This is a genomic window from Dietzia sp. ANT_WB102 (assembly GCF_008369165.1).
Lineage (GTDB): Bacteria > Actinomycetota > Actinomycetes > Mycobacteriales > Mycobacteriaceae > Dietzia.
Genome location: NZ_VOBA01000002.1, coordinates 1 through 113,912, shown reverse-complemented (window position 1 = coordinate 113,912; position 113,912 = coordinate 1). Strand labels below are relative to the sequence as shown.

Annotated in this window: 107 protein-coding genes, 1 tRNA gene, 1 rRNA gene and 2 riboswitches (1 of these 111 running past the window's edge); of the genes, 49 read left to right on the top strand and 60 right to left on the bottom strand. The window is 68.9% G+C overall.

The features are described from left to right. The 4 genes from FQ137_RS12220 to FQ137_RS12205 all read right to left on the bottom strand — a co-directional run. Positions 1–20 carry the beginning of a hypothetical protein gene (locus FQ137_RS12220; protein ID WP_149292911.1) on the bottom strand. 325 nt of this gene lie to the left of the window's left edge, so only the first 20 of its 345 coding nucleotides appear in the window; the start codon lies at positions 18–20; the stop codon falls past the left edge of the window. 357 nt (positions 21–377) lie between these two features. Beyond that, positions 378–1,688 (bottom strand): AAA family ATPase, encoded by a 1,311-nt coding sequence (locus FQ137_RS12215; RefSeq protein WP_149292910.1) that lies wholly within the window; start codon positions 1,686–1,688, stop codon positions 378–380. A gap of 127 nt (positions 1,689–1,815) precedes the next feature. After that, positions 1,816–2,046 carry a hypothetical protein gene (locus tag FQ137_RS12210; RefSeq protein ID WP_149292909.1) on the bottom strand — a complete coding sequence of 77 codons (231 nt, stop codon included), beginning with the start codon at positions 2,044–2,046 and terminating at the stop codon, positions 1,816–1,818. Positions 2,047–2,473: 427 nt separating this feature from the next. Continuing rightward, entirely contained in the window at positions 2,474–3,928 is a 1,455-nt protein-coding gene (locus FQ137_RS12205; RefSeq protein ID WP_149292908.1) for a recombinase family protein, read from the bottom strand. A gap of 130 nt (positions 3,929–4,058) precedes the next feature. On the opposite strand from FQ137_RS12205, the gene FQ137_RS12200 reads away from it, so the two are divergent. From FQ137_RS12200 to FQ137_RS12190, 3 genes are read left to right on the top strand one after another with little or no spacing between them, the layout of a single operon-like run. Next, positions 4,059–4,328 carry a hypothetical protein gene (locus tag FQ137_RS12200; RefSeq protein ID WP_149292907.1) on the top strand — a complete coding sequence of 90 codons (270 nt, stop codon included), beginning with the start codon at positions 4,059–4,061 and terminating at the stop codon, positions 4,326–4,328. Beyond that, positions 4,325–4,705 carry a YbaB/EbfC family nucleoid-associated protein gene (locus FQ137_RS12195; protein ID WP_149292906.1) on the top strand — a complete coding sequence of 127 codons (381 nt, stop codon included), beginning with the start codon at positions 4,325–4,327 and terminating at the stop codon, positions 4,703–4,705. The genes FQ137_RS12200 and FQ137_RS12195 overlap by 4 nt, the downstream gene beginning before the upstream one ends. A 24-nt stretch (positions 4,706–4,729) precedes the next feature. After that, positions 4,730–5,950, top strand: a complete 1,221-nt coding sequence (locus tag FQ137_RS12190; RefSeq protein WP_188065010.1) for a primosomal protein — start codon at positions 4,730–4,732, stop codon at positions 5,948–5,950. 99 nt (positions 5,951–6,049) lie between these two features. Here the strand turns inward: FQ137_RS12190 and FQ137_RS12185 are convergent, their stop codons facing one another. Both FQ137_RS12185 and FQ137_RS12180 read right to left on the bottom strand, forming a co-directional pair. Then, positions 6,050–7,348, bottom strand: coding sequence for a thymidine phosphorylase (locus FQ137_RS12185; RefSeq protein WP_149292905.1), 1,299 nt, complete (start codon positions 7,346–7,348; stop codon positions 6,050–6,052). Continuing rightward, complete coding sequence (locus tag FQ137_RS12180) at positions 7,345–7,797, bottom strand: cytidine deaminase (protein WP_149292904.1); 453 nt, start codon at positions 7,795–7,797, stop codon at positions 7,345–7,347. Before FQ137_RS12180 ends, FQ137_RS12185 begins: the two co-directional genes overlap by 4 nt. A 191-nt stretch (positions 7,798–7,988) precedes the next feature. On the opposite strand from FQ137_RS12180, the gene sdhC reads away from it, so the two are divergent. The 5 genes from sdhC (at position 7,989) to FQ137_RS12155 (ending at position 13,055) form a co-directional block, all read left to right on the top strand. After that, a complete protein-coding gene (gene sdhC / locus FQ137_RS12175) occupies positions 7,989–8,396 on the top strand; it encodes a succinate dehydrogenase, cytochrome b556 subunit (RefSeq protein ID WP_149292903.1) in 408 nt (135 codons plus the stop codon). 14 nt (positions 8,397–8,410) lie between these two features. Further along, a complete protein-coding gene (locus FQ137_RS12170) occupies positions 8,411–8,842 on the top strand; it encodes a succinate dehydrogenase hydrophobic membrane anchor subunit (RefSeq protein WP_149292902.1) in 432 nt (143 codons plus the stop codon). Positions 8,843–8,891: 49 nt separating this feature from the next. After that, positions 8,892–10,661, top strand: a complete 1,770-nt coding sequence (gene sdhA, locus FQ137_RS12165; protein ID WP_149292901.1) for a succinate dehydrogenase flavoprotein subunit — start codon at positions 8,892–8,894, stop codon at positions 10,659–10,661. Then, on the top strand, positions 10,661–11,452 hold the full coding sequence (locus tag FQ137_RS12160; RefSeq protein WP_149292900.1) for a succinate dehydrogenase iron-sulfur subunit: 792 nt from the start codon (positions 10,661–10,663) through the stop codon (positions 11,450–11,452). Before sdhA ends, FQ137_RS12160 begins: the two co-directional genes overlap by 1 nt. Before the next feature lie 202 nt (positions 11,453–11,654). Then, positions 11,655–13,055: a D-alanyl-D-alanine carboxypeptidase family protein gene (locus FQ137_RS12155; protein WP_149292899.1), complete on the top strand. Its 1,401-nt coding sequence runs from the start codon at positions 11,655–11,657 to the stop codon at positions 13,053–13,055. A gap of 49 nt (positions 13,056–13,104) precedes the next feature. Here FQ137_RS12155 and FQ137_RS12150 read toward each other — a convergent pair whose 3' ends face one another. Further along, positions 13,105–13,704 carry a TetR/AcrR family transcriptional regulator gene (locus tag FQ137_RS12150; RefSeq protein ID WP_149292898.1) on the bottom strand — a complete coding sequence of 200 codons (600 nt, stop codon included), beginning with the start codon at positions 13,702–13,704 and terminating at the stop codon, positions 13,105–13,107. A 257-nt stretch (positions 13,705–13,961) separates the two neighbouring features. Here FQ137_RS12150 and FQ137_RS12145 point away from each other — a divergent pair, with 257 nt between their 5' ends. The 4 genes from FQ137_RS12145 (at position 13,962) to FQ137_RS12130 (ending at position 17,746) form a co-directional block, all read left to right on the top strand. Then, positions 13,962–15,077, top strand: coding sequence for a flavin reductase family protein (locus tag FQ137_RS12145; protein WP_149292897.1), 1,116 nt, complete (start codon positions 13,962–13,964; stop codon positions 15,075–15,077). A gap of 45 nt (positions 15,078–15,122) precedes the next feature. Continuing rightward, positions 15,123–16,346 carry an acyl-CoA desaturase gene (locus tag FQ137_RS12140; RefSeq protein WP_149292896.1) on the top strand — a complete coding sequence of 408 codons (1,224 nt, stop codon included), beginning with the start codon at positions 15,123–15,125 and terminating at the stop codon, positions 16,344–16,346. Positions 16,347–16,390: 44 nt separating this feature from the next. After that, the gene (locus FQ137_RS12135; protein ID WP_255584222.1) at positions 16,391–16,654 is read left to right on the top strand and encodes a hypothetical protein; all 264 of its coding nucleotides are present in this window, start codon (positions 16,391–16,393) and stop codon (positions 16,652–16,654) included. A gap of 81 nt (positions 16,655–16,735) precedes the next feature. Then, entirely contained in the window at positions 16,736–17,746 is a 1,011-nt protein-coding gene (locus tag FQ137_RS12130) for a ribonuclease HI family protein (protein WP_149292895.1), read from the top strand. 200 nt (positions 17,747–17,946) lie between these two features. On the opposite strand, the gene trpS is transcribed toward FQ137_RS12130, so the two are convergent. Then, the gene (trpS, locus tag FQ137_RS12125; RefSeq protein WP_255584220.1) at positions 17,947–19,029 is read right to left on the bottom strand and encodes a tryptophan--tRNA ligase; all 1,083 of its coding nucleotides are present in this window, start codon (positions 19,027–19,029) and stop codon (positions 17,947–17,949) included. A gap of 280 nt (positions 19,030–19,309) precedes the next feature. On the opposite strand from trpS, the gene FQ137_RS12120 reads away from it, so the two are divergent. After that, positions 19,310–20,464: a hypothetical protein gene (locus FQ137_RS12120; protein ID WP_149292893.1), complete on the top strand. Its 1,155-nt coding sequence runs from the start codon at positions 19,310–19,312 to the stop codon at positions 20,462–20,464. Here the strand turns inward: FQ137_RS12120 and FQ137_RS12115 are convergent. The 3 genes from FQ137_RS12115 to FQ137_RS12105 form a co-directional block, all read right to left on the bottom strand. Then, entirely contained in the window at positions 20,457–20,915 is a 459-nt protein-coding gene (locus FQ137_RS12115) for a PPOX class F420-dependent oxidoreductase (RefSeq protein ID WP_149292892.1), read from the bottom strand. The two genes, FQ137_RS12120 and FQ137_RS12115, sit on opposite strands and share 8 nt — an antisense overlap. A gap of 81 nt (positions 20,916–20,996) precedes the next feature. Continuing rightward, on the bottom strand, positions 20,997–21,842 hold the full coding sequence (locus tag FQ137_RS12110) for an exodeoxyribonuclease III (RefSeq protein ID WP_149292891.1): 846 nt from the start codon (positions 21,840–21,842) through the stop codon (positions 20,997–20,999). Between the two features lie 243 nt (positions 21,843–22,085). Further along, on the bottom strand, positions 22,086–22,424 hold the full coding sequence (locus FQ137_RS12105) for a hypothetical protein (RefSeq protein ID WP_149292890.1): 339 nt from the start codon (positions 22,422–22,424) through the stop codon (positions 22,086–22,088). 431 nt (positions 22,425–22,855) lie between these two features. On the opposite strand from FQ137_RS12105, the gene FQ137_RS12100 reads away from it, so the two are divergent. Continuing rightward, positions 22,856–23,782 carry an SGNH/GDSL hydrolase family protein gene (locus FQ137_RS12100; protein ID WP_188065008.1) on the top strand — a complete coding sequence of 309 codons (927 nt, stop codon included), beginning with the start codon at positions 22,856–22,858 and terminating at the stop codon, positions 23,780–23,782. 19 nt (positions 23,783–23,801) lie between these two features. On the opposite strand, the gene FQ137_RS12095 is transcribed toward FQ137_RS12100, so the two are convergent. From FQ137_RS12095 to FQ137_RS12085, 3 genes are all read right to left on the bottom strand, one after another. After that, positions 23,802–25,028: an MFS transporter gene (locus tag FQ137_RS12095; protein WP_149292888.1), complete on the bottom strand. Its 1,227-nt coding sequence runs from the start codon at positions 25,026–25,028 to the stop codon at positions 23,802–23,804. 38 nt (positions 25,029–25,066) lie between these two features. Then, positions 25,067–25,948: a bile acid:sodium symporter family protein gene (locus FQ137_RS12090; protein ID WP_149292887.1), complete on the bottom strand. Its 882-nt coding sequence runs from the start codon at positions 25,946–25,948 to the stop codon at positions 25,067–25,069. Between the two features lie 182 nt (positions 25,949–26,130). Then, positions 26,131–27,348 (bottom strand): NADP-dependent isocitrate dehydrogenase, encoded by a 1,218-nt coding sequence (locus FQ137_RS12085; protein ID WP_149292886.1) that lies wholly within the window; start codon positions 27,346–27,348, stop codon positions 26,131–26,133. 182 nt (positions 27,349–27,530) lie between these two features. Then, positions 27,531–27,646: riboswitch (SAM riboswitch) on the top strand. 52 nt (positions 27,647–27,698) lie between these two features. Between FQ137_RS12085 and FQ137_RS12080 the strand changes: the two genes are divergently transcribed. From FQ137_RS12080 to FQ137_RS12070, 3 genes are read left to right on the top strand one after another with little or no spacing between them, the layout of a single operon-like run. Further along, a complete protein-coding gene (locus tag FQ137_RS12080; RefSeq protein ID WP_149292885.1) occupies positions 27,699–29,033 on the top strand; it encodes an O-acetylhomoserine aminocarboxypropyltransferase/cysteine synthase family protein in 1,335 nt (444 codons plus the stop codon). A 9-nt stretch (positions 29,034–29,042) separates the two neighbouring features. Then, the gene (locus tag FQ137_RS12075) at positions 29,043–30,212 is read left to right on the top strand and encodes a homoserine O-acetyltransferase (RefSeq protein WP_149292884.1); all 1,170 of its coding nucleotides are present in this window, start codon (positions 29,043–29,045) and stop codon (positions 30,210–30,212) included. Continuing rightward, on the top strand, positions 30,209–30,646 hold the full coding sequence (locus FQ137_RS12070; RefSeq protein WP_149292883.1) for a hypothetical protein: 438 nt from the start codon (positions 30,209–30,211) through the stop codon (positions 30,644–30,646). Before FQ137_RS12075 ends, FQ137_RS12070 begins: the two co-directional genes overlap by 4 nt. A 10-nt stretch (positions 30,647–30,656) precedes the next feature. Here the strand turns inward: FQ137_RS12070 and FQ137_RS12065 are convergent, their stop codons facing one another. Together FQ137_RS12065 and FQ137_RS12060 are read right to left on the bottom strand one after the other, a co-directional pair. After that, the gene (locus FQ137_RS12065; RefSeq protein WP_149292882.1) at positions 30,657–31,010 is read right to left on the bottom strand and encodes a DUF3017 domain-containing protein; all 354 of its coding nucleotides are present in this window, start codon (positions 31,008–31,010) and stop codon (positions 30,657–30,659) included. Between the two features lie 8 nt (positions 31,011–31,018). Beyond that, complete coding sequence (locus FQ137_RS12060; RefSeq protein WP_149292881.1) at positions 31,019–31,876, bottom strand: bifunctional methylenetetrahydrofolate dehydrogenase/methenyltetrahydrofolate cyclohydrolase; 858 nt, start codon at positions 31,874–31,876, stop codon at positions 31,019–31,021. A gap of 60 nt (positions 31,877–31,936) precedes the next feature. Here FQ137_RS12060 and FQ137_RS12055 point away from each other — a divergent pair, with 60 nt between their 5' ends. From FQ137_RS12055 to FQ137_RS12035, 5 genes are read left to right on the top strand one after another with little or no spacing between them, the layout of a single operon-like run. Then, a complete protein-coding gene (locus FQ137_RS12055) occupies positions 31,937–32,413 on the top strand; it encodes a tRNA (cytidine(34)-2'-O)-methyltransferase (protein WP_149292880.1) in 477 nt (158 codons plus the stop codon). A 36-nt stretch (positions 32,414–32,449) separates the two neighbouring features. Next, a complete protein-coding gene (locus FQ137_RS12050; protein WP_149292879.1) occupies positions 32,450–33,370 on the top strand; it encodes a metal ABC transporter substrate-binding protein in 921 nt (306 codons plus the stop codon). Then, a complete protein-coding gene (locus tag FQ137_RS12045; protein WP_149292878.1) occupies positions 33,367–34,167 on the top strand; it encodes a metal ABC transporter ATP-binding protein in 801 nt (266 codons plus the stop codon). Before FQ137_RS12050 ends, FQ137_RS12045 begins: the two co-directional genes overlap by 4 nt. Next, on the top strand, positions 34,164–35,033 hold the full coding sequence (locus tag FQ137_RS12040) for a metal ABC transporter permease (RefSeq protein WP_149292877.1): 870 nt from the start codon (positions 34,164–34,166) through the stop codon (positions 35,031–35,033). Before FQ137_RS12045 ends, FQ137_RS12040 begins: the two co-directional genes overlap by 4 nt. Continuing rightward, positions 35,030–35,755 carry a metal-dependent transcriptional regulator gene (locus FQ137_RS12035; RefSeq protein ID WP_149292876.1) on the top strand — a complete coding sequence of 242 codons (726 nt, stop codon included), beginning with the start codon at positions 35,030–35,032 and terminating at the stop codon, positions 35,753–35,755. Before FQ137_RS12040 ends, FQ137_RS12035 begins: the two co-directional genes overlap by 4 nt. 64 nt (positions 35,756–35,819) lie before the next feature. Here FQ137_RS12035 and FQ137_RS12030 read toward each other — a convergent pair whose 3' ends face one another. From FQ137_RS12030 to FQ137_RS12020, 3 genes are read right to left on the bottom strand one after another with little or no spacing between them, the layout of a single operon-like run. Further along, complete coding sequence (locus FQ137_RS12030) at positions 35,820–37,217, bottom strand: FAD-binding oxidoreductase (RefSeq protein ID WP_255584209.1); 1,398 nt, start codon at positions 37,215–37,217, stop codon at positions 35,820–35,822. A gap of 54 nt (positions 37,218–37,271) precedes the next feature. After that, positions 37,272–40,595 (bottom strand): error-prone DNA polymerase, encoded by a 3,324-nt coding sequence (locus FQ137_RS12025; protein ID WP_188065006.1) that lies wholly within the window; start codon positions 40,593–40,595, stop codon positions 37,272–37,274. 33 nt (positions 40,596–40,628) lie between these two features. Then, complete coding sequence (locus tag FQ137_RS12020) at positions 40,629–41,552, bottom strand: sucrase ferredoxin (RefSeq protein ID WP_149292875.1); 924 nt, start codon at positions 41,550–41,552, stop codon at positions 40,629–40,631. Between the two features lie 86 nt (positions 41,553–41,638). Here FQ137_RS12020 and FQ137_RS12015 point away from each other — a divergent pair, with 86 nt between their 5' ends. After that, positions 41,639–42,280, top strand: coding sequence for a hypothetical protein (locus FQ137_RS12015; RefSeq protein ID WP_149292874.1), 642 nt, complete (start codon positions 41,639–41,641; stop codon positions 42,278–42,280). A gap of 11 nt (positions 42,281–42,291) precedes the next feature. Here FQ137_RS12015 and FQ137_RS12010 read toward each other — a convergent pair whose 3' ends face one another. Continuing rightward, positions 42,292–43,944 (bottom strand): DNA polymerase Y family protein, encoded by a 1,653-nt coding sequence (locus FQ137_RS12010; RefSeq protein ID WP_149292873.1) that lies wholly within the window; start codon positions 43,942–43,944, stop codon positions 42,292–42,294. Further along, positions 43,941–44,723 carry a hypothetical protein gene (locus tag FQ137_RS12005; RefSeq protein ID WP_370452394.1) on the bottom strand — a complete coding sequence of 261 codons (783 nt, stop codon included), beginning with the start codon at positions 44,721–44,723 and terminating at the stop codon, positions 43,941–43,943. Before FQ137_RS12005 ends, FQ137_RS12010 begins: the two co-directional genes overlap by 4 nt. A 180-nt stretch (positions 44,724–44,903) precedes the next feature. Between FQ137_RS12005 and FQ137_RS12000 the strand changes: the two genes are divergently transcribed. Both FQ137_RS12000 and FQ137_RS11995 read left to right on the top strand, forming a co-directional pair. After that, positions 44,904–45,857, top strand: coding sequence for an L-lactate dehydrogenase (locus FQ137_RS12000; RefSeq protein ID WP_149292871.1), 954 nt, complete (start codon positions 44,904–44,906; stop codon positions 45,855–45,857). Between the two features lie 33 nt (positions 45,858–45,890). Further along, positions 45,891–46,292 carry a DUF6157 family protein gene (locus tag FQ137_RS11995; protein WP_149292870.1) on the top strand — a complete coding sequence of 134 codons (402 nt, stop codon included), beginning with the start codon at positions 45,891–45,893 and terminating at the stop codon, positions 46,290–46,292. On the opposite strand, the gene FQ137_RS11990 is transcribed toward FQ137_RS11995, so the two are convergent. The 3 genes from FQ137_RS11990 to FQ137_RS11980 form a co-directional block, all read right to left on the bottom strand. Next, positions 46,289–46,909, bottom strand: coding sequence for a GDSL-type esterase/lipase family protein (locus FQ137_RS11990; protein WP_149292869.1), 621 nt, complete (start codon positions 46,907–46,909; stop codon positions 46,289–46,291). The genes FQ137_RS11995 and FQ137_RS11990 overlap by 4 nt on opposite strands. A gap of 156 nt (positions 46,910–47,065) precedes the next feature. Continuing rightward, positions 47,066–47,797: a response regulator transcription factor gene (locus FQ137_RS11985; RefSeq protein ID WP_149292868.1), complete on the bottom strand. Its 732-nt coding sequence runs from the start codon at positions 47,795–47,797 to the stop codon at positions 47,066–47,068. Further along, positions 47,794–49,065 carry an ATP-binding protein gene (locus tag FQ137_RS11980; protein WP_255584203.1) on the bottom strand — a complete coding sequence of 424 codons (1,272 nt, stop codon included), beginning with the start codon at positions 49,063–49,065 and terminating at the stop codon, positions 47,794–47,796. The genes FQ137_RS11985 and FQ137_RS11980 overlap by 4 nt, the downstream gene beginning before the upstream one ends. Positions 49,066–49,187: 122 nt before the next feature. Here FQ137_RS11980 and FQ137_RS11975 point away from each other — a divergent pair, with 122 nt between their 5' ends. The 3 genes from FQ137_RS11975 to FQ137_RS11965 all read left to right on the top strand — a co-directional run bounded on the left by FQ137_RS11975 (position 49,188) and on the right by FQ137_RS11965 (position 51,646). Beyond that, complete coding sequence (locus FQ137_RS11975; protein ID WP_149292867.1) at positions 49,188–50,420, top strand: PspC domain-containing protein; 1,233 nt, start codon at positions 49,188–49,190, stop codon at positions 50,418–50,420. After that, a complete protein-coding gene (locus FQ137_RS11970; protein ID WP_149292866.1) occupies positions 50,417–50,779 on the top strand; it encodes a hypothetical protein in 363 nt (120 codons plus the stop codon). The genes FQ137_RS11975 and FQ137_RS11970 overlap by 4 nt, the downstream gene beginning before the upstream one ends. Positions 50,780–50,857: 78 nt before the next feature. Beyond that, on the top strand, positions 50,858–51,646 hold the full coding sequence (locus tag FQ137_RS11965) for a hypothetical protein (RefSeq protein WP_149292865.1): 789 nt from the start codon (positions 50,858–50,860) through the stop codon (positions 51,644–51,646). 1 nt (position 51,647) lies between these two features. On the opposite strand, the gene guaA is transcribed toward FQ137_RS11965, so the two are convergent. Next, positions 51,648–53,261, bottom strand: a complete 1,614-nt coding sequence (gene guaA / locus FQ137_RS11960; protein ID WP_255584199.1) for a glutamine-hydrolyzing GMP synthase — start codon at positions 53,259–53,261, stop codon at positions 51,648–51,650. Positions 53,262–53,457: 196 nt separating this feature from the next. On the opposite strand from guaA, the gene FQ137_RS11955 reads away from it, so the two are divergent. Together FQ137_RS11955 and FQ137_RS11950 are read left to right on the top strand one after the other, a co-directional pair. Beyond that, the gene (locus FQ137_RS11955; protein WP_149292864.1) at positions 53,458–54,891 is read left to right on the top strand and encodes a wax ester/triacylglycerol synthase family O-acyltransferase; all 1,434 of its coding nucleotides are present in this window, start codon (positions 53,458–53,460) and stop codon (positions 54,889–54,891) included. Between the two features lie 45 nt (positions 54,892–54,936). Further along, positions 54,937–56,394, top strand: coding sequence for a wax ester/triacylglycerol synthase family O-acyltransferase (locus FQ137_RS11950; protein WP_149292863.1), 1,458 nt, complete (start codon positions 54,937–54,939; stop codon positions 56,392–56,394). 47 nt (positions 56,395–56,441) lie between these two features. Here the strand turns inward: FQ137_RS11950 and FQ137_RS11945 are convergent, their stop codons facing one another. From FQ137_RS11945 to guaB, 3 genes are all read right to left on the bottom strand, one after another. Then, positions 56,442–58,217, bottom strand: a complete 1,776-nt coding sequence (locus tag FQ137_RS11945; protein WP_149292862.1) for a GMC family oxidoreductase — start codon at positions 58,215–58,217, stop codon at positions 56,442–56,444. Between the two features lie 112 nt (positions 58,218–58,329). Further along, positions 58,330–59,469: a GuaB3 family IMP dehydrogenase-related protein gene (locus FQ137_RS11940; RefSeq protein WP_149292861.1), complete on the bottom strand. Its 1,140-nt coding sequence runs from the start codon at positions 59,467–59,469 to the stop codon at positions 58,330–58,332. Between the two features lie 6 nt (positions 59,470–59,475). Further along, the gene (gene guaB / locus FQ137_RS11935; protein WP_149292860.1) at positions 59,476–61,011 is read right to left on the bottom strand and encodes an IMP dehydrogenase; all 1,536 of its coding nucleotides are present in this window, start codon (positions 61,009–61,011) and stop codon (positions 59,476–59,478) included. A gap of 111 nt (positions 61,012–61,122) precedes the next feature. Here guaB and FQ137_RS11930 point away from each other — a divergent pair, with 111 nt between their 5' ends. Continuing rightward, entirely contained in the window at positions 61,123–61,545 is a 423-nt protein-coding gene (locus tag FQ137_RS11930) for a DUF5319 domain-containing protein (RefSeq protein WP_370452393.1), read from the top strand. Between the two features lie 119 nt (positions 61,546–61,664). Here FQ137_RS11930 and FQ137_RS11925 read toward each other — a convergent pair whose 3' ends face one another. The 12 genes from FQ137_RS11925 to glmS all read right to left on the bottom strand — a co-directional run bounded on the left by FQ137_RS11925 (position 61,665) and on the right by glmS (position 74,437). Next, on the bottom strand, positions 61,665–62,690 hold the full coding sequence (locus FQ137_RS11925) for a hypothetical protein (protein WP_255584197.1): 1,026 nt from the start codon (positions 62,688–62,690) through the stop codon (positions 61,665–61,667). Continuing rightward, positions 62,687–63,268, bottom strand: a complete 582-nt coding sequence (locus FQ137_RS11920) for a sigma-70 family RNA polymerase sigma factor (RefSeq protein ID WP_149292858.1) — start codon at positions 63,266–63,268, stop codon at positions 62,687–62,689. Before FQ137_RS11920 ends, FQ137_RS11925 begins: the two co-directional genes overlap by 4 nt. 261 nt (positions 63,269–63,529) lie before the next feature. Continuing rightward, positions 63,530–65,152 (bottom strand): chaperonin GroEL, encoded by a 1,623-nt coding sequence (groL, locus tag FQ137_RS11915; RefSeq protein ID WP_149292857.1) that lies wholly within the window; start codon positions 65,150–65,152, stop codon positions 63,530–63,532. Between the two features lie 122 nt (positions 65,153–65,274). Continuing rightward, on the bottom strand, positions 65,275–65,568 hold the full coding sequence (groES, locus tag FQ137_RS11910; RefSeq protein WP_188065060.1) for a co-chaperone GroES: 294 nt from the start codon (positions 65,566–65,568) through the stop codon (positions 65,275–65,277). Between the two features lie 259 nt (positions 65,569–65,827). Then, positions 65,828–66,853: a tRNA (adenosine(37)-N6)-threonylcarbamoyltransferase complex transferase subunit TsaD gene (gene tsaD / locus FQ137_RS11905; RefSeq protein ID WP_149293273.1), complete on the bottom strand. Its 1,026-nt coding sequence runs from the start codon at positions 66,851–66,853 to the stop codon at positions 65,828–65,830. Between the two features lie 8 nt (positions 66,854–66,861). Then, on the bottom strand, positions 66,862–67,377 hold the full coding sequence (gene rimI / locus FQ137_RS11900) for a ribosomal protein S18-alanine N-acetyltransferase (RefSeq protein ID WP_149292856.1): 516 nt from the start codon (positions 67,375–67,377) through the stop codon (positions 66,862–66,864). Then, on the bottom strand, positions 67,374–68,090 hold the full coding sequence (gene tsaB / locus FQ137_RS11895) for a tRNA (adenosine(37)-N6)-threonylcarbamoyltransferase complex dimerization subunit type 1 TsaB (RefSeq protein ID WP_149292855.1): 717 nt from the start codon (positions 68,088–68,090) through the stop codon (positions 67,374–67,376). Before tsaB ends, rimI begins: the two co-directional genes overlap by 4 nt. A 4-nt stretch (positions 68,091–68,094) precedes the next feature. After that, positions 68,095–68,616: a tRNA (adenosine(37)-N6)-threonylcarbamoyltransferase complex ATPase subunit type 1 TsaE gene (locus tag FQ137_RS11890; RefSeq protein WP_149292854.1), complete on the bottom strand. Its 522-nt coding sequence runs from the start codon at positions 68,614–68,616 to the stop codon at positions 68,095–68,097. Further along, positions 68,613–69,845, bottom strand: coding sequence for an alpha/beta fold hydrolase (locus FQ137_RS11885; RefSeq protein WP_149292853.1), 1,233 nt, complete (start codon positions 69,843–69,845; stop codon positions 68,613–68,615). The genes FQ137_RS11890 and FQ137_RS11885 overlap by 4 nt, the downstream gene beginning before the upstream one ends. Beyond that, positions 69,842–71,020 (bottom strand): alanine racemase, encoded by a 1,179-nt coding sequence (alr, locus tag FQ137_RS11880; protein ID WP_149292852.1) that lies wholly within the window; start codon positions 71,018–71,020, stop codon positions 69,842–69,844. Before alr ends, FQ137_RS11885 begins: the two co-directional genes overlap by 4 nt. Further along, positions 71,008–72,558 carry a bifunctional ADP-dependent NAD(P)H-hydrate dehydratase/NAD(P)H-hydrate epimerase gene (locus FQ137_RS11875; RefSeq protein ID WP_149292851.1) on the bottom strand — a complete coding sequence of 517 codons (1,551 nt, stop codon included), beginning with the start codon at positions 72,556–72,558 and terminating at the stop codon, positions 71,008–71,010. Before FQ137_RS11875 ends, alr begins: the two co-directional genes overlap by 13 nt. A 22-nt stretch (positions 72,559–72,580) precedes the next feature. Further along, the gene (gene glmS / locus FQ137_RS11870) at positions 72,581–74,437 is read right to left on the bottom strand and encodes a glutamine--fructose-6-phosphate transaminase (isomerizing) (RefSeq protein ID WP_149292850.1); all 1,857 of its coding nucleotides are present in this window, start codon (positions 74,435–74,437) and stop codon (positions 72,581–72,583) included. A gap of 73 nt (positions 74,438–74,510) precedes the next feature. On the opposite strand from glmS, the gene FQ137_RS11865 reads away from it, so the two are divergent. Further along, positions 74,511–75,383, top strand: a complete 873-nt coding sequence (locus FQ137_RS11865) for a dienelactone hydrolase family protein (protein ID WP_255584195.1) — start codon at positions 74,511–74,513, stop codon at positions 75,381–75,383. A gap of 51 nt (positions 75,384–75,434) precedes the next feature. Here the strand turns inward: FQ137_RS11865 and glmM are convergent, their stop codons facing one another. From glmM to rplM, 3 genes are all read right to left on the bottom strand, one after another. Further along, the gene (gene glmM / locus FQ137_RS11860) at positions 75,435–76,793 is read right to left on the bottom strand and encodes a phosphoglucosamine mutase (RefSeq protein WP_149292848.1); all 1,359 of its coding nucleotides are present in this window, start codon (positions 76,791–76,793) and stop codon (positions 75,435–75,437) included. A 159-nt stretch (positions 76,794–76,952) separates the two neighbouring features. Next, complete coding sequence (gene rpsI, locus FQ137_RS11855; RefSeq protein ID WP_149292847.1) at positions 76,953–77,495, bottom strand: 30S ribosomal protein S9; 543 nt, start codon at positions 77,493–77,495, stop codon at positions 76,953–76,955. After that, positions 77,492–77,935: a 50S ribosomal protein L13 gene (rplM, locus tag FQ137_RS11850; protein WP_149292846.1), complete on the bottom strand. Its 444-nt coding sequence runs from the start codon at positions 77,933–77,935 to the stop codon at positions 77,492–77,494. The genes rpsI and rplM overlap by 4 nt, the downstream gene beginning before the upstream one ends. A gap of 209 nt (positions 77,936–78,144) precedes the next feature. Here rplM and FQ137_RS11845 point away from each other — a divergent pair. Continuing rightward, positions 78,145–78,220: transfer RNA gene (locus FQ137_RS11845), tRNA-Arg, on the top strand. A gap of 37 nt (positions 78,221–78,257) precedes the next feature. Here FQ137_RS11845 and FQ137_RS11840 read toward each other — a convergent pair. From FQ137_RS11840 to FQ137_RS11820, 5 genes are all read right to left on the bottom strand, one after another. Continuing rightward, on the bottom strand, positions 78,258–78,818 hold the full coding sequence (locus tag FQ137_RS11840; RefSeq protein ID WP_149292845.1) for a hypothetical protein: 561 nt from the start codon (positions 78,816–78,818) through the stop codon (positions 78,258–78,260). A gap of 138 nt (positions 78,819–78,956) precedes the next feature. Further along, positions 78,957–80,576 (bottom strand): cation acetate symporter, encoded by a 1,620-nt coding sequence (locus FQ137_RS11835; RefSeq protein WP_149292844.1) that lies wholly within the window; start codon positions 80,574–80,576, stop codon positions 78,957–78,959. Beyond that, positions 80,576–80,866, bottom strand: a complete 291-nt coding sequence (locus FQ137_RS11830) for a DUF485 domain-containing protein (protein WP_188065058.1) — start codon at positions 80,864–80,866, stop codon at positions 80,576–80,578. The genes FQ137_RS11835 and FQ137_RS11830 overlap by 1 nt, the downstream gene beginning before the upstream one ends. A gap of 269 nt (positions 80,867–81,135) precedes the next feature. Next, positions 81,136–81,579, bottom strand: a complete 444-nt coding sequence (locus FQ137_RS11825; protein ID WP_149292842.1) for a hypothetical protein — start codon at positions 81,577–81,579, stop codon at positions 81,136–81,138. A gap of 55 nt (positions 81,580–81,634) precedes the next feature. After that, positions 81,635–82,381, bottom strand: a complete 747-nt coding sequence (locus FQ137_RS11820) for an enoyl-CoA hydratase (RefSeq protein WP_149292841.1) — start codon at positions 82,379–82,381, stop codon at positions 81,635–81,637. Positions 82,382–82,476: 95 nt separating this feature from the next. On the opposite strand from FQ137_RS11820, the gene FQ137_RS11815 reads away from it, so the two are divergent. Then, complete coding sequence (locus FQ137_RS11815) at positions 82,477–84,003, top strand: carboxyl transferase domain-containing protein (RefSeq protein ID WP_149292840.1); 1,527 nt, start codon at positions 82,477–82,479, stop codon at positions 84,001–84,003. A gap of 60 nt (positions 84,004–84,063) precedes the next feature. After that, positions 84,064–85,980 (top strand): propionyl-CoA synthetase, encoded by a 1,917-nt coding sequence (locus tag FQ137_RS11810; protein WP_149292839.1) that lies wholly within the window; start codon positions 84,064–84,066, stop codon positions 85,978–85,980. 184 nt (positions 85,981–86,164) lie between these two features. On the opposite strand, the gene FQ137_RS11805 is transcribed toward FQ137_RS11810, so the two are convergent. The 3 genes from FQ137_RS11805 to pdxH form a co-directional block, all read right to left on the bottom strand. After that, complete coding sequence (locus tag FQ137_RS11805; protein WP_149292838.1) at positions 86,165–86,521, bottom strand: FKBP-type peptidyl-prolyl cis-trans isomerase; 357 nt, start codon at positions 86,519–86,521, stop codon at positions 86,165–86,167. 31 nt (positions 86,522–86,552) lie between these two features. Next, positions 86,553–87,842, bottom strand: coding sequence for a citrate synthase (locus FQ137_RS11800; RefSeq protein WP_149292837.1), 1,290 nt, complete (start codon positions 87,840–87,842; stop codon positions 86,553–86,555). Between the two features lie 134 nt (positions 87,843–87,976). Continuing rightward, complete coding sequence (pdxH, locus tag FQ137_RS11795; protein ID WP_149292836.1) at positions 87,977–88,642, bottom strand: pyridoxamine 5'-phosphate oxidase; 666 nt, start codon at positions 88,640–88,642, stop codon at positions 87,977–87,979. Positions 88,643–88,727: 85 nt separating this feature from the next. Here pdxH and serC point away from each other — a divergent pair, with 85 nt between their 5' ends. From serC to FQ137_RS11780, 3 genes are all read left to right on the top strand, one after another. Continuing rightward, a complete protein-coding gene (serC, locus tag FQ137_RS11790) occupies positions 88,728–89,852 on the top strand; it encodes a phosphoserine transaminase (protein WP_149293272.1) in 1,125 nt (374 codons plus the stop codon). A gap of 160 nt (positions 89,853–90,012) precedes the next feature. Continuing rightward, positions 90,013–90,984: a septation protein SepH gene (sepH, locus tag FQ137_RS11785; protein ID WP_149292835.1), complete on the top strand. Its 972-nt coding sequence runs from the start codon at positions 90,013–90,015 to the stop codon at positions 90,982–90,984. 8 nt (positions 90,985–90,992) lie between these two features. Further along, positions 90,993–91,910: a hypothetical protein gene (locus FQ137_RS11780; protein WP_149292834.1), complete on the top strand. Its 918-nt coding sequence runs from the start codon at positions 90,993–90,995 to the stop codon at positions 91,908–91,910. 20 nt (positions 91,911–91,930) lie between these two features. Here the strand turns inward: FQ137_RS11780 and FQ137_RS11775 are convergent, their stop codons facing one another. Together FQ137_RS11775 and FQ137_RS11770 are read right to left on the bottom strand one after the other, a co-directional pair. After that, positions 91,931–92,767, bottom strand: a complete 837-nt coding sequence (locus FQ137_RS11775; RefSeq protein ID WP_149292833.1) for an RNA methyltransferase — start codon at positions 92,765–92,767, stop codon at positions 91,931–91,933. A 27-nt stretch (positions 92,768–92,794) separates the two neighbouring features. Beyond that, complete coding sequence (locus FQ137_RS11770) at positions 92,795–94,264, bottom strand: NCS2 family permease (protein WP_149292832.1); 1,470 nt, start codon at positions 94,262–94,264, stop codon at positions 92,795–92,797. Positions 94,265–94,340: 76 nt separating this feature from the next. Between FQ137_RS11770 and FQ137_RS11765 the strand changes: the two genes are divergently transcribed. Then, positions 94,341–94,610, top strand: coding sequence for a DUF2530 domain-containing protein (locus FQ137_RS11765; protein WP_149292831.1), 270 nt, complete (start codon positions 94,341–94,343; stop codon positions 94,608–94,610). A gap of 5 nt (positions 94,611–94,615) precedes the next feature. On the opposite strand, the gene FQ137_RS11760 is transcribed toward FQ137_RS11765, so the two are convergent. Beyond that, on the bottom strand, positions 94,616–95,542 hold the full coding sequence (locus FQ137_RS11760; RefSeq protein ID WP_149292830.1) for a DUF3027 domain-containing protein: 927 nt from the start codon (positions 95,540–95,542) through the stop codon (positions 94,616–94,618). A 57-nt stretch (positions 95,543–95,599) separates the two neighbouring features. Here FQ137_RS11760 and FQ137_RS11755 point away from each other — a divergent pair, with 57 nt between their 5' ends. From FQ137_RS11755 to FQ137_RS11745, 3 genes are read left to right on the top strand one after another with little or no spacing between them, the layout of a single operon-like run. After that, positions 95,600–96,496, top strand: a complete 897-nt coding sequence (locus FQ137_RS11755) for a glutaminyl-peptide cyclotransferase (RefSeq protein WP_149292829.1) — start codon at positions 95,600–95,602, stop codon at positions 96,494–96,496. Continuing rightward, on the top strand, positions 96,489–97,874 hold the full coding sequence (locus FQ137_RS11750) for an MFS transporter (protein ID WP_255584192.1): 1,386 nt from the start codon (positions 96,489–96,491) through the stop codon (positions 97,872–97,874). Before FQ137_RS11755 ends, FQ137_RS11750 begins: the two co-directional genes overlap by 8 nt. 2 nt (positions 97,875–97,876) lie before the next feature. Beyond that, positions 97,877–98,386: a DUF2771 family protein gene (locus FQ137_RS11745; RefSeq protein ID WP_149292827.1), complete on the top strand. Its 510-nt coding sequence runs from the start codon at positions 97,877–97,879 to the stop codon at positions 98,384–98,386. Positions 98,387–98,393: 7 nt separating this feature from the next. Here the strand turns inward: FQ137_RS11745 and FQ137_RS15640 are convergent, their stop codons facing one another. Next, positions 98,394–98,795, bottom strand: a complete 402-nt coding sequence (locus FQ137_RS15640) for a cold-shock protein (RefSeq protein ID WP_149292826.1) — start codon at positions 98,793–98,795, stop codon at positions 98,394–98,396. Positions 98,796–98,910: 115 nt separating this feature from the next. On the opposite strand from FQ137_RS15640, the gene FQ137_RS11735 reads away from it, so the two are divergent. Both FQ137_RS11735 and FQ137_RS11730 read left to right on the top strand, forming a co-directional pair. Continuing rightward, positions 98,911–99,186, top strand: coding sequence for a hypothetical protein (locus FQ137_RS11735; protein WP_188065004.1), 276 nt, complete (start codon positions 98,911–98,913; stop codon positions 99,184–99,186). Between the two features lie 181 nt (positions 99,187–99,367). Further along, a riboswitch (cyclic di-AMP (ydaO/yuaA leader) is annotated at positions 99,368–99,525 on the top strand. An 11-nt stretch (positions 99,526–99,536) separates the two neighbouring features. Next, positions 99,537–100,160 carry a resuscitation-promoting factor Rpf1 domain-containing protein gene (locus FQ137_RS11730; RefSeq protein WP_149292825.1) on the top strand — a complete coding sequence of 208 codons (624 nt, stop codon included), beginning with the start codon at positions 99,537–99,539 and terminating at the stop codon, positions 100,158–100,160. A gap of 95 nt (positions 100,161–100,255) precedes the next feature. Here FQ137_RS11730 and FQ137_RS11725 read toward each other — a convergent pair whose 3' ends face one another. Continuing rightward, positions 100,256–100,447 (bottom strand): hypothetical protein, encoded by a 192-nt coding sequence (locus tag FQ137_RS11725; RefSeq protein ID WP_149292824.1) that lies wholly within the window; start codon positions 100,445–100,447, stop codon positions 100,256–100,258. A gap of 102 nt (positions 100,448–100,549) precedes the next feature. Between FQ137_RS11725 and FQ137_RS11720 the strand changes: the two genes are divergently transcribed. The 3 genes from FQ137_RS11720 to FQ137_RS11710 all read left to right on the top strand — a co-directional run bounded on the left by FQ137_RS11720 (position 100,550) and on the right by FQ137_RS11710 (position 105,359). After that, positions 100,550–102,919, top strand: coding sequence for a helicase-associated domain-containing protein (locus FQ137_RS11720; RefSeq protein WP_149292823.1), 2,370 nt, complete (start codon positions 100,550–100,552; stop codon positions 102,917–102,919). A 67-nt stretch (positions 102,920–102,986) separates the two neighbouring features. Beyond that, positions 102,987–104,654, top strand: a complete 1,668-nt coding sequence (locus FQ137_RS11715; RefSeq protein ID WP_149292822.1) for a DNA repair helicase XPB — start codon at positions 102,987–102,989, stop codon at positions 104,652–104,654. A gap of 18 nt (positions 104,655–104,672) precedes the next feature. After that, entirely contained in the window at positions 104,673–105,359 is a 687-nt protein-coding gene (locus FQ137_RS11710; protein WP_149292821.1) for a DUF3239 domain-containing protein, read from the top strand. A 48-nt stretch (positions 105,360–105,407) separates the two neighbouring features. On the opposite strand, the gene FQ137_RS11705 is transcribed toward FQ137_RS11710, so the two are convergent. After that, positions 105,408–106,280 carry a uroporphyrinogen-III synthase gene (locus FQ137_RS11705; RefSeq protein ID WP_188065002.1) on the bottom strand — a complete coding sequence of 291 codons (873 nt, stop codon included), beginning with the start codon at positions 106,278–106,280 and terminating at the stop codon, positions 105,408–105,410. Between the two features lie 210 nt (positions 106,281–106,490). Between FQ137_RS11705 and FQ137_RS11700 the strand changes: the two genes are divergently transcribed. After that, the gene (locus FQ137_RS11700) at positions 106,491–107,642 is read left to right on the top strand and encodes a MalY/PatB family protein (RefSeq protein WP_149292819.1); all 1,152 of its coding nucleotides are present in this window, start codon (positions 106,491–106,493) and stop codon (positions 107,640–107,642) included. Positions 107,643–107,944: 302 nt separating this feature from the next. Here the strand turns inward: FQ137_RS11700 and FQ137_RS11695 are convergent, their stop codons facing one another. After that, entirely contained in the window at positions 107,945–110,134 is a 2,190-nt protein-coding gene (locus tag FQ137_RS11695) for a 3-hydroxyacyl-CoA dehydrogenase NAD-binding domain-containing protein (RefSeq protein WP_149292818.1), read from the bottom strand. A gap of 38 nt (positions 110,135–110,172) precedes the next feature. Beyond that, positions 110,173–111,384 carry an acetyl-CoA C-acetyltransferase gene (locus tag FQ137_RS11690; protein WP_149292817.1) on the bottom strand — a complete coding sequence of 404 codons (1,212 nt, stop codon included), beginning with the start codon at positions 111,382–111,384 and terminating at the stop codon, positions 110,173–110,175. A gap of 136 nt (positions 111,385–111,520) precedes the next feature. Here FQ137_RS11690 and malQ point away from each other — a divergent pair, with 136 nt between their 5' ends. Beyond that, positions 111,521–113,683, top strand: a complete 2,163-nt coding sequence (gene malQ, locus FQ137_RS11685; RefSeq protein ID WP_255584186.1) for a 4-alpha-glucanotransferase — start codon at positions 111,521–111,523, stop codon at positions 113,681–113,683. A gap of 111 nt (positions 113,684–113,794) precedes the next feature. On the opposite strand, the gene rrf is transcribed toward malQ, so the two are convergent. Beyond that, positions 113,795–113,911 (bottom strand): 5S ribosomal RNA (gene rrf / locus FQ137_RS11680). Position 113,912 lies beyond the last annotated feature (1 nt).

The window sequence follows — 113,912 nt, the reverse complement described above, 5'->3', positions numbered from 1 at the left end:
CGGCGTGGGTTCGTGGTCATCGTGCAGCCTCCTCGGTGATTGGTTCCTCCGCCGCCGCCGCAGCGGACAGAACGGGGACGGTGTTGGGTGTTATTACTCGTCTTCCGCCCTTCGTCCCGTCCCCCTTAAGGGGGGGACGGTCCGTCCGGAGAGGGTCATGGACGGTAGCCGGACGGTAATCCGTCCACCCTCTGACCTGCGGATATGAGGCGGCGGGGACGGACTGGGACGGACCTGGGACGGCCCGTCCCGCGTCCTGTTTCCCGGACGGCATCCGTCCACCCTCTGACCTGCGGTTATACCAACCCAGGCGGAGCGATCCGTCCGGGGTCCGTCCACCCCGGAACCGCCCCAGACGGATGGTGGAGGAGCAGGCGTCAGTCCTCATCGTCGTCACCGCCCTGGAGGTCGTCGGCATCATCGTCGGCGTCATCGTCGGCGTCATCGTCTGCGTCATCGTCTGCGGTGTCGATGTGCTCCAGGAGCGACCGTTCCTCCTCCGGCGTGGGAGGCCGGATTTCGTCAGCCCCCATCTCCTCCAGAGCCGCCTGGGTGAGTAGGAACCTGGAGTTTCCGGCCCCCGCCTTCAGGTGCCCCTTCTCCTCCAGGGTTGACCAGTTCTCGTTAAATCGCTTCACCCAGTTGGCGGAGCTGATCTTCAGATCCGGCTCCCCCTGGAGACTTCGTTTGATCTCCTCCTTGGTCCCGCCAGAGGTCCCGTGCTGGAACGTGGACCAGATGATGTAAGCGATCCGCCACCGGATCGCGTCGTCCCCCTGGGAGCCCCGGACTGGCGGCCTGGCGGGGCGAGCGAACGGATCCGCCTTTCCGGCGGTGGCCCTGCGGTCCGTGTCCGCGACCAGGACCACAGAGTCCTGACAGATGTAAGACGTAAACCCCATGTCCGGGTGCTCGGCCGCGTTCTTCTGCTTCGGATTCTGAAGCTTGACCACCCCGCGCCCTCCGCCGGAGACCAGGATCATCTCTGTGTCGATAGCCCCATTCAGAGCGGAGGCCCCACGGGGGCGGTCGGTACCGATGGTGACGTGGTGGATCAGCATGATGCACGCCTTCGTGCCGGTCTTGAGCCGGTCCAAATTCTTCACCAGGACGCCAACCTCGGAGTTGCTGTTCTCCTCCATCCCGGCCGTATAGCGGGCCTGGGTGTCCACGATGACGACCGTGAACCCCTCCTCCTTCACATCGGCGGCCAGACCGTCTACGTCGATCCCCTCCGGGTCATGCAGCTCCAAGGGAAGGTCCAGCCATTCCACAGCCCGCTCAGGGACCCTGGTCTGGTGGTACGCCTCCCAGGCCTTCACACGCTGGTTCAGCCCGGACAGTCCCTCACCGACCAGATAGAGGACCCGGCCCTGACGGACACGGTGTCCGTGCCACGGGGTTCCCGTGGCCACACACAGCGCCATATCCAGGGCCATGAACGTCTTCCCCCGGCCCGGCTCCGACGACATGCGGGCCAGGTTGTCCAGGAAAATCAGCCCGTCGATCACGGGCACGGGCGGTGGGATCTTCTCCAGGGCAGACCGGCCGTAGGCAGAGGCCCGGATCTTCTCCCGGGCGGCGGCTACCGCCTTCTGGCGATCCCTGGCGCGTGCGGCCAGGGTGGCCTGGGAGACGAGGGGGTTACGCTTTCCGCCGCTCCGGGCGCTGCGTGCCAAGGAACTCATCAGCGGCCACCGCCCACGATGTGGATATTGGCTCCCACGGAGCGGGAAGTCATTGTATCGTGGTGGTCAGAGAAGGGGTTCTCGGTAGGGGCCGTCTCACCACTGGTGGGGCGGCCTTCTGCGTTGCTCACGCCTGACCACCACCCTGGAGCCCGGCGGTGCGGATGACGGAGACGATCTTCTGGATCTGCGCGTCTGTCAGGGGCGGGGCTTCGGAGGCCAACTTCTCCGCCTGGTGGGCGATACGCGCGGTGATGAGATCCCGTTCCAGACCGGAATGGTCGGCGTCGGGGTGATGATTGCGGGCGCGGGAGAGACGACCGGCGCATGATGCGACTTCGCGGGTGACGTTAGCCACGGGAACACCTTCCGGACCCCACTACGGAGGTCTAGATAGATGCGATGCTTTCCCGGGTAATCGCGCCCATGGGGGATGACATTTGCCTGAGTCGGCGTCCCCTTCGTTTGTAATTCTGAAGGTACGCGGACCTTGTAGCGGATGCAACGGTTACAGTCGCGGACCGACCACCAGCTCAGCCTCTCCAGCCTCTACGGCCGTAGCCAGAGCCCTGGCGGAGACCTCCAGCCGGGCCTGGCAATTCGGGCAGACCGCCGCCCACCCCGTGCCAGGGAGACCACCGGGGACCTCCGCCCACTCCACGCCAGGGCGGGGTTCGATCCTGCCCACCCTGGGGACATCGTGGTGCCGGTCATGATCTGCGCGGTAGGCCCAGGCAAGGTTCCGGCCGCACTCACACCGGATCTTCACCATCGGCTTGCTGCTTTTACTCATGATCAGCTCCGGTCTTCCAGGTGATAACGACGTCCTCCGGGATGAACCGCCGGGTACCGCCGGTGGACTTGTTGATAGTGACGTTCACCAGAGTCTTCACGACCTCCCGCCGGGCGCGTATGTCCAGCCCCTCCCAGACTTGGGCGGGGTCGGCGGCCGTGGCCAGCGTGGCCACCGTTGGAGAGACTCCGCCAGCCGTGGCGGCCTTCAGTCGTGCCTGGGCCTGGTCTAGCTGCGCGGTAATGCTGGCTTCGATCCGCGCGAACGCGGTAGCGGAGATGGACCCAGACGCGGCGGCCTCGGTGAAGTCCTCCAGGCGGGCGGTCAGAGTGCGGACTTCATCCCGCGCGGCGGCCTGGTCATCGTTTCCCCCGCGCGGGGTCAGGGCAACGGCCGCGTCGGGCCGGGACAACCTGGCCAGGACCACGGCGGTGACTAGCTGGTCCACCAGCTCCGCCCGACGGCCCACACAGTTTTTCTCACAGAGGTAGCGCGGCGACTTCACGGACTTGGGCCCGAAGTATCGGACCGGGGACCCACAGAGACCGCACACGGCCAGCCCGGAGAGGAGGTGCTTGGGCTCCGGCCCCGGGCCGACGTTGCGGGACGGGTCGGTGAGGATGATCTGGAGCCGTTCCCAGTCCTCCAAGGCCACCAGAGCGGGCCAGGCACCGTCCCCGATGATCTCGCCCTGGTGGGTGCGCTTCCCGGCGTAGGAGGCAGAGGAGAGCATGACGCGGAGCCGCTGGGGCCTCCAGGACCCCGCCGCGTTGCGCTGGGTGTCCGGGGCGGGGATCTCACGGCGGTCCAGATCCCGGACCACGGCCCAGAGGGACTCCCCCGCCAGGACCCGGGCCACGATCTCCTGGACCACCGGGGCCTGGTCTGGATCCGGCTCCCACGCCAGCGTCTTCCCGGTCCGGGCATCCTTCACCGGCCGGTAGCCGTACGGGGGACGCCCGGCGGGTCGTCCTTCCTTCGCCGCTGCCCGCTTACCCCGGAGGACACGCTCCCGGATGAGCTCCGCCTCGCGCTCCGCCAGGAGGGCATCCAGCCCCGTGGAGAACCGGGCGTCCCCGGTGTTCAGGTCATAGGTCCGGCCAGAGTAGGACCAGAACACCTCCCGGTCGGCGCACAGATCCCGAAGGGCCACGTACGCGGCCAGGTCACGCTGGGCACGGGACGCCTCCCACGTCACCAGAACGTCCCCGGGCTGGAGAAGGTCCGCCAGACGGCGGTAGCCGGGACGGTCCGCGCCGGACCACCTGGAGGCTCCCCGGTCATTGTCTGTGACGACCTCCGCCACGGGCCAGCCCTGGCGCTCACAGTAGGTCCGGCACTCCGTCTCTTGACTGGTCACGGACCGGCCACCACCGGAGGGGTCCTGAGACACGCGGGTGTAGATGACGGCCCGAAGTGGACCAGCGGGGGCGGGTGAGGAGGTCATGGAGAGGACGCTACTCCGATTAGCAACGGATAACATCACCAGTCGAGGCCGGGGACCCTGTGGCGGTTTCCGGACTGCGCACCGACAATATCGGCATGTCTTTCCACGGCTTCTACCGCCCGACAGGCGGATGACCCCCGCTACCTGCCGCCACACCGACCCGATGACCGGGGTGGTCGCGGAAGTCGGCACCGACGGCGTTCCGGTCGGCCTTGCCCTACCGGCCGAGCTCCTCGACCGCGCCCCGGCGGAGGTGGCGAGGGCGGTCCTGCGCACCCTCACCGTGGCCGCGGGCGACGCCCGCGAGCTGCTGGAGCGTCTCTCCGCGGAGGACTGGGACGAGCAGGACTGGGGCGAACAGGAACGGGACGACGACGAGCTGGGCGGGGCAGTCTGGTGAGCGCTGGCGGACTGGACGTCGAGGCGTTTCTCGATCGGCTGCGCGGCATTGCGGCGGAGTGGGAGTCCGCACACGACCAGCTGGAGACGCTGCGTATCGCGGCGACAAGCCGGGACCGGCTCGCCACCGCCACCGCTGACTCGGGCGGGGCGGTGGTGGATCTCGTGCTGGCACCCGGGTTGCGCAGACACGGTTCGGAGGCGGTCGCGGCGTCAGTCCTCGAGGCCACGTCGGATGCCGTGGTTCAGGCCAACGCGCGTAGGGCAGAGCTTGTCTCGGGGTCAGTTGCGCTCGCGGTGAGCGGCCGCAAACGGGCGGCCGAGGACGCCGCACGGCACTACTCCGGCCCCGCCCCGGTGGGCCGTGGCACCACCTGACCGGCCGTGGATATGCTGATCCGCATGGCCAAGGACATCGTCCCGATCGAGCTCGGTCTCCCGGAGGGAGACGTCACGACCCTCTGGGCACCCAGTTGGCGGGAGGACAACGACGACTGGGAGGCGTTCCTCGGACTAGATGACGACCTCTACGCCTTCGACTCGACGGCCGAACTCCTCGCGCTGATCCGCCGCGGCACGGAGCACGACCTGCAGGACCACCCCTCGTGGGAACAGTTCGCGGGCTCGGACGTGCTCGCATTCCGCGCCGCCGACGAGAACTGCTACGACCTGATCGGTGTCCTCGAACTGTTGGGCGACGATCCGACAGAATCATCTGTCGACGAGATCGACCAGTGCTTCGCGATCGCCCGTTCGATCGGCGAGGTGTGCGGGCTGGACACCGTGACCAAATTCTTCAACGGAAACCCGGTGCTCGCGTCCGTCACGCACGGTATGGACGAGTTCTACGGCCGCGACGGGCTCAAGCTGTGGAAATCCATCCGCAAGACCGTCGCAAAGGGCTGGGACGACGTTCTCGACGCCATCCAGGACGTCCTGACCACCCCCGAGGTCGACCGGGCGGAGGTCGAGCGCGCTCGCCGGGACCTTGAGACCGCGGAAGCCGCGCTGCCCGTACCCGAGCCGGAGCCGGAGCCCGCGCCGACCGGATACCCGGAGGGTGCACTCTGGGAGAGCGTGGGGATCGACCCCGTCAAGATCGTGTTCTCCGATCAGGAGTACCTCAGCCTGCGCTGCTACTTGGGCGACCGACCGGTGTTCCTCGGTGACGGTGACCAGGCGTACGTGTTCACCAGCGCGCGTGGCCTGTCCCGCTTCCTGGCCGACAACGACGACACCACGCTCGCCCGGGTGGCCACCTACGAGCGGGTCAAGATCGCCGCGACCGACGGCAGCCTGGACGTCCACGTCACCGACGACAACACCTACGTCCTGGCCGGACTGGACCGCGACATCGAGGTCGGGCCGGACATGGTCGACTCCGAGCAGGTCGCATTGGCGGTCGAGTTCGTCACAGACCTGGCGAACTACGTCGGTGACGCCGATCTCGAGGCGGCAGTGACGGGCCGCGGGTCGGCGCTACGCCGATTCCTGCACTACGTGCTCAACCCCGATGATGCCAAACTGCTCGAGCCAACCGCCCCGTACGACGACGAGGCATCCGAGTGGCGGGACCTGGTCGACGACGTCGAGAAGCTCGTCACCACGCCCGACATCGCCTGATCGTCCGCCGAGCGCCGGAAAGTCTGCACGCCGCGCCTGGGGGGGGCCGCGACAGGGCACTGCAGCCGGATAACGTGGCCGGGCGCCGAGCCAGTCGGGTCACCAGCTGCGGAGTCGTTCGGCCACCGCGCCGGCGGGGCCGCGATCCGAGCCGGCCCCGAACGCGGCCGCGAGTTCGGCGAGCGCACCGGGCAGACGTTCCTCGGCATTGGCGTGGACCGTGGCGACCACATCGCCGGCGCGAACGTGGTCGCCCTCGACACGGCGCAACACCACGCCGGCGCCCGGATCAACATCCTCTCCTGGGCGGGTCCGACCCGCGCCGGACAACCACGACGCACGGCCGACCCTGAGCGCGTTCCACTGAATCGGGCCCGAGACCGCGGCCCGCAACTGCTCGACGTGGGCGGCCCGCGGAAGCGGCGCCTCTGGGTCTCCCCCCTGGGCGGAGATCATCGCCCGGAAGGAGTCCATCGCCCGCCCGTCGGCCAGCCGGTCCCTCGGATCGGCGTCGTCGATCCCCACCGCTGACAGCGCCTCCGCCGCCAATGCGCAGGTCAGGTCGACCATGTCGGGAGGCCCCCCACCTGCGAGGATCTCCAGACACTCGGCCACCTCGAGCGCGTTGCCCACGGCTCGACCCAACGGGGTGTGGTTGGCGGTCACCAGGGCGCTGGTCCGCACCCCGGAGGCCGCACCGATCGCCACCATCACGCGTGCGAGTTCTCGAGCGTCCGCGGGGTCCGGCCGGAATGCACCGGAGCCGTACTTGACGTCCAATACCAGTGCCCCGGTGCCCTCGGCGATCTTCTTGCTCATGATGGACGCGGCGATCATCGGGATGGACGGCACGGTGCCGGTGACATCCCGCAGCGCGTAGAGCGCGCGGTCGGCGGGGGCGAGGTCGGGCCCCGCGGAGCAGATCACCGCCCCGGTGCGCGCCAGCACGGTTCTCATCTCGCTGGCGTCGAGATCCGCGCGCCAGCCGGGGATCGACTCGAGCTTGTCGAGGGTTCCACCGGTGTGGCCGAGCCCCCGGCCGGACAATTGCGGCACCGCGACGTCCCAGGTCGCCAGGAGCGGGGTCAGTACGAGAGTGATCGCGTCGCCCACCCCGCCGGTGGAGTGCTTGTCAACAGTGGGCACCACCGCGCCGCCGCGGGTCAGCCCGGACAGGTCCATCCTGGTGCCGGAGCCCACCATCGCCGAAGTCCACCGGGTGATCTCCGGATCCGTCATCCCGCGGAAGTAGATCGCCATCGCGAGCGCGGACATCTGCTCTGGTGCGACCACCCCGCGGGTGAACCCGTCGACTATCCAGTCGATCTCGTCGTCGTCGAGTTCCCGCCCGTCCCTCTTTGCCTCGATGATCCGCACGGCGTCGTGGCCCGCGCTCACGCCAGATCTCCTGGCCCGAAGGCGTCCGGCAGGAGGTCACCGAGGGGAACCGCGCCGCGCGCGGTGTGGACCACCAGTGACGGGCCGCCGTGTTCGTGGAGAAGTTGCCGACACCGCCCGCACGGCGCGAGGGGCTCGCCGGCGTGGGAGACGACGACGATCTCGAGCAGTCGCCCACCGCCGGTGCGGTGGAGGTCGGACACGAGTGAGCACTCCGCGCACAGCGTGAGGCCGTAGGACGCGTTCTCGACGTTGCACCCGACGACGATCCGCACCCGCCCGTCGGAGTCACCGGCAGGTTGATCCGCGTCCGGGCCGACGGCCAGGCCGGCCGCCCCCACCCCCAGGCCGGAGTACGGACGGTAAGCGCCGAGGGCGGCACTGCGGGCGGCCGCGGTGAGACTGTCGACATTTGCGCTGTGTTGCGCTGCGGTTTCATCCTGCGTCACGTCGATTTACCCTTCGGTAACTTCGTTTAGGGTCCCCTAACAGGCAGAACCCGTCTAAACTACGGTACCCACCCTGGTTTTCGTCAGTCAGATCTCAGGTCTAAAGTCCTAGTAGGCGCCCGCTGTGCTCTCGGGCAAGGAACGCGCGCCGATGGCATCAGGCCCAGACGATTCGGAGGCACGACAAGCCCATGAGTATTGCGCAGGCGCCGGCGCGTCCGGCCCCCACAAAGAAGCTCAACATCTACAAGGGTGACCCGGGGATGTGGGCGTGGGTCGCCCACCGTATCTCCGGCGTCGCGATCTTCTTCTTCCTCTTCGTCCACGTGCTTGACACCGCACTGGTCACGGTGAGCCCGGAGAGTTACAACGCGGTCATCGACTCGTACAAGACCCCGATCGTCGGCCTCATGGAGATCGGACTCGTCGCGCTCGTGCTCTTCCACGGGCTCAACGGTCTCCGGATCGTCCTTATCGACTTCTGGTCGAAGGGCCCGAAGTACCAGCGCCAGATGCTGTGGACGGTCCTCGCGATCTGGGTCGTGGTGTTCGCCGCCGCGACCGCGCGCCTTCTCTTCATCCTCTTCGAGCACCTCTAAGGAGAACGATCACCATGGCAGACGCACCTGTTCTCCAGACCTCCTACGACCGGCCGGCCTCCCTGGCGCAGCCGCGCTCGCCCCGCACGCGCTCGCGCGGCAACTTCGAGCGCACCGCATGGATCTTCATGCGCTATTCAGGCGTCGCGCTGGTCATCCTCACTATCGGTCACCTCACGGTCGGCCTGATGATCGGCGACGGTGTCCACCGCATCGACTGGGCATACGTCGCCGATCGTTGGCAGAGCCCGTTCTGGGCGACCTGGGACCTTCTCATGCTCTGGTTGGCGATGCTGCACGGCGCCAACGGTGTCCGCACTGTGATCGCGGACTACTCGCGCAAGGACTCGACCAGGTTCTGGCTCCACTCGATCCTGTTCGTCGCGACCTTCCTCGTCCTGGTCCTGGGCACCTACGCCATCTTCGGCCTCGCCTACGACATCTGATCGACGGCTGCGGACTCCCCATTCTTCGAAAGCGAGCACTGAGAAACCCATGACCGATCGTCAGGTCCACCAGCATCAGTACGACGTCGTGATCGTCGGGGCCGGCGGCGCAGGTATGCGCGCGGCCATCGAGGCGGGCCCGCGTACCCGTACCGCGGTCCTCACCAAGCTCTACCCCACCCGCTCCCACACCGGTGCCGCCCAGGGCGGCATGTGTGCCGCCTTGGCGAACGTCGAGGAGGACAACTGGGAGTGGCACACGTTCGACACGGTCAAGGGCGGCGACTACCTCGTCGACCAGGACGCCGCGGAGATCATGGCCAAGGAGGCCATCACCGCCGTCATCGACCTGGAGAACATGGGCCTGCCGTTCAACCGCACGCCCGAGGGCAAGATCGACCAGCGTCGCTTCGGCGGCCACACCCGTGATCACGGCAAGGCACCCGTGCGTCGCGCGTGCTACGCGGCCGACCGCACGGGCCACATGATCCTGCAGACCCTCTACCAGAACTGCGTCAAGCACGATGTCGAGTTCTTCAACGAGTTCTACGTTCTTGACCTGTGCCTGACCGAGACCCCCGAGGGGCCCGTCGCCACCGGCTGCGTCGCCTACGAGCTCGCCTCCGGCGACCTGCACGTCTTCCACTCCAAGGCCACTGTGTTCGCCACGGGCGGCTCCGGCCGGATGTACAAGACGACCTCCAACGCCCACACCCTCACCGGTGACGGAATGGCCGTGGTCTTCCGCAAGGGCCTGCCCCTGGAGGACATGGAGTTCCACCAGTTCCACCCGACCGGCCTCGCCGGCCTGGGCATCCTCATCTCCGAGGCCGTCCGTGGTGAGGGCGGCATCCTGCGCAACGTCGACGGTGAGCGCTTCATGGAGCGCTACGCCCCCACCATCAAGGACCTGGCGCCCCGTGACATCGTCGCCCGCTCGATGGTGCTCGAGGTCCGTGAGGGCCGCGGCGCCGGCCCCGAGAAGGACTACGTCTACATCGACGTGACCCACCTCGGTGCGGACGTGCTCGAGGAGAAGCTGCCCGACATCACCGAGTTCTCGCGCACCTACCTCGGCGTGGACCCGGTGACCGAGCTCGTGCCGGTCTTCCCCACCTGCCACTACGTCATGGGCGGCATCCCGACCAACGTCCGGGGCGAGGTGCTGCGCAACTCCTCGGACGTCGTCCCCGGCCTGTACGCTGCAGGCGAATGTGCCTGCGTGTCCGTCCACGGCTCGAACCGACTGGGCACCAACTCGCTGCTGGACATCAACGTCTTCGGCCGCCGCGCTGGCATCGCCGCCGCGGAGTACGCTGCGGGACATGAGTTCGTCGAGCTCCCCAGTGAGCCCGAGAAGATGGTGCGCGAATGGATGGAGCGCATGTTGGCTCCCCACGGCAAGGAGAACGCGGCCGATATCCGCAGCGAGATGCAGGCCATGATGGACGACAAGGCGTCGGTGTACCGCACCGAGCAGTCGCTCACCGAGGCCCGTGAAGAGCTGCGGGCTCTCAAGGCCCGCTACGCCGACGTCACCGTCAGCGACAAGGGCAAGCGTTTCAACACCGAGCTCCTGGAGGCCATCGAACTGGGCTTCCTGCTGGAGCTGGCGGAGGTCACCGTCGTGGGTGCCCTCAACCGGAAGGAATCCCGCGGCGGCCACGCCCGCGAGGATTACCCGGACCGCAACGACGCCGAGTACATGAAGCACACGATGGCGTACAAGGAGGACGGTCTCGACCTGCTCTCCGACATCCGGCTGGATTGGAAGCCGGTTGTGCAGACCCGCTACGAGCCGATGGAGCGTAAGTACTGATGACCACCGCAGTCGACACCACCAAGGCGAACGACGGCAAGGAACCGAACGCCAATCGTCCCGTGCCGCCCGGTTCGACCATGGTCACGCTGAAGATCGCCCGGTTCAATCCGGAGGATCCGGACTCGGCGGGCTGGAAGGAGTACGAGGTCCCGACACTGCCGTCGGACCGTCTGCTCAACCTCCTGATGTACGTCAAGAACTACATCGACGGATCGCTCGCATTCCGTCGGTCATGTGCGCACGGCGTCTGTGGCTCGGACGCCATGCAGGTCAACGGCGTCAACCGCCTGGCGTGCAAGGTCCTCATGAAGGACATGCTCCCCAAGGACGGTAAGCCCATCACCATCACGATCGCCCCGATCCGCGGGCTGCCAGTGGAGAAGGACCTGTACGTCGACATGGAGCCGTTCTTCAAGTCGTACCGCGACGTCATGCCGTACCTCATCACGTCCGGCAACCAGCCGACCGCCGAGCGCATCCAGTCGCCCACCGACCGCGCCCGCTTCGACGACACCACCAAGTGCATCCTCTGCGCCTGCTGCACGAGCTCCTGCCCCGTGTTCTGGGCCGACGGGTCGTACTTTGGGCCGGCCGCGATCGTCAACGCGCACCGGTTCATCTTCGACTCCCGTGACGAGGGCGCCGCCGAGCGGCTGGAGATCCTCAATGACGCCGAGGGCGTGTGGCGTTGCCGCACCACCTTCAACTGCACCGACGCGTGCCCCCGTGGCATTCAGGTGACTCAGGCGATCCAGGAGGTCAAGCGCGCACTGCTGTTCGCGCGCTGATCTGACGGGTCCACGGCGCTCCGGCACCGTGACGCCGCACCGGCGGGGCCGCTCCTCCACTGACGGAGGATGCGGCCCCGCCGTTATTTCCCGTCAAGAGCAGAGCCCCATCAGCCGCAGCACCCCTCCGGAACAGCCGGCTCCGTCGCCCGCCAGCGGGTCCGCCCCCGAGCGTCCCCGGCCGGACGTAGACTCAGCACCCGTGACCAGCATCCGACGACGGCCCGTCCAGCGAGCCGCCGGCCTCGTGACCGCAGCCCTCGTCGCGCTGGCGCCGCTCGCCACAGCGGGTCCCGCCGCAGCCGTTGAGCCCAACCCGGACATTCCGCTGACCGAGCCGCCGCCGGTCGCAGTGTTGCCGTCCACCACGTCGTCGTCGTATTTCGACACCCCCCGCGACATCACCGGGTGCCCATACCGCACCGCCCCGCCCGCTCCCGTCGACGAGTCGGAGGTCCCTCTACCCGGGCGCACGTCACCGACCCCTCCCCCCGTCCCGGACAGCCCGCCGGGGGGTGACACGCTTGCCGGCTGCGAGATCGTGGCGCCCGACCACTTCGAGGTGCCCCGCGACGTCACAGCCAGCTCGTGGCTGATCTCCGACCTGGACACCGGCGAGATCGTGGCGGCCAAAGATCCCCACGGGCGGTACCGTCCCGCCAGCACCATCAAGACACTGCTCGCCTCCGTCGTCCTCGACGCTCTTGACCGGGACCAGATCATCGAGGTCACTGACGCTGACCTCGAGGGTGCCGAGGGGAGCCTGGTTGGAATCGGCCCCGGCGGAAAGTACACCGTGGGGCGACTCCTCAGCGGGCTCCTCATGTCGTCGGGCAATGACGCGGCCGTGGTGCTCGCACACCAGTTGGGTGGGATCGAGCAGACGATCGCCGCAATGAACGCCCACGCCGCCGAGATCGGCGCGCGCAGTACTTACGTCGCGACGGTGAACGGGCTGGACGGTCCGGGCATGATGTCCACGGCCTACGACATGTCGCTGATCTTTCGCGATGCGATGACCCGACCCGCGTTCGCGGAGACCGTCGCCACGGAGTCCACTGGATTCCCCGGATATCCCGCCGGCGAGGGCGCGGAGCCTCCGGATCCCGCGGCGGCGTCGGAATACACCGGCCCGACGATGCGCGGGGACGGCGTCGTGGTCAACCCCGGTTTCGTCCTGGGTAACGACAATCAACTGCTCTACAACTACCCCGGAGCGCTCGGCGGCAAGACCGGTTTCACCGACGACGCCCGCCACACCTTCATCGGTGCGGCCGAGCGCAACGGGCGACGGCTCGCGGTGGTTTTGCTCGACGGCACCCGCGTGCCCAGCCCGCCGTGGCAGCAGGCGGCCGCGCTGTTGGACGCGGGTTTTGCGGCCGCAGGCGCGGACCCGGTGGGATTTCTCGATTCGGGGCAGCAGGAGTCCAGCGACGACGGGACCACACACCTGGCCTCCGGCCCGCTCGGTGCAGCGGGACAGCCGGACGCCGCGGTGGTCGACAAGTCGGTGCTCGGGCGCTACGCCCCGTGGCTGGCGGTGGGCGCGGCCGGGCTCGTCGTGCTGGTCGGGGCCGTGCTCACGCTGAGGTCGCGGAACTAGCCCGCCGAGCTGATCCCCCGCCGGTCCACCCCTCGCGAGCGGCGGACCGTCAGGATCCGGTCGCCGCGCCGGCGAGGATGATCCGCAATCGCCCGGCGCACCCGTCGACCGCGGAGCGCTCGTCGTCACCGACCGCCACCTCCAAGAGAACCCGGAGGAGGACGACGACGACGAGGTCGGCCGCGATGTCCACGGAGGTGTCGTCCGCTCCGGCGAGCGTCTCGAGCCGGCCCAGGGTGATCCCCAGCCGCCGGCGGGCGGAATCGACGGCCGCCGCGAGCACCCGATGGTCGGGGTGGGCGGTGTCGACCAGCCCGCGCGCGAGCATCGCCCAGGTCTGCGGATCCCGGGTGGCGGCGGCGGTGGCCAGGCGGGGCCAGGTGGTGACCGGGTCGTCGGTCGCGGTGGAGATGAGCTCGTCGATGAACGAGGCGAGAGCGTCGGCCGCTCCCACCGCGAGCTCCGAGGCGAGGTCGTCGACGGACTCGAAGTGCCGGTAGAAGGCCGTGGGGACGATGCCGGCCTCGCGCGCCAGCTCGCGAACGACGAGCCCGCTGAAGCCGCGGGTGGCTACCGCCTCTCGACCCGCCCCAACGATGAGTGCACGGGTGTGCCGCTTCTGCTCAGCGCGGGTCCTGGGGATGCTCACGAGCTTTACTCTACTGGTGGCCAGCACCGATTGCCCCCGCCGCAGCTCCACGTCGGATCGTTGCTTGGGGTGCAGATCACCCCTCTTCCCATTTGAGAGAACAGATGTACACTCAGATGCGTCCGGTGGTCGAACCGGACGGATGCAACTCCCGAACGCGACAGCGCCGACCCGGTGCGAGGCGCGATGAACTTTGAGGAGCAACCGCGTCCGACGGCGACCGACCACACCGACCCACATCCTCAACGGAGGTCCACATGACCGCTCCGCCCATCCGCCGACTCTTCTCCCGACGCCTCACCCGTACCCTGCTCACCCCACACCCGGTCGAGCACTACGTCCGCTCCCTGGGCGTGGATTGGTCCGACGACCCGACAGGGACGACCGTCGTGGCCGTCGAGCGTCCGGTCACGGACGTCACCGTCCTCACCTTGCGGCTGCCCTCCGGGGTCAACCGGCCGGCCCCGGGCGCCGCGCTCGAGATCGGCGTGGTGGTAGACGGCGTCATCCACCGCCGCCACTACTCCCCCGTCGATCCCGCATCCCGCCGCGACGGTCTGGCGACCATCGCCGTCCGCCGTCACCCCGACGGCGTGGTGTCGAACTACCTCTGGGACCGTGCCGAACCCGGGATGCGACTGCTCCTCGGCAGCCCGGTGGGCGAGATGTCGCTGCCGGAGGCCCGCCCGGCCGACGTGCTGCTCATCAGCGGCGGCAGCGGCATCACCCCGATGCTGTCGATCGCCTCGACCTTGGCGGCGGAAAGTCACTGTAGTGACGACCACAAGGCGAACGGAGCGAACGGCCGTGTCGCGTGGCTGCACTATGCCCGTCGCGTCCGGGACGTGCCGTTCCGGGGGCAACTCCGTGAGCTATCCCGGGCGGGTGTGACGGTCCGCGTGGTCCCCACGGCCGATGGGACGACCCCCGACGGCATGTCCGGCCACCTCACCTCCGACCATCTCGAGGTCGTCGCACCGTGGCACGATGGCGCCACCGTGTTCCTATGCGGGCCCGAGGGGCTGGCCGTGGGACTCGAGGAGGCGCTCGGGGCGGAGCGGTTCTCCGGCATCCTGCGGGAGCGCTTCACCTCGTCGGCCGGCCCGGTGCCGGACGGCGACGGCGGCACCGTCACCCACCTGCGCAGTGGCGTCACCGTCCGGAACGAGGGGACGACCCTCCTCGAGGGTGCCGAGGCCGCGGGCCTGAGCCCCCAGCACGGCTGCCGGATGGGCATCTGCCACACCTGCACCGCCGTGCGCGTCTCCGGCACCACCCGCGATCTGCGCACCGGCGAGGTCGACGCCACACCCAATTGCCACGTCCAGATCTGCGTCAACGCACCCGTCGGCGACGTCGAGATCGAGCTCTAGAACTCCCATCCCCACCCGCCCGGAACACCCCGGAAGGACACCATCATGACTCTCCTGCAACTGCCCACCCTCCGCCCGAGGAAGCCATCGAAGCCGACAAAGACGGCCGACACGAACACCGTCGCAGACGCGGGCCCCGGCCCCGGCCCCGGTGCCGAGCCGATCGTGCTGTCCGCCGAATCGGTCGAGATCATCGGCCGAGAACTCGACACCATCCGTGACCGCGTGGTGGCCGACCTCGGCACAGCCGACCGCGACTACATCCTGCGGATCGTCCGGACGCAGCGCCGGCTCGAGCTGGCCGGCCGCGCCCTGATGTTCTTCGGCTTCCTGCCGCCGGCCTGGCTGGCCGGGGTCGCGGCGCTCAGTGCGTCCAAGATCCTGGACAACATGGAGATCGGACACAACGTCATGCACGGCCAGTACGACTGGATGCACGACGACATGCTGCACTCGTCAAGCTTCGAGTGGGACAACGTGTGCCCGTCCGACCAGTGGCGCCACTCGCACAATTACCTGCACCACACGTACACCAACATTCTCGACCTGGACCGCGACATCGGCTACGGCCTGCTGCGGATGGAGTACGAGCAGCCGTGGAACCCGCTGCGTCTGGGAAACCCGGCGTACGCGTTCGCGCTGATGATGTTGTTCGAGTGGGGCGTCATGGCGCACGACCTGGAGTACGAGAACGTACTCAAGGGCAAGCGGAAGTGGTCCGACGTCAAGGGCGTCGTGGCCGGGTGGTGGCGAAAAGTACGCGGGCAGGTGGCCAAGGACTACATCGTGCACCCGGCGCTCACCGGTCCGCTGTTCCCGCTGACGTTCGCCGGCAACCTCACCGCCAACGTGGTGCGCAACATCTGGACCTTCTCGGTGATCTTCTGCGGCCACTTCCCGTCCGGCGCCCAGGTGTTCACGCAGGAAGAGACCGCCAACGAGACTCGCGGAGAGTGGTATGTCCGACAGATGCTGGGCTCGGCCAACATCTCCGGCAGCCCCCTCATGCACCTTGCGACCGGCAATCTGTCGCACCAGATCGAGCACCACCTGTTCCCCGATCTGCCGGCGCACCGCTACCCCGAGATCGCCGACGAGGTCCGTCGAATCTGCACCGAACACGGACTGCCGTACAACACCGGCCCACTGTGGAAGCAGATCGGGAACGTGTGGGCCAAAATGTTCCGCCTGGCGCTGCCGCTGCCCCCGACGCCGGCCGACGCCCCTGCAGTGCTCATCGAGCGCACGAAGGCTCCCTCTGCCGCCTGAGCGGCGGGTACCGTCGTGGGCATCACCGATGAGGGGAACCATCCATGAATGACTTCGAACGCAACAAGGACCAGGTCCAGGCGGGGGTCCAGGCGGGCGCGTCACTGGTGGGTCGGATCGCCGTCATCATCACCGACGCGATCGGCTCGATCGCCAGGGAACTCGGAGACTTCGTCACCGAGGGCATCGAGATGCGCGAGGCGGCCGCACTCTCCCGACGCGCCGAGAAAACCGAGACGACGGACGGCCGGCCGATCGACGTCGATGACGACGACGAGGACGGCGAGGACGGCGACCTGCCTGGGTAACCGCCCCACCGGGGAGTCACTGGCGACCCTCGACGTGGCCGGTGCGCAGTGGCGCCGGCCACGGTGGCAGGATCGTCGACCGTGACGATCATCGCCGCAGCGGACGGCTCCGCCCTGGGAAATCCCGGCCCCGCCGGATGGGCCTGGTACATCGACGACTCGACGTGGCGCTGCGGCGGCTGGAAACGCGGCACCAACAACCAGGGCGAACTCACCGCCGTCCTGGATCTATTGCGTCAGACGGCTCACGTCCCAGAGCCACTTCACATCCTGTGCGACTCGCAGTACGTCATCAATTCCATCACCAAGTGGATGGCAGGCTGGAAGCGCAAAGGCTGGAAGAAGGCCGACGGCAAGCCCGTGCTCAACGTCGAGGTGATGCAGGCCCTCGATGAGGCTATGAAGGGCCGCGAGGTCACGTTCGAATGGGTCAAGGGCCACGCAGGCCACGAACTCAACGAGAAGGCCGACGACCTGGCGAACGGCGCGGCCAAGGCTCACTCCTCCAGGCAAGAACCGGAGGCCGGCCCGGGGTACCCGGGCGCGCAGGCCGTCGGCGCGGGTGACGACCCTGCATCCCCGCCCGCCGCGGGAGGGGACCCCACAGCGGGAGGCGCTGCCCGCTCGTCGGCTGCGACGAGCGGGAAAAAAACGACGAGCTCAGCCTCAGCCGACGAGCCCGACTTGTTCTCGCTGGACGGGCAGGCTTCGACCGGCCCCGCGGACCCCGGGGCCGGTGCCCCGCCTGCCGGCCCCGCAATCGAGGACCTCGTCGTCGACCTCGAACGGTCCCTCCTCACGGAGGAGGTGCGCGGGGACCGCAAGAAACTCACGCGCCTGCTCGATGTGAGGTGGAGGCAGGTCGACCCCGCTGGCCGGACCTGGACGCGACGCGAAATCGGGGACGCCGGTGAATCCCTCGCGGCTGTCGAACTCGAGGTGCTGGAGACCCGGCGCCTGTCCGACGACGTCGTGCTGCTGCTGTGGCGCGAGTCCGGCCCGGGCGGGGTGACGTCACTTCGAAGTTCGATCTGGCAGCGAACCGGCGACGACTGGAAGCAGATATATCAGCAGGGCACTCGCGAAGCCTGAGCCGACGCCCGGCTCCAGACTCCGCCCCCCTCCCCCGTCCCAGCCAAAGCCCCTGGCCCCCCGCAGCCCCAGTGCCACTGGCATACGCGCGCAACTCCTGCAGCCGCGCATGAAAATTCGTGAGCGTGTGCAGGAGTTGCGCGCGGTTGCGGGTGCGGTGGCGCTGGGCTCAGCCGCGGCCGGGTGAAGTGGCGCTGAGCTCAGCCGCGGCGGGGTGCGGTGAATCCGACCGCCGAGTACACCTGCGACAAGACCGGGCCAGCAACCGCACGGGCGCGGTCAGCTCCGTCGGCGAGGATCCGCTCGAGCTCACCGCGGTCGGCCATGAACTCATCGAACTTCGTGCGTAGCGGGGTGACAAACGCCTCGAGCGCATCGGCCGTGTCGGCCTTGAGCGCGCCGTAGCCGGCACCTGCGGTCTGGTAGTCGTCCACGATGTCGTCCACGGACCGGCCAGTGAACGACGACTGGATTACCAGCAGGTTGGACACCCCCGGCTTCATCTCGCGGTCGTAGCGGATGGTTCCATCGGAGTCGGTGACAGCGCTGCGGATCCGCTTGGCGGAGACCTTAGGGTCGTCGAGCAGGTTGACGATGCCCTTGGGGTTGTCCCCGGATTTGCTCATCTTGGCGGTGGGGTCCTGCAGGTCGTAGATCTTGGCCGAGCCCTCGAGGATCTTGCCCTCAGGCACCACGAAGGTCTTCTTGTAGCGGGAGTTGAACCGCATCGCGAGGTCGCGAGTGAGCTCGAGGTGCTGACGCTGGTCCTCGCCCACCGGCACGAGGTGCGGGCGGTAGAGCAGGATGTCAGCGGCCATGAGGACCGGGTAGGTGAACAGGCCGACGGTCGTGCCGTCGGTGCCCTGCTTGGCGGCCTTGTCCTTGAACTGGGTCATCCGGGCGGCCTCGCCGTATCCGGTGATGCAGCCCAGCACCCACGCCAACTCCGCGTGTTCGGGCACGTGTGACTGCACGAACAGCACCGACCGGGCCGGGTCGACGCCCAGGGCGAGCAGCTGCGCGCACCCGCGGAAGACGCGCTCGCGCAGTTCCTTGGGGTCCTGCTTCACCGTGATCGCGTGCAGGTCCGGGATGAAGTAGTAGGCGTCGTAGTCGTCCTGCAATTCCACCCACTGCCGGACCGCGCCCAGGTAGTTTCCGAGGTGGTACGAATCGGCGGTGGGCTGAATACCGGATAGGACGCGCTGGCGCTTGGCCGGCGCCTGCGCCTCGGTCGGCCCTGTCGCCGGCGTGGGAGCTGCGGAGGAGAACTGCTCAGACATGGCGCCCATCATCCCACGGCCATGTGGGACCGCTTCGTACCCACCCGTGCAACTCTTCCGAGACGATTCGTCATAGCGCAACTGGCCGCCGCGCCTTGGAGTCGCCTTCAGGCAGCCCAAGCACCAGAGAAGTAAATGCCATAACCCGCCAGCCACCGTCCTGGACCAAGGCCGAACTTCAACTTCTCATTGGCTGAGCACCCACAGATAGAAGACCCTATCCCAGCGATTAAAACCCTATGCTGCGTTACCACGCCTCACCACGACAAAAAGGGGACAGATGTCATACTCCGCCCAGCCCACTCAAGAGTCCGGCGCCCAATTTGCGAGCGATGCGGGTTGGATTCGAGCTGCTGTCGAACTTGAAGGACGGATCATCGGCCAGATGGCCAAATTCGCCGCTGTTGGCACGGTGGTCTTCGTAGGATTTTCGATTTTGGCCACCCTTTCCGCCTACAGTAGCGAATTTTCGCCATACCTAATTACATCGCTGGACTCCTCGACCGCAATGGGCGCAATGGCGGTCTTGCTCACCTCGTCAACACTGCTTGCCACTATCGCCTTCTCTCTAGCAGCACGCATTCGAGATAACCGAGACCAAGAATTGGCATATCTTGCTACGCCAGTCAGTTCAGCTGCGATTTTTATTGGCCTAATTACGCCGCCCATTTCACTGGCTACGATTTTTTCATCCACACCCCACGGAATTAATATTCCTATTACCGCACTTTGCCTCGTATCGGCGGGGTTCATATGCTTGATGTGCTCGTTAACCACTGAGCTTCTCTATCTTGGACCCGAACACTATCGAGCCCGTGCAACTTTTGCCAGTAAGGCTAAAGAGGAGCAGCGTCGACAAGCTGCCCAGCAGGTCTTACCCGCCTTTTCCACACCAACTCGAGCTACTCCAGGATTTACAATGTCTCTACTAGCCGGGATGTGCGTTACCGCGGGGGCTTCAATATGGTTTGCCGGATTGCTTTTCGGCTCCTCGCCGTGGCATTCAACGCTCGGACTGGGCGCTCTAACTACCATAACTTTGGCACTGTCCCTGTCCGCAACTTACTTTGGACAGGTCGAACTGCGACGTGGCAGCCTGGTAAATTCGTTTCTTATTTTCCTCACAGCTGGAGTCTGGTTCATCTCGCTAACATTGGCATCTCTAGACTCCCAGTCTCCGCGTCTCCAAGTAGCTGTCGGCTGTATCGGCGTCTTTTCAGCCATAGTGCCGTTAATTCTTTTCAGCGAACCTGCCGCCCGCGTCAGATGGCTCAGCGCCATATCGCTTCGTCGAGCGGTGGCAACGAGACTGCACCGCGATGCGGAAAGGATGACAAATCAGCCGCATAACAATTCGGAAAGCCAGTCGTCTCACTTGCTCAGCTGGTATCAGCGCATCACCGGAACACAGCAACACGATCACACGGCTAGCTGAATTCGGGTGGGAACCCACCCGTGGCGACCGGTCCCCAGTCTTCGATAGTCACGCGGATGAGGCATTTGCCCTGGCGCACCATCGCCGCCCGGTACTCATCCCAATCGTCGTGCTCACCGGCGACGCTGCGGAAGTACTCAACGAGCGGCTCCACGGCCTCTGGCAGGTCGACGATCTCGGCGGTGCCGTCCAAGTGGACGTACGGACCGTCGAAATCGTCCGAGAGCACGCACACGCTCACGGCGGGGTCGCGGCGGATGTTGATCACCTTCGCCCGCTGCGGGTAGGTGGCCACGACGAGACGGCCCTCCGCGTCGACGCCGCAGGTCACCGGCGAGGACTGCAAGCCGCCTGACGATCGGCGCGTGATGAGGACGGCACGGTGACGGGGGCGCAGGAAGTCGTCGAGCCCGGCTCGATCAGGGCGTTCGGCGGTTGCATACTTCGGCATGGTGCCGACACTACGGACCCGTTCCCCACGAAGCATCCGCGATTGCGGCCCCGAACGGTGTGGCCGTTCTCCTCGTCGTCGCTACTCGTAGACTACGGTCACCGGCGCGTGGTCGGACCACCGCATGTCGTAGGCGCTCGCGCGGTCCACCCAGTCGCTCACCGCGCGGTCAACCAGGCCGTCGGTGACCACGTGATAGTCGATGCGCCAGCCCGCGTCGTTGTCGAACGCCTTGCCGCGCTGGCTCCACCACGAGTACGGGCCGATCTCGTCGGGCCGACGGTGACGCACGATGTCGGTCCAGCCGCTGCCGTCAGCGAACACGTCGGTCATCCACTCACGCTCGTGCGGCAGGAAGCCGGAACTCTTGTGGTTGCCCTTGTGGTTCTTCAGGTCCTCTTCGCGATGAGCGATGTTCCAGTCGCCGCAGATGACCATTTCGTGACTGCCGCGGCCGCGCAGATGCTCGGCCCGCTCGGCGAGGAACTCGCGGAAGGTCGTCAAGAACCGGTCCTTCTCGTCCTGCTTGGGCGTGTTCGCCGAACCCGACGGCAGGTAGAGGCTGGCCACGGTGACGGTCTCCCCGTCCTTCGCGCCCGGGTAAGTGGCCTCGATGTAGCGGCCGGACTCGGCGAACTCCGGCTCGTCATAGCCGACACGAACGTCGGCCGGCTCGGCGCGGGACAGCAGCGCGACCCCGGCCCGGCCCTTGAGCTCGGATGGCGCCCCCACCAGATGCCACCCCGCCTCGAGAGCGGGCTCCAGGGCCTTCCGCGTCTGGTCCTCGTCGGCGCGCACCTCCTGTAGCGCTACGACGTCCGCGCCGCTGGCCTCCAGCCAGGGCAGGAACCCGAGGTTGGTCTCCGAACGCTGCTTGACGGCGGCGCGGATCCCGTTGACGTTGACGGTGGAAACGGTGAGAGTCACGCCGCCCAGGGTAGCCGCAGCGATCGTTCGAGGATGACGAGCGCAAATCGGTCATCAGGCGAAGAAGAAGGCAACTGCACTGTCGTAACGCGGTGATCTATTGGCGCCATGACTGACTCTCAGGACCTCGATGAGACATCGACCCCCACTCATGCTGTCACCGCCACCATCCGGCTGATCCCGAACAGGTCCAGGCATCTGCCCGAATACACCCTTTGTGTCTCAGGGAGCGGGTTTCGTTGTCTACCCCGCTTCGCCCTTCGGTGACTCGTTAAACCGTGATACCAACTGCTCCTCATAGAACCGCTTGAAAATCTGATCGCGGCAGTTGTACGGCTCGCCCCGGCGTGCCGCATCAATGCTGACACGAATGTCCTCGCTGGTGCCCGTGCCCTCGGCCATCGCGTCCATAGCCCACGCGCGCTCCAGGATGCCGGGGGTCAGCGTCTGGATTGATTCGCACGCGTCGTCACGCATTGTCTGTTCCCACGCTTGTTGCTGTTGATCGAGGGACAGCGCGGGTTCGCTCGAGCATCCGGTCATGACAAGCAGTGCCGCGAGTGGGGCGATCACAGAGCGCATGGCTTATTGGTAGCAGTCAGGGCATGCCCTCGGGCACCATCCGGGCAAACCTGCCGGTCAGCTCACCACGGCCGCACCGCGAGCAGTCTCGCCGCGACCGCCCCGCCGCCGCGTTCACGAGTACCCCTCCGAGCCACAGAACCACCCGGCGCCGGGATCGGCGCAGGCTGGGACGAGGCCACCGCCACGGCACTCGGGATTCTCGTAGCGTATGCGCAAGCGGTCGGACGGCTCAGTCCCGTCGACGCTCTCGCGTGGACCGTCACAAGCAACGGAGACTCGGACCAGGGGCCTCCGGTGCGATCTCGATAGACGGAAGCCCGGAGTTCCCACCTGACCTGTCCGGCCGGTTCTACCCGACCGGATGAGGCGCGGATCGAATGAGGCGCGGATTGATGGACGACCGAGCCTATGGATGCTTCACTTCGATCATGAACTGGGTGGATAGGGTCGCTGTTTCTCTTCTTGCCTATTGCGCAGTGCTCGCGCTCATCGCGACGGGGTTGGTGGCCGCCCCTGCCGCGCGAGCCCGGTCGCTGGACGGGTCGGTCGCCAGCGTCGCCGGCTCCACGCCCTCGGCAGACTCCTCATTTCCGCCGGTGCCTCCGACAGGCCGTCTCGCCGAGCCGCTCACGTACGTGGCGATGGGCGACTCGTTCACCTCGACCGGGTCGATCGTCGGGATGGACCCCATGACGTTCGGCTCGTTCGGCGGCGACACCTGCTTCCGCTCCGCTGACAACTACCCGAGCCGGATACGCGAGGCGACCAACTGGACTGTCACCGATGTCTCCTGCCGTGGGCTCAAGGTGCCGCTGACCTACACCAGCCGCGCCGAGTACGGTCCGCCCCAGATCAACGCGCTGCACCCCGGTGTCGACCTCGTTTCACTGCAGGTTGGCGGGAACGACACCGACGTGCTGCGACTAGCTGAACTGTGCGTCCTCAGCGCCGACTGCAGCCACCTCGAGGGTGAATGGGCGGCTAAGGTTCCGAAGGTGGCGCCCGGGCTGCGCCAACTCCTCCGCGATATCCGTGCCCGGGCCCCGCGCGCTCGGATCATGCTCGTCGGATACCTCCAGCCGTTCCACCTCGTCCCCTGCGTGGACATCGCGCCCTACAGCGCCGCCAACCAGAACTTCGGGCGCCGACACATCGATCGACTTAACGCGATGCTGCGCGACGTGGCCCGTGCGGAAGGCGTGGAAATCGTCGCCGACCGCACGCCGCCGGGCCACAGTGCCTGCGACCCCGACCGGTGGACCTCGTTTCTCGGGGTCGACGCCGGCGCAGTTCCGCTGCACCCCACCCACGCCGGGCACCTCGCGACTGCGCGCATGATCCTCGACCGCGTGTGAACTCGCGGCGGACTTCGTCCTAATTCGCCTGCGGTGCGGCCTTCCCCCGCCGCGCAGCCAACACCGCCGGGACCAGCACCGCGAGACCCACAAGCGCCAGCGTCGCCCCTGCCAGCGCCGGCGAGGTGTAGCCGAACCCGAGCGCGATCACCACTCCCCCGATCCACGCCCCGAGCGCGTTGGCGGCGTTGAGTGCCGAGTGATTGAGCGCGGCGGCCAGAGTCTGCCCGCGACCGGCGTGGCGCATGAGACGAGATTGCAGCCCGGGCACGAGCGCAGACCCGGTGGCACCGACGAGGAACAGCCCAATCACGGCGGAGACTGGGTGGTGCGCGGCGATGGCGAACAGGGCCAGGATCGCGGTCATCACGGTCGTGATGATTACCAGGCCGCGGTCGAGATCCCGGTCGGCGACGATGCCGCCCACCACGTTGCCCACGACCATCCCGAGCCCGTAGACGGCGAGCACCCCGGGCATCCAGGAGCGGTCGATCCCGGCAACGTCGACCATCGTCCACTGGATGTAGGTGTAGACGGCGAACATCCCGCCGAACCCGATCGCGGCCACGGCCAGTGTGGCGAGGACCTGAGGCCGGGCGAGCGCGGCCAGCTCCTCGCGCGCCCTGACCACCACGCCGCCGGTAGGTTCGGGGACGACGACGAGGATCGCCACCACGGTCGCTGCGCCGATCACTCCGACAGCGAGGAACGCCGACGGCCAGCCCAATGACTCGCCGAGCCAGGTGGCCACCGGCACGCCGATCACGTTGGCCACCGACAGACCGAGCAGCACCTGGGCCACCGCACGCGCCTGTCTGCCGGGTCCGGCGAGGGAGGCCGCCACCAGCGACGCGACTCCGAAATAGGCCCCGTGTGGGATGCCGGCGATGAAGCGCGCAACGATCAGCGCTTCGACCGTGGGGGCGAAAGCTGCCGCTGTGTTGCCGATCGTGAACAGCACCATGAGGATCACGAGCAGGGTGCGTCGTCGCCAGCGGGAGGTCCACACGGTCAGCAGCGGAGCGCCCACCACCACGCCCAGGGCGTAGGCCGAGATGATGTGGCCGGCCTGTGGTTCGGTGATGTCGAAGCCGTCAGCGATCAGCCGCAGCAGACCCATTGCCGCGAACTCGGTGACGCCGATGCCGAACCCGCCGAGCGACAACGCGAGGATCGCGAGGCGGACGCGAGCGGTCGACTGCCGGGCCGTGGCACTGGTGGCCGCATTGGCGGGGGGCTGGGACACCGCAGCAGGTTACGCCGAGCCGAGCGGCCAGGTGGCGATCAGCCCGCGCCGGGGGCAGTGCGCATCAGACGTCGGCCACCGTAGACCAGCGCGAACGTAGTGATGTACATGACGATGCTGTACACGGCGGCCGCGAGACCGACCTCTTCACTGCCGATGACGGTGAACGCGATGAGGAGCGAGAGCGTGGTGTTCTTGACGCCGAACTCCGCTGCGATGGCGATCTGCTCCGCGCGGCCAAGCCTGCAGATCCAGGCCAACAGGCCGCCGACCACGATCACGGCCACGTTGAGGGCGACAACCGCCGGGCCCACGGACACGATGAGGTCGACGATGCGGTCCCGCTCCCCGAGCGCGACGCCGATGATCAGGAGAACCAGCACAACGAGACCCACGACGCCGACGAACCGCTCGATGCGGTCGGATAGCGCCGGCTTCCGGGCTCGCAGGACCATGCCGACGACGACGGGGATCAGGATGACGCCGAGCAGGAGCCCGAAGGTCTGAGCGAGAGGCACCGACACCTCAAAGGCGTCGGCACCGGGGATGATGCGGGCCCCGAGGTCGAACCACAGCGGCAGAGTGAAGATCACCGCCACCGAGGCGATGGCGGTGAGGATGATCGACAGCGCGACGTTGCCGCGGGCCAGATAGGTGATGAGGTTCGACGTCGCGCCGCCGGGCGAGGCTGCCACAAGTACCACGCCGAGAGCCAGTAATGGGGCGAGGTCGAACGCCACCGCCACGCCGACGCCCACGAGCGGTACCAGCACCAACTGGCCGACGAGGCCGACGACACTCGCCCGGGGAGATCTCGCCTGGACCGCGAAGTCTTCCTTGGTCAGGCTCAGCCCGATGCCCACCATGATGATCGCCAGCGCGACGGGCAGGCCGATGTCGATCAGAGGACTCTGGTCCACCTGGGGCTCCTGGGGATCGTGGGACGTTGGAGGACAGCCCCTGATGTGACACGGGCCATTGCTCGGGGACGATATCCCACGTCAAGCGACTGCGGTCGCCGCTCGCCGCTCGCCGGTCGCCGCTCGCCGGTCGCCGCTCGGCGGGTCGGGGCAGGCGCCCGCGCGCTCGATCCGGCTGGGGGTCAGGCGCGCGTCCGCTTGAGGTTCTCGTCCAGGGCAGCGAGGAATTCCTCGGTCGTGAGGTAATCCTGGTCCTCGCCGATCAACAGCGCGAGGTCCTTGGTCATCTTTCCCTCCTCGACGGTCTTGATGACGACGTCCTCGAGTTGATGCGCGAACTCGATGACCTGGGGGGTGTTGTCGAGCTTGCCGCGGTGCTCGATGCCGCGAGTCCACGCGAAGATCGAGGCGATCGGGTTGGTGGAGGTCGGCTTGCCCTCCTGATGCTGGCGGAAGTGGCGCGTGACGGTGCCGTGGGCGGCTTCGGCCTCGCATGTCTTCCCGTCCGGGGTGAGCAGGACGGAGGTCATGAGGCCGAGGGAACCGAAGCCCTGGGCCACTGTGTCGGACTGGACATCGCCGTCGTAGTTCTTGCAGGCCCAGACGTACCCGCCCTCCCATTTAAGGGCGGAGGCCACCATGTCGTCGATCAGCCGGTGCTCGTAGGTCAGTCCGGCCTCGTCGAATTCGGCCTTGAACTCACGGTCGAAGACGTCCTGGAAGATGTCCTTGAATGCGCCGTCGTAGGCCGTGAGGATGGTGTTCTTGGTGGACAGATACACCGGGTAGTCGTGCTGTAGCCCGTAATTGAACGAGGCTCGCGCGAAGTCCTGGATGGACGTGGTGAAGTTGTACATCCCCATCACCACACCACCCTCCTCGGGCAGGGTGACTATCTCGTGCTCGATCGGCTCTGACCCGTCGGCCGGGGTGTAGGTGATGGTGACCTTGCCTGCGCCGGGGGCCACGAAGTCGGCGGCGCGGTACTGGTCGCCGAAAGCGTGCCGACCGACGATAATCGGCTTGGTCCAGCCCGGCACCAGGCGCGGGACGTTGGAGATGATGATCGGGGCGCGGAAGATCGTCCCTCCGAGGATGTTGCGGATGGTGCCGTTCGGGGAGGTGTACATCCGCTTGAGACCGAACTCCTCGACGCGGGCCTCGTCCGGAGTGATGGTGGCGCATTTGACACCCACGCCGTGCTTCTTGATGGCGTTGGCCGCGTCGACGGTGATCTGGTCATCGGTGGCATCGCGACTGGAGATGCCGAGGTCGTAATATTCGAGGTCCACGTCCAAGTAGGGATGGATCAGTTCGTCCTTGATGAACTTCCAGAGGATGCGGGTCATCTCGTCACCGTCGAGTTCAACGATGGAACCCTCGACCTTGATCTTCGACATAAGTCCCTCTTCCCCCGCCCAGTCTTCGTAAAGCGGAGGATTTGCCGCGTCCCCGCACCAGTCAGATCGCGTCACATCGTGATGCGGGTCTCACCCTACTGGCACGACCGGGCCCGGGGTGCGCGGTGCGCGAGAAACCCCTCGTTGCAGCGGCGGAGCGTCTTAGGCTAGCCTGACCCACAGGTCATGAGTGCCAGCGACAAGCCCCGGCTCGCTGGACGGCAACCCTCCACCGCGGTGGGGTGCCCCGGGAGACGACCTGGCCACCGCCCGACCGGGTGAGTGGCAAGCGCGGGTCCGCTGTCGAAAAGCGGGCGGACCCTTCTGACGAGAGGAGGGGCTCCGCCCCTATGACCTACGACAACAGCAATCCGGACTGGGCCTTCGAGACCCGTCAGATTCATGCAGGACAGCCGGTCGACTCCGACACCGGCGCTCGGAATCTGCCGATCTACCAGACCACTTCGTACGTGTTCGCCGATGCCGAACAGGCCGCGAACCGCTTCGCCCTGTCCGAGATGGGCCCCATCTACACGCGTATCACCAACCCCACCGTCGCCGCGGTCGAAGCGCGTATCGCCTCCCTCGAGGGCGGCGTGGCCGCGACGATGTTCGCGTCGGGCCAGGCCGCCGAGACCGCCGCGATCCAGTCCATTCTCCAGGCCGGTGGGCACGTCGTGGCCTCCCCCCGTCTATACGGCGGCACCGATGCCCTGCTGCGTCACACGCTGCCCAAGTACGGCATCGAGACCACCTTCGTCGAGAACCCGGACGATCCGGAGTCGTGGCAGGCCGCCGTCCGTCCGAACACCCGCGCGTTCTATGCCGAGACGATCTCCAATCCGCTCAACGACGTCCTGGACATCCCGGCAATCGCCGAAGTCGCCCACCGGAACCAGGCGCCACTCATCGTGGACAACACCACCGCCACGCCGTACCTGGTCCGTCCGCTGGAGCTCGGCGCCGACGTCGTCGTCATCTCCGCCACCAAGTACCTCGGCGGTCACGGCTCGTCTCTTGCCGGCGTCCTGGTCGACGGCGGGTCCTTCGACTGGCGCGCACAGCGCGACGGCGAGGACCTCTACCCGTCCTTCACCACCCCGGACCCCGCCTACCACGGCGTCGTCTACGCCGACCTGGGCGCACCGGCGCTGGCCCTCAAGTCCCGCGTCACCCTGCTGCGTGACACCGGCGCCGCACTGAGCCCGTTCAACGCGTGGGCCATCGCCCAGGGCATCGACACGCTGAGCTTGCGGGTCGAGCGGCACGTGGCCAACGCCCAGCGGATCGCCGAGTGGCTCGAGTCACGCGATGAGGTGGCCACCGTCAACTACGCCGGCTTGCCTTCCTCGCCGTGGCACGAGAACCAGAAGAAGATTTCCCCCAAGGGCGCGGGCGCGATCGTCACCTTTGAACTGAGCGCTCCCGAGGGCTCGTCCGACGAGGATCTCAAGAAGCGGGCCTGGGCGTTCATCGACGCACTCAAGCTGCACTCGTGCCTGGTCAACATCGGCGACGTGCGGTCGCTGGTGAGCCACCCGGCCACCACCACCCACTCGCAGGGCACCCCGGAGTCCAACGCGAAAGCCGGTGTGTCCGCCTCGAGCATCCGCCTGTCGGTGGGCATTGAGTCCGTCGACGACATCATCGGCGACCTCGAGCTCGGATTCGCCGCGATCTCCTGACCCGTTCCCATGGTCCGCTCCTCTGATCCGCTCGCACTGTTGCCCCCGGGTGACGGCACCCTCGGCCATGTCGCCATCGGCGACATCACCCTGGTCACCGGTGTCGTCATCCCGGGGGTGACGCTCGCAGTTCAACGGTGGGGACGGATCGACGCCGACCGGTCCAACGTCGTCCTGGTCGAGCACGCGCTCACCGGTGACTCCCACGTCGTGGGACCGGTCGATTCCCTGCACCCCACACCGGGATGGTGGAACGGGCTCGTCGGGCCCGGGCTCCCCCTGGACACCGACCACTACTGCGTGTTGGCGGTGAACGTCCTGGGGGGCTGCCGCGGATCCACCGGCCCGAGCTCGCTTCATCCCGACGGCCACTACTGGGGGGCCCGGTTCCCCGCCGTCTCGGTGCGCGACATGGTCGAGTCCGAGCGCATCCTGGCGGACCTGCTGGGCATCGACCGCTGGGCCGCCGTGATCGGCGGATCGATGGGCGGGGCCAGAACCTTGGAATGGATGGTCACCCACCCAGACCGCCTCGGTGCGGCGTGCGTGCTGGCCGTCGGCGCCCGCGCCTCCGCCGATCAGATAGGTATCCAGACCGCCCAGATCATGGCCGTGACCTCGGATCCGCACTGGCAGCAGGGTGGCTACCACGGCACGGGCCGCACGCCGGTAACCGGCCTGGGCATCGCCCGGCGTATCGCGCACCTGTCCTACCGCGGCGAGGTGGAACTCGACGAGCGCTTCGCCAACCGACCTCAGCCCGGAGAGGACCCTCGGGGGGAGGACCTGTCCATGTCGGGTCGCTTCGCCGTGCAGTCCTACCTCGATCACCAGGCGGGCAAGCTCGTCTCCCGCTTCGACGCATGCACGTACGTGCTGCTCACCGATGCTCTTAACCGCCACGACGTCGGCCTGGACCGTGGTGGCGTCGAGGAGGCATTGCGCTCCTGTCCGGTCCCGTGCGTGATTGGTGGCGTCACCAGCGACCGCCTGTATCCGCTACGTCAGCAGGAGGAGTTGGCGGAACTGCTTCCCGGCGCGGACCCGCTCGTCGTCATCGACAGCCCCTCCGGCCACGACGGCTTCCTCACTGAAGACCACGTGGTGGGACCGATGCTCGAGCGCACTCTCGAGCTCGCCGAACAGGGAACCTCCGAGAGAGCACGGGGACACGCGTGACCGACCACGACCGCACCCCACGCCCGGCCGTGATGGTCCTGGCCGGGCTCACAACGGGCTTCGGCGTCATCGGGATGGCGATCGGATTCGCCAGCCTGCTGGGGCTCACCGCCACCGCGACCGGTGGTCACGACACGGCGGGCTTCGGCGTGGCCGCCGCGACCGCCGCCTCATCGTTTGCGCTGGGTCTTCTGCTCGTCGTGGGGGCCGCGCTGCTGTGGCGCGCCCACCGCGGCGCACGCCTGGTGATCGGGTCGGCCGTGACCTTGCTGGCGCTCAGTTCATTGGCGCGAATCGTGATCGACCCCGTCACCTTCGTTTCTGTCGTCGGCACAGTGCTGTCTCTGGTCGCACTGACGGTGATGGGGTATCTCGTCGCCTCCGACGAGATCAGGGACCACATTCGTGACGGGGTGCCAATGCGGCTCCGGTGATCAGGCTCCCTCACCCGGTGCCGAGCGAGTCGATTGACGTGGCCAGCCACAGGATGACGACGCCGAGCCCCGCGTAGAAGGCCACGTCGAAACCCCTGCCACGGACCCCGAGGAGTCGCGCCCGCTCATCCGGCACCACCGCCCGAAGGACCGCCGCGGCCAGCGCCACCACACCCAGTAGGAACGCGCCGCGCCGCCACCGCTCGAGGATCACGAATCCCAGCGCGACCGCGACCCCCACCAGCACGAGCGCGAGCGGCCATTGCGCCCGCACCTGAGCCCATGTCAGGCGGGCGGGTCGGGTGCGGCGGGGCCGCGCATCCGTCGCCCGGTTCCGCGGTCGGTCGGGAGCGGGGTGGGTCATCGGCGACCTCAGTTGCCGGAGTCGAGGCGCTCGCAGCGCTCGACCACGTTGCTCAACAGGAATGCCCTGGTGAGCGGACCGACGCCGCCCGGGTTCGGCGAGACTGCGCCCGCGACCTCCCACACGTCGGGGTGGACATCGCCGGCGAGCTTGCCGTCGAGACGCGACACTCCCACGTCAAGTACCGCAGCCCCCGGCTTGACCATGTCGGCGGTGACCATGTGGGCGACGCCGGCCGCCGCCACGATCACGTCGGCCCGGCGCGTCTCCGCTGCCAGGTCCCGGGTCCCGGTGTGGCAGAGCGTGACGGTGGAATTCTCACTGCGGCGGGTGAGCATGAGCCCGATCGGACGACCGACCGTGACGCCGCGCCCGATCACCACCACGTGCGCGCCGTCGAGGTCGACACCGAACCGGCGCAGGAGGTGGATGCAGCCGTTGGGGGTGCACGGCAGCGGTGCCGGCTCGTTCAGCACGAGTTTGCCCAGGTTGACAGGGTGCAGCCCGTCGGCGTCCTTGTCTGGGTCGATCCGCCCCAGGATTGCGTTCTCGTCGAGATGTCGGGGCAGCGGCAACTGCACGATGTAGCCCGTGCAGGCGGGGTCGGCGTTGAGCTCGTCGATCACGGCCTCGAGCTCGGCCTGCGTGATGTCTGCAGGCAGGTCGCGCCGGATGGAGGAGATGCCGACCTGCTCGCAGTCGCGGTGCTTCATCTTCACGTAGGAGTGGCTGCCCGGGTCGTCCCCGACCAGGACTGTGCCCAGTCCCGGGGTGATGCCCTTGGCACGCAACGCGTCTACGCGTGTGGTGAGGTCGGCGACGATCTCGTCGCGGGTGAGCTTGCCGTCCAGCTTGATCGCGGTCACATGGACCAGTATCCCACTCCGCGGCGGGCACGTCGGCACGACGCTGCGAGACTATCCCCCATGACTGGTGCAGGTGTGCGAGTGCTGTTCGACCGTCCGTGCATCCCGCCCAATACGGGCAACGCCATCCGGATGGCCGCGGGCGCGGGCTGCGAGCTGCATCTCGCGGGCCCGCTCGGCTTCGATTTGTCGACGCCGCAGCTGCGGCGCGCGGGGCTGGACTACCACGACCTCGCACACGTGGAGGTCCACGAGAACCTGGAGGCGGCGTACGCGCGGCTCCTGCCCGCGCGGGTCTGGGCGTTCACCGCCGGAGCGGACCTGTCGCTCCCGCAGGTGAGCTTCTCCCCCGGTGATGTCCTGCTGTTCGGTCCCGAACCCACGGGACTGTCTGAGGAGGTGCTGTCCGACGTACGGGTCACGGCAAGGGTGCGCATCCCCATGCTGGCGGGCCGCCGTTCCATGAACTTGTCCAACGCGGCCGCGGTCGCCGTCTACGAGGCGTGGCGACAACACGGCTTCTCGGGGGCCCCGTAATTGGAATCGCCGCCGAGCCACGGTATATTTTTCGGCATGCCGAAACTAGCCTTTCGCTCGTGGCGAATCCTCGCATCCGCCCTGACCCTGCCACTCGTACTCTCGGCATGCGGCGTGGTCGACCCGAACTCCCCGGAGGACGATCGGCCCTTGGTGGCGACGACGTTCACGATCCTCGCGGACATCGCCAGCCGCATCGCCGGTGACCGTGCGGTGGTCGAGTCCATCACCCAGGTCGGCGCCGACATCCACCAGTACGAACCCACCACCGGTGACCTCAGGCGGGTTGCCGGCGCCGACCTTCTCATCTCCAACGGCCTCGGCGTCGACGACTGGCTGAGCCGCTTCTTCCAGTCCGGTGCCGCGTACGCGGTCGCTGCCGAGGGGGTCGACACGCTCCCGATCGTGTCCGGCGAGTACGTGGGCAAGCCCAATCCCCACGCCTGGATTTCGCCACGGGAGGGCAAGACCTACGTCCGCAACATCACCGCCGCGCTGACCGAGATGGACCCGGACGGCGCCGACGAGTTCGCCCGGCGGGCAGCGGAATACGACGCCGAGCTCGATGCTCTGCTGGCTCGGGCCGAGGAGTCCATCGCGTCGTTGCCCGCCAACCACCGCTCCCTGGTGACCTGTGAGGGCGCGTTCTCCTACCTCGCACGCGACGTCGGACTCGAGGAACACTTCCTCTGGGCCGTGAATACCGAGGCGCAGGGAACGCCTCAACAGGTGGCTGCGCTCATCGACGCCGTCGGTGACCAACAGATCCCGTCAGTGTTCTGCGAGTCCACTGTGTCTGACACCGCGATGCGACAGGTGGCGCGTACTACCGGCGCGAGGTTCGGCGGGACCCTCTACGTGGATTCGCTCTCGGAGCCCGACGGCGACGTCCCCACCTACCTCGCCCTACTGGAACACGACATCGATCTGATCACGAAGGGATTGACGCGCTCATGAGTGACCGAAAAGACTTCGCCGTCGACGTCTCCGACCTCACCGTCGACCGTGGCCAGGTCCGCGCTCTCGCTGACGTCTCGATCCAGGTCCCCACCGGGACGGTGACGGTTCTCCTCGGCCCCAACGGCTCCGGGAAGTCGACCCTCCTCCTAGCACTGCTCGGGCTGGTCAAACCGGTGACCGGACGCATCAGTGTGCTCGATCTCCCGGTTCGTGACGCGCTGCGGTCGGGCCGGGTCGCCACGGTGGGTCAGGCGGACGGCATCGACGAGGGGTTCCCTGTAACCGCCCGCGATGTGGTCATGCAGGGACGTCGACCGTTCATCGGCCCGTGGCGGAGGCCGGCCCGATCAGACCGTGACGCCGTCGACGCCGCGCTCGACCGGGTGGGACTCACTGATCTGGCCCGGCGTCGCATCGGTCAACTCTCCGGCGGACAACGCCGCCGGGTGTTGCTCGCGCGGTGCCTCGCCCAGGAAGCCGACCTGCTGCTGCTCGACGAGCCGTTCAACGGCATGGACGCTGGCAGTGAAGGCGTCTATCTGGACGTGCTCCGCGAACTCGCATCCCAGGGCCGCACTGCACTGGTGTCGACACATCACCTCGACACGGTCGATCGACTGGCGGATTCCGTCGCGCTGCTGGACGGCCGACTCGTCGCCCACGGGCCAGTTGCCGAAACCACCACACCGGAGATGCTTGCCACCCTGCTCGGCGCGCGACACCCCGACCACTCGGTGTCCGAGCCGACGAACGCACTGAATCGCTCTGACCAGTCCCACGAGGTGTTCACGTGATCGACTTCCTGCTCGAACCGATGGTGTACGACTTCATGCGGCGGGCGATGGTCGTGGTGATCGCCGCCAGCGTGGCTGGAGCGCTGCTCAGTTGCTGGCTCGTCCACATGGGCTGGGCGCTCATGGGGGATGCCGTCTCCCACGCCGTCCTGCCGGGCGTGGCCGTCGCCTCCATGGTGGGAATGCCGTTCGCCATCGGTGCCCTCCTGGCCTCGCTCATCGCCGTCGCACTGATCGGCGCCGTCCGCGCGGGCGGGACGGTCCGCGAGGATGCGGCGATGGGGATAGTGTTCACCGCGCTGTTCTCCGTGGGCCTCGTGCTCATCTCGCGATTCCCCAGCCAGCAGGACCTGCACACGATCCTGTTCGGCAGCCTGCTCGGGGTCGGTGATGAACAACTCGTGCAGGTCGTCATCGTCGCGTCCTTCACCGTGGTGGTCTTGCTGACGTTTCGGCGGGACCTCGTTCTCCTGGCATTCGACAAACTGCACGCCCACACCCTGGGTCTCCGAACCAAGGTGTTGACCGGTGTCCTGCTGGTCACCCTCGCAACCGCCACGGTCGCCGGCGTCCAGTCCGTGGGGGTGATCCTCGTGGTGGCGACTCTCATCATCCCGGGCGCCACCGCGCAGTTACTCACCAACACGATGCGCTCGCTGATGACCGTCTCAGTCGTGGTGGCCCTGATCGGCGGCATCACCGGTGTGTATGTCGCCTACTACGCTGACCTTCCTCCCGGTCCGATGGTCGTGATCGTCCAGGCGATCATCTTCACGGCGGCGCAGTTGTTCGCCCCTCAGCGGGGGATCGTGACGCGCGCCGTGACGGGCCGGAGAGCACGACGGGCTGGGACACTGGCTGTATGACCGACACTCCCGACGTGGGACTCGCAGATCTCACACCGACCATGCAGGCCTATCTCATGGCGGTGCACGCTCTCGGGGCTGGCGGGGATCCCGTCACCTCGAGTGCTCTGGCCGAGCGGTTGGGCGCGTCACCCTCGACGGTCACCGAAGGGGTCCGCAAATTGGTGGCGCAGGGGCTGGCGAAGCACCGGCCGTACGCGCCCGTGGAACTCACCGAAAACGGGCATCGGCTAGCCGTGGCAATGGTGCGCAGGCACCGGATCCTCGAGACCTTCCTTGCCAGCTGCCTGGACTACTCGTGGGACGAGGTGCACGCCGAGGCGGACATGCTCGAACACGTGGTTTCGGACCGGTTCGTCGATGCCCTTGACCTCTTTCTCGGCCATCCCCGTCGGGACCCCCACGGCGACCCCATCCCCACTCGTGAAGGCCAGGTAGACCCCCTCGGGGACATGCCGTTGGATCGGGTCGCCGAGGGAACCATCGGCATCGTCACCCGGGTGTCGGACCGCGACAATTCGGTGCTGCGGCACCTCGCTGAGATCGGGATGCGTCCCGACAGTCCCGTGGAGGTGATCTCTCGGCAGGTGGAACTGGGCATCATCACCGTCGCCCTGGACGGGCGATCGGTTCCGTTGGGCACGCCGGTCGCTGCGGCAGTGCGCGTCCGCGTCACCGGTGGCGGCGTCGACGACGACGAAGGCCGACCCGCCTCCCAGTGACTTTCCGGCCCTGCCCGCATGGGCCGGATTACCTCTCACGCCCCCTGCCAGGAGCGTCAGGCGGTCACAGCATCACGCCCGGGTTGAGGATCCCCTGCGGGTCGATCGCGGTTTTGATGCGCCGGGTCAACTCCATGACGTCGTCACCCAGCTGGCCCGGAAGCCACGGCGCTTTGAGTCGGCCGACACCGTGCTCGCCGGTGATGGTCCCGCCCATCGAGATCGCCAGTTCCATGACCTCACCAAATGCGAGTCTTGCGCGTTCGGCCCGTTCCGGGTCGTCGTCCTCCAACACGATGATGGGGTGTGTGTTGCCGTCGCCGGCGTGTGCGACCAGCGCGATCGGCACGTCGCGGCGGGCGGAAATCTCCTCGATCCCGGCGACAAGTCGGGGCAGCGCCGGCAGGGGGACTCCCACGTCCTCGAGCAGGAGCGTGCCGATCTTGCCGAGGCTGGTGAACGCGGCACGACGGGCGACCGTGAACTGTTCGCCCTCGTCGGGATCGTCGGTGGTGAACACCTCGGTAGCCCCGTGTGTGAGGAATGCCTCGGCCATGAACTCGGTCTCGGCGGCCCGGTCGGGTCCGGTGAGGTCCGACTGGGCGAGCAGCATCGCCCCAGCCGTGGTGTCCAGTCCCATCCGCAGGTCCGCCTCGACGGCACGGATGGTGACGGTGTCCATGAACTCGAGCATGGCTGGGCGGATCCGGCGTGTGATCGCCAATACCGCTTCGCTGCAGGCGACCACGTCGGGAAAGACGCCTACCACCGTGGACCGTGGTGGTTGCTGCGGGATCAGCCGGAGGATGATCTCGGTGACTATTCCCAGGGTCCCCTCGCTGCCGACGAACAGTTTCGTCAGACTCAGACCGGCGGTGTCCTTGAGGCGCGGTCCACCCAGACTGACGGTGGTGCCGTCGGCCAGCACAACCGTCAGGCCGAGGACATAATCGGTGGTCACGCCGTATTTCACGCAACACAGGCCCCCAGCATTTGTCGCGATGTTGCCGCCGATCGAACAGATCTCGTACGAGGAGGGATCCGGCGGATACCAGAGTCCGTGCTCGGCGGCGGCTTGCTTGACCTCGGAGTTGTAGAGCCCTGGCTGGACTGTCGCGGTGCGGGTGACGGGGTCGACGTCGATGTCGCGCATGAGTTCGGTGGACAACACGATCCCGCCTTCGACGGCCGTCGCACCGCCGGACAGTCCGGAGCCGGCGCCGCGGGGGACCACGGGTACGGCGTGAGTACTTGCCCAGCGCATCACTTCCTGAACGTCTTCGGTAGACCGCGCCCGTACGACCGCCAAGGGCATGCCGGGGGCGGGTGACTTGGCCCAGTCCTGGCGGTACCCCTCCACTACATCGGGATCGGTGAGCAGTTGCGAGAGTTCCAGGCGGGCACGCAGGTCATCCAGCGCGGCGACTGAATCGAATTCGCGGTCGGGGTGGGAAGCGCTCATAGCTGTCGAAAGTACGGTGTCACGGCCGGAGCTGTCGCCGTATCCGGCCCCCTGTCATCGGAAGTCCCGGCTACGGCCGATGGCCATGCCCAGGTGGAGGCGCTCGATCTTGTCTGCCACCACGCTGACCGCGCCCGAGCGGTTCTCCACAGTGCCACGGACGATGAGCGCCGGGGACGCGGAGACGATCGGCCGATAGCGCGCCCACAGGCCCACCGAGCACACGACGTTGGTCATGCCCGTCTCGTCCTCGAGACTGAGGAAGGTCACGCCCTCCGCGGTGGCGGGCCGCTGCCGGTGGGTGACGGCTCCGGCGACCTCGATGCGGCTGCCGTCGGGAACGTGGGCGAGCCCGGCCGTGGTACACACACCGCGGGAGTCGAGCCACGGGCGGGCGTGGACGGTCGGGTACTCCTCCGGGCTGATCCCGGTGGCGGCGAGGTCCGCAGAGGTGAGTTCTAGGATGCTCATGCCGGGCAGAGCCGGGGCGTCAACCTGGCTGAGTCCGGGCAGCATGCCGGGCTTCTCGCGGGCCGCGGTGGCCGCCGACCACAGGGCGGCCCGCCGGCCTCCAGTGCCGAGCGAGTCGAGCGCCCCGGCGGTGGCGAGTGCCTCCATCTGTCTGACGGACAGGCCGGTGCGCCCGGCGAGGTCGGCGGCGGAGGTGTAGGGGCCGTGGGTGTCGCGTTCGTCGGCGATCGCGGTGGCCAGGTCCTCGCCGATCGCCCGGACAGACTCCAATCCGAGGCGCACTTCCGTGCCGTCGTTCTCGCAGTTGGCGCCGCCGAGTGAGCGGTTGACGCACGGTCGGTGCACGGTGACGCCGTGCCTGCGGGCGTCGGCGACGAGCGACTGGGGCGAGTAGAAACCCATGGGTTGGCTGCGCAGCAGCGCCGCGCAGAAGATCGCCGGATGGTGGCACTTGAACCACGCGGAGTAGTAGACGATCGCGGCGAAGGACTGGGAGTGACTCTCGGGGAAGCCGTAGTTGGCGAAGGCGCACATCTTCTCCCAGATCCGCTCCCCCACCTCCGGTCCGGTGACCGGCGTCCCGGGCGGGCTGATGCCGATGCCATGCAGTTCGCGCATCCCGTCGAAGAACCGTTCCTTCAGTCGGGCCATCCGTTCGGGTGACCGCTTGGCCCCCATCGCGCGGCGCAGCTGGTCGGCCTCCGCCCCGGTAAAGCCCGCGATGACGGTCGCGATCTGCATGAGCTGCTCCTGAAACAGCGGGATCCCCAGCGTCCGGCCCAGCACCGATTCGAGCGCGGGATGGTCGAACACCACTTTCTCCCGGCCATTGCGGCGACGGATGTAGGGGTGCACGGACCCGCCCTGGATGGGGCCGGGGCGGATGAGCGCCACCTCCACCACCAGGTCGTAGAACGTCCGCGGACGGAGCCGGGGCAGCGTGGCCATCTGCGCGCGGGATTCCACCTGGAACACGCCCACCGAGTCACCGCGGCACAACATCTCGTATACCTGCGGGTCGGCGAGGTCGAGCTGGGCCAGATCCACGTCGAGGTCCTTGTGTTCCGCCGCGAGATCGATGGCGTGGTGCAGCGCGGTGAGCATGCCCAGTCCCAGCATGTCGAACTTGACCAGGCCGGCCGCCGCGCAGTCGTCCTTGTCCCACTGCAGGACCGTCCGGCCCGGCATACGCGCCCACTCGACGGGCACCACGTCGGCCACGGGGCGGTCGCAGATCACCATGCCGCCCGAGTGGATCCCCAGGTGGCGGGGCAGCCCGACGAGCTGTCGTGCCAGTGCGAGCACGTCGGGCGGGATGGTGTGCTCGGTGGACTCCCGCTCGTGGTTCTTCAACCCCGACCACCGGTCGACGCTCTTGGACCACGCGTCCTGCTGCCCCGGCGAGTAGCCCAGGGCCCGAGCCACGTCCCGCACGGCCGAGCGTCCGCGGTACGTGATGACGTTGGCCACCTGGGCGGCGTGATCCCGCCCGTACCGGGAGTAGACGTACTGGATGGCCTCCTCCCGCCGACCGGACTCGATGTCCACGTCGATGTCGGGCGGACCGTCGCGCTCCGGTGCCAGGAACCGCTCGAACAGTAGCTGGGCGCGCACCGGATCGACGTTGGTGATCCCCAGCGAGTAGCAGACCGCCGAATTGGCGGCGGAGCCACGGCCCTGGCAGAGGATGCCCTCGCGGCGACAGAACTCGACGATGTCGTGGACGACGAGGAAGTACCCGGGAAAGCCCAGGTCGGCGATCACCCGCAGCTCGCGGTCAATCTGTACATAGGCCTCCGGTGCGTCCTCCCGCGTCCCGTAGCGCCGGGCGGCGCCCGCGTAGGCGAGTTCGGCGAGCATGGTGTCCTCGGTGTGACCCTCTGGGACATCGAACGGCGGCAGCTGAGGGGCGATGAGCCGGAGGTCGAACGCGCACTCCCTGCCGAGCTTGTCAGCCCCGGCGACGGCGCCGGGCCAGCGGTCGAACAGTTCGGCCATCTCCTCGCCCGAGCGCAGGTGCGCCCCTCCCGCCGCGGGCAGGTGCGCTGCGTGGGTCTCCAGTGGGTCACGCGCCCCGAGCGCCGCCATGACCGAGGCCAGTCGCGCGTCCTCCGGTCCGGCGCAGTGGGCGGCGGTGGTCGCCACAACGGGCAAGCCCGTCTCGGCGGCGAGGGCGGCGAGCGCGTCGCACCGTTCCGTGTCCTCGGGCACCCCGTGACAGGTGAGTTCCACGACCACCCTGTCGTGGCCGAACATCTCGACGAGCTGGTCCAGAGCCGCGCGAGCGGCGGCGGTGTCGAAATCGGCCGCTCCGGTCCCGTGACGTTCCAAGGCCCGACGGACCCGGCCGCGGCGGCAACCGGTGAGCACGTACCAGTGACCGTCAGCCATCTCCGCGAGCTCGGTGATCTCGTACCGGGGTTCACCTTTGGCCCCGCCGCGTAGGTGGGCTCGGGCGATCGCGCGCGACAGTCGTCGGTAACCCTCCTCACCCCGGGACAGGACCAGCAGGTGCTCGCCGCCCGGTAGCGAGAGCTCCGCCCCGAACACCGTGGCCAGGCCCAGCTCGGAGGCGGCTTCGGCGAAGCGAACGACCCCGTACAACCCGTCGTGGTCGGTGATCGCGAGCGCCGTGAGTCCCAGTTCCGCCGCAGTCTCTGCCATGGCCTCGGGAGAGGAGGCGCCGTCGAGGAAGCTGAACGCGGTGTGGGCGTGCAGCTCCGCATACGGCACGCGGCCCTGGGCACGCGGCCGTTGCGGGGGTGTGTACTCACCGCGCTTACGTGACCAGGCGGGGGCGTCGCTGCCGTCGCCGGGGTGCTGGTTCTCGGACCCGCGCGGATCGGGCCGTCCGGAGAGTACCCGTTCGAGTTCCGACCACGTCCTCGGTCCGTGATACCAGTTCACCGGTCCTCACCCGCCCGGTGCCGGCAGGTCCGCTCAGAGCACGGTGAGGGACTCCACGACCCACGCGGAGGCCTCACCGGCGGGCTTCCGGCAACTTTGCGGGCGCGGCGGGAGTGGTCGCTTACCCGCCTCGACACGCCAGGCGCGCCCGTCGGTGTGGCGGACGACGGCCACGAGCGGGTCGTCCGGATCCATTTCGACGACGAGGTCGTCGACCCCCGCATCCACGCCGGAATCGCGAACGGCGACCTCCGCCACCTGCCCGGCCGGCGGCCACGTGCTGCGACCCCGCAGGTTCTCGGTGACGACCCGACCGTCCAGTTCGGCCTCGACGATGCGGGCCGCGAGGTCCGTCTCCGTGGGCCCGTAGGTGTAACCGGTGCCGGGCAGCAGCAAGACCGGGGCGAAACGGTGCCCGCCGGTATGGGAGCACTCCCACACCGCGGCGTCGGGGTCGAGCGCGGACAGGCGGGCTCCGACCAACTCGTCCAGCCCGGCCACGACCGGGCGCCCACGAACGGCGCAGCACTGGTCACGCTTGGCGTGGGTACACACCAGCGGTACCGGTGCCGCGATCTCGCGGGTGCCTTCCACGTGCCCACCGGGCGAGAGGTCCAAGTCGAGCATGTCCGCTGGGCGGTCGACGCGGCCGACTCGGATACTTCGTCGGCCGGGCCTGGTGTCGCACAGGTAGAAGCGGTGACGGTCGATGCGTTGACCCTCGCGGCCGGGGCGCCGGATGAAAAGCATCCGGGATCCGCAGGCCGAGACGTGCTCCTTGAGTCGCTCGGACAACTCTTCGCCCAGCGCCTCGCCGTCGAAGATGTCGCGTCCCCAGCGCGCGGGCAGCTCCAGCAGGACCCACGATTGCTCGTGGGCCGCGGTTCCGGCCGGCGGCTCGTCGGCCGACTGGAAGGAACACCAGGCGGAGAGTGGGGTGGGATCGATGACTGACACGCCCCCATGGTGCCCCACCAGGCGAAGTGGTGTAACTGTAGCCACCACGTGGGACAAAAGTGATGAGAGGGACTTAAGCTGGGGGCATGCGTACCCGACATCGCCGCCTCGTTGCGGCCGCCGCTCTGACCGCCACCGCGTCCCTGGCCATAGCGGGTTGTGGGACCGACACCTCGACCGACGCCCCCGCCACGAGCCAGACGACCACCGCGGGGTCCTCGCCGGCAGCCCTGGCGCAGGCCCTGTCGCCGGAGGAGACCGAGGCCGCCGACCCCACGGCCGGCCCGGCGGACTCCGCACCCAAGCGCGAGGAGTCGGCCGCCACCTCCGAGCGCGCCGAGTTGGTCGTGTCCGAGATCCGCATGGGCGACTTCCGGGGCCGGGACCGCGTGGTCTTCGAGCTCGACGGCCGCGGCACCCCGAGTTACTCCGTGGACTACGTGGACACCCCCGTCCAGCAGGGCAGCGGCTTTCCTGTGGAGGTGCCCGGTGACTCGTTCCTGCAGGTGACGATCGGCGGTCAGGTCCTGCCCCCCGAAACCGACATGAAGGAGGTCCCCGTGGGCACGGTGGCCGGGGACAGCGCGACCGAGGTGGCCGGCGTGGCGTTCGCCGGGCAGTTCGAGGGCCAGGCGCAGGCCGTGATCGGCCTCAAGGGTTCCGACCGTGCCTTCTCCGCTTTCCTGCTGCAGAACCCGACCCGCCTGGTGGTGGACATCGAGCGCTGAGCCCGCGCCGCTCATTCGTAGACCCCTTCGACTACCCAGTGCCCCGACTCGTCCCCGAGCACACCGCAGAGCAATAACGCGGCCGCACGCTCGGGGACGACCTGTATGCGGGCCCGGGGCCTGCGGGGTTGGCCGTCCGGCGTGGGCTCCCACCAGGCCTCGTCGATCGGCCACGGACGCGACCAGCCGAGCAGCGCGCACCTGCGGCCGCCCACCTCGATCGCGGCGGGCCGGTCGCCGAGCAGGCCCCGCGGTGTCACCCCGACGGTCTCCCCGGTCGCGCTGCGCAGCGCGACTCCACCGACGAGAGACACCCGCGCCGCCACAGCGGCCCCCGGGTCACTGCTCTCGCGGATCTCCAGCCGGTAGCCCGGGCCCGGCCACACCACCGACGGCGACGGCGCGGGCAGTGCTCCCGGCCACGGCCCCCGGGCGGCGGGCTCGGCCGGGGCGTCACCGTACGGCAGGGACCGCACCCGCTCGGCCGGGCCACGACCGCCCACCTCCACGGGGACACGGACGGCCTCGGGCCCGAGCAGCCCCTGGACCCGCACGAGCGCGCGGTGGACGCGGGCCTCCGCGAGCCCGGCTTCTCCCCATAGGCCCTCCTGGACGCGGCCGGCAGGGACGACCTCCACCGGCTCCAGGACCAGGGCGGTGACCGCTCCCCCGGCCCCTCCGGCGATCGCGGTGCCGGTGAGCCAGCCCTCAAGCTGCCAGCGGAGCCGGTCGGCGGTGCCCTCCGGGGTGAGCGGCGACGAACATCGCCACACCCGGTTGACCTCCGTGCCGCCCTCGACACGGGCGGTGATCGACAGCCGCAGGCACGAGACCCCGGCCGCGGCGAGCACAGTGTGCAGCTCCCCCGCCAGCCGCCGACCGAGGAATGCGGCCTCGTCGACCCGTTCCAGGGGCGGATCACACCGGTGCTCGACCGCAGAGCCCGTGGGCACCGCAGACACCGAGGGCGGCCGCCACGGGACGGCGCGGGCGATGCGGTGAGCCACCGCACCGGCCTCCCCGAAGCGGGTGGCCACATCACGCGGCGGGAGCTCGGCGAAGTCGCCGAGCGTCCGCAGGCCGAGCCGGTGCAGCAGCCCGACCAGCTCGGACAGCACCTCGGAATCCCCCAGGGCGGGCTCCACCACGAGCGCATCCACGGGCAACCGGGCCAGGTAATCTGCGTCCCCACCCGGCTCCAACAGGGCCGATCCCCGAGCGCCGAGCACCGCCGTGGGCAGCTCGTCCGCGAGCCCCACCTGACACTCCGCGCCGGCGGCCGCCACCGCGTCCACGACCCGGGTGACGACCTGCTCGACCCCGCCGTGGAAGCGCAGGGCACCGGCCGCAGAGAACACGAACAGCCCGGGGCGCAGGATCTCGATACCCGGGACCACGGCGTCGAGAGCCTGCACCACGGGTTCGAACCACGCGGCATCGCGGTCCGGGTCTGCCGCGACCACCACGAGCTCTGGGCACCGGAACTGCGCCTCACGTCGACGCAGTCCGCGCCGCACCCCGACCGCCCGGGCGACCGCGTTGCACGCGAGCACCCCGCGGGGCCCGACGACCGCCAACGGCAGGTGAAGCCCGTGCCCCTCGGCTCGGGCCGCCGCGACCGTCGGCCAGTCCGGGCACCACACCGCCATGACCCGGGCACTCATCCCGCCGCCACCCATTCCGCGGTCCGGGCGGGTGTCGCCCGGCCGGAACAGTGCACCACGGTGGAGACCGAAGCCAACCGGCCCGCGCCTGCACCCAGCCCACCGTAGCGGCAGTGCCGACCCGCCAGGATCAGCTCCGCCCCGGGCCAGCCGGCACCCACGAGCAGCACCGCCCCGGCAGCCCGCACCCGGCCGGCGAGCACGCGCGCCCGGGACGGGGCGACGGCCGGGACACCGGGCCCGAGCAGGACCAGATCCAGCCCGTCGAGCAGCACGGAGACCACCGCCGCAGGGTCCGGCCCGGGATCCGGGACCAGCGCCAGACAGTCCAACCGACCCCCCTGTTCGGCCACCGCTGCCACCCCGAGTTCCGGCCACCCGACCACTGCGCACCTCGCACCGGCGGCCGTGGCCGCGGCGAGCAGTCCCACCCGGAGGGTCGCACTGCCGGACACCGCCGTGACATGGCCTGCGGGCAGCACCCCGCCTGGCAAGAGGTGGGCCACGGAGCCCGGAACGGCCACGCCGGGCACGACCGCCGCCGGGGCCGGGGCGCCGACGGGCGCGGCGGGCGCCGTAGGCTCAGCACGCTCCACGGGCGCGGAGACGACGGGGGCTCCCGAGCCGGCGGCGACGACCGGGACGGTCACCGTGGGCGCCGTCGAACGGGCGGCCGCGGGCGGGCCCCCGCCCGGCATCGCGGCCAGGCGGCGCCGCAGCTCCGCGACGCGTGCGGCCGTGTCGAGATCGGACAGATCAGCAATAGCAGCAGAGTCCACTACCATCATCAGAACCTCCCGTCGCGCACGACACGCCGCCGAGCCCGTTAATCGAACTATTTTTCGATCCGGGAACAGTGAACACCACGGGTACGACACCGCGCAAGAACACCTGTTCGAGAAGGGTGGTCCTCGTCGTCGTCGCCCCTCGACCACCCGGACCGCCTACGCTCGGTGAGCATGAGAGCCTCCGTCGGGAACCGCATCGTGCTCATCGGCGCCGGGGACGTGGGCATCGCCTACGCCTACGCGCTCGTCAACCAGGGCCTGGCCGACCACCTGGCCATCATCGACATCGACCACGACAAACTCGTCGGCGAGGTCATGGACCTCAACCACGGAGTCGTATGGGCTCCCTCCCCCACCCTCGTCACCGAGGGCACCTACGACGACTGCGGCGACGCCACCATGGTGGTCATCTGCGCCGGCGCCGCCCAGAGACCCGGCGAGACCCGCCTCGACCTGGTGGGGAAGAACATGAACCTGTTCGAGAGGATCGTCGGCGACGTCATGGCCACCGGCTTCGACGGCATCCTCCTGGTGGCCACCAACCCCGTCGACATCCTCACCCAGGCCTCGTGGCGCTACTCCGGACTGCCCGCCGCGCAGGTCATCGGCTCCGGCACCATCCTCGATACGGCGCGCTTCCGGTACATGCTGGGCCAGTACTACGACGTCGCCCCGATGAGCGTGCACGCATCGATCATCGGCGAGCACGGCGACACCGAACTGCCGGTCTTCTCCTCCGCCAACGTCTCCGGGGTGCCGCTACGCCGAGACCTGGACGGCGACCCCGCCAAGCGGAGGCAGCTCACACAGATCTTCGACGAGACCCGGGACGCCGCCTACCGGATCATCGACTCCAAGGGGTCCACCAGCTACGGCATCGGCATGGGACTGGCCCGCATCACCCGCGCGGTGCTGCGCAACGAACAGGTCTCGCTGCCGGTGTCCACACTGCTGCGCGGCGAGTACGGCGAGGACGGGATCTTCATCGGGGTACCCGCAGTGGTCGGACGGACCGGCGTGCAGAGGGTGGTGGAGCTGGAGCTCGATACCACCGAGCGGGAACAGTTCGCCCGCAGCGCGAGTGCGTTGCGGACGGTGTCCGAACAATTCGAGATCTTGCGATGACCCCGCAGACTGCTACAGGAATAGAGGATCGCCATGCACGCCACCCACTACACCGACACCCTGATCCTGCCCGCGCCCGACACGAGGGCCGAATCCGCCCTCGCCCCGCCCCCGGGAAAGGGCACGGTGGCCGAACTGCAGTACACGCGCCTAGCCGGGCACGACTATATGTGGACGAGCGACGACCTCATCTTTGACGTGCACTGCCAACGCAGGGACATAGTGGAGAACGACCGCGCGGTCGAACGCGAGCGGTTCTTCGCCACAGGCCAGCCGTGCCTACGCACCTCTCCGCTGGCAAAGACCTACGGCTGGGCTTTCCACTTCGACTCCGACGGGCGTATAGCGCTGCTGCCCATGGGCTCCGAGCGCCTGGCCGAACTTGAGAGCGACCCGGCGGTGACGGTCAGGCCCGCGATGAAGAGTTCCCGCTAGTACCCCGGCTCGACGTCCGGCAACCGGCGCAACCATTCGAGCACCGGGCCAGACACCACCTGGGCAAACTGCTCGTACCCGCCGGACCCGGGGTGGGCACCGTCCCCGGCGGCGACCTCGCGCATCCACGCCCCACCCGCCAGCAGCACATCGAAGGTCGGCACGAACGGTACCCCGGCCTCGTCGCACACGTGCGCCATAGTCTCGCCCCGGGCGGCGATCCGCTCGTTGACCTCGTCCCACACGACCGGCGGCGGCCCCACCACGAGGAACCGCCCCTCCGGGGCCCGGTCGATCATCCCGCGCAGCGCCCGGGCCGTGCCCGCCATGTCGACGCGCACCGCACCCCCGTCCTCCATGGCGTCGTTGACCCCGAACTCCGCGATCACCGCGGTCGTGGGGAAGGCGGCCCGCCGACGGTCGACCTCGTCCCACCGGGCCAGGATCATCTCCGAGGTGTCTCCGCCGATCCCGGCGACCGCGGCGTGGATCTGCAGCCCGGCCCCGGGGCCCGCCTCGACCAGATGCGCGGTCCACCCGCGACCGGTCTCGTCGCCGTAACCGGCCACGAACGAGTCGCCGATGATGCAGACGGGCAGATCGCGCGGTTCACTCACGACATCACCGTAATGGCCCCGAGTCGCGCGTGGAGTCACTCCGGTCAGCATCGGACCAGGTGGGTTCGACCACGCCGATGACGGAGCGACTCCACGGACCATCACGCGGGGCCGAGCCAGGCGACAGCGCGCGAGCCAACCCTGGCGACAGTCGGGTCAGTCCAGGTGCCGGGACTGCGCCCAGCGGGTGAGCGCGTGCCGGTTGGACTGCTGGGTCTTGCGCAGGACGTTGGAGGCGTGGGTCTCCACGGTCTTGACCGAGATGAACAGTTCCTCGGCGATCTCCTTGTAGGTGTACCCGCGGGCCAGCAGCCGCAGCACCTCCTTCTCACGTGGGGTGAGCGAGTCAACCTCGGGGTCGTGGACGGGCTCGCCCCGGTCCGCGGGACCCGGGGTGGCGCGGGCGAACGCGTCGAGCACGAATCCGGCCAGTCGCGGGGAGAACACCGCGTCCCCGTCGGCGACGCGACGGACCGCGTCCGCCAGATCCTCGCCGGTGATGGTCTTGGTGACGTAGCCGCGGGCGCCCGCCCGGATCACCGCGATCACGTCCTCGGCGGCGTCGGAAACACTCAGCGCGAGGAAGGTCGGTTCCGGGGCGCGGGCGGGGTCGACGACGCCGCCCGGGTCGGACCCCAGCACCGAGCGCAGCACGGCCACGCCACCGCCGTCGGGCATGTGCACGTCGAGCAGCACCACGTCGGGGCGCGCCCGACCGATGCCTGCCACGGCTTCGGCGACCGACCCCGCCTCGCCGACGACCTCGATCGTCGACTGCCCGGCGAGTTCGGCACGGACCCCGCTGCGGAACACCGCGTGATCGTCCACCAGGAAGACCCGGCAAAGCCCGCCATCGCCCTCCGGTCCGTCCTGCGACCCGTCCGTCATTCGCCCTCCAGCGGCATCTCGATCCCGATCTCCGTACCGCGGCCGAGAGTACTGCGCACGCGCACCGCCCCACCGCGGCTCTCCACACGGTGCCGGATGGACTGCGCCAACCCGTGGCGGTCGCCGTCGACGGTGTCGGGATCGAAGCCGCTGCCGCGATCGCGGACGAACGCGCTGAGCGTGCGACCGTCGTTCTCCACGTATACGTCGGCGGTGTCGACACCGGCGTGTTTGGCGACGTTGACCAGGGCCTCGCGGACAGCGCCCAGGACGGCCTCCTGGGCGTCCCCCACCGGGCCGTCACCGCCCACCACGACCTGGTCCACCCGCAGCCCGTACACGTCCTCGACGTCGCCGACCATCACCTCGACCGCCCCTGCGACGGTCGCCGCACCCGAGGACATCCTGGAGCCGGCGCCGAACAGCCACTGTCGCAGCTCGCGTTCCTGCCGGCGGGCCAGCCGCGCCACCTGTCCCGGGTCATCGGACCGCTTCTGGATGAGCGCCAGTGTCTGCAGGACTGAATCGTGCAGGTGGGAGGCGATGTGACTGCGTTCGGCCTCGCGAATCCGCGCCGCGCGCTCCTCCTCGAGTGACCGCCACAGTCGCAACCCCACCGGCACACTGAGCAGCCCTACGCCGACGAGGGTGGCCACGACCGCGAGGAGGGACGACCGTAGGGCGGCGAGCTCGACCTGACCGAGCACGACGACGGCGAGACCGACGACGACGAGGGTGGCCCCTGCCGTGACCCTGGCCCAGTCGAAGACTGATCGCGGGGCGACTCGTCCCCCACCGTCGTATTGCTGCCACACCAACCCGGCCCCCAGGGCCACGACGAGGACGGGGACGATGACGCTCAGTCCCGTGGCAGTGGTCACCATGAACGACAGCACCGCGCCCGCCACCGCGACGACGACCAGCGCCATGCCGCGCCGACGCTCGCGCTCGTCGACCCGGCCCGCACCCACCCGGGCAGGCGCCGTCCGGGTGAGCGCCCACAGGGCCGAGTACAGGGCCACGCCGGCGCCGGAGAGCGTCGCCAACAGGACCATCGCCAGTCGGACGTAGTTGACCCGCACCCCGAGGTGCTCGGCCAGACCCGCGCACACACCGGCGACCACGGAGCCCTCGGAGACCCGGGTCAGCTGCGGATACCAACGGAAATCGGCCGCCGGCACCGCGAGGGGCCGCATCGTCGGTCCGGCGACCGGGGGCACCGGCCGGGCCGCAGCGGCCGACGCGGGCCCGGTCGCGTTCTCACTCATGGACACAATGGTCACAGATCGCCCCCGGGGACGCATCGGGGTACGACCCCGAGATCCCCGGGGTCCGGATCTCAGGGTCGGTCCCCGATGTGCGGCGAGCCGCGACGGACCACGATGGGGTCATGTCCAGAACGAGCACCAACGACCTCCCATCCGAGCTCCGGTCCCTGTGGCGGACCCGTCCCGTCCGGACCCCGGACGATTCCAAAGTCGCCGGCGTCTGCGGCGGGTTCGGTCGGCGCTACGGCATCGACCCGGTCCTCTTCCGCGTCGCGTTCGTCGTCGCCGCCCTGTGGGGTGGGGCGGGCGTATTCCTCTACGCGCTGATGTGGCTGCTCCTGCGCTCCGCCGGGGACGAGGCCTCCTCCGGGGAGGCGCTCATCGGGAAGGGCCGGGCGTCGGGCTCCAAGGTCACCGCGGTATTCCTTGTCGTCGTCGTCCTAGCGTCCGCCCCCACCATCGGCGGCTCCGGTGAGTCCCTCTTCGTGGGCGCCGGGTTCCTCATGGTCGCGGCGATGCTCGCCGGCTGGTATGGACTGCACCGACGCACCCCTGAACCACCCGCCGGGTGGGTGGAGGTCTCCTCGGTGCGACCACCTTCGGCGCACGGGGCGGGCGCGACCACGGCCTCCGGCGCGTGGCGTGCGCCCGGGTCCGCCCAGGAACCCGGCTCCGGCCCTGACGCTCCCTTCGGTCCCCCGGTGCCGCCCTCATGGGACCCGCTCGGCGCCGCGCCGTTCGCCTGGGACCTGCCCGACCCCGGTGCCGCCCCCGCGCCGACCGCCCCCGCCCGGCCCCGATCGCGACTGACCAAGATCACGCTCGGCCTGGCGCTCATCGCGGCAGCGGTCGCCACGGGCCTGTCCACCTTGGGCGGGGTCACCTGGCTCGACGCCACACGGATCACCGCGATCGCCCTTGCGGTGGTGGCCAGCGGCCTTCTCGTCGGCGCCGTCACCCGCCGCGGCCACGGGCTCCTGGTGGTGGCCGGCCCGCTTGCCGGGTTCGTGTTGCTCGCCTCGCTGGTCCAGGTCACCCCGGGCGACTGGGGGAACATCGGCAACCAGCGCGTGGAGATCACCTCCCCCGCCCAGCTCGACACGCCGATCACTCACGAACTGGGCAACATCACCGTCGACATGCGAGGGCTCGAGCTGGACCGCGACCGCAACTACAGCATCACGAACGCGGTCGGTGATGTGCGGGTGCTGCTGCCCGACGGGCTCGTCGTGGAGGCCGACTGCCGAACAGATATCGGCTCCGTCGACTGCCCCGACCGCCCCGACGACACCAATGGACCGGTCCTGACCCTGGACATCACCAACGACATGGGAAACGTGAAGGTCATCCGATGAGCACGAACACACACCCCGCCGACGGCCCCGAGAATCCCACTGCGGGCTTCTCGCCCGACCACCCGACACAGACTGAGCCACCCCTCTACGAGCCCCTGCCCTACGGCGCCGGGTTCTCCGACCCCAATTCACCGGGATTCGGTGTCTTCTCCGAGCCCGCACCCACCCACGCCACCGCAGTCGAGGTAGTAGAGCGGCGGCGGTCCGGATCCCCGGTCCTCGCGGTGGCCGGGGTGGCCTCGCTAGCGGTCGCCGTGTGGGCGATCCTCGGTGCGCCAGTGATCACCCCGACCGTCCTGCTCGCCGCAGGACTCATCGGAACCGTGCTCGTCGGGTTGATGATGGTCGTCCGCCGCTGACACGCCCCCTCCCGCCCGAACGGCGGGACAACCGGTCGGTCCCGTGTCCCGGGCCCGGCCGGTTGTTACGGTCGGGCCATGGCACCGTTACCGGACCCCTCCCCCGACGTCTCCACCGGTGCTCCGACCGCGGGCCTCGCCGAGACGACAATCTCCCGGGTCTGGGAACTGCGACGGCAGGCTGAAAAGCAGGCCGGGGGGACCCGCGTGGCCGTGGGGGCGCTCGTGGCAGTCGGGATCGTCGTGATCGCCAGCCCAGGCCTCGTGCCCGGCGGCGTGGCAACGACACTCGTCGGCTTTCTCGCCGTGGCCGCGATCGCGATCACCGGCGGCTTCATCGCTTCCCACCGGGCGAGCGTCCGGGGCCACACCGGCACCATCGAGAGCATGGGGCCGCTGCGGCACCGGTGGTGGCGCAACCCCGCCCTCGTGGGGCCCGCCATATTCACCGTGGTCTTCCTCGGGAACCTCTTCGGCGTGTTGGACAACTGGCCCGTCATCATCGGTTGCGCGGTCGCGATGGGGTGTGCAACCGCGCTCGTCCTGCCGCGATACGAGACGGCCGATCACCTCACCGGATCGCGGCTTGAGAACCCGCCCGAGCTGACAACCGGCACCGTCACCGCAGTCGCGGAGGGCGAACTTGCCCCGGACGTCCTGGAACTGCTGCTCCTGCAACATCACACCGGCGAGCGGCGCATCGCGTGGTGCGCCGACGTCCTCAACACCGAGCCTGCCGACATCCGGGGCCGCATCGCCCGCGGCCGACGTTGGCTCGAGCTACCGGCTACCGAGGTTCACGACCCCGCCGCCGCGGGCTGGGTCCGGCTCACTGCCGACGGCCGCGAGGCCCTCGGTTACGTCTAAGTCACTCCCACTCGATGGTGCCCGGCGGCTTACTCGTCACGTCCAGCACCACGCGGTTGACGTCCGGTACCTCGTTGGTGATGCGGTTGGAGATCAGCGCGAGTGTCTCGTACGGCACGCGCGTCCAGTCGGCGGTCATGGCGTCCTCGGAACTCACCGGCCGCAGCACGATCGGGTGCCCGTAGGTCCGGCCGTCGCCCTGCACGCCCACCGAGCGGACATCCGCCAGCAGGACCACCGGGCACTGCCACACGGTGGAGTCCAGGCCGGCGGCGGTCATCTCCTCGCGCACGATCGCGTCCGCCGCGCGCAGGGTCTCCAGCCGGTCGCGGTCAACGGCGCCGACGATGCGGATCGCCAGGCCCGGACCGGGGAACGGATGGCGGCTGACGATCGCCTCGGGCAGGCCGAGCTCGCGGCCCACTGCCCGGACCTCGTCCTTGAACAGCAGCCGCAGCGGCTCGACGAGGGTGAACTCCACGTCGTCCGGCAGTCCGCCCACGTTGTGGTGGCTCTTGATGTTGGCCGTGCCAGCGCCGCCGCCGGACTCCACGACGTCCGGGTAGAGGGTGCCCTGGACGAGGAAGTCGACGGAGGAGGCCGCACCGTCCCCGCCGCCCTGGAGCTCGAGCGCCTGAGTCACCGCCCGCTCGAACGACCGGATGAACTCGCGGCCGATGATCTTGCGCTTGGTTTCGGGATCGGTGACGTCGGCGAGGTGCCCGAGGAAGACCTCGGAATCGTCGAGCGTGATGAGTCGGGCCCCGGTAGCGGCGACGAAGTCGTTCTCGACCTGCTCGCGCTCGCCCGCCCGGAGCAGTCCGTGGTCGACGAACACACAGGTGAGGCGGTCACCGATCGCACGCTGGACAAGCGCGGCCGCGACGGCAGAGTCGACGCCACCGGACAGACCGCAGATTGCATGACCGTCGCCGATCTGTTCGCGGACGGCCTCCACCAGCTGGTCGGCGATGTTCGAGGCGGTCCACGTCGGTTCGAGCCCGGCGACCTCCGTGAGGAATCGGCTCAGCACCTGCTGTCCGTGTGGCGAGTGCAACACCTCCGGGTGGTACTGCACTCCCGCCATCCGACGCTCAGTGCACTCGAACGCCGCGACCGGGGCGCCGGGTGACGACGCGGTGACGGTGAACCCGTCCGGCGCGGCCGTGACCGCGTCACCGTGGCTCATCCACACCGGATGATGCTCCGGCAGACCGCCGTGCAGCACGCCGCCGGAGACGGTCACATCGGTCCGCCCGTACTCGCGGCTGCCCGTGTGGGCGACCTCCCCGCCGAGCGCACCGGCCATCGCCTGGAAGCCGTAACAGATGCCGAACACCGGCAGGCCCAACTCCAACACCGCCGGGTCGAGCGAGGGCGCGTCGTCGGCGTAGACACTGGAGGGCCCGCCGGACAACACCAGCGCCACCGGATCCTTGGCACGGATCTCCTCCACCGTCGCGGTGTGCGGGATCACCTCGGAATAAATACGCGCCTCGCGCACGCGTCGCGCGATGAGCTGCGCGTACTGGGCGCCGAAGTCCACTACGAGGACTGGTCGGGGCGCTACCGCCTCGGCGGCGATCTGGGAGTCGGTCTGTGCGTTCTCGGCCACGGGGTCGAGTCTAGGCCCCGCACCGGTCCGCGCCGCCCCCGGATACCGCACGCGTCGACCCCGGCCATCAGCAGAGCCGTCTCCTCCGCCGCCCGGCCCACCCACTGCCGTAGAGAGACACTTCAGCGACCAGACCCGCCCGCGGCGGCCATGAGAGACACTTCATCGATAGTCACCCGCCGAGGAGAGGCACCCGATGGAACGTATGACGGGTCTGGACGCGAGTTTTCTGTATCTGGAGACCCCGGAACAGCAGATGGTGATCAACGGCATCGTGCACCTCGATGTCTCCACCGTCGCCGAGGGCTACTCGTTCGCACGCATGCGCAGCGGGCTGGCCCGGCGGGTCAAGGAGATCCCTCCTTTCCGTCGGAAAATCTACGACTCACGCCTCAATGTGGGACACCCTGCGTGGGTCGAGGACTTCGACTTCGACATCGACAGCCACGTCAAGCTGATCGAGATGGAGCCGGGCGCCGACGAGGACGAGTTCCTCACTCTCTGCGGAGAGCTCGCGTCGACACCATTGGACCGCGCACGGCCGCTGTGGAAGGCCTGGTTCATCGAGCGCCGCAGATCGGGGCAGGACGCGACCGTGACCGTGTCCGTGTTCTACCGCGTCCACCACGCGGTGATCGACGGCATGCTGGGCTCCGAGCTGCTGTCCACTCTCGCCGCCACTGACGCCTCCACCCCGCCGCAGGATTCGGCGCTGATCCGGACGCACGTCGGTAACCCGAACCCGGTGCAACTCATCCTCGGCGGCGTGCGCGACCTCATCGGCCGCCCGGCCGCGTTCTTCCGACTACTCCCGGAGACACTGGGGATTCCCCGCGAGATGAAGCGTGTCCGAGAGCAGGTCGGCAGCACCGAGTCGATGCCCGCACCGTTCACGGCGCCCCGGACGGTGTTCAACCGTGCCCTGACCCCGCGCCGGGCGCTCGCGACCGCCACCCTCGATCTGGCAGAGGTCCGAGAGGTCAAGGACCTCCTCGGCGGGACGATCAACGACGTCCTGCTCACCGTGATCGGCGGGGCCGTGCAGTCCTATCTGCAGGCGTACGACACCGCCCCGGAAGCCCCGATGGTCGCGGTCGTCCCCATGTCCATCCGCGCGGACACCCCGCCCACCGGCGCCAACCAGGTCTCGGCGATGTTCGCCACCCTGGCGACCGATGAGCCCGACCCGGTTGAGCGGTACAACAAGATCGCCGCGTCGTCTGCCGTCGCCAAGAAGCAGGCCGGCAGCATCCGGCCAGCACTGTTGGAGAACTGGGGGCGGATGAGCCCACGCTCGATGCTCAACGCGGGGATGAAGGCGTACGAATTTCTCCGCCTGGGGGACGTACATCCCGTGATCTACAACTTCATCATCTCCAACGTGCCTGGCCCTAAGCAGCCGATCTATTTCTTGGGGGCCAGGATCACCCGTATCCACCCGTTCGGGCCACTGCTGCACGGCGCCGGCCTTTCGGTGACCAGTCTGTCGTTCGACAACCATCTCGATCTGGGGGTCATCACGTGCGAGCATCTCCTGCCCGACCCCACGTCGGTCGCCCGCGGGATCGAGACAGCACTCGAGGAACTGCTGGCGGCGGCCCGTGCCGGGGCACCTACCGGCACGGTGTGACCCACCGACCGCCCGCATCAATCAGAGAGGTCTCCGATGGAAAGAATGACCGGCTTCGATGCCAGCCTGCTGTACCTGGAAACGGAACAGCAGCCACTCGTCGTGGGCGGGATCATCTGCCTCGACGTCTCCGGGCTCCACGGGGGGTACTCCTTCGAACGCTTCCGGACGGAAGTCGCACGACGCGTCAAGCAGATCCCCGAGCTGCGCCGCAAAATCTACGACTCCCCGCTCAACCTCGGGCGGCCGGCGTGGGTCGAGGAATACCACCTCGACGTGACCGATCATGTCCGATGCGTCGTGGTAGACGAGCCCGGTGATGAACGCGCGGTCTTCGAGGCGTGCGGAAGGCTGGGGAGTCGTCCGCTCGACCGGTCCCGGCCCCTGTGGGAGATCTGGGTGCTGGAGGGGCTGGCGGAATCACACACGGTGGCCGTCTACTTCCGGGCCCACCACGCGATCCTCGACGGGGCGACCAGCACCGAGATCCTGCGCACGTTCGGTGCGGCGGGGCGTGATCCCTCACCCCGGGATCTCGAGCCGGTCCGCGTCGAGGCCGGCGGAACCAATCTCCTCAGGCTGGTGGCCGGCGGCCTCTGGGACTTCTCCGTGCGCCGCCCGCTCACTTTGTCGCGGCTCGTGCCGGAGGCCCTCACGTTGCCATTCACCTTGCGCAGGTCGACGGCTGGCGGCAAGTCGGCCGACGCGGAACCGGGTGAGGCGGGCCAGGTTAGGCCCCCGAACAGTAGACCATTCACCGCTCCCAGGACGCGGTTCAACGCCACGGTCACACCCCGCCGGTCGGTCTGGGGGGCCTCGCTCGATTTGGAGGCGATGAAGGAGATCAAGGACGCGCACGAGGTGACGGTGAACGACGTGTTCCTCACCGTGGTGGGGGGCGGGCTCCGCAGGTACCTGCGTATGCACGAAGACCTGCCGGAGAAGCCACTGATCGCGGTTGTCCCGGTCTCAACGCGGGGAGACGGCCAGACCCAGGGCCATAACCGGGTGACGGTGTTGTTCGCCTCGCTGGGAACGGACATTGAGGACCCGCTCAGCCGGCTGCAGGCGGTGGCCGCACGCACCAGCAGGGGTAAGAAGCAGACGAGCAGCGGGATGCGGCCCGGCTTCATCCAGGACCTCGCCACCCTGACGCCGGCCACGACGGTGTCATTGTTCATGCGGTTGTACGGCGATTTTCGTCTCGCCGACATGCACCCGGTGATCCACAACCTCATCGTCTCGAACATCCCAGGCCCCCGGGAGCAGGTGGAGTTTCTCGGCGCGCGGGTCACTCATCTCTACCCGATGGGGCCGCTGATGCACGGATCCGGCCTGTCCGTTACCGCGATGTCCCTGGGCGGTTCACTGGACGTGGGTTTCAACGCGTGCGAGCATCTGGTCCCCGACGTCGATTTATTCGCCGACGGGGTGCGTGAATCGATGGACCGGTTACTGGAACTCACCCGCGCACGAGCCAGCGGTGAACCCGGCGCCCGGTAACGCCGCCGCCACCTCGGTCAGGTAGCGCCGCCGCACTGGGACGGATCTCAGCTGACCCCGACGATCGGCAGTCTCAGCGCGCCGGGCGCCGCCTCGGGGACGACCGGCGAGGTCGGTGCGACCGGCGCGACGCGCCGGTAGGTTTCCCCCTGCGCCGGCCGGGTGTCGGTCTCGCCCTTGTTCGGCCACATCGACATGGCGCGCTCGGCTTGCGCCGTGATGCTCAACGCCGGGTTGACCCCGAGGTTTGCGGAGATCGTCGAGCCGTCCACGATGTGCATCGTGGGGTAGTTCCACACGCGGTGGTACGGGTCCACGACCCCGGTCTCCGGCGAGTCGGAGATAGCGCAACCGCCGAGGAAATGCGCAGTGAGCGGGATGTCGGCGATCTCGCCCCAGGTGCCGCCGGCCAGTCCCCCGATCTTGTCGGCGGCGCGTCTCGTGGCCTCATTGCCTGCCGGGATCCACGACGGGTTGGGCTCGCCGTGGCCCTGCTTGCTGGAGACGAACCGGAAGGGGCCCAGCCGCTTGACGAACGTCTGCAGCGAGTTGTCCAGGTTCTGCATGACCAGCAGGATCACCGACCGCTGGCTCCAGCGCCGCAGGTGGATTAGCTGGAACAGCGCGAAGGGGTTCTTGCGGATCTCGGCCAGCAGTTTGCGCCAACGCGGGGTGTCGCCGCCCCCGTCGGTGAGCAGTGTCTGCAGCACGGCGATGGCATTGGAGCCCTTGCCGTAGCGGACGGGCTCGATGTGGGTGTCGGAGCGGGGATGGAACGACGACGTGATGGCCACCCCCTCGGAGAAGTCCTGTTCCGGCTTGTACTCCGTGCGCATCGCCCCGAGGATCGACTCAGAGTTCGTGCGCGTGAGTTTGCCGAGAGCCCCCGAGAGCCGGGGCAGCGATCCGTCGTCCTTGGCGTAATGCAGCAGGTGCTGGGTCCCCCACGTCCCAGCCGCCACGACCACCTGTCCGGCGGTGACGGTGGTGGTGCGCTTGCCGCGCCGAGTCCACGCACCGGTGCGCTCGAGGGTGACCTCCCAGGTCCCGTCGCCGCGCTCGCGGAGCCCGCTGACGGTGGTGCGGTCCAGGACGCGGGCGCCCGCACGTTCGGCGAGGCCGAGGTAGTTCTTCAGCAGGGTGTTCTTGGCGCCGTGGCGGCAGCCGGTCATGCACTCGCCGCACTCGATGCACGCGGTGCGGTCCGGGCCCACGCCTCCGAAGTACGGGTCGGACACCGTCTCCCCGGGCTGGCCCTCGCCGCCGGTCTTCGCCCCGAAGAACACGCCGACCGGGGTGTAGACGAAGGTGTCCTCCGCCCCCATATCCGCGGCGATCTCCTTGATGATGTCGTCGGAGTTGGTGTGGGTGGGGTTGGTGACCACGCCGAGCATGCGTCGACCCTGGTCGTAGTAGGGGGACAGTTCGTCATCCCAGTCGGTGATGTGCGCCCACTGCGGGTCGTTGAAGAACGGCGCCTGCGGCTTGTACAGCGTATTGGCGTAGTTGAGTGAACCGCCGCCCACGCCCGCACCGGCGAGGATCATCACGTCGCGCAGCATGTGCACGCGCTGGAGGCCGAAGAGCTTGAGTTTCGGCGCCCACACATAGCGGTTGAGCCGCCACGAGGTCTTGGGAAAGTCGTCGTCCTCGAAGCGACGGCCGGCCTCTGCCACCGTGACGCGATACCCCTTCTCCGACAGTCGCAGCGCGGTGACGCTCCCGCCGAATCCGGAACCAACCACGAGGACGTCCACATCGGTATCCGTCGGGGTGGAACGGGGCCGAGTCGAGGTCGAATACGCGTGCGCGTGCGACGTCATGGTAAAACTCCCAGTGTGGTCGATGATGGACATCACACTACCCCAGCACCATCGAACTTACCCGACAGTAGCCCTCTCTTTGTCCACCGGGAACTGGCGGTACCGGAGCAGGTCAGGGCCGGACGGACAGGTCGACCTTCTGGAAACTCTTGACGTCCGAGTATCCGCACTTAGCCATCGCGCGACGTAGACCGCCCATGAGGTTCCGGGTCCCGTCGGGGATGCTCGTCGGCCCCTCGAGGAGCTCCACCAGAGGAGCCAACGCCGTTTCGTCCTCGATCTCCGTGACAAGTCCGCGCGGCACGTTGGGATGCGCCGCCACGGAGTTCCAGTAAACCCCACGACCCGGCGATTGCAGCGCTCCGGCCAACAGTGGGCCGAGCACGACAGCGTCCGCGCCACACGCGATCGCCCGCGCGATGTCGCCGGAAGTGTAGATGTCCCCGTCTGCGAGGACGTGGACATATCGGCCCCCCGTCTCGTCGAGGTAGTCGCGGCGCGCGGCGGCCGCATCCGCGATCGCCGTGGCCATGTGGACCTCCATACCGAGAACCGGCCCAGTCGTGGTGACCCCGTCGGCACCCCCGTACCCCACGATCACGCCAGCGGCGCCGGTGCGCATGAGGTGTAGTGCGGTCTTGTAGTCCACGACGCCGCCGGCGATTACCGGGACATCCAGACCGCCGATGAACTCCTTGAGGTTCAACGGGGCGTCTTCGCCACTGACGTGCTCGGCCGAGATGATCGTGCCCTGCACGACCAGTAGATCGATTCCGGCCGCGACGAGTCCCGGGGTGAGGTCGCGCGCGTGCTGCGGCGAGACTCGCACCGCGACCGTCGCTCCCCCGTCGCGGATACGGCTCACCGCGGCGGCGAGCAACTCACGGTCGACCGGCGCCCGGTGCAGCTCCTGTAGCCGCGCCAAGGCCCGGTGTCCGGTCACGTCCTCCAATGCGAGCTCCCGCAACTCGTCGATCACGGCCTCGGGGTCGGCGTGACGAGCCCAGAGCCCCTCACCGTTGAGCACGGCCAGCCCGCCGAGTCCGGAGAACTCCACCGCCGAGGACGGAGAGACCACGGCATCGGTCGGGTGGGTCATCACCGGGATGTCCATCTGGTAGGCGTCGATCTGCCAGGATGTGGACACCTCCTTGGAGCTACGTGTCCGGCGGGAGGGGACGAGGTCCACCTCGCCCAGTCCGTACATCCGACGGGCCTCGCGGCCCAGACCGATCTCGACAACGTTGCGCACGCTACTTCAGTCCTTGACGTTGTAGTTGGGAGCCTCGACCGTCATCTGGATCGCGTGCGGGTGGCTCTCCCTGAGCCCCGCCGCCGTGATCTGGACGAACTGGGAACGGTTCATCTCCGGGATGGTGGCCGCTCCGGTGTACCCCATCCCGGCTCGCAGGCCACCGGCGAGCTGATGGAGCACCTGGGCGACGTCGCCCCGGTACGGGACCCGCCCCTCGATCCCCTCGGGAACCAGCTTCTCCTCGGACAGGACGTCGTCCTGGAAGTAGCGGTCCTTAGAGAACGACTTCTCCTGCCCGGGCTTGCCGCGCCCGCGCATCGCGCCCAGAGAGCCCATTCCGCGGTAAACCTTGTACTGCTTGCCGTCGACGAAGATCAGCTCACCCGGCGACTCGGTGCAGCCCGCGAGCAGCGACCCGAACATGCAGGCCGACGCGCCGGCGGCGATCGCCTTGGCCACGTCACCGGAGTACTGCATTCCACCGTCCGCGATGACGGGGATCCCCGCGGCCTGCGCGGCCACCGAGGCCTCGAGGATCGCGGTGATCTGGGGGGCTCCCACACCAGCGACCACCCGGGTGGTGCAGATCGAGCCGGGGCCGATCCCTACCTTGATGGCATCGGCACCCGCATCGATCATCGCCTGCGCGGCGCCGCGGGTGGCGAGGTTGCCGCCGATCACCTGCACGCGGTCGCCGAGCTCACGCTTGACTCGCGCGACCATGTCGAGAGCATTGCGATTGTGGGCGTGGGCGGTGTCGACCACCAGTGCGTCCACCCCGGCGTCGGTGAGGGCACCGGCACGCTGCCAGGCGTCGTCCCCGGTCCCGATGGCGGCCGCCACGCGCAGTCGGCCATCCGAGTCCTTTGTGGCGTCGGGGTGCTTCTCGGTCTTGACGAAGTCCTTGACCGTGATGAGACCGGTCAGACGCCCGTCGCCGTCGACGATCGGTAGCTTCTCGATCTTGTGTCGGCGTAGCAGCCCGAGCGCCGCTTCCGCGGTGACACCTTCGCGCGCGACAACCAGAGGGGCCCGGGTCATGACCTCGTCGACCCGCCGGGACTTGTCCATCTCGAACCGCATGTCACGGTTGGTGATGATGCCGACCAACTCGCCGCGTTCATCGGTCACCGGCAGCCCGGAGATGCGGTAACGGGCGCACTTCTCGTCCACCTCGGCGAGAGTGTCGCTGGGCGCACAGGTCACCGGGTCCGTGACCATGCCAGCCTCGGACCGCTTGACGGTCTCGACCTGGGCGGCCTGGTCTCCCACGGACAGGTTGCGGTGCAGCACGCCGATACCGCCCTGGCGGGCCATGGCGATCGCCATCCGGGCCTCCGTCACCGTGTCCATCGCGGACGAGATCAACGGGACGCGGAGGGTGATCTCGCGGGTCAACTGCGTACTGGTGTCGACCTCGCTGGGGACCACCTCGGACGCGGCCGGAAGTAGGAGAACGTCGTCGAACGTCAGGCCCACCATCGCGACCTTGGTCGGGTCGTCGCCGCCGGTACGCACGGGGCCATTCGACTCGCTCATCTGCCGTCCTCCTGTGGGTCGTCTCAGTGCTGCCTCTTGAGGATAGTGGTTCCGGTGGCCGTGGCCCGAACCGTCGCCCCGTGAGACCGTGGTCACGGGTACGGTGGGGGCGTGAACGATCCCCTACGGCACGGAATGCCGCCCGACCCGTTCGCCGGCGATCCGGATGATCCGGCCGCGGAACTGGCCGAACTCGACCCCGTTGACGACGGCTTGCCCGCAGGTCCCCTCGACGACGACGAACGGCGGGCGATAGAGGAGGACCTCGCGGACCTCGCGGAGTTCCGCCGCTTGCTGGCCCCGATCGGGGTGAAGGGTGTCGCGGTCCAGTGCGACGATTGCGCCGAGGACCACTATCACGAGTGGGACATGCTCCGCGCCAATCTCATGCAACTTCTCGAGGACGGCTCGTTGCTGCCGCATGAGCCTGCCTTCGACCCCATCCCGGACGACTACGTCACGTGGGAGTACTGCCGCGGTTACGCGGATGCCGCCCGGGCAGTGCGCCCGCGTCGGCTGAACTGGCGCCGCTGACCTCGACAGACTGATCCCCGTCCCTCTCCCAGGGGCGGGGATCACGTCGTTCACCACTCATGCGAGGCAACGGCCGTCACCGCGGAAACCGGGCCCAGGGGCCGCGCAGATCCCCGCGATCACTTGGTCGGCGCGACCGACGGCGGGGTCTGCCGGGGAGTGGTCGGCGCCGGCTGCGTAGGGGTGGGAACCTGGGTCACCGTGGTGCGGATCGGAGGCGGCGCCGGGGTAGTCCCGTCGTCATTCGCGTCCTGATGGTGGCGTCCCGTCGTGGGCGACAGGAAATCCTGGAGCCGCTGGGTGTCGATCGGAATCTGGAGCGTTGTGGAGATCCGCAGCCCATCCAGCGGGAGCGGGATTACGGGCATTCCCTGTGGCGGCGGGGGAATCAAGTTGGAGGGTAGCGGATTCGGCACGCCCGGTACGAGTGTCGCCGCGCCCGGGGCGGGAGCGGGCGACGGGGCTGGCACCGGTGCCGGTGCGGGCGACGGGACGGCGCTCGGCGTCACCCGGCTGAGATCGCGTTTGATGGCATCGCGCCGCTTCATCAACTCGACCCGCTCGGAAGCGTCAGAGACCTCATCGAGCCGCTCGCTCACCTCCGCGAGCAGTCGTTCGGCCTCGTCCGTATCCCCTTCACGGGCGGCGAGATCAGCGGCCGTGAGGTACTCACTGAGATCGTTGACGAGCTCGACGTTTCCGGCACGATCGGAGAACATCGTCTTGGAGACCCCCCAGAGCGGGTCACCTGGCATCGCACTGTGAGCGGCGACGGACAGTCCGCCGACTATCACGGCGGCCACGGCGGCCGCACCGATCACCGCCTGCCACAGTGCCGGCCGCTGGCCGTGATGTTGCCCACTCGACAGCGCGAACCTGCGCCGCGGCCACAGAGAGGAGACGTTCGGAGCGAGCGCCGCCTCGATCTCCTCGTCTCCCGGCAGCTCCGGCAGCTCGGCTGCGCTCACCTCGGCGCGCCAGTTCGCAAGCAGCGCGATCAGGGTCTCGTCGCCCTCGGGGCGGTCACCACGGCCGAGCGAATCGAGAAGTGCGTCGTCGCGGTTCAGTGCGAACCAGTCCACGTCATGCTCGGCGAGCGAGGCGTCATCGTCCCGGGTGCCGGGATCGACTTCGTCGTCGTTCATCGCCATCGCTCCTCTCCATCCTGCTCGATCCTCGCCCGGAGTTGCTTCATCGCCCGGTGTTGGGCGACCCGCACGGCTCCGGCCGTGCTGTCGACGATCTCCGCGGTCTCCTCAGCGGAGAGTCCGACCACGACACGCAGCCGGATTATCTCCCGCTGCTTCTCTGGCAGGGTGCCGAGGAGGCGGCTCACCGCTCTCGACACCTCGCCATCGAGGACGTAATCCTCCGGGCCCGTGTCGGTCGAGAGCACCTCGGGGAGGTACTCCACGGGATCGGACTTGTTCCGCGAGGCGCCACGATGGGCGTCCGCGACCTTGTGGGCCGCAATCCCGTACACGAAGGCCATGAAGGGACGTCCCTGGTCGCGGTACCCCGGCAGTGCCGAGAGAACCGCGATCAAAACTTCTTGAGCGACATCGTCAGCAGACAGGTTGACCCTCTCCGAGCCACCGACGCGGGAGCGGCAATACCGCACCACACCGGGTCGCACGAGTTCCAGCACCCGCGCAGCGGCGGTACGGTCACCCTTGACCGCATCGGCTACGGCGAGTTCCAACTCGTCTGCTGTACCTGTCATCGGATATCGGGGGCCCCGTGTTACACGGATGTGTTACGGGGCACGGCCTTTCTCTCGAGTCGCGACGGGTCCCACATCCCGGCCGTACGGCGACCGGTGTGGCTCGGGCCCAGAATAGGCATGTGACCCCTGTGCCGGGGGACTACTGGTGAGCGTCAAGCGTAACCGCTGCGGGTCACTCGGGACCACGCGACCGGCCCGGAACGGCCCACGGGCCCCGCGCTCCTTGGCGAGGAGTGCGGGGCCCGTGGGCGACCGAGATCAGTGCGAGTGGCCGGCGTGCGAATGCCCGCCGGTGCCCTTCTCCTCGGGCTTCTCGACGATCGCCGTCTCTGTCGTGAGGACCATCCGGGCCACCGAGCATGCGTTGACGACGGCCGAGGACGTCACCTTCACCGGGTCGATGATCCCGGCGGAGATCAGATCGCCGTACTCCCCCGTGGCGGCGTTGAACCCGTCACGCGGACCCATCTCGGAGACCTTGCTCACGACGACGGACCCGTCCTCACCGGCGTTCGCAGCGATCCAGAACAGCGGCGCGGACAGTGCCTTGCGCACCACGTTCACCCCGACGGCCTCGTCGGCGTCGGAGGTGTCGGCGGCGAGCCGCTCGAGGGCCGCGGCCGCCTGGACGAGTACGGAGCCACCGCCGGCGATGACGCCCTCCGCGACGGCCGCCTTGGCCGAGTTGACGGCGTCCTCGACGCGGAGCTTGCGCTCGGTCAGTTCGGTCTCGGTGGCCGCGCCCACGCGGATCACGGCGACACCTCCGGCGAGCTTGGCGATGCGCTCCTCGAGCTTCTCGCGGTCCCAGTCGGAGTCGGTGGCCTCGGCCTCACGGCGCAGCTGTGCGACGCGGGCGTCGACGTCCGCCTGGTCACCGGCACCGTCGACGATAATCGTCTCGTCCTTGGACACGGTCACCCGCCGTGCCTGACCGAGGACCTCCAACCCGCACTCGGACAGCTTCATTCCCAGGTCCGGACTGACGACCTGACCCTTGGTGATGATCGCCAGGTCCTCCTGGAAGGCCTTGCGGCGGTCACCGAAGAACGGGGCCTTGATCGCGACGACCTTGAGGGTCTTCCGGATCGAGTTGACCACCAGGGTCGACAGCGCCTCACCGTCGACGTCCTCGGCGATGATCAGCAGCGGCTTGCCGGTCTCGGCGACCTTCTCCAGGAGCGGAAGCAGATCCGGCAGGGAGCTGATCTTCTCGCGGTGGAGCAGGATGAGGACGTCTTCCTGGATGGCCTTCTGCTCGTCGGGGTCGGTGACGAAGTACGGCGAGAGGAAACCCTTGTCGAACGCGACGCCCTCGGTGACCGCCACCTCGGTGTGCAGCCCCTGCGACTCCTCGACCGAGACGACGCCGTTGACACCGACGGCGTCCATGGCCTCGGCGACCATGCGGCCGATCTCGGGATCACGCGAGGACACGGTCGCCACCTGGGCGACCGCGTCGGAGTCGGAGACCGGCGTCGCCGAGGACCGCAGGAACTCGACGACTGCGGCGGAAGCCTTGTCGATGCCCTTGCCCATCGCCATCGGGTTGGAACCGGCGGCCACGTTCCGCAGCCCCTGACGGATGAGCGCCTGCGCGAGCACGGTGGCGGTGGTGGTGCCGTCGCCGGCGACGTCGTTGGTCTTCGTGGCGACGCTCTTGACCAGCTGGGCACCGAGGTTCGCGAACGGCTCTTCGAGCTCGATCTCGCGGGCGATGGAGACGCCGTCGTTGGTGACGGTGGGCCCACCGAACGCCTTGGCGAGCACCACGTGGCGCCCCTTCGGACCGAGTGTGACCTTGACGGTGTTGGCGAGCTCGTCAACACCGGCGAGCATGCCCTTGCGGGCCTCCTCGTCGAATGCGATCAATTTGGACATTGATGGAACTCCTGGAGGGAAGTGGGTGGTCGTGACGGACGGATACCGCGAGGTGAGACACCTCCGCCCCGGCGGTGCCTGGCACTGGCCGGCGCCGCCGGGGCGGAGGTCAACAGCTCACGTCAGTCGATGACCGCGAGAACGTCACGCGAGGAGAGGATCAGGTACTCCTTGCCCTCGTACTTGATCTCGGTGCCGCCGTACTTCGAGTAGATGACCTTGTCCCCCTCCTTGATGTCCATGGGGATGCGGTCGCCGTCCTCGTCGAAGCGGCCCTTACCGACCGCGACGACGGTGCCCTCCTGGGGCTTCTCCTTGGCGGTGTCCGGGATGACGAGACCGGACGCCGTGGTGGTCTCGGCCTCAAGGGCCTCGACGAGAATCTTGTCCTCAAGCGGCTTGATCGCCACGATGATCCTCCCGTATGGGGTGTGGTCACCCGGATACCGGGCGACTCAGAGTGTGGTTCAACAGGTCGGGACGCCGGTGGGCGGCCCGTGGTTTATGTCCGACCCGGACTACCGCGTACACCGTCGCGGGTGGTGCCCTCGGAGCTCCGTGTCTATTGGCACTCTACACAGGCGAGTGCCAGCACTCAAGGAAACCGTGTGCGGGTGCACTACCGTCAGCGTTCGTCGCGAGACCGCGGCACGAATCGCAGGCGCATCCCTCGCGCTACGCGACCTGGGTGACCTGGACCGGCAACCCGGGGTCGGCCGCCACGGTCAGTGGACTGGGCGCGGCACCCGCGGCGAGCAGTGCTGAGGCGACCCCCACCACCATCGCGCCGTTGTCAGTACACAGCCGCGGCCGCGGGACACGTAGGGCCAGGCCCGCATCTGCACACCGCTGGGCGGCGAGTTCGCGCAGTCGCGAGTTGGCGGCGACCCCACCACCGATGAGCAGCGTGTCCACGCCCAGATCGGTGCAGGCCCGGACCGCCTTCACAGTGAGCACGTCGGCCACGGCCTCCTGGAAGGAAGCAGCGACGTCTGCCACCTCGAGTTCGTCTCCGTCACGCTCGGCTGCTTCGATGCGGCGCGCGACGGCGGTCTTGAGTCCGGAGAAGGAGAAGTCGTACCGTGCGTCCCGGGGGCCGGTCATCCCGCGCGGAAACGGGATCGCACGGGGATCCCCGACCCCGGCGAGTCGGTCGATCACCGGCCCGCCCGGGTACCCCAGGCCGAGAAGGCGGGCCACCTTGTCGTACGCCTCGCCGGCGGCGTCGTCGAGGGTCGAGCCGAGCTCGACGACCGGCTCGGCGAGAGAGCGCACGTGCAGCAGCTGGGTGTGCCCACCGGAGACAAGCAGGGCGACGCACTCGGTCAGCGGCCCGCCGTCGAACCCCGCGACCGCGACATGGCCGACGAGGTGGTTGACGGCGTAGAACGGAACCCCCCACGCGGCCGCGTAGGCCTTGGCCGCGGACGAGCCCACCAGCAACGCACCGGAAAGACCGGGCCCGATCGTCGCGGCGACGGCGTCCGGGCGCTCCACGCCGGCCTCGGCGAGGGCAGCGCGGACGGTGGGTACGAGCGCCTCGAGGTGCGCCCGGGAGGCGATCTCCGGCACCACACCGCCGAACCGGGCGTGCTCGGACATCGATGAGGCGACCACGTCGGACAGCAACTCGGCTCTACCGTCGTCGTCCACCCGAGCGACGGCGACGCCCGTCTCGTCGCATGAACTCTCTATCCCCATGACGGTCCTCACCGGCTTCTCCCCTTCGCTCCATCGCGCTCGCGACCGCCCACCGCTGGCCTCACCATGAGGTGCGCATCGGCCATGCTGGGTCGGTAGTACCGGGGCCGCAGCCCCACCACCTCGAATCCGTGGGTCTCGTACAGGGTGCGGGCCGGCACGTTGTCGGTCCGCACGTCCAGCACCACCGGCGCCATGTCGGCGTCCGCGACGTCGAGCATGCGGCGCAGCAGTGCGCGTCCGATCCCGCGTCCCTGAAAACTCGGATCGACCCCGATGGTGTGCACCTCGTATTCCCGGTCGCCCTCGGGCCCGAGCGCGGCGAGCACGGCATAGCCGACCAGGAGGTCGTCCACTCGCGCCGCGAAGCAGCTGTTGTGCCGCGATCCGATCTCCGACATCAGCGCCGCCGCCGACCACGGACCGTCGGCGGGGAACAGCACCCTCTCTAGTTCTGCACACCGCATGGCGTCGTCGGCGACGAGTTGGTCGTGGACGATGGCACCCGGGTGCGGACCGCTCATCGTCGAGCCCCCCGCAGCGCGGTCGAGGGCGCGACGTGCCGAGGCGGGATGGCGTCGGGTCGACGCAGGTAGAGCGGTTCTAGAGGAGTCGGGGGTGTCCCCGCGAGGAGGTCGGGGGCGGCCACGACGACGAGGCCGGCGGGATCGGGGGCGGACACGGCGACAATCCCGGGGGTGCTGTGCCGGGGTACGGCAGTGACCTCGCCAAGGCGCACAGGGTCGCCGGCCAGGTGGGCGACGCCGTCGACGTCGATCCCGGCGGCGGGCTCCACCGTCGGGCCCGCCGTGCGCGTGCCGTCGGCACGGTAGCGGGCGTGGTAGGACTCTCGGCGGCGGGCATCGGTGACGACGACGAGGTCGCCGGTCGCCCCGGCGGCGCGCGCGGTGGCCGCGAGCCCATCGAGCGAACACACCCCGTAGACCGGCCTGGAGATGGCGTCTGCGAACGCGGCGGCGGTGGCCATCCCCACGCGCAGTCCGGTGAACGGCCCCGGCCCCGTGCCTACGGCGACGGCGTCGATTTCGCCCGGCGTGAGGCCCGCCTCGGCGAGGCACTCGAGGATGTGTGGAGTGAGCAGTTCCGCGTGGGCGCGGCCGTCCTCGGTGACCCGGGTGGCAATGGTGTCGACCCGAGGGGCGCTCTCGCCGGGCACGAGTCTGCACACCCCCGCAGTGACGAAGGGGGTGGAGGTGTCTACGGCGAGGACGAGCACGAGGTCAGGGTACCGCCGGCCCGACCGAGGGGCCGGGCGAGCCGTCCCGGCGCCAGGTGGCCGTCCGGACGTCGGTGCCGTCGGGGCGGCGCAGGGTGACCAGCAGCGGGGACTCGACGAGGGAGTCCACGAACCCCGCGCCCCACTCGACCACCACCACGTCGCTGTCGAGTGCGGTGTCCAGGTCGAGGGACTCCAGTTGATCGGCCAGGTCACCGCTGGTCGGCTGTGGGCCGTCCGGGTCCTGGCCGCCGAGCAGCCGGTACGCGTCGACGTGGACCAACCCCGGGTCGCCGGGGGTCACCGGGGGGTGGCGGCGGGCGATGACGAAGGTCGGCGACGTGACGCGGCCCCGGACACCGAGCCCGGCCGCGATGCCGGTGGTCAGCGCGGTCTTGCCGGCGCCGAGGGGTCCGTCGAGGATCACCACGTCGCCGGCTCGGAGCAGTCCGGCGAGTTCCGCGCCCAGCGCGCGGGTGTCCTCCACCGTCGGCAGCACGCGCTCGCCGGGGACGCCGACCGTCACGTGGCCCTGTCCCGGTCGGTGGCACGGCGGCGGTCCCGGTCCCGAAACGCGATGATCGCGTCGGCCACCAGGTCCCCCAGCACCTCGGACACGTGGGCGGGCTCCTCGAGCATGACCATGTGGCCGGCGCCCGGGACGACCACGAACTCGGCGTCTGGCAGTTCTTCGGCGATGTCGACGGACCGGTCCAGCGGTGTGAGCAGGTCGCGGTCGCCGCACAAGACCGTCGTGCGCACGTCCCGCAGGACCGCCGCGGCGGCCGACTCGTCGTGCTGCGTCAGGGTCTCGAAGAAGTTGGCGATGGTCAGCACGTCCGTCGAGGCGATGAGCTTGTCCACGAACCGCGCGACTGTCGGACTCATCGAGGCCGGGTCACCGAACGAGCCTCCGTAGATGAACGGCGAGATAATCGCTCCGAGCGCCCGCCGGCCGTTGGTGAACATCCCGGGGCTGCGACCCGCGAACCCGGCCAGGCGCGCCACCGTCTTGTTGTCGAGCACTGCGCCGAGACCTGCCTCGGAGAGCTCCGCCATCGCGGTGGAGACCAATCCGACCCCCAGGACGCGCTCCCGCACCGTCTCCGGATGACGCGCAGAATACCCCATGACGGTCATCCCGCCCATGGAATGCCCGATCACCACGAGCGGACCTGCGGGTGCGGTCGCCGAAATGACCGTGTCGAGATCCCGGGACAACTGGTCGATGGTGGAATTGCGCCGCGAACTCATCCCACTGAGCCCGTGGCCGCGCTGGTCGTAGAAGATCATCCGGATCTCGGAACCGAACCGGTCCGCGAGGTGTCTGCGCTGGAAGTGCCAGGTGTCCATCGACAGGGTGTACCCGTGGACGAAGACGACGGTCATCGGCGCGTCGGTGGGCCCGGCCTCCCGGACCGCGAGCGGCACACCGTCAGAGGCGGCGACCATTGACCCACGGTCCACCCCGAGTTCCCACATGTCCTCGCCGGCCCACGGGTCGTTGGCGCGTCGACCGGGCAGCAGCGTGACCACTGAGCCGAGCGTCGCCGCGCCGAGTGCGCTCAGGCCCGCGCGCAGCCCACCGGGGGTTCGGATCTGGTCGTTTACGGCCTCGAGGTCCTCAGGCTCGCCCCCGACGACATCGGGCGGCCGGACCTCGATCGGTGTCCCGGCCGCAGACCGGCCCGGCCGTCTCGGCAGACGGAGTCGGGGCCTACCGCGACCACCGGGGACGTCCTCGTCCTCGTTCATCCCACGGCCTCCGGGCCGCTGCTGGGACCGTGTAAACCACGGAGCATGTGGTGCCGGCCGGCCCGGCCCCGCACCGCGGTGACCACCTCGTAGTGAATGGTGCCCAGCGTCCGCGCCCATTCCGCGGCCGTGGGGCCGCCGTCGGCCCCGTTCCCGAACAGCACCGCCGTGTCCCCCGCCCGTACCCGCGTGCCGGGCTCCGGTCCGAGGTCGACGACGAACTGGTCCATGCACACGCGACCGACGTTCGGGTAGCGACGCCCGCCGATCGTCACGTCCATCCTGCCCGAGAGCATCCGCCACACCCCGTCGGCGTAACCGGCGGCGATCAGGGCGACAGTGGTGTCGTGGGGCGCGTGCCACGTGTGCCCGTAGCTCACCCCCTGACCGGCGGACAGGCGTCGTACAAGGAGGACCTCGGCCGCGAACGTCATGGCCGGCACCAGGTCCACCTCGAGGTCCTCGACGGGGTTGAGCCCGTAGAGGGCGATCCCCGGGCGGACCATCTCGAAGCCGTCCCCGGGGCGGGTCAGTGTGGCCGCCGAGTTGGCATGGTGGTTGACCGGGCACTCCAGGCCTCGAGCGCGTGCCTGCGCCACGCACTCGTGCAGCAGCGTCACCTGCTGGTCGATCACCGGGTTGCCCGGGTCATCGGCGTGGGCGAAGTGCGCCATCAATCCCGTGACCTCAACGAGCCCTCCCGCGGTCGCGGACACTAGCCGTTCGAGAACCGCCGGCCAGTCTTCCAACGCGATGCCCGAACGGGCTAGGCCGGTATCGATCTTGGGAGTCACTCTCGCGCGGCGGCCGGAACGGCGGGCGGCCTCGAGGACGGTGTCCAGGTGGGCGGGGCTTGGGACGGCGAGGTCGATGTCGGATTCCAGTGCGGCGCGGACATCGTCAGAGGTCGAGTACAGCCAGGCCAGGATTTCGGCGTCGATGCCGGCCGACCTCAGCTGCTTCGCCTCTGCGATGGTGGTCACACCGAGGGCGTGCGCACCGCCGCGCAGGGCGGCCAGCGACACGGGAACGGCCCCGTGTCCGTAGGCGTCAGCCTTGACCACAGCCATGACTCGCGCTCCGCGCGCAGCCTGGACGAGGACGCGACTATTGTGCTCGATCGCGTCCAGATCGATCTCGGCGCGGCACGGCGCGGGGGGGACTACTGGGCCCATTCGGGCAATTCTGCCAAAGAAGACGGCCGGTGGGCGATGTGCGGCCCCCGCAGTGCCGAAATCGCCCTCGGAACTGCGGCCACCAGGTCAGAGGCACCGATCGGCGCACCCGCCGCCCCTTGCCGGTGCGCCGCCCGCCGCGCGGCCTCACCGTGCGCGGTGGCGGCCGCAACCGCAGCCCACGCGACCGCCCCTCCGGTCGCCGCGCCACTCGCGAGCAATGCGCCAACCATCCCGGACAGGACGTCTCCGGAACCGGCCGTCGCGGCCCACGAGGATCCGACATCCACGGCGAACGTCGTCTCGCCGTCGTCGACCATCGTGACCCGCCCCTTGAGCAGCACCGTCGCCTCGATCCCCCGGTCCCTCAACCCCGCCGTGAACCGACGAAGCGCGCCGGGCCGGTCCGCTCGATCCCACCCACCGGTGAGCCGGTCGAATTCGCCGGCGTGCGGGGTGAGCAGTATCGGCGCGGTGGCGCTGCGCAACAGGACCGGATGCGCGGCGACGCAGGTCAACGCGTCGGCGTCGAGCACGGTGGGCCGCCCCTTCGCCAGCACCGCGTCGATGTCGGCCACCGCGTCGGTCCCCGTCCCGCCACCGGGCCCGACCACCCACGCCTGTGCTGTGCCGGTCTCGGCAACCGTCGGGTGACACACCACCTCCGGCCGAACCGCGAGCACTGCCGCCGCCCCCGACCCCACGTAACGCACCATGCCAGAGGTCGCAGCCACGGCGGCAGACGCGCACAGCACGGCCGCCCCGGGGTACCGGTCGGATCCGGCGCGCACGGCCACCACACCCTGCGTGTACTTGTCGTCGGCCGGGCCCGGCACCGGCCAGGCGCGGCCCACCTCGGCCGATCCGGGCCGCGTTATCGTTCCGGGCCCCGCCGGAAGGTCGGCCAAGCCGATGTCCACCACCTCGACGCGGCCGCACACCGGCGAGGCGAGCAGGTGGGCGCGACGCAACACCCCGAAGGTCACGGTGAGCGCGGCCTGCACATGGGGTTCGTGGACGGTGCCGGTGTCAGCGTCGACGCCACTGGGCAGGTCCACCGCGATCAGCGGGACCCCGGCGGCCCGTAGCCGTGCCACCACCTCGGCCGCGGGCTCGCGCAGGGGCCCCGTCCCGGCCAACCCCACCACTCCGTCGACCGCGACGTCGGGCACGCGCCGGCCGCTCGCGCATACCTCGCCGGCGGGCACGATCCGGCCACCCGCCTGGCGGAGCGCGGCCAGCGCCCGCGGGTGTGCACGGCCCGGGTCGGTCAGGACCGCCTCGACCCGGCAGCCCCGTCTGCGTAGTGCCGCACCGGTGTACAGGGCGTCACCGCCGTTGTCTCCGCTGCCCACGACGAGCAGCACCGATCGACCGTAAACGCCGCCGGTGATCTCGCGCAGGAACACCGCAGTGTGGTACGCGACTCCCGCGGCGGCCCGACGCATCACCGCGTCCGGGTCCCCAGAGGCCTCGGTCGCAGACAGGAGGGGGCGCTCCGCCTCGCGGATCACCTCCACCGGGTACGCGCACCTCATGATCGTCCGGCCCGCTGGGGCGTCACTCCACCGTGACGGACTTGGCCAGGTTGCGCGGCTTGTCCACGTCGTATCCCCGCGCCGCCGCGACCTCGGCCGCGAACGCCTGGTACGGAATGGTGGCGAGCAGCGGCTGCAGCAGCGTCGTCGAGGGCGGGATCGGAATGAAGTAGTCCGACAATGGTCGGACCACCTCGTCGCCCTCCTCGGCGATCACGATGGTCCGCGCCCCGCGGGCCTTGATCTCCTGGATGTTGCTCACCAGCTTCGAGTGCAGCACCCCGCGCCCCTCGACCGGCGGCATCACGACGAAGACCGGGAGCCCCTCCTCGATGAGAGCGATCGGCCCGTGCTTGAGCTCGCCCGCCGGGAAACCCTCGGCGTGCATGTACGCGAGCTCCTTGAGTTTGAGTGCGCCCTCCAGGGCCGTCGGGTAGCCAACGTGCCGGCCGAGGAACAGTACCGACTTGGCGTCGGCGAGCTCGCGGGCGATCTCGCGGACGGGATCGAGCGCGTCCACGACCTTCTGGATGTCCTCGGGCATCCGCTCGAGTTGGCGGAACTCGGCGGCCACCTCGTCGGGGTACTTGGTGCCCCGAGCCTGCGCGAGCGCGAGTCCGACCAGGTAATTGGCGGTGATCTGCGCCAGGTACGCCTTGGTCGAGGCGACACCGATCTCGGGGCCGGCGTGCGTGTACAGCACGGCGTCGGCCTCACGGGGGATCTGCGAACCATTGGTGTTGCACACCGCCAGGACGCGCGCCTTCTGGGACTTGGCGTGGCGCACGGCCTCGAGGGTGTCCGCGGTCTCGCCGGACTGCGAGATGGCCACCACCAGCGTGGAACGGTCCAGGACCGGGTCGCGGTAGCGGAACTCCGAGGCGATCTCGACCTCACATGGCAGACGCGTCCAGTGCTCGATCGCGTACTTGGCGACCATCCCCGAGTGATAGGCACTGCCGCAGGCCACGATGAAGACCTTGTCGACGTCTCGCAGCTCCTGGTCGGAGATGCGCTGCTCGTCGAGAACGATGCGGCCGTCCTGGAAGTGGCCCAAGAGGGTGTCGGCGACGGCCTGCGGCTGCTCGGCGATCTCCTTGAGCATGAAGAAGTCGTAGCCGCCCTTCTCCGCAGCCTCGAGATCCCAATCGATGCGGAACGGGCGGCCCTCGGCGGGCTCACCGGCGAAGTCGGTGATCTCGTAGGCGTCCGCGCGCATGACCACGACGGTGTCCTGACCCAGCTCCACCGCGTCACGGGTGTGCTCGATGAACGCCGCCACGTCCGAGCCGAGGAACATCTCGCCCGAGCCGACACCCAGTACGAGCGGCGTCGATCGGCGCGCGGCCACCAGGACGTCCGGGTGGGCGGCATGGCTGAACACCAGGGTGAACGCGCCTTCAAGACGGCGCAGAACGGTACGGCACGCAGCGACGAAGTCGCCACCATTGCGACCGGACTCCATCTCGCACCGCAGCAGGTGAGCCGCGACCTCGGAATCCGTGTCGGACTCGAGCTCGACACCCGCGGCCTCGAGCTCGGCGCGCAGCGGGGCGAAGTTCTCGATGATCCCGTTGTGCACGATCGCGACGTCACCCGAGACGTGCGGGTGGGCATTACGGTCGCTCGGGCGACCGTGCGTGGCCCAGCGGGTGTGGCCGATGCCGGTAGTGCCCGGGAACCCGCCTTCGCCCACAGCAGAGAGCGCGGCCTCGAGATTGGCGAGCTTGCCCTCCTTCTTCTCCACCCGGGCGGCTCCTCCTCCGTCGAGGACGGCGACGCCCGCCGAGTCGTAGCCACGGTATTCCATCCGCCGCAAGGCTTCGACGACTACAGGGAGGGCGGGGCGATGCCCGACATATCCGACGATTCCGCACATGGGCGCTAAGTCTAGCCACGCTGTCCGAGGACCCTGGCCACTCCGTCGCCCCCGAAGCGATACTGTGGCCATCGTGGCCAAGAAGACCAAGGAACTGCACGCCCGGGTGGACCGACGGGGTCCCTATGCCGTCGACAGAGGCGACCTCGGATTCACCGGGACGCCGGGGGTCGTGTTCGTTCCCCGCGGCGCGCCGTCACCGGCTCCGCTCGTGGGCTGGGCCCACGACTGGACCAGAGGGCCCGAACACTACGTCGACACCCTCAAGCATCTCGCGTCGTGGGGTTTCGTGGTGGTCGCTCCGGCCACGGACCGAGGCCTGCGGCCGAACCATCAGCACTACGCGGACAATCTGTCGGCGGCGGTGGAGGATGCCCTCCAGGCAACCCTGGGCAGTGGAGCCGTCCGGGCGGATCCGCACCGGATCGCCCTGGCCGGTCACGGTCTCGGCGCGGGAGTGGCCGCCCTGCTGGCCTCGCAGCGCACCGACATCGACGCGGTGGCCATGATCTTCCCCACCGAGACCGTCCCCTCGGCCGCCGATCGGGCGATCACCGTGGACGCCGCCGGGCTATTGCTGTCGGCCGCGGGCGGGGTCCACGCCGAGGACACCCGGGCGTTGCACCTCGCGTGGCGCGGGGAGCTGGTGCATCGGCGCCTGGAGAAGGCAATCGAGACAGGCCTGGTCGAACGCAACGCACTGATCGAACGGATCGGTCTGGCGGACCCGGACCGCCGCACGCACCGGACGGTGCGGCCACTGTTGGCGGGCTATCTGCTGGCCACACTGGCCGGCGACGACACGTACGCCCCCTTCGCCGATCCGGAGGCGAAGTTCAAGGACGCCATCGCCGTGACCGATGAAATGTTGGAGGAGCCGGGCGACGATCCGCTGACCACGACCCCGCCCCTGCTCAAGCTCGTCAAGTCCATCACCGGCGGCTGATCGCCCGGGAACTGCGGGCCCGTCGCGCTCCGGCGCACGGGCCCGTGCCGGTCAGACGGCGGCGACCACGCCCGCCAGACGCTCTGCGACCTCGCCGGCCAGGTCCCCGTCCTCGGCCTCGACCATCACGCGGACGAGTTGCTCGGTGCCGGAGGGACGCAGCAGCACCCGGCCGGTGGAGCCCAGCCGTCGTTCCTCCCCCTCCACTGCCTCGCAGACCACCTCGGATGCCACGACGGCGGCCTTGTCCTCGACCGGCACGTTGATGAGGATCTGGGGCAATACCGTCATGACCCCCGCCAACTCCGCGAGAGACCTGCCCGTCTCAGCCATGCGGGCCATGATGCGCAGCCCGGTGAGCACGCCGTCGCCGGTGGTGGCATGGGCCGGTAGCACCAGGTGCCCGGACTGCTCGCCGCCGAGGCTGTACCCGCCCTCGCGCAGCCGTTCGAGCACGTAGCGGTCACCGACCTTGGTCTCGGTGATCTCGATCCCGGCCTCCCGCATGGCCACCTTGAGTCCCAGGTTGCTCATGATGGTCGCCACCAGCGTGTTGCCGGCGAGCTCCCCTGAGTCGCGCATCGCCAGGGCCAGGATCGCCATGATCTGGTCACCATCGATCACCTCACCGGAGGCGTCGACGGCCAGGCACCGGTCCGCGTCGCCGTCGTGGGCCAGGCCCAGGTCGGCGCCGTGCTTGAGCACCGCGGCCCGGACGTCGTCGAGGTGGGTGGACCCGCAGTTGTCGTTGATGTTGTAGCCGTCGGGGCTGGCGTGGATCTCGATCACCGTGGCGCCGGCCTCGCGGTAGGCGCGCGGTGCGGCCACGCTGGCGGCCCCGTTGGCACAGTCGACGACGACGACGAGCCCGTCCAGCCGACCCGGGGTGGCGGCAAGCAGGTGCTCGACATAGCCGGCCATGGCGTCCTCCGGCGTCGCCCGCGAGATACGGCCGATCGCAGACCCGGTCGGGCCGGTGATGGCGCCTGCGGTGAGTGCGGACTCGATGCGGTCCTCCACGTCGTCAGCCAGCTTGTGGCCGCCGGCGGCGAAGAACTTGATGCCATTGTCGGGCATGGCGTTGTGCGAGGCGGAGATCACGGCGCCCAGCTCGGCCTCGTGCTGGGCCGTGAGGTGGGCGACGGCCGGGGTCGGTAGTTCGCCCACGAGTAGGACGTCGACGCCCTGGCTGGCCAGGCCGGCGGACAGGGCGGCCTCGAGCATCTCCCCCGAGACCCGGGGGTCGCGTCCCACGACGGCGAGTGGCCGGGACCGGGTGCGTGCGTGCGACGGTTCGGTCTCGGTCGCCAGGACCGCCGCAGCGGCGGCCCCCAGGCGCACGGCAAGGTCGACGGTGAGAGTCCGGTTGGCGAGTCCGCGGACCCCGTCGGTGCCGAACAGTCGCGTCATGGCGTGTGATCCTCCGGGAGGTGGGGGTCCGCCGCGCATCGAGCGGCGGGCGTGAATGACCGGGTCAGGATAACCCCGGTCGACAGTTCGGTGGACAAATGGGCCGGAGCAGGCCCTGCGCATGCGCAGGGCCTGCTCCGGTGTCGCGATCCGGGTGGATCAGCGCTTCGAGTACTGCGGGGCCTTACGGGCCTTCTTGAGACCGGCCTTCTTCCGCTCGACGGCACGAGCGTCGCGCGTGAGGAAGCCCGCCTTCTTGAGCTCCGGGCGGTCGTCCGGCGAGTACTGGATCAGTGCACGGGCGATGGCCAGGCGCAGCGCGCCGGCCTGGCCCGAGGGCCCACCACCGTGGAGCAGTGCGACGATGTCGAACTGCTCCTCGCGCTCGACCAGGACCAGCGGCGACTTGACGAGCTGCTGGTGCACCTTGTTCGGGAAGTACTCCTCGAGAGTGCGTCCGTTCAGGGTGAACTGACCGGAGCCGGGGAGCAGACGCACACGGGCGACGGCCTCCTTTCGGCGGCCGACAGCCTGCGCCGGGCCGGCGGTGACGACAGACCCGAGCTGGGCGTCGACGTCAGCGACGAAGTCGGTACCACCGGCGTAGTCGGCCTCGCTGTAGTCCTCGGCGACCTCGGCGGCGAGATCCGCCACCACGTCGTCGGCAACCTCGGCCTCGGGGGTGATGTTCTCGTCGGTCACTGGGCCACCTGCTTGATCTCGTAGGGCACGGGCTGCTGGGCGGCGTGCGGGTGATCAGAACCCGCGTACACCTTGAGCTTGGAGGCGACGGCACGGCCGAGCTTGTTGCTCGGCAGCATGCCCTTGACGGCCTTCTCGACGACGCGGTCGGGACGGGTGTCCATGGCCTTGCCCAGGGTCTGCGACTTCAGGCCGCCCGGAAAACCGGAGTGGCGGTGCTGCACCACGCGGTCACGCTTGTTGGACGAGATCGCGACCTTGTCGGCATTGATGATGATGACGAAGTCGCCGGTGTCGGCGTTCGGGGCGAACTGCGGCTTGTGCTTGCCACGGAGGATGTTTGCGACCTGGACTGCGAGTCGACCGAGAACCACATCAGTGGCGTCGATGACGTACCAGGCGCGCGTCACGTCCCCGGGCTTGGGGGTGTACGTGGACACAGGCGATACCTCTGTCTGTCTAGTGGGCTGCCGGCCGGGCGGACGCCCTCCCCCTCGAACGGCGGCCGGTGGTGACCCGCTCGAGGCGGCCCACCGCCCCACCAAGGGACGACGTGGACGCCAGCAACAAAGACTACCGCCCGGCGACCGCCCACTCCAAGTCGGCGATCACCACCGCCCACCCATCGGTTAGACTCTCCCAGGTTCCCGCCCTCGTAGCTCAGTGGATAGAGCACGGCTCTCCTAAAGCCGGTGTCGGAGGTTCGATTCCTCTCGGGGGCACCACCCGCGGCGACCACAGGTCACCGCCGCCGCAGACCGCTCAGCGCCGGAGCGTCGCCGAGAACGCGCTGGTCAATGCGAGGATCGGAAGACCAATAAACAGGTGCACGATCGCGGCCGCCAAACCGTCGAGGAACGGCACCGTGACGAGCAGCGGCAACGCCACAGCGGCGACGATGAGCAACCCGACGGTCCACGAGAAAAACTGCTGGGGATTGGCCGTGCCTATCAGCAGCAGATACCAGAGCAATCCGGCGAGAATCGCCGCAACGGCCCCGTAAACGGCATACATGGTCGGCGTGTTCCCACCGTTGGCCCACTGGTGACCGAAGCGGGAGAACACGGCCTCCACCACCCAGGCGATCAGCCATCCGGCGATTGCCGCGACCAGGGCGGTCGCGGCCACGCTGCCAGCGAACTTTCCGGCGTCGAGAGCGGGGCCCCGCCGTGGCGCCGCGTATCCGGCCTCGTATCCGCTCTCTGCCGCGTACCCGTCGCCATAGGCGGGGTCGAATGCCCGGTCGCCACCCATCCTCGAGTAGGCACGAGAGTCGGGCTGCTGGCCCAAGCGTCGGGTCTGGTCGTCCTGTCCGGGATACATCTCTACCGCCTCCGAATCGGTGTGGTGCCCACCGAGGGTAGTCCCTCGCGGCCGACGACGAGGCCCGCCGACCGTCCGAGGACGGCCGGCGGGCCTGAACGAGGGGGCCGCAGGAGCTGGCCCGTCAATGTGAGGGCGTCAGTGGGCGATGGTTTTCTCCACGCCGACGCCGGTGAGAGATCGAACCTCCATCTCCATCCGCTTCTCCGGGAACTCGTCCTTCTTGCCGATGAACGTGCCGATGATGCCCAGCAGGAACGCCAGCGGAATTGACACGATGCCCGGGTTCGAGAGGGGGAACAGGGAGAAATCGACACTGGAGATCATCGACTTCTCACTCCCGGAAACCGCTGGAGAGAGGGCGATCAGCACCAGGGTGCTGATCAGCCCGCCGTACATCGAGAACAACGCCCCTGTGGTGTTGAAGCGTTTCCAGAACAGCGAGTACAGGATCGTCGGTAGGTTCGCAGACGCGGCGATCGCGAAGGCCAAGGCCACGAGGAAGGCGATGTTCTGCCCCATGGCGCCGATACCCATGACGATCGACACCAGTCCGATCACGACGACCGTGATCCGCGAGACCCGGAGCTGTGACTTCTCCGTGGCCTGGCCGCGCTTGAGCACCCCGTTGTAGATATCGTGCGCGAACGATGCCGACGCGGTGATGGCGAGCCCCGCCACCACGGCGAGGATCGTCGCGAACGCCACCGCCGAGATGATGCCGAGGAAGATCTCGCCACCGAGAGCGAACGCGAGCAGTGGTGCCGCCGAGTTCACGCCACCGGGCGCTGCCTTGATGACCTCGGGACCCACCATCGCCGCCGCACCGAAGCCGAGGACGAGCGTGAACAGGTAGAACCCACCGATGAGCACAATGGCCCAGGTGACAGATCGACGGGCCTCCTTGGCAGTGGGGACCGTGTAGAAGCGCATGAGCACATGCGGTAGGCCCGCAGTACCGAAGACCAGCGCGATCGAAAGGGAGACGAAGTCCAGCTTGCTGGTCTCGGTGGCACCGTACTGCAGACCCGGCTGCAGGAGGTCCTTGCCCGAGTTCGCCACGGCTTCCCCGAGAAGTGCGGAGAAGTTGCCGCGCGCCGCGACCAGGACCATGATGCACATGATCAACACGCCGCTGACGAGCAGGACCGCCTTGACCATCTGCACGTAGGTGGTGCCCTTCATGCCGCCCACGAGCACATAGACGATCATGAGGAGCCCCACCACGGCCACGACGATCGACTGCCCCGTGGAGTCGTCGATGTTGAGCAACAGGGCGACGAGCCCACCGGCGCCGGCCATCTGCGCGATGAGATAAAACAGGCACACCGCGAGGGTGGCCAGGGCGGCCGCCATACGGACGGGCCGCTGGTTGAGCCGGAAACTGAGCACGTCCGCCATGGTGAAGCGGCCGGTGTTACGCATGAGCTCGGCTACGAGCATGAGCGCGACGAGCCACGCGACGAGAAAGCCGATCGAGTAGAGGAAGCCGTCGTACCCGTTGATCGCGATGGCGCCGGCGATCCCGAGGAATGACGCCGCGGACAGGTAGTCACCCGCGATGGCGATACCGTTCTGCGGGCCGGTGAAGCTGGACCCGCCGGTATAGAAGTCCTTCGTCGACTTGGTCGACTTGGAGGCCCTGAGGACCAGCGTCATCGTGATGACGATGAAGACGCCGAACACGATCATGTTGAGCAGCGTGCTGCCGACCTTTTCGCCCGGTACAAGTTCATTGATGTTGATGAGCCAGTCCATCAGGCGATCCCACCTTCCAGCTCGAGACGGATGGCTTGCGCGCGGGGATCGATCTCACGGTTGGCGAACCGGATGTAGAGAAACGTGATCAAGAACGTGGTGACGAACTGCCCGAGCCCGATGATGAGGCCCCAGGTGATATTGCCGAACACCTTGGTGGCCATGAAGTCAGTGGCGTAGACCGCCAGGATGACGTAAAGGAAGTACCAAACCAGGAAGGCGATCGTCATGGGGAAGACGAACCCCCTGAACTTGCTGCGCAGTTCCTGGAACGCCGGACTGGACTGCATCGCAGTGAATTCCGCCGCTTCCGGGGTTCGCCGCGATGCACCCCCGGCCGGCGGTTCGATTGGTTGGGACACGGAGGTCCTCCATTTCGGGGTTCTCGTCGGCACACCCCTGTAGTGATGCGCCTCACATACTGTGACGGCAAAAGTGTGACACGCAGCACAGCTGCGGGAGGGAGACTTCCCGCGAACCCTTGTGACACCCCGAAACATCCAGGTTGCTGCACCCCCATCAGTGGGGTGTCGCCACCTTCGTCCGGGGTTACGTGGGTTTAGGCACCCGGCGCCCCACCGCCTCCGCGAACACCCCGACGATCTAGTCGGGCGTCCTGGCGACGTGGCTGCTGCCGCTGGTCACCCGGGAGACCTCCGCGAGGGTGCCCGGATTGAGTGCTGCTGAGCAGGGCGTCCCGGTGTGTGCCGTCGGCGCCGACCGCATCGAGACGCTCTAGAGCAGCAAGTCCTGCATAGGGGTTGACGTTCCGCCCGGCCGCACCCCCGAACGCCCACAGCCCGAGTGCCGCGTCGTCCGGGAACGTGCCGAGGTCGGCGCGTGCTGAGGCGACGAGCGCCTCGATCCGACTCCGGTCCGTGCCCGGGATCCCGAAACCCATCGACACAGAGGTGTTCACCAGGGGGTATGCGAGGAACATGGCGCCGGTGTCCGGAGCAGCGATCTCCAGGTTCGCGTACGGAACCTCCCGCGGCGACAGCATCGCTTCGCGCACCTGATGGCCCGCCGCGGCAGGATCTCGACAGCGTTGTGGCGGTTCAGCGACCGCGGAAGACGGGGGGCCGCTTCTCGGCGCGCGCGGCCCGTGCCTCCGCCATGTCCTCGCTACTCCACGCTCGCTGCTGGAGTCGAGTGTGCTCCTCTCGCGGGAGCAGCCTCGCGTCGTCGTCGTTGATGACGGTCTTGATGTGCCTCAGGCTCAGCGGTGCGGAGTGGGCGAGTTCCGCGGCGAGGTCCATGGCCGCGTCCAAGTCCCCGATCTCGTTGGCCAGCCCCATCCGGGCCGCCTCCTCCGCACCCACGGGGCGGGCGGTCATGAGCACCGAGCGCGCGTGGCCACCGCCGACGACGTTCGCGAGCCGCTTGATCGTCCAGTTGTCGAGCGCCAGTCCCACCTTGACAACCGGGACTGCGAAGACCGCGCCCGGTGCCACCACCCGGAGATCCGCGGCCAGCGCGAGCTGCACCCCGGCGCCCACCGCAGGTCCGTTGACTGCCGCGATCACCGGCACCGGGACGGTTTCGACGGCCCGGAGCATGCCAGCGTGGACGTCATATAACTCCGAGTTGTACACCCCGCCGGACAGATCGGCGCCGGAACAGAACGCCGTCCCCGCTCCCGTGATGACGATCACGCGGACGGGGTTCTCAGCGTCCGCCTCTGCGCCTGCAGCCTCGACGGCCTCGCGTAGGCCGGTACACACCTCGGCGTCGAGAGCGTTGCGGGTCTCGTGGCGGTCGATGGTGATGACAGCGACTGCGCCGTCCCTGCGGGTGACGATCATGGCGACGAGGCCTCCTCTTGGGGATCGGGGGTGCGGCGGCGTATCCCTGGGCTGAGGATACCGGCTGGTAGTCGCCTCCACCGTACGATGCGGTCATGGCGAGAACGGGAGCTCTACAGATCCTCGACATGGTCCTGGACGACGGTTCGTTCCGATCCTGGGACGGTACTCCGGTGCGCCCGCCCCAGGTGGAGTCGGTACCCGGGTACCAGGCCGCCCTGCAGCGGGCAGGCGAGAAGTCGGGGGTGGACGAATCCGTCATCACTGGTGAGGGGACGCTGCTGGGCAGACGGGTGGTGCTCATCGCCTGCGAGTTCGATTTTCTGGCCGGATCCATCGGGATCTCTGCCGCCGAACGGATCGTTTCCGCGGTAGAGCGGGCGACCGCCGAGGGGCTGCCCATCCTGGCCTCCCCCACCTCCGGTGGGACCCGGATGCAGGAGGGCACGATCGCCTTCCTCCAGATGGTCAAGATCTCGGCCGCGGTGGCCGGCCACAAGACGGCAGGTCTCCCGTACCTCGTTTATCTCCGGCACCCGACCACCGGCGGGGTGTTCGCGTCATGGGGCTCGCTGGGCCACGTGTCCGTCGCGGAGCCCGGTGCACTCATCGGATTCCTCGGGCCCCGTGTGTACGAGGCCCTCTACGACACCCCCTTCCCCGACGGCGTCCAGGTCTCCGAGAACCTTGCGCGGCGCGGGATGATCGACGGCGTACTCCCCCCCGAGGGGTTGCGCGACCTCACAGCGCGGGCCCTACAGGTGCTGTGTCAGGACCCACCCTCGGCGGATGAACCGGTCCCGCCGCACGGGCCTGTGCCTGAGCCCGAGTCCGACGACGGCGCTCCGCCGGACGCCTGGGACTCGATCACCCGGTCGCGCCGGCACGACCGGCCGGGCGCGTTCGACTTCCTCGACCGGGTGGCTCCGAACAGGGTTGCCCTGTCCGGGACTGGGCAGGGTGAAGACAGCGGGTCCCTTCTACTCTCGCTGGCTCGCTTCCGTGGGCAGTCCGCGGTCGTCCTGGCCCAGGACCGCGACGCGGAGAACGAGAGGCACCCACTCGGGCCGTCTGCGTTGCGGTCGGCCCGCCGCGGGATGCGGATCGCGGCCGAGATGGGTGTCCCCCTGGTATTGCTCATCGACACTCGGGGGGCGGCGCTGTCCCGGGAGGCGGAAGAGGGCGGCTTGGCGGGTGAGATCGCCCGAAGTCTGGCAGACCTTGTCACCTTGCCCACCCCGACCGTCTCGGTGATCCTCGGCCAGGGCACCGGCGGGGCTGCGCTCGCACTACTCCCGGCCGACCGGGTCTTGTGCGCGAGGCACGGCTGGCTCGCCCCACTCCCACCGGAGGGCGCCAGTGCCATCCTCCACCACGAGACCACTCGGGCCCCGGAGGTCGCACGCTCACAGGGGATCACTTCCGCCGACCTGTTGTCGGCCGGAATCGTGGACGTGGTTGTTCCGGAGAAGCCCGACGCCGCTGACGAACCGGACGCGTTCTGTGACCGAATGGCGGACGCCGTCGCTGCAGCCCTCGTCGACGTGCGCAGGCGCCCCCCTGAGCGGAGGTACGCCGAGCGGATGATGAGGTATCGAGAACTGGGCCTGCCGTTAGAGTGAGTCCTGTCACAGCCCTCCGGCCCAGTCGGCGGGCACTCCCGTCAGTGAGGGGAACTCTCGATGTCCGACTCCACCACCTCGGCCTACACCGCCGCACACCGGCGTTCGATCAGCGATCCCGACGCGTTCTGGCTCAGTGTCGCTGAGGACATCGACTGGACCACGCCCCCCACCAGGGCGATCGACGGTTCTCGTCCTCCGTTCTACCGCTGGTTCCCGGACGGGGAGTTGAACACCTCCTACAACTGCGTGGACCGGCACGTCGAGGCGGGAAGGGGGGATCAGGCCGCGTTCATCTACGACTCCGCGGTGACCGGGACCAAGGAGACCATCACCTACGCCCAACTCCTGGTGCAGGTCGAGGAGTTCGCGGGCGCGCTGGCGGCCGAGGGCGTGGGCAAGGGCGACAGGGTCGTCATCTATATGCCGATGGTTCCGCGCGCCGCTGTAGCAATGCTCGCCTGCGCCCGACTGGGGGCGGTGCACTCGGTCGTCTTCGGCGGCTTCGCCGCCCCGGAGTTGGCCATCCGTATCGATGATGCGCGCCCCAAGGTCATCGTCACCTCGCACGGCGGCATCGAGCCGACCCGCAAGGTTCCGTACTTCCCCATGGTGGCCAAGGCCCTCGAACTCGCCAGCCACACCCCCGGGTCGGTGATCGTGGCACCGCGTCACGATCAATTCCCCGACGAGGTCTTCCCGGAGTCACCGCGCACCACCTGGAACTACTGGGATGATGCCGTCGCCGCGTCCGAGCGGGCGGCGCCGGTGCCGGTGAAGGCCACCGACCCCCTCTACATCCTCTACACCTCCGGCACGACGGGGTTGCCCAAGGGCGTCGTCCGGGACAACGGCGGGCACGCGGTGGCGCTCGCGTGGTCGATGTGGAACATCTATGGCGTCCGACCGGGTGAGGTGTGGTGGACCGCTTCTGACGTGGGCTGGGTGGTCGGCCACTCGTACATCGTCTACGCGCCACTGTTGATCGGGGCGACGTCCATCCTCTACGAGGGCAAACCCGTGGGCACACCTGATGCCGGGGCGTTCTGGCGGGTTGCGTCTGAACACCGTGCGACCGCGCTGTTCACCGCCCCGACCGCTGTCCGGGCGGTGCGCAAGGAAGATCCGGAGGGCGTCGAGATCGGCAAGTACGACCTGTCGTCCATGCGGACACTATTCTGCGCGGGAGAGCGACTGGATCCGGACACCTACCAGTGGGCCACCGATAAGCTCGGCAAGCCGGTGGTGGACAACTGGTGGCAGACCGAGACCGGGTGGCCGATCGCGTCCAACCTGCGAGGCCTGGAGCCGATGCCGATCAAGCCCGGCTCGCCCACCGTTCCGGTGCCTGGGTATGACCTGCACGTGCTCGATGGCGAGGGCAACCCTGTGCCCGCCGGCGAAGAAGGGAATCTCGCCATCAAGTTGCCCATGGCGCCGGGGACGCTGGCCGGACTGTGGGAGGACGACGAGCGATTCGTCTCCTCGTACATGACGGTCTTCGACGGCTACTACTCGACCGGTGACGGCGGGTACGTCGACGAGGACGGCTACGTCTACGTGATGGGCAGGACCGACGACGTGATCAATGTGGCCGGCCACCGGTTGTCGACCGGATCGATGGAGGCAGTCATCGCGACCCATCCGGCCGTGGCGGAGGCCGCCGTGATCGGGGTCAAGGACGAACTGAAGGGGCAGCGACCCGTCGGGTACGTGGTCCTCAAGTCCGGCCAGGTCCGGGATCCCGAGGAGCTGCGCGCCGAGCTGGTGGCGATGGTGCGGGAGGAGATCGGGGCGGTGGCCACATTCCGGGACTGCACGGTGGTCCAGGGTCTGCCCAAAACCCGCTCGGGCAAGATCCTGCGCAAGACCATGCGCCAGATCGCCGACGGACAGCAGGACGTGGTGGTGCCCTCGACGATCGAGGACCCAGCGGTGCTCGACGCGTTGGCGCCCTTCCTCCGACCGCAGAAGTAGGACGTCCGAGGAGGGGATCGCCACCAGAATTACGCTGCCTGTGTGGTCCAACCTCCTTGCGCAACCACCCCTATTTCGGGCATTTCTGTAGCGCACCCCAGAGGGAGGACGCCACAGACGACGGCGCCCCGCCCTCCCGGAGACGGGTGGGCGGGGCGCCGCTGGCTGCAGTGCAGCCGGCTGCTCAGGCCTCGAGCAGATCGATGACGAAGACCAGGGTCTTGCCACCGAGGGGGTGCAGTGCCGCGGAGGTACCGTAAGCCTTGTCCGGCGGGATCACGAGCTGGCGGCGACCGCCGACCTTCATACCCGGGATGCCTTCCTGCCAGCCCTGGATGAGTCCGTTGAGCGGGAAGGTGATGGACTCGCCGCGGTCCCAGGAGGAGTCGAACTGCTCTCCGGTCTCGTAGTCGACGCCCACGTAGTGGACGGTGACGTTGCCGCCGGCGACCGCCTCGGCGCCCTCTCCCACCGTGAGGTCCTCGGCAACGAGGTCAGTGGGCGCGGGGCCCTTCGGCAGGTCGATCTCGGGCTTGTCCATGGTGTCTCCTCCTGGAGTCAGGTTCCCGGGTTCAGCGCTGGCTGATCGGGGTGAAGCTTCGCTCGGCCGGGCCGGTGTAGACCTGGCGCGGGCGGTTGATCTTGGTGGACGGATCCTCCCGCATCTCGCGCCAGTGCGCGATCCACCCCGGCATACGTCCGAGCGCGAACAGCACGGTGAACATGTCCGTCGGGAAGCCCATTGCACGGTAGATGAGACCGGTGTAGAAGTCGACATTCGGGTAGAGCTTGCGCTCCACGAAGTAGTCGTCGGCCAGCGCCGTCTCCTCGAGCTTGAGCGCGATCTCCAGGAGGGGATCGTTGCTCTGCGAGAGCAGCGAGTGTGCGTGCTTCTTAGCAATCTGGGCGCGCGGGTCATAGCTCTTGTAGACGCGGTGTCCGAAGCCCATGAGCTTGACGCCGTCGACCTTGTTCTTGACCCGGTCCATGTAGTCGGTGGCGTCCCCGCCCTCCGAGTTGATCCGCTCGAGCATCTCGAGCACGGCCTGGTTGGCGCCACCGTGCAGCGGGCCGTAGAGGGCGTTGATGCCACCGGTGATCGAGGAGTAGAGCGGAGCCTCGGAGGACCCGACCATGCGGACGGTCGAGGTGGAGCAGTTCTGCTCGTGGTCGGAGTGCAGGACCAGGAGCATGTCGAGCGCGTCCGCGACCTCGTCCGTGATCTCGTAGTCCGGGCCGAAGGTCATGCGCAGGAAGTTGCGGACGTACCCGAGCGACGGGTCCGGGTCGATGGCCTCGTGACCGTTGCGGATGCGCTCGATGGCGGCCGCCAGCGTCGGGCCGCGGCCCAACAGCCGCGCAGTCGCCAGGTCGACGGCCTTGGGGTCGTCGATGTCAAGGTCGTCGCCGTGCGTACCGAAGAGGCTCACGCCGGCGGATAGGACGGGCATCGGGTGGGTGTCGCGGGGGAAGGCCTGCAGCAGCGGCATCATCTGACCGGGCAGCGACGTCTCACCGAGGACCTTTTCGGTGAACTCGGCGAGCTGGGCCTCAGTGGGGTCCTCACCGTAGATGAGGAGGTAGGAGACCTCGAGGAACGACGCGTTGCCCGCGAGCTGGTCGATGGGGTACCCGCGGTGGCGGAGGATGCCCTCGGCGCCGTCGATGTACGTGATCGAGGAGGTGCACGCGGAGGTGTTGACGAATCCGACGTCCAGGGTGGTCATCCCTGTGTCGGCCAGGAGCGAACCCAGCTGCACCGCGTCGCTCCCGCAGGTCGCTTCCACCACATCGAGTTCGAGCTCACCGCCGGGGTAGGACAGTGTTGCATTGCGGTCCGAACCGTTCGAGCCTGCGGTCACGCGATTCCCTCTCCGACGACTGGTCCCGGCGGCCAAGTCCCGCCACGAATGTGCTGTGCCACACCCTACCGTGGCGGCTGACCGCGGTTTGCAGAGCGTTCTGCCGCCCTCCCCCCGCCGGCCCACGCGACGGGTCAGGGCTGAAGTCTGCGGGCAGTCCACCGGCCCTCCGCCAACCGGCACTCGACGCGGTCATGGAAGCGGTCAGGGCCCCCCTGCCAGAACTCCACCCGCTCCGGAACGAGCCGGAATCCACCCCAGCGGTCGGGCATGGGCACGTCGTCGACGTCGGCCAGTCGCCGCTCGGCGGTCGCATACAACGACTCCAACTCCTCGACGGACGCCGCCGGCCGGGACTGCTCCGAGGCCCAGGCCGACACCTGCGACCCCCGGGGCCGCGTGCGCCAGTACGCGAGACTGTCCGCCCGGTCGATGGGATGGCAGGCGCCCTCGATGTGGACCTGACGCTCGGTGACCAACCACGGGAAGGTGACAGACGCGTACCCCGTCTGGGCCAGCTGCGTGCCCTTGCGGGACGTCGTCGTCGTAAAAAACGTCACGCCCTGCTCGTCGGCGCCCTTGCACAGCACCGTCCTGGTGGAGGGTCGGCCATCGGAGCCGACGGTGCCGAGCACCATCGCGTTGGGCTCGCGGACACCTCGACGGCCCGCCTCCTCCAACCACCTGGTGAACAGCGGAAGCCACCCGTCGTCGACGTCGGCCACATCCAACCGCGCGTGCAGGCCGTACCCGACCCTCATGGGGTCGAAGTCGGCCGGTTCCAGGGCAGGTTCCTCCATGACCCAGACGGTACTCCGGGCCCCGGAGGAGCCGGACTACGATGGACCCGTCCCACACCACCACAAGGAACGGCACCCCAAGAGCATGAGCGATCAGCTGCCCACCATCCCCGCCGACCTCAAGCCCGCCGACGGCCGGTTCGGCTGTGGCCCGTCCAAGGTCCGCCCCGAGCAGATCGCGGCCGTGTCCGCCGCCGCGACCACCGTGATGGGTACCAGCCATCGCCAGGCGCCTGTTAAGGACATCGTGGGCCGCGTCCGCGACGGCCTCGCCTCACTCTTCTCGCTGCCCGACGGCTACGAGGTCGTGCTGGGCAACGGCGGCACCACCGCGTTCTGGGACGCCGCCGCCTTCGGCCTGGTGCGAGAGAAGTCCCTGCACCTGACGTACGGCGAGTTCTCCTCCAAGTTCGCCAAGGTCACCGGCGCGGCGCCGTTCCTGGCCGACCCGATCGTCATCTCCGCCGAGCCCGGTTCAGCCCCCGAGCCCACCTCGGACCCGTCCGTTGACCTCATCGGCTGGGCCCACAACGAGACCTCGACAGGCGTCATGCTCCCCGTGTCACGTCCGGCCGGCTCGGACAATGCGCTTGTCGCGATCGATGCCACCTCCGGCGCCGGCGGGTTGCCCGTCGACATCGCCGACACCGACGTCTACTACTTCGCCCCGCAGAAGTCGTTTGCCTCCGACGGCGGCCTCTGGGTGTCGATCATGAGCCCGGCCGCGCTCGAGCGCGTCGACGAGATCGCCGCGACCGATCGCTGGTGCCCGGACTTCCTGTCCCTGCCCACCGCGGTGGACAACTCGAAGAAGAACCAGACATACAACACCCCGGCCGTCGCCACGCTGTTGATGTTCGCGGACCAGATCGAGTGGATGAACGCCCAGGGCGGCCTGGACTGGTGCGTCGCGCGGACCAAGGACACATCCTCTCGCCTGTACGACTGGGCGGAGGCCAGCGACTACGCCACCCCGTTCGTCACCGAGCCGGCCCACCGCTCGCAGGTCGTGGGCACGATCGACCTGGACGAGAAGATCGACGCCGCCAAGGTCGCCAAGACTCTGCGCGTCAACGGAATCCTCGACACCGAGCCGTACCGCAAGCTCGGCCGTAACCAGCTGCGCATCGGCATGTTCCCCGCCATCGAGCCGGAGGACGTTACGCAGCTCACCCGTTGCATCGACCACGTGGTCGGCCAGCTCGCCTGATCGCGCCCGCCGCAGCACTCTCGGCAGTTTTTCCGCAGCCCACCCGGCCCGTCCGCGCGCCGGGTGGGCTGCGCTGCCCTACCATGTGGTGACGCGCCCAGGCCCCGGGCAGCGGACCGCTCGGGTCGCCGACGGGGCCGCGAGGAGTCGAGGAGGCGGCATGCGGAAGCTGAGGATCGTCGGTGTGGACACCGAATCGTCGGTCGTCGAGTGCGAGGTCCCGGACTCCGGCGAGAAATTTTCCTTGCCACTCGACGACCGCCTGCGTGCGGCCGCCCGTGGTGAGTTCGTCCCCGGCGGAGCGTCCGGCAGGGCTCCGGTGACCGGCACCCTGCGCCCCCGTGAGATCCAGGACCGGATCCGGCACGGCGCCTCGCCCGAGGAGGTGGCCGCCGACGCCGGGGTGTCCCTGTCACGAATCCAGGGCTTCGCCGTACCCGTGTTGTTGGAACGCTCAAACGCTGCGGACCTGGCCAAGTCCTCGCACCCGGTGCTGCCGGACGGCCCGGCCCTGGACACGCTCGCCGACCGCGTGGGTGCCGCCCTCGACCACCGCGGAGTGGATCCGGACCTAATCAGTTGGGACGCATGGCGTGACAGGTCGGGTGGGTGGGTGGTCCGCACCTCCTGGCCGGCGGGATTGTCAGACGACGCCAGCGCGACCTGGTCCTTCGTGCCCGACTCGCACGGCGGTTCCGCACGCGCGCTCGACGAGGAGGCCGAACGCATCCTCGACCCGTCGCGCGCTAGCGCCCTGCGCTCGGTGGCCACGCCTCCCCCGCTCCCGCCCGGACCGCCGACGATCCGCGCGGTTCCGTCCCCGCCCGCGACGCCGGACACCCCCGCATCGTCGGCCACCCCCGCCGGGCCGGTCACGCCCGCTATGCCGGTCACCCACTCCGTGCCGGGCTCCCCCTCCGCGCCGGTTTCCCCCGCCGGGGCGGGACCAGTGGAGGCCGGCCCCGCGTCAGCGTCCGGGGGCACGGTCCCCACCAGGGAAGGTGCAGGGAACGACGACGATGACTTTCTCCAGCCCACGCCCACCGAACCCGAGCGACGCCCCTCGCGCCGTCATCCCACCATGCCCTCGTGGGAGGACGTCCTCCTCGGTGTCCGCGGTAAGGACGACTGAGACCTGCCATGGGCCACCACGTCGCAACCTTCTGGTATCTGGCGACAACTGATCCCGCCGCACCGATCCGGGCCGGTCATCCGTCCGATCCCGGCTTCGCGCGCCGACTTCTGTCCCGGTTGTTCCCCACCGTCACGGTGGCGTCGCTGGGCGCGTTCCCACTCAACCGTTCGGCCTCGGTCGGGCCGGGCGAGATCTACGTGGGGTCGTTCCCGGGGCTCACCGTCGTCCAGACCACCGTGGAAGGCCCCGTCACGCCGTCGGCCACGTCGGACACGTGGCTGCGTCTGGTCGAGGCACCCACCGTCCTGCTGTTCGCCCAGGACCCCGAAGACGCAGTGAGCGGGTTCGCTCGCTGGGAATCCGGCCGGCTCGTACGGGCCTTCGCCGGGGCCGACGACCGCATCGTCGAGGACGAGGGCATGCCCCTGCCGTTCGAGCGGCCCTATTGGGCCGGCGAGTTCCCGCTCGACGAGGCGACCGACAACCCCCTGGCACTGCCGTTCTCGCCGTCGTCGCTCCTCCACGCCGCCCACCGTGACTGGCTCGGATTCGACCTCGAACCGGGTGGCCTCGACGTCCCGGTCCACGGGTTCGCCACGGACGGCCGCCGCGAGATCCGCCAACACACCCCGCTTGCCGGACCGGCGCTGCATGTTGTGGGGATGCCGGGTCGCGCCGAACTCCACGCGGCCGCTCGACGTGCCGCGGGCTCGGGACCCGACACGGACGCCTCCGGGCGTTTCGCGAACGCGTCCTCCCCGTACGCGGATGACGACTACGAGCGGCTCCCCTCCAGACGCGGCGCGCGGCGCGCGGGTGGGAGTGGCGGCCGGTTCCGCGGGATCGCCGGTCTCGTCGGTGACGCGGTGCGCCGCGGTGCGGACTCACTGTCCCGCCGTCGGCGCGGCGGTGGATCCCGCTAGCCGAACCGGCGTGGGAACAGTCAGTCCCGTCGGGATCGCTCGTAGAACGCGACCGCCGCGGCGGTGGCCACGTTGAGCGAGTCCGTGCCGTCGGCCATGGGGATCGCGGCCCGCACATCGCAGGCCCGCATGGCGTGCTCGGTGAGTCCCGGCCCCTCCGCGCCCAACACGAACGCGACCCTGTCGGCGTCGACAGCACGGGACAGCGGGGTGTCAGCGGACGGCGTCAGGGCGACGGTCCGGAAGCCGCGCCGTCGAAGGTCCTCCAAAGCACGCTGCCAAGTGGTGGGTGTGCCCGGTAGGTGCGCGAACGGCAGGCGGAGCACGTGCCCCATCGACACCCGCACGACCCGCCGGTAGAGCGGGTCTCCGGCGGCGGCCCCGAACAGCACGCCGTCAACCCCGAGCGCGGCGCAGTTGCGGAAAATTGCCCCGAGGTTCTCCGGGTCGTTCACGCCTTCGAGGACGGCGAGCGTCCGTGCACCGTCCACCACGTGTTCGACCGCCAGTGGTGCGGGCCGGTCAGCGGCGGCCAGGATGTCACGGCTTGACCGGAATCCGATCACCTCGCTGAGCACGTCCTTGGTCGTGCGCAGGTACACCGCGTCGCCCGCACGTTCGTCAGCATCCCACCCCTCGTCAGCGGATTCCCGTCGCAGTTGCTGGAGCCGCGCGTCGGTCCCGAGGATGACACGGGGTCGAAAGCGGGAGAGGAGCATTCGACCGACGACATATGTGCCCTCGGCGATCACCAGTCCCCGACCGCCGGGCAGGTCCGGCCGGCGATCGGAGTTGTTGAGGTCGCGCAGGTCGTTCAGCCTGGGGTCAGTGGGATCGGAGACGTCGACGACACGCATTGCTCGAGTTCCCCTCTCGCTGACAGGTCAGGCCAGCGCGTCGGTGATGGGCCCGATGCCGAAGTACACGACGAACGCCGCCGCGACGATCCACAGGATCGGGTGCACGGTGCGGGCCTTACCGGTGGCGGTGGCCATCACGACCCACGCGATAAAGCCGATGCCGATGCCGTTGGCGATCGAGTACGTGAACGGCATCGCCACGATCGTGAGGAACGCCGGGAGCGCCACGGAGAAGTCAGTGAGGTCGATCTGCGCGATCTGCGAGATCATCAGCGCACCGACGATCACCAGCGCGGGCGCCGCAGCCTCGACGGGCACGACCTCGTACAGCGGCGTGAAGAACATGGCGAGCAGGAACAGTCCGCCGGTGACGATGTTGGCCAGGCCGGTGCGCGCGCCCTCGGCGATACCGGACGCCGACTCGAGGAACACGGTGTTCGACGACGACGACGTCAGACCGCCGACCACGGCACCGAATCCCTCAACCACGAGGGCGCTCTTCATGTTGGGCAGGTTGCCCTCGGAGTCCATCAGCTCAGCTTCCTTGCCGAGCCCGGTGAAGGTGCCCATCGCATCGAAGAAGTTGGCGAGCAGCAGCGTGAAGACGAACAGGCCCGCGGCCAGGGGCCCGATTCGGGTGAAGGCGCCGAGGAGGTCGGCCTGTCCGATGAGCGCGAGGTTCGGGATGCCGCCGAGCGACTCGGGAATTCCGGGGACGGCCAGGCTCCATCCGGACGGGTTGGGCTCGCCGTCGACGAACGACGGTCCGGCGTTGGCGATCGCCTCGACGATCACGGCGAACACCGCGGTCACGACGATTCCGATGAACAGTCCGCCCCTGACCTTGCGTGCCACCAGTACGCCACACAACAGCAGACCGAAGACAAAGACGAAGGTCGGCCACGACGCGATCGACCCGCCGATGCCCAGGCCGACGGGCACCGTCGTCCCGGCGGCGTCCGGGATCCGACGAACGAAGCCGGAGTCGACGAGTCCGACCATCGCGATGAAAAGCCCGATACCCACGGCGATCGCGGCTTTCATCTCACGCGGCACCGCGTTGAACACGGCGGTCCGGAACCCGGTGACGGCGAGGATCACGATGATGATGCCCTCGATCACGACGAGGCCCATGGCTTCGGCCCAGGTCACCTGCTGCGCGATGGTGACGGCGACGAGTGAGTTGATCCCCAGCCCGGTGGCGAACGCGAACGGGTATCGCGCGATCGCGCCGAACGCGATGGTCATCACGCCCGCCGTGAAGGCCGTGACCGCGGCGATCTCGACGATCGACAGCTGGTTGCCGTCGACATCGGTGCCAGAGCCGAGGATCAGCGGGTTGAGGATGATGATGTAGGCCATCGCGAAGAAGCTGACGAGCCCGCCGCGAACCTCACGGGACACCGTCGAGCCGCGCTCGCTGATCTTGAAGTAGCGATCGAGCGCCCCGATCTTGGCGGGGGGCTGCGACGGGGTCCCGGTGCTCTGCGACATCTGGTGACCTTCCTGAGCTGTGGGTGAGGAACCGTCATAGAGTATCCGTCCCGCGGCCTGAGGTAGCGTCGCGGGCATGACGGACGAGTCGACGGACCCGCGGATACCACGGATACCCGTCTACCTGTTGGACCCCCGGCCCGTCGTGATCATCGGGACACTGGCGTGGACCTTGGCGCTGTTGACCTACATGCTCATGGACGACGTCGACATGCGCTCGATCATCCTGAGCGCGGTCGGAGTCGGCGTCGGAGCGGTCGGCACGATCGTCTACGCACTCCAGCGCCGGGCCGTACTACGCGGTAGCGCGGGTGCCCAGCAGGGGTTGGACTACGACCTGGAGTGACTGGTTCACGCCTCGCGCGTGCGCTCCCGGTCGGACGAGGTCTCGATGGTCGTGGGCTCCTCGGACGCGACCTCTCCGAGATCACTTTCCCCGGGAGTGCGTTCACTGTGCGTCCGGCTGTCGACGGTTGCGGACCGGGCGCGGGCGGAGGCGGCGAGTTGCTGGGGTAGGACCATTACGTCGACGGCCGCGTCGTCATATGCCTCGGCGACGGCGGGGGCGGTGTCCGGGGGGACCTCGACCTCACTGTGCGCGCCGCAGCCGTACTCGAGGTGGACGACCTGCCCGTCGGCGGAGAACTCGTTGGCGCAGACGCCGAACATCCCACCCAGTGCCCCTGCGACGGGCACCAGGAAGCCACAACTCCCACAGTGGCCCTTGGCGGCGCGGGCGATCTCGGCGTCGGGTCCACGCTCGGCCGACCAGCGATCGGCGGCGGCCGCTCGGCCCTCCCAACTCAGGTGCCTCGGGCGGCCCAGGCCGATCGGCCCCGCAGCGTCGTCCAGTTCGGCGTCACCGGTCAGTGTGTAGCCGGGGACGAGCCGATCGTCATCCTCGGGGGGCGGAAGCAGGTCGCCGGCACCGAGGTCGCCGGGCCGGATGCGTCGCTCCCACGGCACCCACTCGGGCGCGACCAGTGCGTCGGCGCCCGGCAAGAGCGCGATCTCGTCGACGGTCAGGTCACCGCCCGGCACGAGCGCGAGGACGCAGGCCCAATACCAGCCGCGGTAGCCGGGCAGCTCGGAGGTAAACCGGTGCGTGGTGGTGAACGCCGCCTCGACGACGCTGCCGAGGTGCCCACCGACCCCAGCGGAGGCGAACTCCTCGACTGCCGCCCGGGCCACGTCGACGCCGGAGGCCAGCTGCTCACGCAGCGCGTCGTCGAAATCCGACCCCTGATCCGTGCCTACCTCGGTGTTCACCCCTCCCATTATGCTCAACTCCGCCGGAAGGTCACGGTCCGCCCCGGCGTGCGGCATCCTGGTGACATGCGCAGCGCCCTCGGCCCGGTCGGTCCCCTCGTCGTGTCCCTCAGCCTCCTCGCTGGCCTCACGGCGTGTTCCTCAGACGACGGCAGCGCGACGTCTGCAACCACCACCGCCGGGACCTCACTGGCCTCCTCGAGCACCCCCACCGGTTCGATCGCCGGCAGTTCGGCCGGCCCCCGCGTGCCGGTCGGGCCATCGGACCCGCAACCCGTGCGTGGCTCGGTCGAGGTTCAGCGCACCCTGGCACACGACCCGGCACTGTTCACCCAGGGCCTACAGGTGGTGGGTGACGAGATTTACGAGTCGACCGGCCGGGTCGGCAGTTCCGTGGTCCAGCGTCGCCCGCTCGAGGGCGACGATCCCACGGTGACCGTCGACATGGCGGACGACGAGTTCGGCGAGGGGCTGGCCGTCACGCCCGAGACGCTGTGGACACTGACCTGGCAGAACGGCGTCGCCCACAACCGTGACCCGCGGACCCTCGAGGTGCGCTCGGTGGCGTCGTACGAGGGCGAGGGCTGGGGCCTGTGCTTCGACGGCGCGAGCCTTGTGATGAGCGACGGCTCCGACACCCTGACCTTCCGCGACCCCGTGACGTTCGAGCCGACCGGCACGGTGTCCGTAACCGCCGGGGGCACACCGGTCGAGCGACTCAACGAACTGGAGTGCGCGAACGGATCGGTCCTGGCCAACGTGTGGATGACTGACGAGATCGTCCGGATAGACCCCGCCACGGGTCAGGTCACGGCCATCTATGACGCCGCACAGCTCCAGCAACCGCGCCCCGGGGACCCGGATGCAGTACTCAACGGCATCGCGGCACTCCCGGGATCCGAGAATGTCCTTCTCACCGGCAAGCTGTGGCCGGCCATGTACGAGGTGCGCCTCGTTGGGTGAGCGCCCCTCGGGACCCGCCCGCCGAGTCGTCTCGTCCGCCGGGCGGGGCGTTCGCCGGATTTTCCACGCCGATGGCGCGGACCGCTCGGGGCTCGCCCCGCTCAGCTACGTCACCGTCGCCAACTTCGCCTGTGACGCGATCCTCGCGGTAGCCCTGGCCAACACCCTGTTCTTCTCGGCAGCGACCGCGGAGTCCAGGGCGAACGTGGCGTTGTACCTCCTGGTGACGGTGGCGCCGTTCGCGCTGATCGCTCCGGTCATCGGCCCCGCCCTGGACCGTTTACGTAGCGGCCGCAGGCTCACCGTCTCGCTGACGTTCACCCTGCGCGCGGTTCTCGCGGTCGTTCTCGCGCTCAACTTCGACTCGTGGCTCCTGTATCCACTGGCGCTGGGCATGCTCGTGTTGTCCAAGACGTTCGGCGTCGTCAAAGCGTCCATCACCCCGCACGTCCTGCCTCCTGCTCTCGATCTGGTCCGCACCAATTCCCGCCTGACCGTGCTGGGGCACGTCTGCGGGAGCCTGATCGCGGGGGCTACGGCCGGCGCGGTGGCGTGGGTGTGGAATTCGAACGCCGCCCTCTGGCTCCTCGCTGCTGTCGCACTTGTCGCGGCTTACGTCGCCATGACCATTCCGGCGCACGCCGAGGCATCGGCGGACGAGGAGTCCGCGACCCTGCGAATGGAGCGGGGACGGTCACTGACCAGCGGCCTCAGAGCAGTGCTCACGCGTCCACTGGGCAGGAACGTGCTGGCGAACCTGTGGGCGGTGTCGCTCGTGCGCTTCATGACCGGCTTCCTCACCCTGTTCCTGGCGTTCGTAGCCAAGGCCCAGGAGGACGCCTCCGCGATCGAGCAGGCGGGCCTCCTGGCGATCGCGGGCGCGGCGGGCGGCCTGGGTACCTTCGCCGGCAATGCCCTCGGCGCGCGACTCACACTTGGGCGTCCCGGACGGATCACCAGCACGGCTGCGGGCACAGCTCTGGCCACCGCCGTCGTCGCCGCGTTCCTCGGCACCATTTGGGTCGCGGCCGTCCTCGCCCTTGTCGCGGCGATGAGCAGCGCACTGGGCAAGGTGGCCCTCGACGCGTCGATCCAAACCGACATCCCGGATGCCGCACGCTCGTCGGCGTTCGGCCGGTCGGAGACAGCGCTGCAGGTGGCGTGGGTCTTCGGGGGCGCGCTCGGCGTCCTGTTGCCGCCCGATTTCACCGTGGGGTTCTCGGTGATCGCCGTGATCGGGGCTCTGATGTTCACTCAGTCGCAACTCACCGGTCGCGGGTCCACGCTCGTCCCCGGCCTCGGCGGCAACCGGCCACGCTTTCCGGGAGCGCCGCGCGACCCGGGTGCCGACGGCGAACACCCGCTCGGCAGAATGTAGGGGTGAGTTCCAGCAACGAGTCCCAGTCGACCGGTTCCCGAGTCCGCCCCGTCACCTGGGCGATCGCGGCGTGGATGGTCATCATGATCGCCGCGATCATCGGGGCCTGGCAGGGCTCGGAAGCCCGATACGGCGCGCTCCCAGAGGTCACCGTCGCCAGTGACCGCACCCAGGTGACGGTGCTGCCGTTCAACGCCACCGACCTGGACGGCAACACCTTCACCAACCCGGTGGGCACGTTCCGGGTACAGGACGAACACACACTCACGGTCCGCCTGCCGGGTGAACTGCGCGAATCGACAATGGACGTCTACGAGGTCCGAAGCGACGGGTCACGCGCCTACACGGTCGAACCGGGCGGTCCGGGCCAACTCCTGGTGCCCGTGGCCACTCCGGAAGAGGGCCGCATCGAGGGCCTGGCGATCCGCGCAGTGGCAATCGTCTACGCCCGGGACGGCTCGGAGTCGGTACTCAACGGTGAATGGTCCGTCGGCTTCACCTACGACGACTGAGCCGGAGTCACGCGTCCAGTTCACGGGCGACCGCCCGCAAAACCGACGCCACCCGCCCTGAGACCTTGTGATCCGGCCGGTGACCGCGCCGCAACTCGGGCTGGACGGTCGACTCGAGGACCTTGATCATGTCCTCGACCATCCCGTGCAGCTCGTCCGCCGAACGCCTCGACGCGCCCCGCGGGGTCCGCTCCTCGGCCATCGCCGGCTCATCGTGGACCACGACGCGGAGTGCCTGCGGGCCGCGACGCCCCGAGACCATGTCGAACTCCACGCGCTGGCGGGGGCGCAGAGTCTCCACACCCGCAGGGAGTGCGTCGGCGCGGACGTACACGTCCTCCCCGCCCTCCTGGGACAGGAAGCCGAAACCCTTTTCCGCGTCGTACCACTTGACCTTGCCGCTGGGCACCGCGAACCACCTTCCGAACCGGCCGCACGGACGCGACCGACAACCTCGACTGATGCCTCGAGAGTACCCGCGTCTGCGTTGGTGCCCACCGAGAGGCGAACGGTAGCCTTCCCGTGTGACCTCCGACGATCGACGTGCTGCCGACGACCCCTGGACGCCCGACGACTCCACGCACGCCCCCAGCGCGCCGCGACGCAGGGGCCTGTTCGTGACGGCGCTCGTCATCTTCGCGATCGGGGTGGTGTTCACGATCGCGGCCGCCTTGACCCCGTTCGCACTAGACCGCGATGCCCCCACGATCCTGTACTTGGGCGCGATGCTGTTCACCCCGGCCGGGTTCTTATTGGGACTGCTCTACGCCATCCTCGGCTCTCGCCCACCCAAGGTGTGAGCAACCACACCCCACGACGAACACACCAGGTAACGGGCCGATAACAACCGCTAGGCCACTCCTACACCGTCCTGATTTATCTCAGAATGGTGACGATCCCGCATCGGACCGCTACTGTTCCGTAACAGACTCGTCAGCGAGTCAGCATCGGACGTCCCTTCCGAACCCCGCCCAACGGCCGATGCGACTTTGACCATTACCCGGGCGGGGACGGGGGACCCGACAGGGCCCACGACGGGCCCGGCGACCGATGGTCGCCTTGGGGTGAAGCCGCCGCCGGCGGCCGGGCGCACTCGTCCGAATCCGACAGCTCACCCCGTAGGCACAGAGTGAAAAGGACTGACGCGTACATGACCTCTTACACCGGACGCCACCGTGCTGCCACCCCCTCCTCCGCGCCCAAGAACGCTGTGAAGGTCGTGCTCGCGGGCACCGCCTTCTCCGCTGCCGGCCTGGCGCTCGCGCCGGCCGCCAACGCGGCCCCCGACTCCGACTGGGACCGCCTGGCCCAGTGTGAGGCAGGCGGCAACTGGGGCATCAACACCGGCAACGGCTACCAGGGTGGCCTGCAGTTCTCGCCGAGCACCTGGGCCGCCTACGGCGGCACCCAGTACGCCCCGACGGCCGACAAGGCCTCGCGTGAGCAGCAGATTGCGATCGCCGAGAAGACCCTGGCCGGCCAGGGCTGGGGCGCCTGGCCCGCCTGCTCGGCCAAGCTGGGCCTGAACTCCGCGCCGACCCCGCGCGACCTGTCCAACCCGGCCCCGCGCGCCCACGCCGAGGTCGCGCAGGCCACCCCGGCACCGGTCACCGCCGCCGAGCACGTCGCGACACTGTCCTCCTTCGCCGAGGGCCGCGGCATCGCCCTGCCGATCACCGACGGCTACGAGGCCAACCGGGACGCCGTGGACGCCGCGTACGCCAGCAACAAGGGTCTGGTGGACGACTTCTTCGCCACCTACCTGGCCAACTGACGCGCCACCCGAAGGTCCGGTCGAGCAGACCACGAGAAAGGGCCGCCACTCCTACGGGGAGTGGCGGCCCTTTCTCGTCGCGCGGAAGAGCGCGCTCAGCGGGTCCGGTTGACCACTGTCTCCGGGTGGAGATAACCCAGCCGTTCCTGCGGTAGTGGGAAGGTCTCCTGCCCGAAGGGCGACAGTCCGCCCGCGACGAGCGCGGCGAGTTCGGTCACCGGGTGCTCGCCGAACGACGGGTCCGGCCATCCGGGGTTGTCATGGGTCAGATTCTTCTTGGCATCCACGTAACCAGTGTCTCACTTCCGGCGCGCCCCGTCAGCAAGAGGGTCGGAAGCGGCCCGGACGGTTCTCATGGACGTCACGACGTCACTAGGCTGGGACGGATCATGTCGACCTCCCGAGCCACCGCCCGCCGCACAGACGGCGATGAACCGGACTTCCCCGCCTGGCTGGCCGGGTTGTCCGATGACTCGCTCGTCCGCGTGTGCGAGTTGCGCCCGGACGTGGCCACCCCTCCCCCTGCCTCCATCGACGTCCTCGCGTCCAGGCTGCGACTGCCTGCGTCGACCGCCCGCGCGATAGGCACATTGACGTGGCCGGAGCTCCTAGTCCTGGCCACCGCCGCCGCAGCGGGGGCCGATTCCGGCGCGGTACCGCTGAGCGCGGTGTCCGGCCGGTTGGGAGTCACCGACGACGCGCCCGCCTTTCATTGCGCCGTCACCCGCCTTCGTGACCTCGCCCTGCTGTGGGGCGGTGTGGGGCGTGTCCGGATGGTGCCCGTCACCGCGGTGGCCGTCCGGTCCGCCCCGGTCGTGGCGCCGCACCCCGGCGAGCCCGTCGGTAGCGACCTCGATGCCGCCTGGAGCGGCCTGTCCAGTCCGGCGGTCGGGGTGCTGGAGGCGATCGCCCGCGGCCGCACCCCCGTCGGTGCACTCGGTGCCGGCGCGTCCGAGTCGGTGCGGGCCGCCGCGACCGAGCTGGCCGGTGCGGGGCTCGCCGAGCTCACCGGTGGGGACGACGGCGAGGTGGTCGTCCCTCGCGCCCACGCACTGGACCGGGCCCGTCACGGCGTGCGGGGCGACGGATCATCGCTGCTCCACGCCCCTGCGTGGGCCGCCCCGCGGGCCGGGTCCGGCTCGGACGTGGCGGGCCGGATCGACGCCTCCGGCGGCGTGGCGGCCCTTGAGCTGTTGCACCGCTGCGACTCGGTCCTTGCCGCGCTGTCGATCACCCCGGCCGCCACCCTCAAGGCTGGCGGTGTCGGGGTGCGTGAACTCAGGCGGGTGGCCCGCGCGGCCGGCCTCGCCGACGGCGAACTGCCCCTGCTTCTCGAGGCCCTCGCGGCCGCCGGCCTCATCGCGGTCGGAGACACCGATGTCGGCGACGTAGCCTACGACTCAGTGTGGGCACCCACCGAGGCCGCCGACGTATGGTCCGCCCGCGAACCCGCTCGCCGCTGGGCCGAGCTCGTCTTGGCGTGGTGGTCGATGCCCCGCACGGCGTGGCGGGTCGGGGCCGAGCTCGAGGGCGGCGGCACCCTCCCGGCCCTGTCCGATCCGGTCGGCCCGCCAGGACCGACCGAACGGGGCCGGGTCCTGAGCGCGCTGGCAGCACTCGATCCGGCGGCCGAACCAGACGAGGCACTGTTGACCGAGGTGGTGCGCTGGTCCTCGCCGGTGTGGTTCTCACGCGCCGGCTCTCGGCCGGTCTCGGAGACCGTGGCGGAGGCGCGCCGGATGGGACTCGTCGTCGGGACCACCGCCACCAGCGCCGCCAGAACCCTGGTCGGCGACCGCCGCGCGCCCACGGCCGACGCTCCCACTCACGGTGGCACCCCCGCCCCGGGCGTCGACGACCTCGAACCGGTCCTGGTCGCCGCCCTCCCCGATCCGGTCTCCGAGGTGATCGTGCAGGCCGACCTGACGATCCTCGCCCCCGGCCCGCTAGTACCGGAGCTCGCCGCCGAGTTCATGCTCCTGGCCGACGTCGAGTCAGCTGGAGCCGCCACCACCTTCCGCGTCACCGAGACATCGCTGCGCCGCGCCCTCGACGCCGGGCGCACGGCGGCGGGGATCAGGGACCTGCTCACCCGCACCTCGATCACCCCAGTCCCCCAGTCGCTGGACTACCTCATCGAGGACGTGGCGCGGCGACACGGTCGGCTGCGGGTGGGGACCGCCCTGTCCTTCGTCCGATGCGACGACCCGTCGCTGGTGGCGCAGGTCCTCGGCTCCCCGGTGGCCGAGGACTGCGCCCTGCGCACCGTCGCACCGACCGTTCTCATCTCCCAGGCTCGCCCGCTGGACCTGGTGGAGGCCCTGCGCGCGCACGGGTTCTCACCGGTCGTGGAGGACACGACCGGAGCCGTCGTCGCGCTATCTCGGCCGGCGGCCCGCGTTCGGGAGAGCCACATCACCCGCCCGCCCCGAATCCCCACTCGCGCGGCCACCCCCGCCGAGCTGCGGGCGGCGGTCGGCGCGATGCGCTCAGCCGATCGGGTGCGCTCGGCGCGAGGTGCCTCCGGGGGCGCATACACCGGCGAGGCCGCCATCGCCCGCCTGCACGATGCCGCGAGCACGGGCACCGCCGTCACCGTGTCGGTCGTCGACGCCCAGGGCCGGTCCACCTCCCGACTGCTCGTGCCGGCGTCCGTAGCGGGAGGCCGTATCGAGGGGATCGAACCGGATTCCGCCGAGCCTGTCACCCTTCCGCTGCACCGGGTGATCTCCGTCTCCGATGTGGACCCGACCCGCTGACCCGGATTCCTGGACAATGGAGGGTCGGGCCCATGCGGGTCCGGTGAACACCCCGAGGAGGGCCTAAGTGAGTGGTGGACCACTGATCGTCCAGTCAGACAAAACCGTGCTGCTGGAGATCGACCACGAGCAGGCGAACGACGCGCGCCAGGCTCTTGCCCCTTTCGCTGAGCTGGAGCGCGCCCCCGAGCACGTCCACACCTACCGGATCACCCCACTGGCACTGTGGAACGCCCGGGCCGCCGGACACGACGCCGAGCAGGTCGTCGACGTGCTGGTCTCCTACTCCCGCTTCCCCGTCCCGCAGCCGCTGCTGGTGGACATCGCCGAGACCATGGCCCGCTACGGCCGGCTACAGCTGGTCAAGAGCCCGGTCCACGGGCTCACCCTCGTATCGATGGATGCGGCCGTGCTCGCCGAGGTCAAGCGGCACAAGAAGATCGCCCCCATGCTCGGCGCCGACATCGACACCGACACCGTCGTGGTGCACCCGTCCGAGCGCGGCCGCCTCAAGCAGGAGTTGCTCAAGGTGGGCTGGCCCGCCGATGACCTGGCCGGGTACGTCGACGGTGAGGCCCACGACATCGACCTGTCCACTGAGGAGGAGGATTGGGAGCTGCGCGACTACCAGCAGATGGCGGCTGACTCGTTCTGGGCGGGCGGTTCAGGCGTCGTCGTGCTGCCCTGCGGCGCCGGCAAGACGATGGTCGGTGCGGCCGCGATGGCCAAGGCCAAGGCGACGACGCTCATCCTGGTGACCAACACCGTCGCCGGCCGGCAGTGGAAGCGCGAACTGCTGGCCCGCACCACGCTGACCGAAGACGAGATCGGCGAGTACTCCGGCGAGCGCAAGGAGATTCGCCCGGTCACCATCGCCACGTACCAGGTCGTCACCCGCAAGACCAAGGGCGTTCACCGGGCGCTGGAGCTGTTCGACTCCCGCGACTGGGGGCTGATGATCTACGACGAGGTGCACCTGCTGCCCGCACCGGTGTTCCGCATGACCGCTGACCTGCAGTCCCGGCGCCGGCTCGGGCTCACGGCCACCCTCGTGCGCGAAGACGGGCGCGAGGGCGACGTCTTCTCCCTCATCGGCCCCAAGCGGTACGACGCCCCGTGGAAGGACATCGAGGCACAGGGCTGGATCGCCCCCGCCGACTGCGTTGAGGTCCGGGTGACGCTGACCGAGAACGAGCGGATGCTCTACGCCACTGCCGAGGCGGAGGACAAGTACAAGCTGTGCTCGACTGCACGGACCAAGATTCCGGTGGTCAAGAGGATCCTCGACAGACACGCCGGCGCCCCGACCCTAGTGATCGGCGCCTACCTCGATCAACTCGATGAGCTCGGCGCCGAACTCGACGCGCCCGTCATCCAGGGCTCCACCTCCACCAAGGAGCGGGAGAAGCTCTTCAACGCCTTCCGTGCTGGCGAGATCTCCACGCTCGTGGTGTCCAAGGTCGCCAACTTCTCGATCGACCTGCCGGAGGCCAGTGTCGCCGTGCAGGTGTCGGGCACGTTCGGCTCACGGCAGGAGGAGGCTCAGCGACTCGGCCGCCTGCTGCGGCCCAAGCACGACGGCGGTCAGGCGCATTTCTACTCGGTGGTGTCCCGCGACACCCTCGACGCCGAGTACGCCGCGCACCGGCAGCGCTTCCTCGCCGAGCAGGGCTACGCCTACCGGATCGTCGACGCCGACGACCTGCTGGGGCCGTCGATCCCCGAGGTCGACTGAGCCTGGGATACTGGGCCCATGGCCGCCGATCGCACCCCCCGCGCCCCACACGAGCAGTACCGACTCGCCGACATCCCCGTCGACGACGCCTGGGTCCGCAAGAACAACGAGAGCCTGGCCGAGGTGAGGCGGCTGCAGTGGTCTGCGGGCATCCTGGGGGTGATCGTGCTCGCCGCCGGCGTGGGTCTGCTCGTCTACTCGGGCTTCGAGCCCTGGTCCTGGATCGTTGCCGTGATGGCGGGTGTCTTCGCGATCGGCTGCCTGACGATGATCGGATACATCCCCCGCAAGATGGGGTCGATGCAGCGCACCTACTCCACATCCGAGCTGGTCCCGGCCATCATCGCCGAGGTGCGGCCCCGCGGCGTCACCCTCCTGGCGCTGGTCGACCGGGCCGTCGATCGCTCCGCCGGCAAGCTACCCGCACTCGTCGCCCGGGCCTGCGGGCCGATCCCGGGCCACGAAGCCAAGGTCGGCGAGCGCGTCCCCTGTGTGGCTGTGGTCGGTAACCGCAGCGCCCGAGGCCGCGACAACCTGTACCAGTTCATCTCCCCCATGCCCGTCGCGTGGGCGACCTCCGACAAGGCGGCCCTGCGCCGACTCGAGAGGCAGATCCCCTCCGGCGAGTGGGAGCGGGTGCGACAGAACCTCGACCGAGTGAAGGACGTCACGGCCGTACCGACGAGTCTGCTCCCCCTCGACTGACCAACCCGCGCTTCCACTCCGGACCGCCCGCCCGCCCAGCACCAGAGTTCATCCCCGTTGCGAGAGGACCTCCGTGGCGTGCCGCATCAGCGCGCCCAACCGCATGCGCTCCGGGCAGCTCACCGGCACGCCGAGCTCAACGAGCGGATCGGCGGTCACCGGGCCCACACATAGCGCTACCACCGGGCCACGCAGCGCCGCGAGGAGTTCGTCGTAGACGCCGGTCGCCCGGGCTCGCTCCAGCACCGACACGACCGCCGGCGCGGAGGTGAACGTCACGCCGTCCACCTCGCACGCGGCAACAGCTCGCACCAATTCATCGATCGCGTCGAGGTTTTCGGGAAGCTCCCAGCGGTAGATCGGCAACTCCACCAGGTCCGCACCGGCTGCGCGTAGCCCGTCGAGTAGCGGGCCCATGGGATTCCATTCCGACCCGGTGCCCTGCACCTGGACTCCCACCGTGAGTCCGTCGACTCCCCGCGCCAGCAGCATCTCCAACAGCTCCGGGCTGGCCTCGCTGGCCGCCGCGGCGTACTCGCGGAGTCCGGCCGCCCGAAGCGCCCCGGTGACCTTGGGCCCACGCGAGTACAGCGGGATCTGATCCATCAGGGCAAGGACGTTGCCTCGGACGCCCCAGACCTCGCAGATCTCCAGCCACCAGCGCACCCCGGCCGCGGTCGTGAGCACCATGAGGTCCGCGGGTGCGGCGAGCAGTCGTTCCGTGGCCGCCCGTACCAGCTGATCCTCGGCGAGGTGAATCGTACGGATCGCCGGGGCGTGCAGCACCTGCGCGCCCCGGCGCTCCAGGATCGTGCGCTGCTCCTCGGCGCGCCGAGCCGCGGTCACAGCCACGGTACGTCCACGCAGCGGCAGGTCGGTGTGGCTGCCGGGGCTGACGTCGGCGTTCTCATCATCTGACACTCCTCCATGATGGCCGAGGCGGGATCCCGACGCCGCCTCGGCGCCCAACTCGCCGGAGCGAGCGCCACCGATTCGGGGGCGCCGGGCACCCGCCACGTACCCGGGCAGCTGGGTAATCTAAGCCTCGGCCCCCGCGGTCGCCGCGAGGCGCACGTCGTCGCTAGTGACGCGGGCCTGAACCGCCGTTAACTGGTCGAAAGGATCCCCGCCGTGCCGTTCCCCCTGGATGTTCCCGAGTCCGAGCTTCGACGGCGACGGAGCGAGAAGTGGCGGGCATATCCGGAGGACGTCCTCCCGCTGTTCGTGGCTGAGACTGACGTCTTGCTCGCGCCGGCCATCCGGGATCGCCTCGCCGCTGCGGTGGCCGACGGTGACACCGGGTACTTCGCCGAGATCGAGCGATTGGCCGGGGTGTGCGCGCGGTACTACTCGCGGTTCGGTTATGACGTGCCGGAGGACGCGGTGGTGCCGGTCAACGACGTCGGCGTGGGTGTGCGGGAGTCCCTCGCCCGGACCGTCCCGGCCGGGAGTGGTGTGGTGTACACGCCGCCGGTGTACATGCCGTTCGGGCCGTGGATCCGGCGAGTGGGGATGACGCCGGTCGCGGTGCCGCTACTCGACCACGACGGCGAGGACCCGCGTCTGGACCTGGCGGGCATCGAGCGGGCGCTGGCCGACGGGGCCCGGGCCGTGCTGTTGAGTCATCCGCACAACCCCACTGGAGTCGTCCATTCCCGGGCCGAGTTGGCTGAGCTGGCCGAGCTGGCTGTGCGGTACGAGGCCGTGGTGATCTCCGACGAGATCTGGGCGCCGCTGACCCTGCCCGGGGTCGAGTTCTCCTCATTCCTGACTGCCTCCGACGCCGCATGCGAGGTGGGGCTCGCAGTGTCATCGGCGTCCAAGGCTTTTAACCTCGCCGGGCTCAAGTGCGCGTTCGTGGTCAATGGCAACCCGGAGCGGTTCGAGGTGCGCCGCTCCGCGTTGTCGGGCGCAGTGGGGCACTTCGGGGCGCTGGCTGCGGAGGCCGCGCTCGTGGATTCGCTGGACTGGCTTGAGCAGATGCGGGCGGCGCTCGCGTCGAACCTCGACCTCATTGAGAAACTGCTGACCGAGCACCTCCCGCTCGCCCGGTGGCGTCGCCCCGATGCGGGCTTCGTCGCGTGGATCGACCTGCGTGGCTACCCGGGCCTCGGCAACAACCCGGCCAAGCTATTCCTTGACGAGGGCCGCGTGGCGCTGAGCCCGGGCCCGGCCTTCGGTTCCGAGGGCGAGGGCTTCGCCCGCGTGAATTTCGCATGCTCCGAGGAACTCCTCACCGAGGCTTTCGTCCGGATGGGCCGAGTCGCTGCCGAGCGCGGCTGACTGCGGCCGAGAGCTGAGCATCGTCTTCTGGCACTGGGACGTCCCAGTCGAGACGCAGCGTCGTTTACTCGATTTCGCTGCTCGCACATGAGCGTGGAGTCACCCTGTGCAGCGTTGTCGCATGACCGTTCCCCCTCATCGGTGACGCAACGACTCCGCGCCCTAATCCCGCCGATTCGGGCCGTCTCTCTCCCCCCTCCCCCTGGGGGGCCACTACGCCGCACAGTCGGAAAACCCCGAATGCGCGAACGGCGGCCGTCCCGTGGCCCGGGACGACCGCCGTGTGAGCGGGAGTGCGGGGATTAGCCCTGCTCAGCCGCCAGCTTCTGCAGCGACTCGGTGGGCGCGAAGCGCTCGCCGTACTTGGCGGCCAACTCCTCCGCGCGGGCGACGAATCCCTTGTAGCCCGTGGCGACCTTGGCGCCCGGTTCGGAGTAGTTCTTGGCGAACTGGCGGGTGCCTCCGGTCCACGCCGGGAAGCCGATGCCGATGATGGAGCCGATGTTGGCATCCGCATCGTGCTCGATCACACCCTCGTCGACGCACTTCTGCGTCTCGAGAACTTCGGCAAAGATCATGCGATCGACGAGGTCTTGCAGCGGCGGGGCGTTGTCCGGTGAGGTGGAGAAGGCCTCGCGCAGCCCGGGCCACAGGCCGGTGCGCTTGCCGTCTTCGTAATCGTAGAATCCGGCACCGGCGGCGCGGCCGGACCGCTTGATCTCCTCGACCATCTTGAGCACCACGCGGTCGGATGAGCTGGGCACGTACTCCTTACCAGCGGCCTCCTCTGCCTCGCGGGTGGCCTGACGGATCTTGACCATCAGGTTGAGGTTGAGCTCGTCCGACAGCTGCAGCGGGGCAGCCGGGTAGCCGGCGATGCGCCCGGCCTGCTCGATAGTGGCCGGCTCGATGCCCTCGTCGAGCATCCCGATCGCCTCGTTGACGAACGTGCCGATTACTCGCGAGGTGTAGAAGCCGCGCGAGTCATTGACGACGATCGGGATCTTGCGGATAGCCAGCGTGAGGTCGATGGCCTTGGCAAGTGTCTCCGGGGTGGTCTTGTCCCCCTTGATGATCTCCACCAGCTGCATCTTGTCGACCGGCGAGAAGAAGTGCACGCCGATGAAGTCCTCGGGACGCTGGACGCCCGTTGCCAGATCGGTGATCGGCAGGGTCGAGGTGTTGGAGCCGAGCAGCGCGTCGGGGGCGACGATGCCCTCGATCTCCTGGAATACCTTCTTCTTCAGTTCGGGAGACTCGAAAACCGCCTCGATCACCGTGTCGCAGCCGGCCAGGTCCTGCGGATCGGCGGTCGGGGTGATTCGAGCCAGCAGAGCGTCGGACTTGTCCTGCGTGGTCCGGCCCCGCTCGAGCGCCTTGGCCTCGAGCTTCTCCGAGTAGGCCTTACCCTTCTCTGCGCCGGCCAACTCGACGTCCTTGAGTACGACCTCCATGCCGGCCTTGGCGCACACGTAGGCGATGCCGGCGCCCATCATGCCGGCGCCCAGGACGCCAACCTTCTTGAACTCGGTCTTCGGGATCTCGGAGCCGTCGGCTGCCTTGGGCCGGGCACCACCGGAGGAGAGATGCTGCATGTCAAAGAAGAACGCCTGGATCATGTTCTTCGCGATCGGCCCGGTGACGAGCGAGACGAAGTAGCGGGCCTCGATTTGCTCGGCGGTGGCGAAGTCGACCTGCGAACCTTCGACGGCCGCAGCCATGATCGCGCGCGGCGCCGGGGAGGGCGCACCCTTGGTCTGCTTGCGCATGTTGGCCGGGAACGACGGCAGGACGGCCGCGACGGAACGATCGTCGACGGTGCCGCCGGGCAGCTTCCAGCCCTTGCGATCCCACGGCTGCGAGGCCTCAGGATCACTCTTGAGCCACGCCTTGGCGGCGTCGATGAGCTTCTCCGGCTCGACCACCTCGTCGACCAGGCCGATCTCGAGCGCCTTGGCCGGGGCGAAGGACTTACCCGACATGAGGATGTTGGGCACAGCGTGGGCCAGTCCGAACATGCGGACGGTGCGCACGATGCCGCCGCCACCGGGCAGCAGGCCCAGGGTGACCTCGGGCAGGCCGACCTTGGCACCGCGGGCGTCGGCCATCACGCGGTGGTGGCAGGCCAGAGCCAGCTCGAGGCCGCCACCCAGGGCAGCGCCGTTGAGTGCAGCCACGACCGGGACGCCGCAGGTCTCGAGCGCACGCATGCGGCCCTTGATGCTCATGGAGCGCTCGAACAGCTCCTCGGCCTGGTCGGGGCCGGCTTTAATCATGGACTTGAGGTCGCCGCCGCCGAAGAAGCTCTTCTTGGCTGACGTCAGCACGACGCCCTTGATGGACTCCTTCTCCGCCTCGATGCGGTCGACGGTGGCAGCGAAGTCGTCGATGAACCGCGCGTTCATCGTGTTGGCGCCGTGGTCGGGGTCATCCATGGTGAGGGTGACGATGCCGTCGCCGTCCTGCTCCCACCGGAACATGTTGTCGCTCACTTGTTTCTCTACTCCTATGGCTGTGGTGTCGGCGGGGGTCAGACGCGTTCGATGATGGTGGCCACGCCCATGCCGCCACCCACACAGAGGGTGATGAGGGCGCGCTTGCCGCCGGTCCGTTCGAGCTCGTCGAGCACGGTGCCGGTGATCATCGCGCCGGTCGCGCCGAGGGGGTGGCCCATGGCGATGGCGCCGCCGTTGACGTTGAGCTTCTCGTCGGGGATGTTCATGTCCTTCTGGAAGCGCAGCACGACGGAGGCGAAAGCTTCGTTGAGCTCCCACAGGTCGATGTCGTCGGCCGTGAGGCCGGCGGTGGCGAGCGCCTTCTTGGCGGCCGGGGTCGGCCCGGTGAGCATGATGGTGGTGTCGGCGCCGGAGGTCGCGGCCGCCACGACGCGGGCGCGTGGGGTCATACCCATCTCCTGGCCAGCCTTTTCCGAGCCGACGACCACGAGTGCGGCGCCGTCAACGATGCCGGACGAGTTGCCGCCGTGGTGGACGTGGTTGATCTTCTCGACCCAGTGGTACTTCTGCAGTGCCACGGCGTCGAAACCGCCCATCTCGCCGGCCATCGCGAAGGATGGCTTGAGGCCCGCCAGCGCCTCGACGGTGGTCCCGGGTCGCATGTGCTCATCGCGGTCGAGGATGGTCACGCCGTTGATGTCCTTGACGGGCACGACCGACTTGGCGAACCGTCCCTCTTCCCATGCCTGCGCGGCGAGGCGCTGTGAGCGCTCGGCGTAGCGATCGACGTCCTCGCGAGTGAAGCCTTCGAGGGTGGCGATGAGGTCGGCCCCGATGCCCTGGGGCGAGAAGTAGGTGTCGTAGTTGGTGGCGGGGTCCAGCGCCCACGCGCCGCCGTCGGTGCCCATGGGCACGCGGGACATGGACTCGACACCGCCGGCGATGACGACCTCGTCCCATCCGGAGCGAATCTTCTGGGCCGCCATGTTGATGGAGGTGAGGCCGGAGGCGCAGAACCGGTTGATCTGCACACCTGCGACGGTGTCCGGCATGCCGGCGGCGAGGGCAGCGATGCGGGGTAGGTCCATCCCCTGGTCGCCGAGGGGCGTGACGATTCCCAGGATGATGTCAGAGATGCGGTTCTCGTCGAGATCGGGGAAGCGCTGGCGGGTCTCCTCGATGAGACCGACCACCAGGTCGATCGGCTTGACGCCGTGAAGGGCGCCCCCGGGCTTGCCTTTGCCCCGGGGCGTCCGGATGGCGTCGTAGATGAATGCCTCGGTCATGGGTGGTCCACGGCCTTTCTCTGGGCGGAACTGATACGTGTTCCTCCTCAGGTTACGTGGTGAGGAGCCATTCGGCGGAGTATGGTCCGCTTCGATGCGGGCGCGTCCATTCCTCACGGATGGCACAGTAGGTTGCGTGACCGCGAACCACGCCGTATCTCCTGCCCTGGCCGAACTCGCTGACGTGTGCGGTGTGGCGACGAACTACGTGGACGCCCATGGCGTCCGTCGCGAGGTGTCTGCCTCGACACTGCGCGCGGTGCTCGCCGCTATGGGGGTCGGGGTCGGGGTCGGTGGCGACGACGACGAGGTGGGCGCCGCCGAACGCGCGGCACTAGATGCTCTGCGCATCCGTCCTTGGAAGCGTGTGCTGCCACCGACGCTGGTGTCGCGGCAGGGCACCGCCATCGGGTGCCCGGTGCACGTCCCGCGCGGCGCCATCGTGGACGTGTCGGTCCGTCTCGAGGGCACGGATGTGCCGCTGGTATTGCTCCCCCTCGATGAGCCCCGGGTCGCACGCGAGGTCGACGGATTGCCGATGGAACGGGTGACCCTGGAGATACCCGATACCGTGCCTGCCGGATGGCATTGCGTGACCGCCGTGGTGGAAGCCTCGGACAGCGAACCGCTGTCCAGTGAGTGCACCCTACTGGTCTATCCCCCGACCATTCCGATTCCGGCGGGCCTTGACGAGCGCCGCGCCGTCGGATTGGCCGCACAGATTTACCAGGTCCGGTCGGAGCGGTCGTGGGGCGTGGGCGATTTGGCCGATCTCGGAGAACTCGCCGGGTGGGCCGGCCGCGAGCTCGGAGCAGACTTTGTGTTGGTCAACCCGATGCACGCTGGTGAGCCGTTTGTCCCGGTGGGCCCATCGCCTTATCTACCCACGTCGCGGCGGTTTGCATCCCCGCTGTATCTGCGTCCTGAGCTGGTGCCTGAGTACGCGGAGTTGTCCCGCGCCGATAGGCAGCGTGTGGACGAGCTAGCTCGAACCGCTGCAGCAGCGAACTGTGCGGACACGATCGATCGTGACAATTCTTGGGCAGCGAAACTCGAAGCGTTGCGGATTCTGTTCGCGGTCCCACTATCCCGCTCCCGGGGCGAGTGTTTCGATAGTTTCGTCGAGGGGCAGCAGCCGGGGATCCTGGGGTTCGCCACATGGTGTGCGTTGGCTGGTGAGTACGGACCTGACTGGTCGGTGTGGCCGGAGGACCTGAGGGATCCGGAGTCAGAGGCAGTCGCCCGTTACGCTCGCGATCACCCTGAGGAGATCCGCTTCCACCAGTGGCTGCAGTGGCTGGTATCCGAGCAGCGAAGCCATGCGCAGCAGGACGCCGTCGGTGCGGGGATGCGCCTCGGGATAGTGCATGACCTGGCGGTAGGTGTCCATCCGACCGGTGCTGACGCCTGGTCACTGAGCAATTCTTTGGCGCGTGGTGTTTCGGTGGGCGCCCCGCCGGATGTCTACAACCAGCGGGGGCAGGACTGGTCGCAGCCTCCCTTACGTCCCGATGCGTTGGCGGAGGAGGGTTATCGCCCCTTTCGCGACATCGTTCGTGCTGCGCTGCGGGACTCGGGCGGAATCAGGATCGATCACATTCTCGGACTGTTCCGACTCTGGTGGATTCCGCAGGGATCGGCACCCACAGCGGGTACGTATGTTCACTACGACCACGAGGCCATGCTTGGCGTCCTCGCCCTTGAGGCGTCACGTGCCGGGGCGGTAGTGGTGGGCGAGGACCTGGGTACGGTAGCCCCCGGGGTTCGCGGAACTTTGTCTGACCTAGGGATCCTGGGGACGTCTGTCATGTGGTTCGAGCAGGCGAACGACGCCCCGATCTCGCCCGAGAATTACCGCCGACTGTGTATGGCGTCGGTGACGACGCATGATCTTCCGCCCACGGCCGGTTACGCCGAGTTGGTTCATGTGGATATCCGAGAGGAGCTCGGTCAGCTGGTGGGCGACGTCGATGATGAGCGTCGAGGCGCAGCGGCCGAGGTTGACGCGTTCACTGCCGCGGTGCGTGAGCGGGGTCTGCTCGAGGGGGGTTCGCCGGAGGATCTGGTGGTGGCTCTGCATCGGTTTGTGGCCGGGTCTTCGTCCTTGCTGTTCGCGGTCTCGGTGGCGGACCTGGTGGGCGATCGCCGGCCGGTGAACGTCCCGGGCACGTCTGATGAGTATCCGAACTGGCGCGTGCCTTTGTCTGGGCCGGCCGGTGATGTGGTGGGGATGGAGCAGTTGCGTGGCTCGGGTTTGGCGCGTCGTGTGATGGGGGCGGCGGGGTGTGGTCAGGTGTGATGGTGGGGTGGCCCGCGGGTGTGCCCCGGAGGTTTGCCGGCGGGTGGGTTAGGAAATGACGAGAGCCCCGAATCACCGCGTGGGTGGTTCGGGGCTCTCGTGTGAAGTTGTGTTCGGCGGTGTCCTACTCTCCCACACCCTCTCGAGTGCAGTACCATCGGCGCTGGCAGGCTTAGCTTCCGGGTTCGGAATGGGACCGGGCGTTTCCCTGCCGCTATGGCCGCCGTAA

What these genes read in the sequence shown, in the direction of transcription:
- FQ137_RS12215 (WP_149292910.1), bottom strand. Translation starts at nt 1,688, where the DNA reads ATGAGTTCCTTGGCACGCAGCGCCCGGAGCGGCGGAAAGCGTAACCCC.
- FQ137_RS12205 (WP_149292908.1), bottom strand. Translation starts at nt 3,928, where the DNA reads ATGACCTCCTCACCCGCCCCCGCTGGTCCACTTCGGGCCGTCATCTAC.
- FQ137_RS12200 (WP_149292907.1), top strand. Translation starts at nt 4,059, where the DNA reads ATGACCCCCGCTACCTGCCGCCACACCGACCCGATGACCGGGGTGGTC.
- FQ137_RS12190 (WP_188065010.1), top strand. Translation starts at nt 4,730, where the DNA reads ATGGCCAAGGACATCGTCCCGATCGAGCTCGGTCTCCCGGAGGGAGAC.
- sdhC (WP_149292903.1), top strand. Translation starts at nt 7,989, where the DNA reads ATGAGTATTGCGCAGGCGCCGGCGCGTCCGGCCCCCACAAAGAAGCTC.
- FQ137_RS12170 (WP_149292902.1), top strand. Translation starts at nt 8,411, where the DNA reads ATGGCAGACGCACCTGTTCTCCAGACCTCCTACGACCGGCCGGCCTCC.
- sdhA (WP_149292901.1), top strand. Translation starts at nt 8,892, where the DNA reads ATGACCGATCGTCAGGTCCACCAGCATCAGTACGACGTCGTGATCGTC.
- FQ137_RS12160 (WP_149292900.1), top strand. Translation starts at nt 10,661, where the DNA reads ATGACCACCGCAGTCGACACCACCAAGGCGAACGACGGCAAGGAACCG.
- FQ137_RS12145 (WP_149292897.1), top strand. Translation starts at nt 13,962, where the DNA reads ATGACCGCTCCGCCCATCCGCCGACTCTTCTCCCGACGCCTCACCCGT.
- FQ137_RS12140 (WP_149292896.1), top strand. Translation starts at nt 15,123, where the DNA reads ATGACTCTCCTGCAACTGCCCACCCTCCGCCCGAGGAAGCCATCGAAG.
- FQ137_RS12135 (WP_255584222.1), top strand. Translation starts at nt 16,391, where the DNA reads ATGAATGACTTCGAACGCAACAAGGACCAGGTCCAGGCGGGGGTCCAG.
- trpS (WP_255584220.1), bottom strand. Translation starts at nt 19,029, where the DNA reads ATGTCTGAGCAGTTCTCCTCCGCAGCTCCCACGCCGGCGACAGGGCCG.
- FQ137_RS12120 (WP_149292893.1), top strand. Translation starts at nt 19,310, where the DNA reads ATGTCATACTCCGCCCAGCCCACTCAAGAGTCCGGCGCCCAATTTGCG.
- FQ137_RS12115 (WP_149292892.1), bottom strand. Translation starts at nt 20,915, where the DNA reads ATGCCGAAGTATGCAACCGCCGAACGCCCTGATCGAGCCGGGCTCGAC.
- FQ137_RS12105 (WP_149292890.1), bottom strand. Translation starts at nt 22,424, where the DNA reads ATGCGCTCTGTGATCGCCCCACTCGCGGCACTGCTTGTCATGACCGGA.
- FQ137_RS12100 (WP_188065008.1), top strand. Translation starts at nt 22,856, where the DNA reads ATGAACTGGGTGGATAGGGTCGCTGTTTCTCTTCTTGCCTATTGCGCA.
- FQ137_RS12085 (WP_149292886.1), bottom strand. Translation starts at nt 27,348, where the DNA reads ATGTCGAAGATCAAGGTCGAGGGTTCCATCGTTGAACTCGACGGTGAC.
- FQ137_RS12080 (WP_149292885.1), top strand. Translation starts at nt 27,699, where the DNA reads ATGACCTACGACAACAGCAATCCGGACTGGGCCTTCGAGACCCGTCAG.
- FQ137_RS12075 (WP_149292884.1), top strand. Translation starts at nt 29,043, where the DNA reads ATGGTCCGCTCCTCTGATCCGCTCGCACTGTTGCCCCCGGGTGACGGC.
- FQ137_RS12065 (WP_149292882.1), bottom strand. Translation starts at nt 31,010, where the DNA reads ATGACCCACCCCGCTCCCGACCGACCGCGGAACCGGGCGACGGATGCG.
- FQ137_RS12055 (WP_149292880.1), top strand. Translation starts at nt 31,937, where the DNA reads ATGACTGGTGCAGGTGTGCGAGTGCTGTTCGACCGTCCGTGCATCCCG.
- FQ137_RS12050 (WP_149292879.1), top strand. Translation starts at nt 32,450, where the DNA reads ATGCCGAAACTAGCCTTTCGCTCGTGGCGAATCCTCGCATCCGCCCTG.
- FQ137_RS12045 (WP_149292878.1), top strand. Translation starts at nt 33,367, where the DNA reads ATGAGTGACCGAAAAGACTTCGCCGTCGACGTCTCCGACCTCACCGTC.
- FQ137_RS12035 (WP_149292876.1), top strand. Translation starts at nt 35,030, where the DNA reads ATGACCGACACTCCCGACGTGGGACTCGCAGATCTCACACCGACCATG.
- FQ137_RS12030 (WP_255584209.1), bottom strand. Translation starts at nt 37,217, where the DNA reads ATGAGCGCTTCCCACCCCGACCGCGAATTCGATTCAGTCGCCGCGCTG.
- FQ137_RS12015 (WP_149292874.1), top strand. Translation starts at nt 41,639, where the DNA reads ATGCGTACCCGACATCGCCGCCTCGTTGCGGCCGCCGCTCTGACCGCC.
- FQ137_RS12010 (WP_149292873.1), bottom strand. Translation starts at nt 43,944, where the DNA reads ATGAGTGCCCGGGTCATGGCGGTGTGGTGCCCGGACTGGCCGACGGTC.
- FQ137_RS12000 (WP_149292871.1), top strand. Translation starts at nt 44,904, where the DNA reads ATGAGAGCCTCCGTCGGGAACCGCATCGTGCTCATCGGCGCCGGGGAC.
- FQ137_RS11995 (WP_149292870.1), top strand. Translation starts at nt 45,891, where the DNA reads ATGCACGCCACCCACTACACCGACACCCTGATCCTGCCCGCGCCCGAC.
- FQ137_RS11985 (WP_149292868.1), bottom strand. Translation starts at nt 47,797, where the DNA reads ATGACGGACGGGTCGCAGGACGGACCGGAGGGCGATGGCGGGCTTTGC.
- FQ137_RS11980 (WP_255584203.1), bottom strand. Translation starts at nt 49,065, where the DNA reads ATGAGTGAGAACGCGACCGGGCCCGCGTCGGCCGCTGCGGCCCGGCCG.
- FQ137_RS11975 (WP_149292867.1), top strand. Translation starts at nt 49,188, where the DNA reads ATGTCCAGAACGAGCACCAACGACCTCCCATCCGAGCTCCGGTCCCTG.
- FQ137_RS11970 (WP_149292866.1), top strand. Translation starts at nt 50,417, where the DNA reads ATGAGCACGAACACACACCCCGCCGACGGCCCCGAGAATCCCACTGCG.
- FQ137_RS11965 (WP_149292865.1), top strand. Translation starts at nt 50,858, where the DNA reads ATGGCACCGTTACCGGACCCCTCCCCCGACGTCTCCACCGGTGCTCCG.
- FQ137_RS11955 (WP_149292864.1), top strand. Translation starts at nt 53,458, where the DNA reads ATGGAACGTATGACGGGTCTGGACGCGAGTTTTCTGTATCTGGAGACC.
- FQ137_RS11950 (WP_149292863.1), top strand. Translation starts at nt 54,937, where the DNA reads ATGACCGGCTTCGATGCCAGCCTGCTGTACCTGGAAACGGAACAGCAG.
- FQ137_RS11945 (WP_149292862.1), bottom strand. Translation starts at nt 58,217, where the DNA reads ATGACGTCGCACGCGCACGCGTATTCGACCTCGACTCGGCCCCGTTCC.
- guaB (WP_149292860.1), bottom strand. Translation starts at nt 61,011, where the DNA reads ATGAGCGAGTCGAATGGCCCCGTGCGTACCGGCGGCGACGACCCGACC.
- FQ137_RS11925 (WP_255584197.1), bottom strand. Translation starts at nt 62,690, where the DNA reads ATGAACGACGACGAAGTCGATCCCGGCACCCGGGACGATGACGCCTCG.
- FQ137_RS11920 (WP_149292858.1), bottom strand. Translation starts at nt 63,268, where the DNA reads ATGACAGGTACAGCAGACGAGTTGGAACTCGCCGTAGCCGATGCGGTC.
- groL (WP_149292857.1), bottom strand. Translation starts at nt 65,152, where the DNA reads ATGTCCAAATTGATCGCATTCGACGAGGAGGCCCGCAAGGGCATGCTC.
- tsaD (WP_149293273.1), bottom strand. Translation starts at nt 66,853, where the DNA reads ATGGGGATAGAGAGTTCATGCGACGAGACGGGCGTCGCCGTCGCTCGG.
- rimI (WP_149292856.1), bottom strand. Translation starts at nt 67,377, where the DNA reads ATGAGCGGTCCGCACCCGGGTGCCATCGTCCACGACCAACTCGTCGCC.
- FQ137_RS11885 (WP_149292853.1), bottom strand. Translation starts at nt 69,845, where the DNA reads ATGAACGAGGACGAGGACGTCCCCGGTGGTCGCGGTAGGCCCCGACTC.
- alr (WP_149292852.1), bottom strand. Translation starts at nt 71,020, where the DNA reads ATGGGCCCAGTAGTCCCCCCCGCGCCGTGCCGCGCCGAGATCGATCTG.
- FQ137_RS11875 (WP_149292851.1), bottom strand. Translation starts at nt 72,558, where the DNA reads ATGAGGTGCGCGTACCCGGTGGAGGTGATCCGCGAGGCGGAGCGCCCC.
- glmS (WP_149292850.1), bottom strand. Translation starts at nt 74,437, where the DNA reads ATGTGCGGAATCGTCGGATATGTCGGGCATCGCCCCGCCCTCCCTGTA.
- glmM (WP_149292848.1), bottom strand. Translation starts at nt 76,793, where the DNA reads ATGACGCGACTGTTCGGCACCGACGGGGTCCGCGGACTCGCCAACCGG.
- FQ137_RS11840 (WP_149292845.1), bottom strand. Translation starts at nt 78,818, where the DNA reads ATGTATCCCGGACAGGACGACCAGACCCGACGCTTGGGCCAGCAGCCC.
- FQ137_RS11835 (WP_149292844.1), bottom strand. Translation starts at nt 80,576, where the DNA reads ATGGACTGGCTCATCAACATCAATGAACTTGTACCGGGCGAAAAGGTC.
- FQ137_RS11830 (WP_188065058.1), bottom strand. Translation starts at nt 80,866, where the DNA reads ATGCAGTCCAGTCCGGCGTTCCAGGAACTGCGCAGCAAGTTCAGGGGG.
- FQ137_RS11825 (WP_149292842.1), bottom strand. Translation starts at nt 81,579, where the DNA reads ATGCTGTCGCCGCGGGAGGTTCCGTACGCGAACCTGGAGATCGCTGCT.
- FQ137_RS11820 (WP_149292841.1), bottom strand. Translation starts at nt 82,381, where the DNA reads ATGATCGTCACCCGCAGGGACGGCGCAGTCGCTGTCATCACCATCGAC.
- FQ137_RS11815 (WP_149292840.1), top strand. Translation starts at nt 82,477, where the DNA reads ATGGCGAGAACGGGAGCTCTACAGATCCTCGACATGGTCCTGGACGAC.
- FQ137_RS11810 (WP_149292839.1), top strand. Translation starts at nt 84,064, where the DNA reads ATGTCCGACTCCACCACCTCGGCCTACACCGCCGCACACCGGCGTTCG.
- FQ137_RS11805 (WP_149292838.1), bottom strand. Translation starts at nt 86,521, where the DNA reads ATGGACAAGCCCGAGATCGACCTGCCGAAGGGCCCCGCGCCCACTGAC.
- pdxH (WP_149292836.1), bottom strand. Translation starts at nt 88,642, where the DNA reads ATGGAGGAACCTGCCCTGGAACCGGCCGACTTCGACCCCATGAGGGTC.
- serC (WP_149293272.1), top strand. Translation starts at nt 88,728, where the DNA reads ATGAGCGATCAGCTGCCCACCATCCCCGCCGACCTCAAGCCCGCCGAC.
- sepH (WP_149292835.1), top strand. Translation starts at nt 90,013, where the DNA reads ATGCGGAAGCTGAGGATCGTCGGTGTGGACACCGAATCGTCGGTCGTC.
- FQ137_RS11780 (WP_149292834.1), top strand. Translation starts at nt 90,993, where the DNA reads ATGGGCCACCACGTCGCAACCTTCTGGTATCTGGCGACAACTGATCCC.
- FQ137_RS11775 (WP_149292833.1), bottom strand. Translation starts at nt 92,767, where the DNA reads ATGCGTGTCGTCGACGTCTCCGATCCCACTGACCCCAGGCTGAACGAC.
- FQ137_RS11770 (WP_149292832.1), bottom strand. Translation starts at nt 94,264, where the DNA reads ATGTCGCAGAGCACCGGGACCCCGTCGCAGCCCCCCGCCAAGATCGGG.
- FQ137_RS11765 (WP_149292831.1), top strand. Translation starts at nt 94,341, where the DNA reads ATGACGGACGAGTCGACGGACCCGCGGATACCACGGATACCCGTCTAC.
- FQ137_RS11760 (WP_149292830.1), bottom strand. Translation starts at nt 95,542, where the DNA reads ATGGGAGGGGTGAACACCGAGGTAGGCACGGATCAGGGGTCGGATTTC.
- FQ137_RS11755 (WP_149292829.1), top strand. Translation starts at nt 95,600, where the DNA reads ATGCGCAGCGCCCTCGGCCCGGTCGGTCCCCTCGTCGTGTCCCTCAGC.
- FQ137_RS11730 (WP_149292825.1), top strand. Translation starts at nt 99,537, where the DNA reads ATGACCTCTTACACCGGACGCCACCGTGCTGCCACCCCCTCCTCCGCG.
- FQ137_RS11720 (WP_149292823.1), top strand. Translation starts at nt 100,550, where the DNA reads ATGTCGACCTCCCGAGCCACCGCCCGCCGCACAGACGGCGATGAACCG.
- FQ137_RS11710 (WP_149292821.1), top strand. Translation starts at nt 104,673, where the DNA reads ATGGCCGCCGATCGCACCCCCCGCGCCCCACACGAGCAGTACCGACTC.
- FQ137_RS11690 (WP_149292817.1), bottom strand. Translation starts at nt 111,384, where the DNA reads ATGACCGAGGCATTCATCTACGACGCCATCCGGACGCCCCGGGGCAAA.